Origin of the sequence: Paraburkholderia sp. A3BS-1L (assembly GCF_051125215.1) — a bacterium.
Lineage (GTDB): Bacteria > Pseudomonadota > Gammaproteobacteria > Burkholderiales > Burkholderiaceae > Paraburkholderia.
Genome location: NZ_CP120442.1, coordinates 2,857,261 through 2,970,501, shown reverse-complemented (window position 1 = coordinate 2,970,501; position 113,241 = coordinate 2,857,261). Strand labels below are relative to the sequence as shown.

The window sequence follows — 113,241 nt, the reverse complement described above, 5'->3', positions numbered from 1 at the left end:
ACGAGCTGAGCGCCACCACGCGGGCGTGCGCCGAGCGCACCAGCGCAGGCCGAGCCTCGCGCACCAGCGCCGCGAATGCGGCGGGCATCGAGGCGAAGGTGGCGGCGAGCGTGTCGGGCTCGAGAGCCGTGAGCGCCTGACGCTGCGCGTGGCCCGCATTGGCGACCAGTTGATCGAGCGCCGAAAAGCGCGCGAGCGTTGTTTCGACGAGCTGCTCGGTTGCGCCTGCAACGGCCAGATCGGCGCAGGCCGTCGCGCAGGCCGCGCCTTGCGCTTCGCATGCTGCGGCAACGGCGGCGAGGCGCGCTCGCGCCGCGTCATCGGCGCCGCGCGCGTGCAGCATCAGCGCGACGCCGGGCGCGGCCAGGCGCCGCGCGAGCGCTGCGCCAATGCCGGAGCCTGCGCCCGTGATCAGGACGACGCGCGTGTTGGTATCGCCGCTCACGCCGCGACCCGCTCCTCAGGCGTGCGCTCGATCTCGAGCGTCTCGGGATGGTATGCCGCGAGCGACTCGCGGTGCGCCACGCTCACGATCGCCGATTTCGGCAGTCGTTCCATGAAGAGCTTGTAGAGACGGCTTTCGTTGTCGGGGTCGAGCGCGCTCGTTGCTTCGTCGAGGAACAGATAGTCGGGCTTGTGCAGCAGCACGCGCGCGCCCGCAAGCCGCTGCTGCTCGCCCGGCGAGAGCACGCGGGTCCAGTGCGCGGACTCGTGCAGGCGATCCACGTAGTCTTCGAGACGGCATGCGCATAGCGCTTCGCGACAGTCTTCGTCGCTGTAGTCGTCGGCGGGCGAGGGGTAGGTGAGTGCGGCCTTGAGCGTACCGATCGGCAGATAGCTCTGCTGCGGGATGAACATCATGCGCGCGTCGACGGGCGCGTCGATCGAGCCCTCGCCGAACGGCCAGAGGCCCGCGAGTGCGCGGATCAGCGTGCTCTTGCCCGCGCCCGAGGGGCCGCGCACGAGCCAGCGCGAGCCGGGCTTGATGGCGATGTCGCGCACCTCGGAGAGCGGCGTGCCGTTGGGCAGCGCGAGCTTGAGATGCGTGGTCGAGAGGGCGTTGTTGTCGACGTAATGCAGATTGATGCCGCCGTGCTCGGTGGCCGGCGAGACACTTTCCTTCAGGCGCGGCGAGTGCACCACGCGCACGAATTCGCGCAGACGGTTCACGGTGGCGCGCCATTCGACGAGGGTGGAGTAACTGTTGATGAACCACGAGAACGAGTCGCTCACGGTGCCGAATGCACTCGAAATCTGCATCAGCACGCCGAAGGTGAAGGCGCCCGCGAAGTAGCGCGGCGAGGCCACGACGATCGGAAAGATGATGGCGATCTGACCGTAAAAGCTCAGCACGAAGGTGAGGCGCTTCGTGTACTTCATCACGCGCCACCAGTTGTCGCGGATGTGGTGGAACAGGCCCTGCGCGTTGCTGCGCTCGGTGTCCATGCCGTCGTAGAGCGCGATCTGCTCGGCGTTTTCGCGCAGGCGAATCAGGCCGAAGCGGAAGTCCGCCTCCACTTTCTGCTGCTGGTAATTGATCGACACGAGCGGATGGCCGACCTTCTGGATCACGAGCGAACCGAACACTGCGTAGAGCGCGGCGGCCCACACCATGTAACCCGGAATCGTAATGGGCGTGCCGCCCACCGCGAACGTGAGCGCGCCCGCGAGCGACCACAGGATCATGATGAAGGAGACCAGCGTGACGACAGTGGAGAGCAGGTCGAGCGTGAGCGAGAGCGTGGTGGTGGCGAACGACTGGAGGTCGTCGCTGATCCGCTGGTCGGGGTTGTCGGCGAGGCGGTCGCGCTCGATGCGGTAGAACGCGCCCTGGCCGAGCCATTCGTTCAGGAAGCGCGTGGTGAGCCACTGGCGCCAGCGAAACCCGAGCATCTGGCGCAGATACCGCCCGTACACCGCGAGGATGATGAACCCGAACGCCAGCGCGGTGAAGATCATCAGCAGATGCGGGAACTGTTTGGCATCCTTGTTTTGCAGCGCGTTGTAGAAGTCGCGGTTCCAGTCGTTGAGCTGCACGTTGATCCACACGACGGTGAGATTCATCGCGATGATCGCCACCAGCAGGCCCCAGGCGACCCAGCGTTCCTCGGACACCCAGTAGGGCTTGATCAGACTCCAGGCCGTGATCTTGTGATGCTCGTTCTGATCCGGCGTGGCGCGGGGAGTGAGGTTGGTCATGTGCGTCCTGATGTTGTGCCGGCCCGCGGCCGGAATAGACGATACCCGCCGCACGCAGCGCCGGGGCGCAGCGATTGTGTCCCGAAGCGCTTAAGCAAGACTTAATCGCCAGCGCGCGGCGTCCGGGCGACTGGGGTGCGACATTGTCTCACCGCCCGTGCGAGCTGGGCGATTCACCGCGGTTTGGGCATTGTGCCAGAGCGGAAATGGCCGGCCGTCCCGTGGTGGTTTGCGGCGTGCGCGGCTTTTGTGGTCTAATGACCGCTGACGAAACAGGGGTGCTTCACTGGTATACCGCAGTGAGGCTGAGAGAGACCCTTCGCACCCGATCCGGGTAATACCGGCGCGGGAAGTTTCCGGAAAGTCTTGCTGGCGTCATGATTGATGAGTTCGACCGGTCGGTTCGATTCGGCCGGGTTCATTCAGGCGTCCAGATTCCCGCCGGGCAGCACGTGCCGCGCATGTCGGGTTTTGCGCTTCACGTCGTTTGCACGGCCGGCCTTGCCAGCCGGTTTCGTCCTTGGGTACGCATGCTTGTTTGCCGTACGGAAAGGATACGATGACCGTCTCTTCTACACCTTATTCTGATCATTCCCCGGTTTTTGCCGGTGCTTGCGCGTCTGCGTCCGCGATGCCCGATTTCGCCGTGCTCGGCGGCGGGCTATGCGGACGTCTCGTGGCATGGCGTCTTGCGGGCGCGGGGCATCGCGTGGCGCTCTATGAGCGCGGCGGGCCCGAGGGCGGCGAGTCGGCCGCCTGGATCGCGGCGGCGATGCTCGCGCCGCTGGCCGAGGCCGCCGTCGCCGAACTGTTGATCACCGAGTTGGGCATGGCCTCGCTCGAGACCTGGCCGCGCATTCTCGCCGAGTTGCCCGAGCCGGTGTTTTTCCAGCGCAACGGCACGCTCGTGGTCTGGCACCACGCCGATCGCACCGAGGCGCCGCTGTTCGAGCGCCGCGTGCGCGCGAACGCGCCGCGTGCGCTGGCCGACGCCAATTTCACGACGCTGGCGGCCGCGCAGATCGACGCCGCGGAACCGGCGCTCGCCGGGCGCTTCGCGCGCGGCTGGCTGCTGGCCGGCGAAGGCCAGCTCGACAACCGCCAGGCGCTGGCGGCGCTGGCAGCGGGTCTCGCGCAGCGCGGCGTGCAAACGCACTGGCATACGAGCGTGGATGACGCGAACCTGCCGCGCGCGCGCGTGACGATCGATTGCCGGGGCCTCGGCGCCAAGCCCGCGCTGCCGGCGCTGCGCGGCATTCGCGGTGAGGTGGCGCGCGTGCATGCGCCGGGCATCGGCCTCAGGCGGCCCGTTCGGCTGCTGCATCCGCGCTATCCGCTCTATATCGCACCGAAGCAGGACGATGTCTATGTGATCGGAGCGACCGAGATCGAGGGCGAGGACCGCTCGCCCGTGAGCGTGCGCTCGGCGCTCGAATTGCTGAGCGCGGCGTTCGCCGTGCATCCGGCCTTTGGCGAGGCGCGCATTCTCGAATTGAATTCGCAGTGCCGTCCGACGTTGCCCGATCATCGTCCCGCGCTCATCTGGGACGGTGGGCGGGACGACGGCCGGGGGAGCGGCACGACGCTGCGCGTGAACGGACTCTATCGCCACGGCTTCATGATCGCGCCCGCCGTGGCCGACGAAGCGGTGCGCGTGGCCGAGGCGCTGCTGGCGGGCCAGCTCGCCGATGCCGACGCCTTCGAGTCGCTGCGTCGCGAGTCGCGCTGGGCGTCGATGCTGCACGCGCCGCAGGGTGCCCACGAGCCCGCTTGAACCGCGGCGGCTCGAGCGCGCTCGGGAGCCGATCGCAAGCGAAAGCCGCGAGCGCGACACCACAAACAGGAGCCGAGGCGCACGGTTCGCGCCTTGCCGGAAACAACGTAGTCAGACGAATTGCCATGGATATTCAGATCAACCAGAAGCCGCTCACGCTGCCCGAAGGCGCGACCGTCGCCGATGCGCTCGCCGCCTTCGGCGCGCGTCCGCCGTTTGCCGTCGCCGTGAACGGCGATTTCGTCACGCGCACCCAGCACGGTGCGCGCACGCTTTCGGCGGGCGACCGCCTCGACGTCGTCAGCCCGGTGGCCGGCGGCTGATCGCACACGCGATCCCGCCGCTTTGCTCGCTTTGCGCGCGCCGCCCGTCCGCCGCCACCTGCCCAGGATTCAAGCCATGACCCATCATCAGACCGCCGATGCACTTACGCTGTACGGCGAAACCTTCGCGAGCCGCGTGCTGCTCGGCACCTCGCGCTATCCGTCGCTGCAAGCGCTCTCCGATTCGATGGAGGCCGCGCGCCCCGGCATGATCACCGTCGCGCTGCGGCGCCAGATGAATGACGGCACGGCGGAAGCCGGTTTCTTCGATCTGCTCAAGCGCCACGGCGTGCCGTTCCTGCCGAACACGGCGGGCTGCCTCACGGTCAACGAGGCGATCACTACTGCGCACATGGCGCGCGAAGTCTTCGAGACCGACTGGATCAAGCTCGAACTGATCGGCGACGACTACACGCTCCAGCCCGACCCGGTGGGCCTGATCGAAGCCGCCGCGCGCCTCGTGAAGGACGGCTTCAAGGTGCTGCCGTACTGCACCGAAGACCTCGTGATCGGCCGGCGCCTCCTCGATGCGGGCTGCGAGGCGTTGATGCCGTGGGGTGCGCCCATCGGCACGGGCAAGGGCGTGATCAATCCGTATGGCCTGCGCGTGCTGCGCGAGCGGCTGCCCGACGTGCCGCTGATCGTCGATGCGGGTCTCGGCCTGCCGTCGCATGCGGCGCAAGTGATGGAGTGGGGCTTCGACGGCGTGCTGTTGAACACGGCCGTGGCGCAGGCCACGCACCCCGAGGCGATGGCGCGCGCATTCGCGCTGGGCGTCGAGGCGGGCCGCACCGCGTTCCTCGCCGGACCGATGGCCGAGCGCGAGGCGGCCGTGGCGAGCACGCCCGTGGTCGGCATGCCGTTCTGGCATCAGGATGGAGGCGAGCAATGACCCAAACGCTGCGAATCAAGGATCGCGAGCTGTTCTGGCCGCCCGCGGACGAACTCACCGAAACGGCGGAGCGCATTCGCGCCCGCCTCGGCGACTGGCAGCCCACGCACGCGCCGTGGCGCCTGTGCCTGACGCCGCCCGACACGCCCAATGGCGGCGACCTGATCGTCGTGACCGACGCCGCGCCGCATCTCGCGAACATCGCGCGCTGGATGACCAATGGCGCGGGCGTGATCGAGGCGGCCGGCACGCCCTCGGCGGGCCGCGCCACGCTGCATCTGGGCGGCGAGCGCTACGCACTCGAAGGCACGCTCGCGGAGGACTGGATCCCGGCGCTGGCGGCGTTTCTCGACTGCGGCTTCGATCCGCACGATGCGCTCGTGCTGGCGCTCGCCTGGCGCGACGGCGACGAGCAGCAGGACGACGCATGGCCGATCGACATCGCCCGTTTTCCGCGCGTGCTCGGCCTGCCCGATGCGCCCGCGCAGCCGTTCGCGCCGTGCCCCGCGAAGCTCGGCCTCTATCCCGTGCTGCCGACCGCCGACTGGGTCGAGCGCGTGCTCGATTACGGCGTGAAGACCGTGCAGCTGCGCAGCAAGCAGCCGAAGTCGCCGGAACTCACGCGCGAGATCGAGCGCTGCGTCGCGGCGGGCCGCAAGCATGACGCGCAGCTCTTCATCAACGACCACTGGCAGGCGGCGATGGCCGCGGGCGCGTACGGCGTGCATCTGGGCCAGGAAGATCTGCGCAAGGCGGATCTGAACGCGCTTGCCGCATCGGGCATCCGCCTCGGTCTGTCGACGCACGGCTATTTCGAGATGCTCACCGCGCTGCATTTCCGGCCGAGCTACATCGCGTGCGGCGCCGTGTTCGCCACCACGACCAAGACCATGCCGACGGCCCCGCAAGGGCTCGCGCGTCTGGCGCGCTACGTGCAACTGCTCGACGGCGTGGTGCCGATGGTCGCCATCGGCGGCATCGACTTTGCCGCGCTGCCCGCGGTACTCGCAACCGGCGCGCCCAGCGCGGCGGTCGTGCGCGCCGTCACCGAGGCCGCCGACCCGGCTGCCGCGGTTGCTGCGTTGCGCAACGCGTTTACGCAATAATTAGCCCGCTTCGCCGCTGGCCGCACGCCGGATTCGTTCCGGGCCGGCCGGCGCGCAAGCGCGAGCCGTGGCGTCCTCGGGGATGCCCGACTTGCATCAAGGGGCTTGGGCGTGCCACGGCAGCATTCGTACGATGGCCCTATAATCCCGCCTTCGTATAAATGGACTGCCTGCTACGTGCCCTCGAACTCTGAGACCCTTCTGGAGCTGCGCGACGTCGACTTCGGCTACGGCGACCGGCTCGTCCTGTCCGGCCTGAACATGCGCTTTCGGCGCGGTCAGGTGGTTGCGGTCATGGGCGGCTCGGGCGGCGGCAAGACCACGGTGCTGCGGCTGATCGGCGGCCTCGTGCGCGCCCAGCGCGGGCAGGTGCTGTTTCAGGGTCAGGACATCGGCGCGCAATCACGCGACAGCCTTTACGCGCTGCGCCGGAAAATGGGCATGTTGTTCCAGTTCGGCGCGCTCTTCACCGACATGTCGGTGTTCGAAAACGTTGCGTTTGCGCTGCGCGAACACACCGATCTCCCCGAAGAGCTGATCCGCGACCTCGTGCTCATGAAGCTCAACGCGGTGGGCCTGCGCGGCGCGCGCGACCTCGCGCCTTCGGAGATTTCGGGCGGCATGGCGCGGCGCGTGGCGCTGGCGCGCGCAATCGCGCTCGACCCTGAGCTCATGATGTACGACGAGCCGTTTGCTGGTCTCGACCCCATTTCACTCGGCATCACCGCGAACCTGATCCGTACCTTGAACGACGCGCTCGGCGCCACGTCGATCCTCGTCACGCATGACGTGCCCGAATCGTTCGCGATTGCCGATTACGTCTATTTCCTCGCGAACGGCCACGTGCAGGCGGAGGGCACGCCCGCCGAGCTGCGCGCCTCGACCGACCCGATCGTGCGTCAGTTCATCGACGGCGCGCCTGACGGCCCGTTCCGCTTTCACTACCCGACGGACGTGCCGCTCGACGCGGACTTCGGCGTCGGCGGAGGCCGCTCATGATCGGCGCCATCAGTTCGCTCGGCCGCGCGGTCCTCGACTCGATCTCGCGTGCGGGCCATGCCACGCGCTTTTTCATGCGCCTCGTGCTGGAATTCTTCCCGCTGCTGCGCCGTCCGCGCCTTGTCACGAAGCAGATCCACTTCGTCGGCAATTATTCGCTGCTGATCATCGCGGTGTCGGGCCTGTTCGTGGGCTTCGTGCTGGGCCTGCAGGGCTACTACACGCTCAACCGCTACGGCTCCGAGCAGGCGCTCGGGCTGCTGGTTGCGCTCTCGCTCGTGCGCGAGCTCGGCCCCGTCGTCACGGCGCTGCTGTTCGCGGGCCGCGCGGGCACCTCGCTCACGGCCGAAATCGGCCTCATGAAGGCGGGCGAGCAACTTACGGCTATGGAAATGATGGCGGTCGACCCGGTGCGCGTCGTGGTCGCGCCGCGCATGTGGGCGGGCGTGGTCGCCATGCCCATTCTGGCGGCCATCTTCAGCGCGGTCGGCATTCTGGGCGGCTACGTGGTGGGCGTGCTGCTGATCGGCGTGGACGCGGGCGCGTTCTGGTCGCAGATGCAAGGCGGCGTGGATGTCTGGGCAGACGTGGGCAATGGCGTGATCAAGAGCATCGTGTTCGGCTTCGCCGTCACGTTCACCGCGCTGTATCAGGGCTACGAGGCAAAGCCCACGCCCGAAGGCGTGTCGCGCGCGACCACGAGGACGGTCGTGTACGCGTCGCTCGCGGTGCTGGGCCTCGACTTCCTGCTCACCGCGCTGATGTTCAGCTAAGGATGGAGCGCGGGCGCCTCGTGCATGGCGCCGCCGCAACGGATTCTGATTGGAATGACGATGAAAAAGACTGCTCTCGACTTCTGGGTCGGCCTGTTCGTGGTGCTGGGCTTCATTGCGCTGCTGTTTCTCGCGCTGAAGGCCGGCAACATGAGCTCGCTTTCGTTCCAGCCGACCTACCCGGTCAAGCTCAAGTTCGACAATATCGGCGGACTCAAGCCGCGCGCGCCTGTGAAGAGCGCAGGCGTGACCGTGGGCCGGGTGGCGTCCATCGGCTTCGATACGAACACCTATCAGGCGCTCGTCACCATCAACATCGATCAGCAGTATCAGTTTCCGAAGGACTCGTCGGCGAAGATCCTGACCTCGGGCCTGCTCGGTGAGCAGTACATCGGGCTGGAGCCGGGCGGCGACACGGAAATGCTCAAGGCCGGCGACACCCTCTCCATGACTCAATCGGCGATCGTGCTCGAAAACCTGATCGGCCAGTTCCTCTACAGCAAGGCTGCCGATTCGGGGGCTTCGAAATCGGGTAACAACGCGGGCAACAGCGCCGGCAACAGCGCGGGCAACAGCGCCGCTGCGCCCGTGCCGGCCCCCGCGAACGGGGCTGGCGGCGAGCACGCCGCTCCCGCGCCGGCACCCGCGTCTGCGCCGGCTGGCTCGGGCGCGGCAGCGCAATAAGGAGAATAAAAAATGACGATCCCTCGCATGCGCACCCTCACGGCCGGGGCCGTGGCGCTCGCGCTGACGGCGTGTTCGACGGTGCAGACGCCGTCGAAGGACGATCCCTGGGAAGGCTTCAACCGCTCGATCTACACCTTCAACGACACAGTCGATCAGTACGCGCTCAAGCCGGTTGCAAAGGGCTACGTGAAAGTCACGCCGCAGCCGGTACGCGACAGCGTGACGAACTTCTTCGCGAACATCGGCGATGTCTACAACGCGGCCAATAATCTGCTGCAGTTGAAGATCGCCGATGGGGTCGAGGACGTCATGCGGATCGTGATCAACACGGTCTTCGGCGTGGGCGGCCTGTTCGACGTGGCGTCGCTCGCCAAGCTGCCCAAGCACAACCAGGACTTCGGTCTCACGCTCGGCCATTACGGTGTGCCGGCCGGCCCGTATCTGGTGCTGCCGCTGTTCGGTCCGAGCACCGTGCGCGACGGCGTGGGGATGGTGGGCAACTACTTCATCAATCCGCTTACGTACGTGAATCCGCCGGCGCTTTCGTGGGGTCTTTACGGTCTGGACGTGGTGAGCGCGCGCGCGAACCTGTTGGGCGCGAGCGATCTGCTCGAAGGCGCGGCCATCGACAAGTATTCGTTTATTCGCAACGCCTATTTGCAGCGCCGCCAGTACCTGCTCTCCGACGGTCATACGTCGAGCAATCTGCCCGATTACGGCGATGGCGCGCCACTGCCGAACTACGGCGAGCCCGATGAGGGTGCGGCCGTGCCCGCATCGGGCACGGCGGCGGCGGTTCCGGCATCGGGCGCTGCGCGTGCCGCAGTGCCGACGGCAGCCAGCATGGCGCCGGCCAGCCCCGACGGCGCGACACCAGCGCCCGCGACGCCGGCATCAGGTGCCGCGGCACCGGCGGGCGCATCCGGCGCCGCGGTGCCGGGCGAACAGTTCGTTCCGCCGGCGCGCATTGGCATTGGCGCGCCGGGTCTGCTGCGCCTGCATTGATTGGGCCAGGCGGTCCTTGTCCCGGCCCTTAAATCTGACGTAACAAGCTGAAACGCTTGTCGCAGTTTCTTGGCACTCTTTGACTCGGTGCCTTGATGCTCGCGTGATATCGTTGACCTCCAACGGGGCGTTGTTCCCCAACTTGCAGGACTCGCTATGAAGAAATTCTTTCTGTTCCCGATTTTCGCCATGTTTTTTGCGTTTGCCGGCGCAGCGTCCGCGCAAACGGTCGACACCAACAACCCTGACGCCATGATGAAGTCGGTCACGCAGCAGGTGATGGACCAGATCAAGGGCGACAAGTCGATCCAGTCCGGCGACATCAACAAGATCACGGAGCTCGTGAACGAGAAGATCCTGCCGTACACGGACTTCCGCCGCACGACGCAGCTCGCCATGGGCCGCAACTGGCGCACGGCCACGCCCGAGCAGCAGCAACAGGTCACCGAGCAGTTCAAGACGCTCCTGATCCGCACGTACTCAGGCGCGCTTGCCCAGGTGCGCGATCAGCAGATCGAGTACAAGCCGTTCCGTGCGAGCCCGGACGATACCGATGTCGTGGTCCGTTCGACGGTCATGAACAACGGCCAGCCGATCGAGCTCGACTACCGTCTGTACAAGACGCCGCAAGGCTGGCGCGTGTATGACATCAACGTGCTCGGCGCATGGCTGATCCAGGCCTACCAGCAGCAGTTCCAGGAGAAGATCCAGCAGGGCGGCGTGCAGGGCCTCATCAGCTTCCTCACGCAGCGTAACCAGCAACTCGCCGCCGGCAAGGCCGCTTCGTGAGCGAGCGCTTCGCCACCGGCGCCACGCTGAATCTCGAGAGTGCGAATGCCACGCTCTCGGCGGGCCTCGCGCAGATCGCGGCAGGCGCCGGCGCCGTCGATTGCGCGTCGCTCACGCAGTTCGATTCATCGGCGCTCGCCGTGCTGATCGCATGGCAGCGCGCCGCGCGCGAGCGTGGCCTCACCCTCAGCGTTCTGAATCTCCCCACCGCGCTCGCGTCCCTCGCGCGCGCTTACGGCGTCGACTCGCTCCTCCACGAGCGACATTGACGCGCGGCGGCCACGCGGCCACGCCGGTCGAGCGCCGCTTTGGCGCGCGAACCCAGTTGCCGCAGGCCGCCGCTTCCATCTTCAAGTCCAGACCGGGCCCAGGCCGGGCTCTCCGACTTGGCCTATAATCAAACGTTTTTTGGGCGTTGCCCCGGTTTTCGGGAGCTTCGAAGGCGGCATAAACCGTCCCCAATTCTGGTCTTCCCCGCAGCGTAGATGCACTATCAGCCGCGCCGTTCACGACGGGCGGCGCCTGAGTCATGCCAGCCATAGAAATCCGCAACGTCAAAAAGCGCTACAAAGAGCTCCAGGCGCTCAAGGGCGTCAGCTTCACCGTAGAAGAGGGCGAGTTCTTCGGGCTGCTCGGCCCGAACGGCGCGGGCAAGACGACGCTCATCAGCTGTCTCGCAGGCCTCGCGCGCGCCGACGAGGGCTCGATCACCGTGCGCGGTCACGACGTGGTGAGCGATTACCGCAACGCGCGCCGCAATCTCGGCGTGGTGCCGCAGGAACTGGTGTTCGATCCGTTTTTCACGGTGCGCGAGACGCTGCGCATCCAGTCCGGTTATTTTGGCCTGCGCAACAATGATGCGTGGATCGACGAGATCATGGCCAATCTCGACCTCACCGAAAAAGCCGATGTGAACATGCGTGCGCTGTCGGGCGGCATGAAGCGCCGCGTGCTGGTCGCGCAGGCACTGGTGCACCGGCCGCCCGTGATCGTGCTCGACGAACCCACCGCCGGCGTGGACGTCGAGCTGCGCCAGACGCTCTGGAAGTTCATTGCGCGCCTGAACCGCGAAGGTCACACCATCGTGCTCACCACGCACTATCTGGAAGAGGCGGAAGAGCTGTGCGACCGCATCGCCATGCTGCGGCGTGGCGAGGTGGTGGCGCTCGAGCGCACCAGTACGCTGCTGCAGCGCTTCGCGGGCACGCAGTTGTTCGTGCGCTTTTCTGAAGGCGTGCTGCCCACCGAACTGCGCGCGCTCGAAGTGGATACGTCGAATCTGCCGAATGGCCGCGAGCGCCAGCATCTGTTGCGCCTCGCCAGCTACGATGAAGTCGAGCGCATCTTGTCGCTGTGCCGCGCGAACGGCTGCAAACTGGAAGAAGTGGAAGTGCGCAAAGCCGATCTGGAGGATGTCTTCGTGCAGGTGATGAACGGCCCTGAGGTCATCGAGGGGCTGGCATGAGCGGCTTTCGTACCCTGTTCTACAAGGAAGTGCTGCGTTTCTGGAAGGTCTCTTTCCAGACCGTGCTCGCGCCGGTCATCACCGCGCTGCTGTATCTGACGATCTTCGGCCACGCGCTGCGCGGCCACGTGGAGGTGTATCCGGGCGTCGAATACACGAGCTTCCTGATTCCCGGCCTCGTGATGATGAGCGTGCTGCAAAACGCTTTCGCCAATTCGTCTTCGTCGCTCATTCAATCGAAGATCACGGGCAATCTCGTATTCGTACTATTGCCGCCGCTGGCCGCCTGGGAGATGTTTGGAGCTTACGTGCTCGCTTCGATCGTGCGCGGCCTCGCCGTTGGCGCGGGCGTGTTCGTCGTGACGATCTGGTTCATTCCGATGAGCTTTTCCGCGCCGCTCTACATCATCGCGTTCGCGGTGCTCGGCTCGGCGATCCTCGGCACGCTCGGCCTGATCGCCGGGATCTGGGCCGAGAAGTTCGACCAGCTCGCGGCGTTTCAGAACTTTCTTATCATGCCGCTCACGTTCCTTTCGGGCGTGTTCTATTCGACACATACGCTGCCGCTGGTCTGGCGCGAGGTGTCGCGGCTGAACCCGTTCTTCTACATGATCGACGGCTTCCGCTACGGTTTTTTCGGCTTGTCCGACATTAACCCGCTCGCAAGTCTCGCGATTGTTTTCGTCTTTTTCGTGGTGCTGGCCACGCTGGCGATGCGTCTGCTCGCAAGCGGCTACAAGCTGCGCCACTAAATGCAATTGAGGCAGGAGCCACCCACCATGTTGCCGACTCCGGAACAGGTCAAGCAGTACATCTCGGCAGGGCTCGCGTGCGAGCATCTCGAAGTCGAGGGCGACGGTCAGCACTTCTTCGCGACGATCGTATCGCCCGCGTTCGAAGGCAAGCGCCTGATCCAGCGCCATCAGCTCGTCTATGCGGCGCTCGGCGAGCGCATGCGCGAGGAAATCCACGCGCTCAGCATGAAGACGCTCACGCCCGCCGAATGGCAGAACGCATAATCTGGAATCTCAGTGCGAATTACCCAGGACAATGGCGCCGCCGCGAGCGGCGCCGCACCACATGACGCGACGCCGCAAGCCGGCCGCACCGATCAGGAAACCTCAGGCATGGACAAACTCGTCATCGTCGGCGGGCAGCAGCTCGCAGGGGAAGTGACCGTTTCGGGTGCGAAGAACGCGGCGCTCCCCATTCTCTGCGCGGGCCTGCTGAGCGCGGAACCCGTCCATCTCGACAACGTGCCCGACCTCCAGGACGTGCGCACCACGCTCAAGCTGCTGAACCAGATGGGCGTGCGCACCGGGCACGATGGCAACCGCGTGCAGCTCGACGCCTCGAAGGTCGACAACCTCGTCGCGCCGTATGAGCTCGTGAAAACCATGCGCGCGTCGATTCTCGTGCTCGGGCCGCTCGTCGCGCGCTTCGGCGAGGCGAAGGTGTCGCTGCCCGGCGGCTGCGCGATTGGCGCGCGCCCCGTGGATCAGCACATCAAGGGCCTCCAGGCGATGGGCGCCGAGATCAATATCGAGCACGGCTTCATCGAGGCGCGCGCGAAGCGCCTGAAGGGCGCGCGCATCGTCACCGACATGATCACGGTCACCGGCACGGAAAACCTGCTGATGGCCGCCGTGCTCGCCGAGGGCGAGACGGTGATCGAGAACGCCGCGCGCGAGCCCGAAGTGGGCGACCTCGCACACCTGCTCGTGGCGATGGGTGCGCAGATCGAAGGCATCGGCACCGACCGCCTCGTGATCCAGGGCGTGGACCAGCTCCACGGCGCGCAGCACACGGTCATTCCCGACCGCATCGAGGCCGGCACGTTCCTGTGCGCGGTGGCCGCCGCGGGCGGCGATGTCATGCTGCGCCGCGTGCGTCCGGGCATCCTCGACGCCGTTACCGACAAACTGCGCGAAGCGGGCGTGACGATCGAAGAGGGCGACGACTGGATGCGCGTGCGCATGCACGAGCGCGCGCGCGCCGTGAATCTGCGCACCGCCGAATACCCGGCCTTCCCGACCGACATGCAGGCGCAGTTCATGGCGCTCAACGCGATCGCGGACGGCACCTCGCAGGTCGTGGAAACGATCTTCGAGAATCGCTTCATGCACGTGCAGGAACTGAACCGCCTCGGCGCGAGCATCACGATCGACGGCAAGACGGCGCTGGTCTCCGGCGTCGAGAAGCTGTCGGGCGCGAAGGTCATGGCGACCGATCTGCGCGCCTCGGCGAGCCTCGTGATCGCGGGCCTGTGCGCCGACGGCGAGACGCTCATCGACCGCATCTATCACCTCGACCGCGGCTACGACCGCATGGAAGAGAAGCTCACCAGAATCGGCGCGAACGTGAAGCGCATCAAGGGGAACGCGGCATGAGCACGGTCGAGTCCAAGCCCACGCCGGCCGCCGCCTCCGGCGCGCCGCTCACGCTGGCGCTCTCGAAGGGCCGCATCTTCGAAGAGACGATGCCGTTGCTCGCGGCCGCGGGCGTGGAGGTGACCGAAGACCCGGAAACCTCGCGCAAGCTGATCCTGCCGACGACCGACCCGAACCTGCGCGTGATCATCGTGCGCGCGACCGACGTGCCCACCTACGTGGAGTACGGCGCGGCCGACTTTGGCGTGGCGGGCAAGGACGTGCTGCTCGAACACGGCGGCGACGGGCTCTATCAGCCGATCGATCTCGACATCGCGCGCTGCCGCCTCTCGGTGGCCGTGAAGTCGGGCTTCGACTACGCGAACGCCGTGCGCCAGGGCGCGCGCCTGCGCGTGGCCACCAAGTACACGGAATCGGCGCGCCAGCACTTCGCGGCCAAGGGCGTGCACGTCGACCTCATCAAGCTTTACGGCTCGATGGAGCTCGCGCCGCTCGTCGGCCTCGCCGACGCGATCGTCGACCTCGTCAGCACGGGCGGCACGCTGCGTGCGAACAACCTGGTCGAGGTCGAAGAGATCATGCAGATCTCTTCGCGCCTCGTCGTGAATCAGGCGGCGCTCAAGTTGAAGCGCGCCGCGCTGCGGCCGATTCTCGACGCGTTCGAACGCGCGTCGCGCGCATAACCCGCGCATTACCCGCATATAACCGTTCCGGATGGATATCAGCATGGCTATCACGATGCGCAAACTCGATTCGAGCGCCGAAGGTTTCAAGGCGGCGCTGCATGGCGTGCTCGCCTTCGAGGCGAGCGAAGACGAGGCCATCGAGCGCTCAGTCGCGCAAATTCTCGCCGATGTGAAGGCGCGCGGCGACGCCGCCGTGCTCGATTACACGAACCGCTTCGATCGCCTGAGCGCTGCCAGCGTCGATGCGCTGGAGTTGCCGATCAGCGAGCTCGAGGCGGCGCTGGAAAGTCTCGAGCCCAAGCAGCGCGCGGCGCTCGAGGCGGCGGCCGCGCGCGTGCGCGGCTACCACGAGAAGCAGCGCATCGAGTGCGGCTCGCATAGCTGGCAATACACCGAAGCCGACGGCACCGTGCTCGGCCAGAAGGTCACGCCGCTCGACCGCGTGGGTCTCTACGTGCCGGGCGGCAAGGCCGCGTATCCGTCTTCCGTGCTGATGAACGCGATTCCCGCGCGGGTCGCGGGCGTGCGCGAGATCATCATGGTCGTGCCCACGCCCGATGGCGTGAAGAATCCGCTCGTGCTGGCGGCGGCGCTGCTCGGCGGCGTCGACCGCGTGTTCACCATCGGCGGCGCGCAGGCTGTGGGCGCGCTCGCTTACGGCACCCGCACCATTCCGCCCGTCGACAAGATCTGCGGCCCGGGCAATGCCTATGTGGCCTCGGCCAAGCGCCGCGTGTTCGGCACGGTCGGCATCGACATGATCGCCGGACCCTCCGAGATTCTCGTGCTGTGCGACGGCACGACCGATCCGCGCTGGGTCGCGATGGACCTGTTCTCGCAGGCCGAGCACGACGAACTCGCGCAATCCATCCTGCTGTGCCCGGACGAAGCGTTCATCAAGCGCGTGGAAGACGCCATCAACGAGCTTTTACCCGCCATGCCGCGCGCCGAAGTCATCGCGACGTCTCTCACGAACCGCGGCGCGCTCGTGAAGGTGCGCGACATGGCCGAAGCCTGCGCAATCGCCAACGACATCGCGCCCGAGCACCTCGAAATCTCTGCGCTCGATGCGCAGAAGTGGGGCGCCGAAATCCGCCACGCGGGCGCGATCTTCCTCGGCCGCTACACGAGCGAAAGCCTCGGCGACTACTGCGCGGGGCCGAATCACGTGCTGCCTACGTCTCGTACCGCACGTTTCTCGTCGCCGCTCGGCGTCTATGATTTCATCAAGCGATCGAGCGTGATCGAGGTGAGCGCGGAGGGCGCGCAGACGCTCGGCGAGATCGCCGCGGAACTCGCCTACGGCGAAGGCCTCCAGGCCCACGCGCGCAGCGCCGAGTACCGCATGAAGCAGGTCTGAAGCGGTACCAGAATCAAAACAGCGCGGCATGCATGAGTTTCATGCGTGCCGCACCCCCGAGGAGACGTGCGCAAGCATCGGCTTGAAATACGCTCGCCTGAGCCCGATGTTTGGAACACCGAAGTAACCCGCGCGCGCCATAGCTGGCCGTTCGTGCCGGCTGCGCGCCTCGCGCGCGCCAATCGACAATGACAACACCACAAGACATCATCCGCTCCGACGTGCTCGCCATGACGAGCTACCCGGTTCCCGACGCCACCGGCTTCGTGAAGCTCGACGCCATGGAGAACCCGTACACGTTGCCGGTCGCTCTGGCGGCGCAACTTGGCGAGCATCTCGCGGGCATCGCGCTGAACCGCTATCCGGCTCCGCGCCCCGAGGCGCTCATGGCGAAGCTCAAGGCCGCGATGCATGTGCCGCCCGGCTGCGACGTGCTGCTCGGCAACGGCTCGGACGAGATCATCAGCATGGTCACGGTGGCGTGCGCGAAGCCGGGCGCGAAGGTGCTCGCGCCGGTGCCGGGCTTCGTGATGTACGCGATGTCGGCGAAATTTGCGCAGGTGGATTTTGTCGGCGTGCCGCTCAAGGCCGACTTCACGCTCGATTGCGATGCCATGCTGGTCGCCATCGCCGAACACCAGCCGGCCATGATCTGGCTGGCGTACCCGAACAACCCGACCGGCACGCTGTTCGCGGACGCCGACATCGAGCGCATTATCGAGGCTGCCAATGCAGCCGGCGGGCTCGTCGTGATCGACGAGGCTTATCAGCCGTTCGCGCAGGCGAGCTGGATGCCGCGCGCGGGCGCGTTCGACAACGTGGTCGTGATGCGCACGATGTCCAAGCTCGGGCTGGCGGGCATCCGTCTGGGCTACCTCGCGGGCCGTACTGCATGGCTCAACGAATTCGACAAGGTGCGCCCGCCGTATAACGTAAATGTGCTCACCCAGGCCGCCGCCGATTTCCTGCTCGAACATCTCGACGTGCTCGACACGCAGGCGGCCCAATTGCGCGCAGACCGGGCGCAATTGGCTGCCGACGTTGCAAAGTTGCCGGGCGCCGAAGTGTTCGAAAGCGCCGGCAATTTCCTGCTTGTGCGCGTGCCCGATGCCTCCGCCGTGTTCGATACCCTGCTGACGGCGCGGGTTTTAGTCAAAAACGTGAGTAAAATGCATCCATTGCTGGCGAATTGCGTACGCCTGACCGTCGGGACCCCCGACGAAAACGCGCGCTTGCTCGCCGCCCTTAAGCTCGTGCTCAAGTAATCCGATCTCACCGGCCTGAAGCGCACAGTGTCACGAGCGCTCCGGGCTTTCGTTCCATGAACCCTCCGTTACGGGCTGTTTGAAGGAAATTGCCATGCGCGTCGCGCAAGTCGTTCGCAACACCAGCGAAACGCAAATCAGCGTGAAACTCAATCTGGACGGCACCGGCGAGCAGAAGCTCGCGACCGGTGTGCCGTTTCTCGACCACATGCTCGACCAGATCGCGCGACACGGTCTGATCGATCTGGAAATCGAGGCGCATGGCGATACCCATATCGACGACCACCATACGGTGGAAGACGTCGGCATCACGCTCGGTCAGGCAGTCGCGCAGGCCATCGGCGACAAGAAGGGCATCCGCCGCTACGGCCACGCCTATGTGCCGCTCGACGAGGCGCTCTCGCGCGTGGTGATCGACTTTTCGGGCCGTCCGGGCCTCGAGTTCCACGTGCCGTTCACGCGCGCGCGCATCGGCACGTTCGACGTCGACCTGTCGATCGAATTCTTCCGCGGCTTCGTCAACCACGCGGGCGTGACGCTCCACATCGACAATCTGCGCGGCCTGAACGCGCATCACCAGATGGAAACCGTGTTCAAGGCCTTCGGCCGCGCGCTGCGCCAGGCTTCCGAGCTCGATGAGCGCCAGGCGGGCAAGATTCCGTCTACCAAGGGCAGCTTGTAAGCGGTATCCGAGATGAAAACTTCAATTGCGATTGTGGATTATGGGATGGGCAACCTTCGTTCGGTGGCCCAGGCATTGAAACAGGCTGCGCCGGAAGCCGACGTGCAGATCGTCGAGCGCCCGGAGGCGATTCGCGCGGCTGACCGCGTCGTGCTGCCGGGCCAGGGCGCGATGCCTGACTGCATGCGCAGTCTCGCGGAATCGGGCTTGCAGGACGCCGTGCTCGAAGCCTCGCGCACCAAGCCGCTGATGGGCGTGTGCGTGGGCGAGCAGATGCTGTTCGACTGGAGCGCCGAAGGGGACACGAAGGGTCTCGGCCTGCTGCCGGGCAAGGTCGTGCGCTTCGAGCTCGAAGGGCGGCTTCAGGACGACGGCTCGCGCTTCAAGGTGCCGCAGATGGGCTGGAACCGCGTGCGCCAGTCGCGCGCTCACGCGCTGTGGGACGGCGTGCCCGACGAGAGCTTCTTTTATTTCGTGCACAGCTATTATGTGGTTCCGGCCGATCCGGCTCACACCGTAGGCGAAACGCCTTACGGCGCGGACTTTACCTCGGCGGTGGCGCGAGATAACATCTTCGCCACCCAATTCCACCCGGAAAAGAGCGCTGCGGCGGGCTTGCGCGTCTATCGCAACTTCGTTCACTGGAACCCCTGATTCACGGACGGCGCTGTTGGTTCGAAGCGCCCGGCCGGAGGGCCTGCGTGCAAGCATCGCCCAAAGCCGATTTGCATCAGCAAGGCTGCCGAAAGAGTTGTACTAAACTAGCGAAACGGCGTCGGATCGGGGTTCTTCCCGGCCGTTGCCGGCTGATTCCAACCACATTCCCAGATATCACCCGATTGCTATGCTGCTGATTCCGGCCATCGATCTCAAAGACGGTCACTGCGTTCGCCTTAAACAAGGCGATATGGACCAGGCGACGATTTTTTCCGAGGAACCGGCGGCCATGGCCCGACATTGGGTCGAGCGCGGCGCGCGGCGTTTGCACCTCGTCGACCTGAACGGCGCGTTCGCCGGCAAGCCGAAGAACGAGGACGCGATTCGCGAGATCATCCGCGAAGTCGGCGACGAGATCCCCGTGCAGCTTGGCGGCGGCATCCGCGACCTCGACACCATCGAGCGCTATCTCGACGACGGCCTCTCATACGTGATCATCGGCACGGCCGCGGTGAAGAACCCGGGCTTCCTGCAGGAAGCGTGCACGGCGTTCGGGGGCCATATCATCGTCGGGCTCGACGCGAAGGACGGCAAGGTTGCCACCGACGGCTGGAGCAAGCTCACGGGCCACGAAGTGGTCGATCTCGCGCGCAAGTTCGAAGACTACGGCGCCGAGTCGATCATCTACACCGACATCGGCCGCGACGGCATGCTCCAGGGCATCAACATCGAAGCGACGGTGCGCCTCGCGCGCGCGGTGAAGATTCCGGTGATCGCGAGCGGCGGCCTGTCGAATCTCGCCGACATCGACGCGCTGTGCGAAGTCGAGGACGAAGGCATCGAAGGCGTAATCTGCGGCCGCGCGATCTACTCGGGCGATCTCGATTTCGCCCAGGCGCAAACGCACGCAGACAGCCTGCGTGAGTCTGACGACGCTTAAGGACGACGCTTGATGCGTCGCGTGGACGGCCTCCCGGGTGGAGGTCGGATCCACTTTGGGTTCTCGGTGCGACCGGCAAGGGGCGGCAAGTCCGTTCCCGAAGATACGGCCTCCGGCTAATTTCGCGATAACCGCTATCGCGCGACTATAGGCGTAGCTGCTGCGGTTTCGGCGCGCCTGGCAACATCGGCAAGATCATGGCTCTACCCAAACGCATCATTCCCTGTCTCGACGTGACCGCCGGGCGGGTCGTCAAGGGCGTCAACTTCGTCGAGCTGCGCGATGCGGGCGACCCCGTCGAAATCGCGCGCCGCTACGACGACCAGGGCGCCGACGAACTCACTTTTCTCGACATCACGGCCACTTCGGACCAGCGCGACCTGATTCTGCCGATCATCGAAGCGGTGGCCTCGCAGGTCTTCATTCCGCTGACCGTGGGCGGCGGCGTGCGCGCCGTCACCGACGTGCGGCGGCTGCTTAACGCCGGCGCCGACAAGGTCAGCATGAACTCGTCGGCCGTCGCCAATCCGCAGCTCGTGCGCGATGCGGCCGACAAATACGGCTCGCAGTGCATCGTCGTCGCCATCGACGCGAAGCGTACTTCAGCACCGGGCGAACCCGCGCGCTGGGAAGTGTTCACGCACGGCGGCCGCAAGGCCACGGGCATCGACGCCGTCGAATGGGCGCGCAAGATGGCTGAGCTGGGCGCGGGCGAAATCCTGCTCACGAGCATGGACCGCGACGGCACCAAGAGCGGCTTCGATCTCGCCCTCACGAGCGCGGTGTCCGACGCCGTGCCGATTCCCGTGATCGCCTCGGGCGGCGTGGGCGGCCTGCAGGATCTCGCGGACGGCATCGTCAAGGGTCATGCCGACGCCGTGCTGGCGGCGAGCATCTTCCACTATGGCGAGCACACCGTGGGCGAGGCCAAGCGCTTCATGGCCGAGCAGGGCATTTCGGTGAGGATGTGACGCCATGAGCAACGCTGAAACGAACGATTTTGCGAAGGCTGGCTGGCTCGACAAGGTTAATTGGGACGCCAACGGCCTCGTGCCCGTGATCGCCCAGGAGGCCACGACGGGCGACGTGCTGATGTTCGCGTGGATGAACCGGGAAGCGCTCGCCAGGACGGTCGAACTGCGCCGCGCGGTGTATTTTTCGCGCTCGCGCCAGCGCCTGTGGTTCAAGGGCGAGGAGTCGGGCCATGTGCAGCACGTTCACGACATCCGCCTCGACTGCGACGAAGACGTCGTGCTGCTCAAGGTCGAGCAAGTGTCGAGCATCGCGTGCCACACCGGCCGTCACTCGTGCTTTTTCCAGCAATTCGAAGGCACCGCCGACGAAGGCCGCTGGGTCGCTGTCGATCCGGTGCTGAAAGACCCCGAACACATCTACAAATGACGCAATTGAACACCAACGACACCCTGCTGCGCCTTGCCGCGGTGATCGATAGCCGCAAGGGCGGCGACCCCGACGCTTCCTACGTCGCGCGCCTGTTCCACAAGGGCGATGACGCCGTGCTCAAGAAGGTCGGCGAAGAGGCTACCGAAGTCGTGCTCGCCGCCAAGGACGTGCGCCAGGGCGGCGCGCCGAAGGCGCTGGTTGGGGAAATGGCTGATCTGTGGTTCCATTGCCTCGTCGCGCTTTCGCATTTCGAGCTGAGCCCCGCCGACGTGCTGGCGGAACTGGAGCGCCGCGAAGGGCTCTCGGGTCTCGAAGAAAAGGCCCTGCGCAAGAGCCGCGAGCGCGAAGAAAACGGCGACTGATGCTGCGAGATTGAATTCAGGCCCCGGATTCGAGTCGAATTTTTGGGCCGGGCCATCAGTGGCCCTCGCCCATGAGATGCACGCGAGTCGTGCTCGACAGGGAGATGCCACATATGTCCACCCCCGGCGGCTATCCGCCTCCTGCTTACCGAACCCCGGAGCGCGATCCGCTCGACGCGGATCGTCTGCGCAGCCTGCGCACGCTCACGCACGTCCTCTACGGGCTTTATGCGTTCTACTGGCTCACCGGCGGCGTCACCGTGCTGGTGGCGATCATCATCAATTACATCAAGCGCGACGAAGCGGCGGGCACACCCTACGAGCAGCACTTCACGTGGCAGATCCGCACGTTCTGGCTCGGGCTTGCAGGACATCTGATCGGTATTGCGCTCTTTTTCGTGTTGATCGGCATTCCAATTTTGTGGGCTGTCGCGATCTGGACGTTGTACCGTATCATCAAAGGCTGGCTGTATCTGCACGACAACAAGCCGTTGTCCGACCCGCGCGCGTGGTTTTGACGCGGTAGCGCCGGGTCTCAGAGCGAAACCCGGCACGCTTTCTCTCCGTACGGCTGCCCAGGAACACTATGAGTCACGACCGCAGCACCTGTCTCTTTTGCAAGATCGCCGACGGCCTGATCCCGAGCACGCGCGTCTATGAAGACGACGAGTTCGTCGCGTTCCGTGACATCCGGCCGGCGGCACAAACTCACGTGCTGGTCATCCCGCGAAAACATATACCCACCCTTGCTGACTGCGGTGAAAACGACGCTGCGCTGCTTGGTAGAATGTTTGTGCTGGTGGCACAGCTGGCGAGAGAGCTGGGCGTGTCCTATACAGGGGGCGAGACGGGCTATCGCACCGTGGTCAACACGGGGCCCGGAGGCGGGCAGGAAGTCTATCACCTGCATGCGCATCTGCTGGCCGGACCGCGTCCGTGGCAGCGCATGGGATAGCGCGCCTGCGTGCCGGTACGGCAGAATCCCCAAGAGTGGTTGAAAAAGGGACGCATTGCCACGCAGCCGAAATAGCTTACAGGTAGCATACCGGGCGGCATTGCCGGACAACCCGCCTGAGACCGGAATCCACGGCGCTGCGCCGGACCGGTCGATAGTCGCGAGTGTCATGAAGCGCGTTCACGCGCCAATGTTTATTCGCTGCGCATGAGGCGCGGCAACGGGGTTAAGGAGAGTTTTGATCATGGGTTCGTTGAGCATCTGGCATTGGCTGATCGTGTTGTTGATCGTGGCGCTCGTCTTCGGCACGAAGAAGCTGCGCAATATCGGTAGCGATCTGGGCGGTGCGGTGAAGGGTTTCAAGGAAGGCATGCGCGAGGGCGAAGAGTCCGGCGCTGATGCGCAAAAGCGCGAACTGCCAAAGAGCGGCGGCACGGTCGATGTCGACGCCAAGGACAAGACCCCGCGTTCGAACGACTTCCGCTAAGCGCGGCAGCCGTTATTTCCCGCCCCAAGGCTGACGGAAAGCTTCATTCATGCTCGATCTGGGTCTAACCAAGATGGCGCTGATCGGCGTCGTCGCGCTGGTCGTTCTCGGGCCGGAGCGTCTGCCGCGCGTTGCGCGCACGGCAGGCGCGCTGTTCGGGCGCGCGCAGCGCTATGTCAACGACGTCAAGGCGGAAGTCACGCGCGAGATCGAACTGGACGAGTTGCGCCGCATGAAGGGCGAGTTCGAGCAGGCTGCGCAAAACGTCGAGAACACCGTTCACGAGAACCTGCGCAAGCACGAAACCGAGCTGAACGACGCCTGGAACGCGGGCACGGGTGGCGCCTTCAGCACAGCGGGCAGCGCCGATCCGGTTGGGGCCGGCGTGACCGGCGGTACGGGGGCTTCGGGCGGCACCTCGTGGCGCTCGGGCGGCGCGAATGCGGCAGGCGTCAAACGCAAGAACTGGCGCGTGAAGCAAACGGCTACGCCGGTCTGGTACAAGCGCGCGACGCTGCGGCGCACGCGCGTGCAATCGGGCGCGGCGCGCGTCGCGCAGCACACACCGGCCAGCTTGCGCCGGCCCACGCGTTTTCTCTGATGCCCCGCTACCGCAGTCGAGTTTGAATTTGTCTATCTCCAACCCCCGAGGGCCGGTGTGAGCGACCCCCAACAAACACAAGACGAGGGCGCTGAAGAGACCTTCATCTCGCACCTCGTCGAACTGCGCGACCGCATCATTCGCGCGGGCATTTCCGTGATCGTCGTGTTCGTCGGGCTCGTGTACTGGGCGCCGGACATCTTCAGGCTGCTCGCCCGCCCGCTGATGCAGAACTTGCCGCGTGACGGCAAGATGATCGTCACCGACGTGACCGGCTCGTTTTTCGTGCCGATGAAGGTGACGATGCTGGTCGCCTTCGTGATCGCGCTGCCGTTCGTGCTTTATCAGATCTGGGCGTTCGTCGCGCCAGGCCTCTACCAGCACGAAAAGAAGCTGGTCGCGCCACTGGTGGGGAGCAGCTACACGCTGTTCCTGTGCGGCATGGCATTCGCGTATTTCGTCGTGTTTCCCACCATCTTCCGGGTGATGGCGCATTACAACGCGCCGCTCGGCGCGGAGATGACGACGGATATTGACAATTACCTGAGCTTCGTACTCACGATGTTCATCGCTTTTGGCGTGACCTTCGAGGTGCCGATCATCGTCGTGCTGCTCGTGCGCATGGGAGTGCTGACGGTGAAGAAGCTCAAGGAGATTCGTCCTTACGTGATCGTTGGGGCGTTCATCGTTGCCGCGGTCGTTACGCCGCCGGACGTGTTTTCGCAGCTCATTCTCGCAGTGCCGCTGATCGTGCTGTATGAAGCGGGGATTATTGCGGCGCGGCTTTTCGTCGGGACGGGCGAGAAGAGCGCCACCGACGAGAGCGAGGCGGCGAGCGAGTCCTGAGCCAGTCATGGAGCAAGAAAGAAAGGCCGCGAACGGTACCGTTCGCGGCCTTTCTTTCTTGCGTTTGCCGGCTGCGTGCGAGCCGTCAACCGCCGTCGTCGCCTTCGTCGTCCTGATTCTGCTGCTTGGGCGGCGGCGGGCGCTTGCCGATCGTCACGTTCAGGTCCATGTCCTTGTTCTTGCGCACGAGGTGAACCTTGGCGGCGGTGCCCGGCTTGATCTGGGCGATGACGTTCAACAGGCGCGTGGTGTCGGTGATGTCCTCGCCGTTCACCGCAGTCAGGACATCGCCGGGCTTAATGCCGGCCCTGTCGGCGGGGCCGCCCTGGAGCACGCCCGCGACGATCGCGCCTTGCTTCTGGTTCAGCCCGAACGACTCGGCGATCTCGGGCGTCACGTCCTGCGGCTCCACGCCGATCCAGCCGCGCGTGACCGTGCCCGTCGTGATGATGCTCTCCAGCACGCTGCGCGCGGTGGAGACGGGAATGGCGAAGCCGATGCCGAGCGAGCCGCCCGAGCGCGAATAAATGGCCGTGTTGATGCCGAGCAGGTTGCCGTTCACGTCGACGAGCGCGCCGCCCGAGTTGCCCGGGTTGATGGGCGCGTCGGTCTGGATGAAGTTCTCGAACGTGTTGATGCCAAGATGGTTGCGCCCGAGCGCGCTGATGATGCCCATCGTGACCGTCTGACCCACGCCGAACGGGTTGCCGATGGCGAGCACGACGTCGCCCACGCGCGCCCGTTCCATGCGCCCGAGCGTGATGGTGGGCAGATTCGGCAGATTGATTTTGAGCACGGCGATATCGGTTTCCGGATCGATGCCGATCACCTTCGCATTGGTGGTGCGGCCGTCGGAAAGCGCGATTTCGATCTGATCCGCGCCGTCGATCACGTGCTGGTTCGTTAGAATGTAACCGTCCGGACTGACAATCACACCCGAGCCGAGGTTCGCGGCGGGCTGTTCCTGCTGTTTTCGGTTGGTATTGGGTTTGCCGAAGAAGTAGCGAAATAGTGGGTCGTTCTGGCGCGGATCGGGGGGCAGCGACCCGTCCTTGCTCGAGAACACGTTGACGACCGCCGGCATCGCCTTCTGGGCCGCATCGGCATAGGAATTCTGCGCGGGGCTGCCGCTGATGCCCGGCGCCACTTCCCGCAATGCGACGATCGGCTCCGCGAGCTGCTTGCCGAGTTGCCCCTGATGCTCGAGCCATTGCGGCTTGAGCGTCGCGATGATGAACATCAACGCCAGCAGGACCGTCACCGCTTGGGCGAAGAACAGCCAAAAGCGTCTAAGCATCTGAAGATTAGAGGATTATATGGATCGGATCGAACTGGAATTGTATCTGAACAATCTTCTGGAATCCGCGCGGTTCAAGGACTACTGCCCGAACGGCCTGCAGGTGGAGGGGCGGCGTCGCGTTGAGAAGATCGCGACCGGCGTGACCGCCTCGCTCTCCTTCCTCGAAGCCGCGCTGGAGTGGGGCGCCGACGCCGTGCTGGTCCACCATGGCTACTTCTGGCGCAACGAGCCGCCGCAGATCACGGGACGCAAGCACCGCCGCCTCAAGGCGCTACTGGCGAACGACCTCAATCTCTTCGCCTATCATCTGCCACTCGACAGCCACCCTGAACTGGGCAATAACGCACAGTTGGGCGCCAAACTCGGCTGGATCGGCGAAAAACGCTTCGGTGACCAGGATCTCGGGTGGATGACCACGCTGCCCATGCCCATCACGCTCGCGCATTTCTCGGCGCAAGTCGAGCAGACGCTCGGCCGCGCACCGCTCGTGCTCGGCGACCCCGACTGGGAACTGCGCCACGTGGCCTGGTGCACCGGGGCGGCGCAAGGCCTCTTCGACGCTGCGATCGACGCGGGCGCCGACGTCTTCCTGACCGGCGAGATCTCGGAGCCCACGACTCACACCTCGGCCGAAAGCGGTGTGGCGTTCCTCGCCGCGGGCCACCATGCCACTGAGCGCTTTGGCGTGCAGGCGGTCGGCGCGCACCTCGCCGAGGCATTCGACATCGAACATCTCTTCATCGATATCCACAATCCTGTCTAGCCAGAAAATGGCCCCATTTTCTGGGGGAAAACCCCGAGTTATCAAGGACTTCGCCCGGTTTTTGGCGCACGCCCCTTGTAAATGCCAACTCCATTCGAGCAAACTAGCGTTCGGCAGCACCGCGGGTTTGCTGGCGTGACGGATAAATCCAACTCAGAAGTGGGGCGATGTGATGCGAGACAATGAGAACGACCGCGTCGACGGCAGCCGCCGTACCTGGCTGATTGCGACGTCCGTAGCAAGTGGCATTGGAGGCGTAGCCACTGTCGTACCTTTCGTAGCTTCGTTTGCACCATCCGAAAAGGCCCGCGCGGCCGGCGCGCCGGTTGAAGTCGACATCAGCGGACTTGAAGCCGGCACGATGATGACCGTGGCGTGGCGCGGCAAGCCCGTGTGGATCCTCAAGCGCACCGAGCGCATGATGGCCGACTGCAAGAAGGCCGATCCCGAACTGGCGGACCCGCACTCCGAGCATCCGTTCTCCATGCCGATGCCGGATTACTGCAAGAACGAATACCGCTCGCGCGCGGAGCATCAGAACATTCTCGTGGCCGTTGCCGTGTGCACTCATCTGGGCTGCACGCCCACGCCGCGCTTCCAGGAAGGCCCGCAGGCCAACCTGCCAGACGACTGGCCCGGCGGCTTCCTGTGCCCGTGCCACGGCTCGACCTACGATCTCGCCGGCCGCGTGTTCAAAAACAAGCCCGCGCCGCAGAACCTCGATATCCCCCGGTACATGTTCACGTCTCCGACGCAGATCGTGATCGGCAAGGACGAGAAAGGAGAAGCGTGATGGCGACGGGACACGAAAAAGAGATTACGGCAACGGACGCTTCCTCGGGACTCGTCGGCTGGATCGACAAGCGCTTTCCAATGACGTCGACCTGGAAAGCGCATCTCTCCGAGTACTACGCGCCAAAAAACTTCAACTTCTGGTACTTCTTCGGCTCGCTCGCGCTGCTGGTGCTGGTGAACCAGATCGTCACCGGCATTTTCCTCACCATGAACTACAAGCCCGATTCGACGCTCGCGTTCGCGTCGGTCGAGTACATCATGCGCGAGGTGCCGTGGGGCTGGCTGATCCGCTACATGCACTCCACGGGCGCATCGATGTTCTTCGTGGTCGTGTATCTGCACATGTTCCGCGGGCTTCTGTACGGTTCTTACCGCAAGCCGCGCGAACTCGTCTGGATCTTCGGCTGCGCGATCTTCCTGTGCCTGATGGCCGAAGCGTTCTTCGGCTATCTGCTGCCATGGGGCCAGATGTCGTTCTGGGGCGCACAGGTGATCGTGAACCTGTTCTCGGCGATTCCGTTCATCGGCCCGGACCTGTCGCTCTGGATTCGCGGCGACTACGTGGTCTCCGACGTCACGCTCAACCGCTTCTTCGCGTTCCACGTGATCGCGATTCCGCTCGTGCTGATCGGGCTCGTGATCGCGCACATCGTGGCGCTGCATGAAGTGGGCTCGAACAACCCCGATGGCGTCGAGATCAAGGAGAAAAAGGACGCGGACGGCATTCCGCTCGACGGTATCCCGTTCCATCCGTACTACTCCGTGCACGACTTCATGGGCGTGTGCATCTTCCTGATGATCTTCGCGGCCATCGTGTTCTTCGCGCCGGAGATGGGCGGATACTTCCTCGAAGCCAACAACTTCGTGCCCGCCAACGCACTGCAGACGCCGCCCGAAATCGCGCCGGTCTGGTACTTCACTGCGTTCTACGCGATGCTGCGCGCCACGACCGACCCGTTCAAGATCGTTCTGATGATCGTGATTGCGCTGCTAGGCCTGCTCGCGCTAGTGCGTGCGCGCGGCAGGTGGAAGGGCGGGCTGCCGGTGCTGGCGATTCTCGTGATCCTCGCGATGTACTTCACCGAGTCGAAGTTCTGGGGCGTCGTGGTGATGGGCACGGCGGTCGTCTCGCTCTTCTTCCTGCCGTGGCTCGACCGCGCGCCGGTGAAGTCGATCCGCTACCGGCCGCTGTTCCACAAAGTCTTTCTTGCGATTTTCGTGCTCGCGTTCCTGACGCTCGGGTTTCTCGGAACCCGACCGCCCTCGCCGGCGGCGACGCTGATCGCCCAGATCTGCGCGCTCGTCTATTTCGCGTTTTTCCTCGGCATGCCGTTCTGGACGACGCTTGGCACCTTCAAGCAGCCGCCCGAGCGCGTGCGGTTCAAGCCCCATTAATCAGCGAGCGAGGAAGACACGATGATGAAATCTCTCTTTTCGACGCTCGCAAGGGCGACGGGCGCGGGCATTGCCGGCGTTGCGCTGGCATGCGCGCTGGGATTCGGGGCGGGATCGGTGGCGGCGCAGGAAAACATTCCGCTCGACCACGCACCCGATAACGGGGAAAATCTTGCTTCGCTGCAACATGGCGCGCAATTGTTTGTAAACTATTGCCTGAATTGCCATAGTGCGAACTTGATGCGCTACAGCCGGCTGGAAGCGATCGGCATCCCGCAGAAGCAAATCGAAGATAATCTCCTTTTCACGACGGATAAAGTCGGCAACACGATGTCCATCGCGTTGCGCCCGGACGACGCCAAGGCATGGTTCGGCGTGGCGCCGCCGGACCTCTCCGTGGAGGCGCGCGCGAAGGGACGCGACTGGCTGTACACGTATCTGCGCAGCTTCTACCGCGACGATACGCGGCCGACCGGCTGGAACAATCTGGCGTTCGAAAACGTGAGCATGCCCAACGTGCTCTGGCAATTGCAGGGCGTTCGCAGGGCGAAGTTCGAAGACATTGTGGAAGAGGAAACGGGGGAGAAGGTCCACCGTTTTGTGGGGTACCAACAGATCACGCCCGGGAAGCTTTCGCCGGTAGATTATGATTCTGCCGTGGCCGATCTTGTTGCATACCTTGGCTGGATGGCCGAGCCAGAGCAGAAAACCCGCAAGCAGCTCGGGGTCTGGGTGCTCCTGTTCCTCGGCGTTCTGAGCTTTTTCGCGTGGCGACTGAACGCTGCGTACTGGAAAGATATCAAATAATCACGTCCTGACCGACGTGGGGCCGGTGCGACGAGACACCGCCTGATGGTTCAGCGACCGTCAGACGGTGTTTTTGCCTGCCGGCCTTTTGGGTTTATTGAGGAAATGTAAATCATGATGGTTCTGTACTCCGGCACTACCTGCCCGTTCTCCCAGCGCTGCCGGCTGGTGTTGTTCGAAAAGGGCATGGACTTCGAAATCCGCGACGTCGACCTGTTCAACAAACCGGAAGACATCGCCGTGATGAATCCGTACGGTCAGGTGCCGATTCTGGTCGAACGCGACCTGATTCTGTACGAATCGAACATCATCAACGAGTACATTGACGAGCGCTTCCCGCACCCGCAGCTTATGCCTGCCGATCCGGTTCAGCGTGCACGCGCACGCCTGTTCCTGCTCAACTTCGAGAAGGAACTGTTCGTGCACGTGAGCACGCTCGAAAACGAGAAGGGCAAGGCCGCCGAGAAGAACCACGAGAAGGCGCGCCTCGCGATCCGCGACCGCCTCACGCAGCTCGCGCCGATCTTCCTGAAGAACAAGTACATGCTGGGCGAAGAGTTCTCGATGCTCGACGTCGCGATCGCGCCGCTTCTGTGGCGTCTGGATCACTACGGCATCGAACTGTCGAAGAACGCCGCGCCGCTCATGAAGTACGCCGAGCGTATTTTCAGCCGTCCGGCCTATATCGAAGCGCTGACGCCTTCGGAAAAGGTGATGCGTCGCTAAGCCGGTGTTGTAACTGGAGGCGGTGGGCGCCGGGTGATTGTTTGGCTGCCGGGTGCGCCGCCTCGTCAGAGGATTGTTGATGCAAGAGATTTCCACCAAGCCGTATCTGCTGCGCGCGCTGTACGAGTGGTGCACCGACAACGGCTTCACGCCGCACATTGCGGTGCGGGTCGACAACCGCACGCGCGTGCCGCGCCAGTTCGTGCGCGACGGCGAGATCGTGCTGAACATCAGCTTCGAGGCCACGAGCCAGTTGCAGATGGGCAACGAGATGGTCGAGTTCCACGCCCGTTTTTCCGGCAAGTCGCACAAGATCGAGGTGCCCGTGTCGAACGTGCTCGCGATCTACGCGCGCGAGAACGGCCAGGGCATGGCGTTTCCGGTCGACGCGCCGCCGGGCGATGCCGACGACGTGCTGCCGTCCGCACAGGAAGGGCATGACGAGGAGGCGGCGCCGGTTGCTGCCGATGCGGCGCGTGAAGCCGAGGCGCCAGAGCCGGCTGTGTCTGCCGCCGAGAAGGACAAAGGCGACGACGGCGCCGCGAAGGGCGGAAAGGGCCACCTCAAGATCGTGAAATGAGGTAGAATCGCGGGCTACGCCGGCTTAGCTCATCTGGTAGAGCAGTTGATTTGTAATCATCAGGTGGCGGGTTCGAGTCCTGCAGCCGGCACCATATGCATCGAAAAGGGTTATCGCGTCATGAGCGGTAACCCTTTTTGTTTTGGGCTTGGATCGAGCCGCTATCGCTTCCAGCCGCGGCATTCCACCCGCCCGATCTCTTCCCTCCCCAACCCATACGCCGCATAAAGCGCCAAATCGATCTCGCGCTCGAGCACTTCGCATTGCGCCTCCTCACCCGATTGTTTTAACCGTAGCAACGCATCTACCAAGCGCACGATTTTCGCGCGCACGGCCTCATCGGCGGGCACCGGCAAAGCGTCGATCATCGCCCTGGTGAACGCCACGCCGCCGTTATAGCTCGACGCCCCATGGCGTGCGCGCGTGACAAATCCCGCGAGCGGGCAGTTGAGCACCGCAGCCGCGAATTTCAGCAGGTTCTCGTCGTTGGAGCACAGGATCAGAGTCGTCTTGCCCGGGATCGTGTCGCCAGCGAGATCGAGCGTTGCGTGCAGATGCGTGAGGCCTTTCACGATCACCTTTTTCGCGTTCGCCTTCGCGCCGTAGCTGTTCGCGAATGTCGCTGCGAAACGCGGACGCTCGACCACGGGCTGCGCGTAGCGGCGTCCGAGATAGGTCATCGGCTTGCTGTTCCAGCGCGAGGCGTAGCGGCCCAGCGTGCCGGTGTTGACCACGCGGTAGTGACGGCGCGCATCGAAGCCGTCTTGCGCTTCGTCGATCAATGGCGCGAGCCGGTAAGCGTCCGCCGTCGCGCAGGCGTTCTCGCAGCGCAGCAGCGAGCCCAGTGTCGGATGCGCGCGGGTGAGCCGCCGTACGAACACATAGTGCGGCGAGAGCAGCGCATCGAGCGCCCATGGCGCTTCGAGCTCGCGTTTGCGCACGCGCGCGAGCGGCGTGAGCGTCGTACCTTCGAGGCGCGCCGTCTCGACGTGGTCCGTGCCGGATTTGCGATACACCGTCACGATCGAATCGATCTGCGCGCGCTCGAATACTTCGCGCCCCAGCGCGACGATGCGCGCGATTTTGTCGAGGTGGTGCGAACGGAACGCAGAGCCGAACGGCTTCGCGAGCCACTTGTCGGGTGTGAGAAAGGCCATGGTGCCGTGCTGGGCGGTCAGCGCGAGCCCCAGTTCCATGAAGACGATGTAGAGGTCCCAGTTGCCGCGTGCGCTCGGCCAGCGCTGTGCGAGCGCTTCGCGCAGGGGCTTCTGGCCTTCGTTGATCATGCGTTCGGAGTCGATGTATGGCGGGTTGGCAATGACGGCATCGAAGCCAGCGACGGTGTCGTGCGTCGAGTCGAGCGCGATGGGGTTCAGCACGGCATTGCCTTGTTTCAGATGGGCCCTGAGATCCGGCAGCGTGGCGAAAACGCCTTCGTCGTCGTACCCGGCGTGCGCCAGTAGTTCAAACGCGAGGCGAAGGCGCGCGAGACCGAGCGCCTGGTCGTCGATATCCACGCCGAAGAGATTGTGTTCGACGATCGCGCGCTTCTCGCGATAAAGCGCAGCGTCGATGCGTTGCCGCTGCGCAGGCGTTTCGTCGTGAGCGCGTGCGATGACGAGTCGGTCCGCCACTGCCTCGATGCGCAGTCCGGCGAGCGCAGGATCATCCTGATCGTCGAACAAGCCGAGGCGCAACTTTACCGCGAGCAATTCGTCGAGCGCGGAGACGAGCAGATGTCCGGTTCCAACGGCCGGATCACACACGCGCAGCGCAGCGAGGATCGTGCGTGCCTCTTCGCGATCGGCAATTGATTTGGATACCTGATCGATAGTCGTGCAACGCCAGCCCTTGACGCGGTTGAAACGCCCTGGCACCGCACCTGTAATGGCCTCGCGCGCGAGAAACGTGGCGACGCTCTCCGGCGTGTACCACGCGCCATCGCGATAGCCATTGAGTCTTTCGAAGACGAGCCCGAGCGTTGCGGCGTCGATGCTCTTTACGTTCGAGCGCGCGTCAAACCCAAACTCGAACCCATCGAGGAAGTCGAGCAGATCAGCGACCGTATTGCGCGCATGTGGGGGCAGCGCGGAATCGAGCGAGCCGAGCGTGACCGCATGCTTCGCGAGATCGGCGGGCTCGAACGTGGAGCCGTCAAAGCATGGCAGATGCGGATAGCGGCGCGGCGACCCGGCTTCAGCCGAGCCGCCGCCAAGCACTTCGCGGCAGAGCGCATCGAGCTCGGCGTACGTGGCGATGCGTTCGCTGCGCAGGAAGGCGTAATCGGGATCGCGTTCGTGCAGCATCAGCAGCCGCACCTCCAGCAGCTTGAGGAACATGACGCGGCCGATCCAGGCGATGCAAAGCCGCAGCGCCGTGCGAAAGACGAGGGCTTCTCGATCCGGCGAGCAAGCAGGGGCGTGCGAGTTCGTCATGTTCGGCGCCGGCGCTTCGCGTGCCGCCATGCCGGCGATCGCCAGCTCGACAAGCGCGCCGGGCCTGCGTTCATCCGGCGCGCAGCGCGCAACGACGGCCTTGCCGCTCGCCACGGTTTCCTGCAAGCCGGCGATCCGCAGCAGCCCCGCGTAAAAATCCGCGTCGAGTCCGGCGCGATCGGTGCGCCTTGCGCGCGCGCTTCGCTGATCGGCGCAGTCTGCGCGTTTTGCACGACTCGGTTGATTCGTCTCTGGCATGTTCTGGTTGTGTGCCCCTGCGCGGATCGCCCTCATTTTACTGACCGCGCTCGGCTGTTCGTTTGCGTCGTTCGTTTGCGTCGATCATTCCTGCCGTTCGTCCTGGCCCGTCCGGTCAGGTCGACGCCAGCGCGGCGCTGCGCGATGATGCCGTCATGCCGGGACGATGGGCGTCCCGGCGCTGCGCATGGCTGTGCTCTGCTATATGATGGCGCCGCATATCGAGGCGCGCCGTCATGGCGGGCCGTCAAGCATTCGAATCCTATGACCGACTTTCCCACCTTGAGCTGGCCTGACACCGATGGCCCGCGCACCGTCCGCTGGCGTTCGGAGGCTGGCGTGCCGACGCCGAAGCGCGTTGTGGTTGCCGACGACAGCACCACGGCCGACGCAGCCTATCGTCTTGCCTGCGAAGGCACCGCGCTGCTATGGCGCGGCGACTACCAGAATGCGCGGCAGCTCCTGCAGGCCATGGCGCGCCGCGCCGAACGTACTGCGGGCAAGCCGCGCAAGGGCTCCGCTGCGCCGAAGCCGGCGGCCACGCCGCTCGAAGCGTTTCATTTGCACCGTCAGGCGCAGGCGCAGCGCGCACGCACGCTTGGCATGATGCTGCTTCCGCTCGAAGGCGACTATTCGATTCCGCTGCGCCGCGCGCCCGACGTCAGGCTCGCGTGCGAGCAGGCATGGGGTGCGCCTGACGGCGAGCCGTCGGTGGTGTCGCTGCGCGAGGTGCTCGGCTTGATCGGCGCATACGAGTGGCGCAAGAAGGGCGTGGAGATTCCCGCGCTGGGGGGCGCGCGCATTCACCCGTACTACGGCGTTTTTTCGCCGGTGCGCGGCGAGTATCTCGATCTGGTCGCGCGCGTGCCGTTGCCGTCGCTCGAGCGGGCATTCGACATCGGCACGGGTACGGGCGTGATTGCCGCCGTGCTGGCTGCGCGCGGCGTGACGCAGGTGATCGCCACCGATCAGGATGCCCGGGCGCTCGCTTGCGCGCGAGAGAATCTTGCCCAGCTTGGCTACGGCGATCGTGTGGAAGTCGTCGAGGCCGACCTGTTCCCGCCGGGTCGCGCGCCGCTCGTGGTCTGCAATCCGCCCTGGGTGCCGGCGCGGCCGGCGTCGCCGATCGAATACGCGGTGTTCGATCCGGACAGCCGCATGCTGCGCGGCTTTCTCGCAGGTTTGAAGGATCATCTGGAGCCGGGCGGCGAGGGCTGGCTGATCCTCTCCGATTTTGCCGAGCATCTTGGCTTGCGCACACGCGAGGCGTTGATGGAGATGATCGCGCAGGCCGGTCTCGAGGTGGCCGGGCGCGAAGACATCCGGCCGCGCCATCCCAAGGCGAGCGATCCCGCCGATCCGCTACATCGGGCGCGCGCGGCGGAAATTACATCGCTGTGGCGACTGAAGGTGAGTGCGGGGTCGTAAAGGTCGGCGCGGGCAAATCGGGCAAGCCCGCCGCGTGCCGATTCGGACATCAAAAGAAAGGTGGCCCGGCGTGGTGCCGGGCCTGGTTGCGGCAGGCGGTAGTGCCTGCCCGAATGCTGTTTCAGCGGCGGCTGGCCAAGGCCTGCCGCGCCAGGTTGGCTAACCTGGATAGGCCTCGTCGACTCTCAGGCCGGCCAGCTTGAAGATCACCCTGAGCGTTTGCGGCTTGATGTCCCTGCGTGCCGCCAGAGCGGACATCACGAAATCGAGCACTTTGGCGTACTTCAGCAGGATCAGGCAGTTCTCGAGATCCGCCGCGCCATCGCGCATTTCCTCGGCAAGCCGCAGCATCTCGACTGAGATATCGCGGGCCATTTCCAGTTCCAGTTGCTGCTTTTCCGTCCACTCGGGCACTTCTACGAGCTTGGCAAGCAGCGCCTGAAATTTTTGCTCCGCATTACCGTCCGGTATCGTGTTCATTGCATGCCCCATGCAGGGTCGCGCAGCACCGTGCGTCATCGCGCAGCGGGGTCTGCGCCGTACCTGTGTCATCGCTTCCTGTGAACCCGGAGCGATCTCCCATGCGCGCATTCCCGGTCCTTGGCCGGTGAGTCGCGCCCCAAATTGGTCCTTTGTGGACGGCGGCGGTTCGGCGCTGCCGCGTCTCTTTTAATCAACCCCTCCCTGCCGTCCGGACGTGGGTCAGCGATCCGGACGCAACAACCTTCCAACTGTGGGGCTATCGGGCCGTCCCCTCTGGTCCGCAGCCTCTTTGAGCTTTTTCCGTAAAATGTCAGATCTACTCACCGCGTTCCGTCGCCTGCCGCACGTTTCGTGGCAATTGACGCCTCTCTTTTGTGCCGACCCGATGTCAAGCAAGACTTACGAAATCCGTCCGAACCAGTCGATCGAACTCCTGAAGGAGCTTCATATCCTGACACGCGACGGCAAGATGAACCAGGACAGCCGCCGCAAGCTGAAGCAGGTCTATCACCTGTTCCAGTTCATCGAGCCGCTGCTCAAGGACCTCAAGCAGGATGGCCGCGACGTTACGCTCGTCGACCACGGCGCGGGCAAGTCGTACCTGGGTTTTATCCTGTATGACCTCTTTTTCAAGGAGCTGCACGACAACTCGCGCATCTTCGGCATCGAGACGCGCGACGAGCTGGTGCAGCGTTCTCGCGAACTCGCGCAGCGGCTCGGCTTTCCCGGTATGTCGTTTCTCAATCTTTCGGTGGCCGATTCAATTACTTCCACGCAGCTGCCGCCGACGGTCGACATCGTCACGGCATTGCACGCGTGCGATACCGCCACCGACGACGCCCTGCGCTTCGCGCTCAAGAAGCACGCGCGCTATATCGTCGTGGTGCCGTGCTGCCAGGCCGAAGTGGCGGGCGTGCTGCGCCGGAACAAAGGCAAGTCACTGGGTCAGGCGCTCACCGAAATCTGGCGCCATCCGCTGCATACGCGCGAGTTCGGCAGCCAGATCACCAATGTGCTGCGTTGCCTGCAACTGGAGGCGCATGGTTATCAGGTGAGCGTGACGGAACTGGTGGGCTGGGAGCACTCGATGAAGAACGAGCTCATCATCGCGCAGTACAAGAATCTGCCGCGACGCCGTCCTTCGGAGCGGCTCAACGAGATTCTCGACACCTTCGGGCTTGCGGAGCTGCGCGAGCGCTATTTCGTCGATGGCGCCGATGCGGGCGAGCCGGCTGGCGTGTCGAGCGCCGGGTAGTACATTGACCGCCCCTTAACCGCTCAAGCGGGCGGCGCGGTTCAATCTTCGTTGCGCTTCGCCATCCACGCGCGCCAGCCTTCGAGGCCGAGGCGCCGCAGCGTTTCCTGATTGCGTTCGTAGATGTCGGCGGCGTCGGGAAATGCGTCCACGGCGCGCTCGATGCTGGCCTCGCGCAACAGGTGCAGGATTGGATACGGCGCGCGGTTCGTGTAGTTCTCGATGTCATCGGGCTCGGTGCCCTCGAACCGATAGTCGGGATGGAAGCTCGCGATCTGCAGCGTACCTTCAAGACGCAGCTGCGCGAGCAGCATGTCGGCGAAGTGCAGCGCGTCGTTGTAGTCGAGGAAGTCGGCGAATGCATGCGGGAGGATTAGCAGGGTCGTGTCGAGCTGCTCGGGCGCGGCATCCGCAAGCGTGCGCAGTTCGGTTTCCAGGTCGGCCAGCACGCCTTCCAGATCGGTCGCCTCGCTGATCGCGTAGCGGATCTGGCCCTTCACATGCACGCTTTTCGCGAACGGGCAGAGGTTCAGGCCGATCACGGCGCGCGTCAGCCAGTGGCGGGTGGCGGTGAGAATTTCGGCGTTTTCGGGCTGGGCGCCCGTGGAGCGGGGAGCGGGGGTATCGGTCATGGCGGCATTCTACTGGCGTGTCAGCGGGACCCGTGCGGCGGGCGACACGCCGCGTCGATCAGCAACTTCGCCATGCGCGGTGCGGCGAGGATCGGCCCGCAGCCAGGTCCGTAGGTCTGGCTTGCCGCGTAGACGCCTTCGATCAGCAGCGCGAGTTCGTCGGCGAGCGCCGCGGGGTCGGCCGCGTTGGCGGCGTGCGCGAGTTCGTTCAGCCGCGCGATCAGCTTCGACTTGTTGCCGGCCACGCTCTGCCGTGCCGGATGCATGGCGTCCGGAAACTCCGCCGAGACGTTGACGAACGGGCAGCCACGGTAATCGGCCGCGGAGGCGCGCTGGGCGAGATCCTCGAAATACTGGACCAATTGCTTCGCGGGATCGCCGGGATGCTTCGCGATGCTCGCATCGAAGCGCTCGAAGAAGCGCTCGTCGCAGCGCTTCAGATACGCGACCACCAGATCGTCCTTCGACGAGAACTGCCGGTACAGGCTCATCTTGTTCACGCCCGCGCGTTCGACCACGGCTTCGATGCCAACCGCGCGCACGCCTTCCCGATAGAACAATTCGTCCGCCGCGCGCAGCAGATGCTCCTGGGCTCGCGGCCCGGCCGTCTGGGTGCGGGTGCGGCCCGCGCGCGGCGCGCCGGGCGTGGCGGAGGCGGTTGGAGCAGCATCTTCACGCTTGGGCTGGTTGGACATTTTAGGCATCTCGTCATCGGAGTTACGCTTGACATGTTACCGAGCGGTCACTACTATCGCAACACACTTGTGACCGACCGGTAACAATCGGCGCGACCCACAGGCGAGCAGGCAGACAAAAATGTCAACGAAGCTGGCTCCAGACGGAGCAAGAGGAGCATCGATGAACTGGGCAGCGAGGATGGTCGGCGGACGTTTCCACTATGGATGGATCGTCGTGGCGGTGGTGTTTCTCGTGTTGCTGGCGGCGGCCGGCACGCGCGCGACGCCGAGCGTGATGATGGTGCCGCTCGAGCACCAATTCGGCTGGAGCCGCGCGACGATCTCGCTGGCGATTTCGATAAACATCGCGCTGTACGGGCTCATGGGGCCGTTCGCAGCGGCAGCGATGCAGCGCTTCGGCGTGCGGCCCACGCTGCTGGCGGCGCTCGGCACGATGGCGGCGGGCGTGGCGCTTTCCGCGCTGATGACGCATCCGTGGCAGATGATTCTGATCTGGGGCGTGATGGTGGGCGGCGCGACAGGCGTGGCGGCGCTCTCGCTTTCGGCGACCGTGGTGACGCGCTGGTTCACCACTCATCGCGGCCTCGCGATGGGCGTGCTCACCGCGAGCTCGGCCACTGGACAACTCGTGTTCCTGCCTTTTCTCGCGGCGATTGCGCAAAAGCACGGCTGGCAGCCCGTGGTGCTGGTGGTTGCGGTGGCGGCCGCCGTCGTGCTGCCGCTCGTGGCGTTCCTCTTGCCGGAGCGGCCGGCCAGCATGCAGCTGCGCCCGTACGGCGAGCCGCATGACGCGCCTGTCGTGCCGCCGGCGCCGCAACAAAATCCGATCAAGCTCGCGTTCGGCGCTCTCACGTCGGCTAGCCGCACGCGCGACTTCTGGCTGCTCTTTTTCAGCTTCTTCATCTGCGGTGCGAGCACGAACGGCTATGTCGGCACGCACCTCATCGCGATGTGCGGCGACTATGGCATGACGGAAGTGCAGGGCGCTTCGCTGCTCGCGACGATGGGCATCTTCGATCTTTTCGGCACCACGCTTTCGGGCTGGCTCTCCGATCGATTCAACGCCCGCGTGCTGCTGTTCTGGTACTACGGGTTGCGCGGCCTGTCGCTCATTTATCTGCCGCACGCTTTCGGCATCGACTTCTTTGGACTGCCGATCTTCGCCGTGTTCTACGGGCTCGACTGGATCGCGACCGTGCCGCCGACCGTGCGTCTTGCCACCGATGTCTACGGCAAGGAGCGCGCGCCGATCATCTTCGGCTGGGTGGTCGCCGGCCACCAGCTGGGTGCGGCGTTCGCGGCCTTCGGCGCGGGGCTGCTGCGCTCGAGCCTCGGCACGTACACAGTGGCCTCGATGATCTCGGGCGGCCTGTGCCTGATCGCTTCGTTTCTCGTGCTGCGCATCAATCGCGGACCGCGGGCGGTCGGGGTGCAGACGGCTTGAGTGGCGCAACCGGTTGAAGTACACCCGAACCCCCCAACTTTTTTGCCTGAGCGCGTTTCACTGGGCGCAGGTATGCTGTTGGCCTCGGGCGAGCGCCCTCAACCCTCAAGGACAGACAAGGCATGACGAAGCACAAACCCGCACCGACAGCCGTGCCCATCCACGAACTGATCGCCGGCCGCTGGAGCCCGCGTGCGTATTCGAGCGAGCCGGTTTCGCGCGAGGCGCTGCACGCCGTGATCGAGGCCGCGCGTTGGGCGCCGTCGGGCTACAACTTGCAGCCGTGGCGCTTCATCGTATTCGACCGCTCGGCCGATGAAGTCGCGTTCAAGCGCGCTTTCTCGACGCTCGTGCCGTTCAACCAGCAATGGAACGCGCCCGCGCCGATCCTGATCGCGGTGACGGCGCAGACGCTCAACGCGAAGGGCGAGGTGAACCGCACGGCGCAGTATGACGCGGGTGCGGCGGCCATGTCGCTGGTGCTCCAGGCCCACGCGCTGGGACTGGCCGCGCACCAGATGAGCGGCTTCGACGTGAACGCATTCCGCAAGGAGTTCGCGCTGCCGAACGACGTGGAGCCGCTCGCGTTCATCTCGATCGGCCATTACGGCGACGCCGAGAAGCTCGACCCGGTGCTGCGCGACCGCGAAAAGGCGGAGCGCACGCGCTCGGCGGTGGGCGAGATCGCCTACGCGAATGCCTGGAAGCAGCCCTTCAAGGGATGATGCGGCCCGAGGCGTAGCGTAGGCCACCGCCCGGCGCAGCAAGGGCGGCAGCGAAAAAAACAGCAGTGAACGAAACGCGCGGCGCAGCCCGCGCGTTTTTTCTTGCGGGGACGCATCACCGCCCTTCGGTTGCCCCGTGCCGCGCTTTCGTGATACAAAGCCGGTCCTCCCAGCCTTCCTCCTTGCGCGCGCCCGCTGCGCGTCATTGCCATGACCCCGTTTTGCGCAATCGACTTCGGTACTTCCAATTCGGCCGTGGCGTTGCCAGGCGCCATGCCCGGCGACGCCATGCGCCTCGCGCCTGTTGAGGGCGCGCACACCACGCTGCCCACCTCGGTGTTCTTCAATATCGACGAGCACACGCGCGAATTCGGCCGCGCGGCGCTGACCTCGTATATCGATGGCTTCGACGGGCGCCTCATGCGCTCGATGAAGAGCATCCTCGGCTCCCCGCTCGCGGAGAGCACGACCGATCTCGGCGACGGCAGCGCGATTCGCTACACGGAAATCATCGCGATTTTTCTGGAGCACCTGAAGCGCAGCGCCGAGCGTTGTGCGGGGGCGCCCATTACGCGCGCAGTGCTGGGCCGCCCGGTATTTTTCGTCGACGAAGACCCGCGCGCCGACCAGCTCGCGCAGGACCAGCTCGAAGCGGCGGCGCGTGCAGTGGGCTTTACGGAGATCGAGTTCCAGTACGAGCCGATTGCGGCGGCGTTCGACTACGAGTCGCGCCTGACCGAAGAGGGCTTGGTGCTGGTGGCGGACATCGGCGGCGGCACCTCGGATTTTTCTCTCGTGCGCGTCGGGCCGCAGCGCATGACGCAACTCGAGCGTAAAGGCGACGTGCTCGCCCACCACGGCGTGCACGTCGCCGGCACGGATTTCGACCGCCGCGTGGAGCTCGCGACGATCCTGCGCGAACTCGGCTATCAGTCGCTCGACCCGGAGGGCCGCGAGGTGCCTAACCGCGTCTATTTCGATCTCGCGACCTGGCATCTCATCAACACGGTCTATCCGCCCAAGCGGATGACCGAGCTCAAGCTCATGCGTCACCTCTATGGCAACAGCGTGCACCACGACCGCCTGATGCGCGTGGTCGAGTGGCGTCTGGGCCATGCGCTGATGGCGCATGCGGAAGAGGCGAAGATCGGGGTGTCGGCGGGCGGGGAGACGATGATCGATCTGGAGCAGGTGGAAGCCGATCTGCGCCTCGCATTCGACGACGTGCAGCTGATCGATGCCGGCCGCGAGGAAACGCGCCGAATCGTGCAGGCCGCGCGCGATACCGTGCAGGCGGCCGGCGTGGCGCCGGGCGCGGTCAACGCGCTCTATTTCACGGGCGGCTCCACCGGCCTGCTGTTCCTGACTCAGGCGCTCGCCGAGGCCTTCCCGCAGGCGCAGCCCGTGTTCGGCGACCGCCTCGCCAGCGTGGCGACGGGGCTGGGCATCCACGCGCAGCGCCTGTTCGGCTGAATCGCGCGGTGGCAGCGCACTGGCGTTTCACCGCGAAATTCATCGACAAAACGACCAGGCAACAAAAAACCCCACTTTCCAGAGGAAGCGTGGGGTTTTTCGGTAAGCTTGCTGGTCAGGGCTAGAGGTTGGAGCCCCGACACTCAGAGCGGGTACTTAGACCGGCTTGATGTTTGCAGCTTGCTTGCCCTTAGGGCCCGTACGGACTTCGAATTGAACCTTTTGGTTCTCTTGCAGCGTCTTGAAGCCGTCGACCTTGATTTCCGAGAAGTGCGCGAACAGATCTTCGCCGCCGCCGTCCGGGGTGATAAAGCCAAAGCCCTTAGCGTCATTGAACCACTTGACGGTACCGGTTTCCATAATACTTTCCTAAAAATGAATGAAGGCCGAGGCCAAAGAGGTGCACGAAAATCAAGGAAGGGGTATGGGACCAGCCGGAGTACCGTTGATGGGCGAACTACGAAAGACCTATTCACACTCGCCGCTTGAAATCCTGCTCGGACTTTATACGGCTAATTGGCAGCAAGGTCAACCAGGGTCCAGGCTAATTCGACATATTTTTACGCCGGGGTCGAAACGAAGCCTTACAAAGCTTGCTAAGTGACTGTTTTTTTTGTAGGGCCGTAGAGATTTCCGAGGCGTTTTTCTGGTGCAACCGTTAAACTACGCGCCGCGAATGGGTTGCGCTTAAAGGTGCAATCCAGTCGTACGCAGGTGCGACCGCTGTCGAAACCCGCCCGCACAACAGACGGGACAAGCGGCGTCGAACTGCTCTTGAAACAGGAGAAGACGTGAAAAGTTCAATTCAACGGAACATCGGCCCGTTCGCGCTGATGTTTACCGGCCTCGGGTCGATCATCGGTTCGGGCTGGCTGTTCGGCGCGTGGAAGGCAGCCAAGATTGCCGGTCCCGCCGCCATTTGTGCCTGGATCATCGGCGCCGTGGTCATTCTGGCGATTGCACTCACCTACGCCGAGCTTGGCGCGATGTTCCCCGAATCGGGCGGCATGGTGCGCTATGCGCGCTACTCGCACGGCGCGCTGGTGGGCTTCATCAGCGCCTGGGCCAACTGGATCGCCATTGTCTCGGTGATTCCGATCGAAGCCGAGGCCTCGATCCAGTACATGAGCACCTGGCCCTATCCATGGGCGCACGCGCTGTTCGTGAACGGTGAGCTGACCTCATCGGGCTTGTTCCTCTCCGCGCTGCTCGTGATCATTTACTTCATGCTCAACTACTGGGGCGTGAAGCTCTTCGCGCGCGCCAACAGCGCCATCACGATCTTCAAGTTCATCATTCCGGGTCTCACGATCGCGGGCCTGATGGCGACCGGCTTCCACCACGAGAACTTCGGCCAGTCGACCGACTTCGCGCCGTATGGCTGGTCGGCGGTGTTCACGGCCGTGGCAACCAGCGGCATCGTGTTCGCGTTCAACGGCTTCCAGAGCCCGATCAACCTCGCCGGTGAGGCACGCAACCCTTCGAAGAGCGTGCCGTTCGCGGTGATCGGCTCGATCCTCTGCGCGCTCGTGATCTATGTGCTGCTGCAGGTTGCCTATATCGGCGCGGTCAGCCCGGACGACGTGATGAAGGGTTGGAACACCTTCAACTTCAAGTCGCCGTTCGCTGAACTCGCGATTGCGCTGAACCTGAACTGGCTCGCGATCCTGCTCTACGTGGACGCGTTCGTGAGCCCGAGCGGCACCGGCACGACCTACATGGCCACGACCTCGCGCATGATCTACGCGATGGAGCGCAACGGCACGATGCCCAAGATGTTCGGCAACGTGCACCCGTTCTACGGCGTGCCGCGTCAGGCGATGTGGTTCAACCTGCTCGTCTCGTTCATCTTCATGTTCTTCTTCCGCGGCTGGAGCTCGCTCGCGGCGGTGATCTCGGTGGCGACCGTCATTTCGTATCTCACCGGCCCGATCGCGCTGATGGCGCTCAAGCGCGCTGCTCCGGAGCTCCAGCGTCCGCTTTCCGTGCCGTTCATGAAGGTCATCGCGCCGTTCGCGTTCGTGTGCGCGTCGATGATCCTGTACTGGGCGAAGTGGCCGCTGACCGGCGAAATCATCCTTCTGATGATCGTCGCGCTGCCGGTGTACTTCTACTATCAGGGCAAGACGGGCTTCGACGGCTGGGGCCAGGATCTGAAGGCCGCATGGTGGCTGTGCGCATACCTGCCGGCGATGGCACTCCTGTCGCTGATCGGCAGCAAGCAGTTCGGCGGCCTCAACGTCCTGCCCTATGGCTGGGACATGCTGGTGGTCGCGATCGTCTCGCTCGGCTTCTACTACTGGGGCGTGAACTCGGGTTATCGCACGCCGTACCTGAAGGAGCGTGACGAGCACGATGAAGTGCTCGAGGGCATCGGCGCGCACTAAGCGTATTGCGCGATGCAAGACCCACACAAGGCCCGCCTGAAGCGATTCAGGCGGGCCTTGTTGCTTGATGCGGCGGCACTGACGCTACTGGACGGCCGAACCGAATACGTAGTTCGTCATCGCGAGCGCGCGCTGATAGGTGCCGAGCGACTGGACGCCCAGTGTGTAGTCGTCATCGGCGGCGCCGAGCGCGGCGAAGACTGGCAGCAGATGCTCATCGGTCGGGTGCATGAGCACTGCATGCGGCGCCTGATTGCGGTAATCGAGCAGGGCGTCGATGTCGCGCGCGGCGAGGCGCGCTTCGAACCAGTCGGTGAATTCGGTCACGCGCGGATCGGCGTCTTCGGGGCGCGCCGAGAAGTCCGCCGCGCGCAGGTTGTGCGTGATCTGGCCGGAGCCAATCACCATCACGCCTTCATCACGCAGTTCCCGCAGGGCGCGGCCGAGCGCGAAGTGGTGAGCGGCGTCGGCGTGCGGCTGGATCGAGAGCTGCGCGACGGGCACGTCGGCATCGGGGAACATCAGCAACATGGGCACCCAGGCGCCGTGATCGAGGCCGTGCACCTCTTCGTCCACGGGGACACCCCGTGCACGCAGCAGCGCCGCCGCACGCTGCGCGGTCTCGGGCGCGCCGGGCGCGGGGTACTGGATCTCGTAGAGCGCGCGCGGAAAGCCATAAAAGTCGTGGATGGTTTCGGGCCGCTGGGCCGTGCTCACGACGGGCTTGAGCGTGTTCCAGTGCGCGGAGAGTATCAACACGGACTTCGGACGCGGCAGATGTTGCGCGAGCGTCGTAAAGCCGCCGGACGGCAGCGAAGGGTCGATCGGCAGCGTGGGCGCGCCGTGCGAGAGGAATAAGGTAGGCGTACGGGTGGTCATGATCGCTGGCCGCGCGCAGCGGCCGGAAAGTGTCGAATTACGATCAATATAAGACTCAACCCGCGCGAATTAAACGGGGCGAAAGGGAATTGATTGTGTCGCCCATGTTGATAATCGACGAGGCGGGCGAAAATCAGTCCGCAGCGCCGCGCAAGCCGGGCCAGGCCGGCGAGAGCGCCGGGCCTAGCGCGAACAGATCGAGCACGCGCGCGACCGTGTGATCGACCATTTCGTCGATGCTGGCAGGCTGGTTGTAGAACGCCGGCAGCGGCGGAAAGATCACGCCGCCCATCTCGGTCACGGCGGTCATGTTGCGCAGATGCGCGAGATTGAGCGGCGTCTCGCGCACGAGCAGCACGAGGCGTCGGCGCTCCTTGAGCGTGACGTCGGCGGCGCGGGCGATCAGGTTGTCGGAGAGGCCGTGCGCGATGCTCGCGAGCGTCTTCATCGAGCAGGGCGCGACGATCATGCCGTCGGTCGCGAACGAGCCCGAGGCAATCGTGGCGCCCACGTCGCGCACCGAATGCACGACATCGGCGCGGGCGTGGAGGTCGTCTTTCGTGAGCTGCAGCTCGTGCTGGATGTTGAGCCAGCCGGCCGACGAAATCAGCAGATGCGTTTCGACGCCGCCAAGACGGCGCAGTGTGTCAAGCATGCGCACGCCGTAGATCGCGCCCGTGGCGCCCGTGATCGCGACGATCAGGCGGCGGGAGGGCGGGGCAATAGATGCAGTAGGCGTGGGGTTCACGAAAGGCGGGGCGCGAGAAAACGCGAAGGCGGGGCCAGCGATGGGAGCAAACAAGGCGGCGGGCTTGCGCCGCGCCGCCTCGCTTCAAACGGCTTTACGCCGCGGTGAACAGCTGCTGCAGTTCGCCGTTCTGGTACATCTCCATCATGATGTCCGAACCGCCGATGAATTCGCCCTTCACATAAAGCTGCGGAATGGTCGGCCAGTTCGAGAATTCCTTGATGCCCTGGCGGACTTCGTCGTCCTCGAGCACGTTGACGGTCTTGAACTGCTCGACGCCGCAGGCTTTCAGGATCTGCACTGCGCGGCCGGAGAAGCCGCACATCGGAAACTGCGCGTTGCCCTTCATGAAGAGGACGACGGCGTTTTCGTCGACGATCTGCTTGATGCGCTGTTGGGTGTCCATGTCTGACCTTGGGATAAATGGGTGCCGAAAACAATGAGTGCAGAACGAAATGATAGCGGATTTCGCCTGCGCGGGCCGGGCATGCCCTGGCGCGTATTGCCCGATCGCGGCTAGTTCACGAGGCGTGCGCCGCTGATGCGTTCGATGCCAGCCAGATCGGCTTGTGAGTGAACATCGGCGAAACCTTGCGCTTCGAGCAGCGCACGCACCGCCGCCGCCTGATCGTAGCCGTGCTCCATCCAAAGCACGCCGCCCGGCGCGAGGTGCGCCGGCGCGCCGGCGACGATCGTGCGCAGCGCCGTGAGGCCGTCGGCTTCGTCGGTGAGGGCGCCGCGCGGCTCGAAGCGCAGGTCGCCTTGCGCGAGATGCGGGTCGCCGCTCGCGATATAGGGCGGATTGCTCACGATGACATCGAAGCGCAATGCAGGATCGAGCGCGTCGTACCAGCTGGCGGCCACGAAGGTGAGCGCGCCGCCCGGGCGCCGGGCGGCGAGCAGCTTCGCGGCGTTGCGCGCGGCCACGTCGAGCGCGGCCTGCGAGCGGTCGACGGCCCACACGCGCGCATCGGGCCGCGCCGAGGCGATGGTCACCGCGATCGCGCCGCTGCCCGTGCCCAGATCGAGCACGCGCGGCTGCGCGAGACCTTCCATGGCGGCCAGGGCCGTTTCCACGAGCAGCTCGGTTTCGGGGCGCGGAATCAGCACGTCGGGCGTGACGTCGAAGTTCAGGCCGTAGAACTCGCGCGCGCCCACGATCTGCGCGATGGGTTCGCCCTGAACGCGGCGCGCTTCGAGTGCGCGATAAGCGTCGATCTGCGCGGCTTCGAGTGGACGCTCGCCGCGCGTGATCAGCTCCGTGCGGCGCCAGCCGAGCACGTGCATGAGCAGCACGCGCGTCTCGAGCGCGGCGAGGGGCGAGGCGCGCAGCAGGGCATCGGCGGTGACTATTGGTTCGCTCACGATAAACGCGCGCTCAATCGGCGTCGCCGAGCGAGGCCAGCTGCTCGGCCTGATGCTCGGAAACCAGTGCGCCGATCAGCTCGTCGAGATCGCCGTCCATGATTGCTTCGAGACGATAGAGTGTCAGGTTGATGCGGTGATCGGTGAGGCGCCCTTGCGGAAAGTTGTAGGTGCGGATGCGCTCCGAGCGGTCGCCCGAGCCCACGAGGCTCTTGCGCGTGGCCGCTTCCTTCGCGTGCTGCTCCTGGTATTGCTTGTCCTTGATGCGCGCCGCGAGCACCTTGAGCGCGCGGTCCTTGTTCTTGTGCTGCGAGCGGTCGTCCTGGCACTCGACCACGATGCCGGTCGGCAGGTGCGTCACGCGCACGGCCGAATCCGTCTTGTTGATGTGCTGACCGCCCGCGCCGGAGGCGCGGAACGTGTCGATGCGCAGATCGGCGGGATTGATCTCGACCTCGCCGATCTCGTCGGCTTCGGGCATCACCGCGACCGTGCACGCCGAGGTGTGGATGCGGCCCTGCGTTTCGGTGGCCGGCACGCGTTGCACGCGATGCCCGCCCGACTCGAACTTGAGCTTCGAATAGGCGGCTTCGCCCGCGATGCGCACGATCACTTCCTTGTAGCCGCCGAGGTCCGACTCGCTCGCCGACATCATCTCGATCTGCCAGCGATTGCGTTCCGCGTAGCGCAGGTACATGCGCAGCAGGTCGCCCGCGAACAGCGCCGACTCGTCGCCGCCCGTGCCCGCGCGGATTTCGAGGAAGACGTTACGATCGTCGTTGGGGTCCTTCGGCAGGAGCATCATCTGCAGCTCGTGCTGCAATCGCGCCATGCGCTCGCGTGCGGCTTTCACCTCGTCTTCGGCGAAGTCGCGCATCGATGCATCGGCGAGCAGCTCTTTCGCGGCCGCTTCGTCGGCGAGCGCAGCCCGCCATTGTGCGTAATGCTCGACCACCGGCCCCAATTCCGCGTGCTCGCGTGTGAGCTTGCGGTACTGGTCGCGGTTCGACGTCACGTCGGGACGGCTCAACAGGTCGTTCAGCTCGGCCAGGCGGGTAGTCAGCTGGTCGAGCTTCGATTGCATGCTCGTTTTCATCGGGCGGTGCGGAGCGGGCTCCGGAAAGGACTGCGGGAAAGGGGCGGCGGGCCGGGGGCCCAGGCTTCGGGATGCATGCCGCGCGAGGCGCGGCGGGCGGCGAGAGCCGCTAACGGCCGGAAGCGTCTTCCGGGGCGTCGGACGCGTTCGCAGTGTTCGAATCTGCGGCTTCGGACGATGATGCAGCATCACCGCTCCTGGCGGGCTGGCCATGGCGGTAGAAGCCGCTCATCAACTCGATGAGCGAATCGCGGTTTTCGCCGCTCGACGTGTTGAGCGCGTGCGTCGGGCCGTGAATCAGCTTGTTGGTGAGCGACTGCGACAGCGCTTCGAGCACGGCCGCGGGGTCGTCGCCGCGCGCGAGCAGCTTGCGCGCGCGCTCGAGTTCGGCGCGGCGCAGGGCGTCGGCCTGGGTGTGCATGTGGCGGATGACCGGCACGATGCTGCGCGTGTCGAGCCACTGCATGAAGTTCGCGACGCGCGTTTCGATGATGGTCTCGGCCTGCGCCACGGCGGCCTGGCGCGAGGCGTTGCCTTCGCGCACGATCGTGCCGAGGTCGTCGACGGTATAGAGGAACACGTCTTCGAGCTCGCCGACTTCGGGTTCGATGTCGCGCGGCACCGCGAGGTCGACCATGAAGATCGGTCGATGGCGGCGCGCCTTCACGGCACGCTCGACGGCGCCCAGGCCGATGATCGGCAGCGTGGACGCCGTGCACGAGACGATGATGTCAAACTCGTGCATGCGCGCGGGCAGGTCCGAGAGCGGAATTGCATGACCGCCGAAGCGTTCGGCGACAGTGCGCCCGCGTTCGGCGGTGCGGTTCGCCACCACGAGTTCGCGCGGCTGCTGCGCGGCGAAGTGCGCGGCGCACAGTTCGATCATCTCGCCCGCGCCGATGAACAGCACGCGCTGGTTGGCGATCTTGTCGAAGATGCGCTGCGCGAGGCGCACGGCGGCGGCGGCGAGCGAAACCGACTGCGCGCCGATCTCGGTCGTGCTGCGCACTTCCTTGGCTACCGCGAAGGTGCGCTGGAACAGCTGGTTCAAATAGGTGCCGAGCGCGCCGGCCTCGGTGGCGGTGCGCACCGCGGTCTTCATCTGGCCGACGATCTGCGTTTCGCCGAGCACCATCGAATCGAGCCCCGACGCCACTCGGAACGCATGGCGCACGGCCTCGGACTGCGGCAGCGTGTAGACGTGGGGCGCGAGTTCCTCGGTGCGGATGCCGTGGTAGTGCGAGAGCCATTCCACAGCGGAATCGCGCGAGCTTTGCGCGTCGGTCGCGCAATAGAGTTCTGTGCGGTTGCAGGTGGAGAGGATGGCGGCTTCGGGGGCGTTCAGGCTGCGCCGCCCGCCGGACCACGCGTCCTTGAACATCGCGAGGGCCGGTTTGATCTGTTCGAGCGGAAACGCCACGCGTTCGCGCAAGGCGACGGGCGCGGTGTGGTGATTGATTCCGATCGTTAGAAGCTGCATACCGTGGGGCGAAGATTTTGCCGGATATTATAACTTTTCCGGGCTTCTGACATTCGCGTCGGCAAAGTCAGCGTCCTCCTCGTTTGTTATAGGTAACCGCTCAAGCTGGTAGCCGTAACCATACAACGTTGTCAGACGCCAGCCGTGTTCGGGTCCGAGCTGCAATTTGCTGCGCAGCCGCGAAGCATGCGTATCGAGCGTGCGCGACCGAACGTCGCGGTTCAGATTCCAGACGGTTTCAAGAATGCGCGCCCGGGAAACGGGGCGCGATGCGTTGGTGAACAGCAGCAGCGCGAAGCGGAACTCCTTCGGCGTGAGCGTGACGGTCTGGCCCCTGAACGACACTTCGTAGCGCGCGGAGTCGAACAGATAATCGCCGAAGCCATGGCGCGCGCGATTGCGCGGACGGCGCACGCCCGCACGGCGCAGCAAGGCGTCGATGCGCGCGAGCATTTCGGGACCGCGCACGGGCTTGGCGATGCAGTCGTCGGCGCCCGCTTGCAGGCTCGCGACGATTTCGCTTTCGTGCGGAGAAGCCATCAGCACGATGGCGGGCAGGCCAGGCAGCAGACGGCGCGCGCGCGGGATGAGTTCGTCGCCGCCGAGGTCGCCGCACCATGAAGCGGCCATCAGCAGATCGAAGGCGTCATCTTCGAGCGCTTCGACGAGCGGAGCGCTCTGGGGAAAGTGCCGGCACGCATGGCCGCCCGAAATGAGCAATCGCTCGATGATTTCGGCCTGGCGCGCATCGGGTTCGACAAGTGCAATTCGCATAGGGGAGTCCAGCCGCCGAGGGCTGGGTGCGCTTGCCTTGCGCCATCCCGCCCCCTACACTCAACCGCTACGCGGGAAGCGCCGAGTCGACCGTTTCCAGTAAAAATACTGTTGTTAATGAGGCACAAGAATGCTATCCGCCGCGTCGTCACTGTCCTATCGGACTCTTCTGAAAATTCTTAGGATTGGGCTCTGATGGGCTGGGCAGGCATCGTCGTGCTCAGTCTTGTCGTCGGCTTCGCGGGGTGGTTTTTGCATCCGCTGCGGCGGGTGTCCGGGCCCTCGGGCAGCGGGCTCGCACTCGCCGTCGCGGCGGCGCTCGCGGGCGCCGCGCTGGCGAAGGCGGCGGGGCGCGCCACCGGACTCTTCTATGATGGCGAACTGCTCGAATGGCCGGTTTGCACGGCTGTCGCGGTTGTCCTTGTGGCTGGGCTGGTCGCGCTGCGCGCGCGGCGCTAACCTGCCGCTCATCCGTCGCTAACGGAGCATCAAGGTCGTACCAAGCCGAAATACCCGCCAGAATGATCCACCGTCTTCGCAATAGAGCGCTCTCACAAGGCGCGCTTCTCTTACTCGCAGGTGAAAAACATGAACGCCCGACTTCCCGAAACGTCCACGATTCCCGAACGCATCGCCGCACTGCGCGCCGCGATGGCGAGCGCGGGCGTCGACGCCGCGCTGGTGCCGTCCGCTGACCCGCACCTCTCCGAATACCTGCCGCGCCGCTGGCAGGGGCGCGAATGGCTCTCGGGCTTCACGGGTTCGGTGGGCACGCTCGTTGTGACGAAGGATTTCGCGGGCGTGTGGGTGGACAGCCGCTACTGGGTGCAAGCCGAGCAGCAACTCGCGGGCACGGGCATCCAGCTCATGAAGATGATGGGCGGCCAACAGAGCGCGCCGCACATCGACTGGCTCGCGCAGACCGTGCCGGCTGGCGGCACGGTCGCGGTGGACGGCGCGGTGCTTGGCGTGGCGTCGGCGCGCGCGCTGGCCGAAGCGCTCGACGCACGCGGCGTGAAGCTGCGCACCGATCTCGACCTGCTCGACGCTGTCTGGAGCGGTCGTCCTTCGCTGCCGCTAGAACCGGTCTACGAGCACGTCGCGCCGCATGCGGACGCGCAGCGCGCGGGCAAGCTCGCTCAGGTGCGCGCCGCGATGCAGGACAAGGGCGCGCAGTGGCATTTCATTTCGACGCTCGATGACCTCGCGTGGCTCTTCAACCTGCGCGGCGCCGACGTGAACTACAACCCCGTGTTCGTCGCGCACGCGCTGATCGGGCCCGATCGGGCGACGCTGTTCGTCGCCGATGGCAAGGTGCCGGCCGAGCTCGCACAATCGCTCGCGCGCGACAACGTGCGCGTCGCGCCCTACGCGCACGCCGCCGATGCGCTGGCGGCGCTGCCCGCGGGCGAATCGTTGCTGATCGACCCGCGCCGCGTGACGTTCGGGCTGCTGCAGGCGGTGTCCTCGGCAGTGAAGCGCGTGGAGGCGATCAACCCGAGTACGTTCTTCAAGTCGCGCAAGACCGCCGCCGAAGCCGAGCACGTGCGCGCGACGATGGAGCAGGACGGCGCCGCGCTCGCCGAATTCTTCGCGTGGTTCGAGGCGGCGCTGGGCCGCGAGACCATCACCGAGCTCACCATCGACGAAAAGCTCACCGCCGCGCGTCAGCGCCGGCCGGGCTTCGTTTCGCTCTCGTTCGCCACGATTGCGGGCTTCAACGCAAACGGCGCGATGCCGCACTACCGCGCCACGCCCGAGTCGCACAGCGTGATCGAAGGCAACGGCCTGCTCCTGATCGACTCGGGCGGCCAGTACCTGGATGGCACGACTGACATCACGCGCGTGGTGCCCATCGGCACGCCGAGCGCCGAGCAAAAGCGCGACTTCACGATCGTGCTCAAGGGCACGATGGCGCTCTCGCGCGCGCAGTTTCCGCGCGGCATCCGCTCGCCGATGCTCGACGCGATCGCGCGCGCGCCGATCTGGGAAGCGGGCGCCGACTACGGCCACGGCACGGGCCACGGCGTGGGCTATTTCCTGAACGTGCACGAAGGCCCGCAGGTCATCTCGCACTACGCGCCGGCCGAGCCGTGGACCGCGATGGAGGAAGGCATGATCACCTCGGTCGAGCCGGGCCTCTACCGGCCGGGCAAGTGGGGCGTGCGCATCGAGAACCTCGTCTTGAACCAGAGCGCCGGGACCACCGAATTCGGCGATTTCCTGAAGTTCGAAACGCTCACGCTGTGCCCGATCGACACGCGCTGCATCGACCTCACGCTCCTGCGCGATGACGAGCGCGAGTGGCTCAACGCATATCACCAAACGGTGCGCGCGCGCATCGCGCCGCATGTTTCGGGCGACGCGCTCGCGTGGCTCGAAAGGCGCACGCAGCCGATCTGATCGGCGACACCATCACGTGGAAGTCAGGCGGAAATCACGCGGAATTCAACCCGGAGCGCAAAGGCATGGCAATCAAGGCAGTGGTGTTCGACTTCGGCGGGGTGCTGGTGGACTGGAGCCCCGAGTATCTATACCGCAAGCTGATTCCCGACGATGACGAACGCCGCTGGTTTCTCACCCACGTTTGCGCGATGGACTGGGTGGTGCGCCAGGACGGCGGCGAGCCGATCGCCGCAGGCACCGAAGCGCTCGTCGCGCGATTTCCGGGGCACGAAGCGCTCATTCGCGCGTTCTATGAGCGCTGGCACGAGATGATCGGCGGGCTGCTCGAAGGCGGCGTGGCGACCTTCGAGCGGCTGGAAGCGGCCAACGTGCCGATCTTCGGGCTCACGAACTGGTCGGCGGAGACGTTTCCGTGGGCGTGGGAGCGCTTCGGCATTCTGCGGCGCTGCCGCGATATCGTCGTCTCGGGGCGCGTGAAGCTCGTGAAGCCCGATCCGGCGATCTTCCACGAAATGTTCCGCCGCATCGAGGTGCAGTTGCCGGGCGTAACGGCCGGCGAACTCGTCTTCATCGACGACAATGCGCACAACATCGAGGCCGCCACCGCGCTTGGCTGGCACGGCGTGCATCACACGAGCAGCTCGACCACCGACGCGAAGCTGCGCGAACTCGGCCTGCCGGTCTGATTGAGTCCGATTAGGTCTGATGGAGTCTGGTTGCTCGCGCACCAGCAAAAACGGCAGCCCGAGGGCTGCCGTTTGCGTTTTCAGGAGGGCGGCGTTGAAATGCTTGCGCCGACCGGACCTGCTTAGCGGCTGATCGGCTTGTAGCGCAGACGCTTCGGACGCGCCGCCTCTTCGCCGAGGCGCTTGATCTTGTCGGCCTCGTACTCCTGATAGTTGCCGTCGAAGAAGGTGACCTGCGAGTCGCCTTCGAACGCGAGGATGTGCGTGGCGATACGGTCGAGGAACCAGCGATCGTGCGAGATCACCATCACCGAGCCCGCGAATTCGAGCAAGGCGTCTTCGAGCGCGCGCAGCGTTTCGACGTCGAGGTCGTTCGACGGTTCGTCGAGCAGCAGGACGTTGCCGCCCGAAATCAGCGTCTTCGCGAGATGCAGACGGCCGCGCTCGCCACCCGAGAGGTTGCCGACGATCTTCTGCTGGTCGCCGCCCTTGAAGTTGAAGCGGCCGATGTAGGCGCGCGACGGCGTTTCGTACTTGCCCACCGTGAGCACGTCCGCGCCACCCGAGATTTCCTCGAACACGGTCTTGTCGGAAGCCAGCGCGTCGCGGCTCTGGTCCACGTAGGCGAGCTTGACGGTCGGGCCTTGCACGATTTCTCCCGAATCCGGCTGCTCCTTGCCCGTGAGCATGCGGAACAGCGTCGACTTGCCGGCGCCGTTCGGCCCGATGATGCCGACGATCGCGCCTGCCGGAATCTTGAAACTGAGGTTATCGATGAGCAGCCGGTCGCCGTAAGATTTGCTGACGTTCTTGAACTCGATGACTTCGTTGCCCAGACGCTCGCCCGCCGGAATGAAGATTTCCTGCGTTTCGTTGCGCTTCTGGTAATCCGCGCTCGACAGTTCCTCGAAACGCGCGATACGCGCCTTCGACTTCGCCTGACGGCCCTTGGGGTTCTGGCGCACCCACTCCAGTTCCTTCTTGATGGCCTTCTGGCGCGCCGATTCCGACGCTTCTTCCTGCTTCAGGCGCTCTTCCTTCTGGTCGAGCCAGCTCGAGTAGTTGCCCTTCCAGGGAATGCCGTGGCCGCGGTCGAGCTCGAGAATCCACTCGGCGGCGTTGTCGAGGAAGTAGCGGTCGTGGGTCACGGCGACCACGGTGCCGGGGAAGCGCGTGAGGAACTGCTCGAGCCATTCGACCGATTCGGCGTCGAGGTGGTTGGTCGGCTCGTCGAGCAGCAGCATGTCGGGCTTTTCGAGCAGCAGCTTGCACAGCGCCACGCGGCGCTTCTCGCCGCCCGAGAGATTGCCGATCTTCGCGTCCCATGCCGGCAGGCGCAGTGCGTCGGCGGCGATTTCGATCTGCTGCTCCGCGCTGCCGTCGGTGGTCGCGAGGATCGCCTCGTACTTCGCCTGCTCGGCGGCGAGCGCGTCGAAGTCGGCGTCCGGCTCCGCGTAGGCGGCGTAGATCTCGTCGAGCTTCTTCTGCGCGTTGAACACGTCGCCCAGACCTTCCTCGACCGCTTCGCGCACGGTCTTTTCCGGATCGAGCTGCGGCTCCTGCGGCAGATAGCCGATGTTGAGGTTGGGCATCGGCGTGGCTTCGCCTTCGATGTCCTTGTCGACGCCGGCCATGATCTTGATGAGCGTGGACTTGCCCGAGCCGTTCAGGCCGAGCAGGCCAATTTTCGCGCCGGGGAAGAACGACAGCGAGATGTCCTTCAGGATCTGGCGCTTGGGCGGCACGATCTTGCCGACCCGGTTCATGGTGAAGACGTATTGGGCCATGGGAGTGTCTTTGGAAACGGGAAAAGGGGCCTTGTGCTTGACCGGCGCTTAGACGTTGAACAGGAAATTCATCACGTCGCCGTCGTGCACGACATATTCCTTGCCTTCGGCGCGCATCTTGCCGGCTTCCTTCGCGCCGGTTTCGCCTTTGTACTGGATGAAGTCGTTGAACGCGATGGTCTGCGCGCGGATGAAGCCGCGCTCGAAGTCGGTATGGATCACGCCGGCCGCCTGCGGCGCGGTGTCGCCCACATGGATCGTCCACGCGCGCACTTCCTTCACGCCCGCCGTGAAGTACGTCTGCAGGCCGAGCAGCTTGAAGCCCGCGCGGATCACGCGGTCGAGGCCCGGCTCGTCCATGCCCATGTCGGCGAGGAACGCGGCCTTGTCTTCGTCTTCCAGGTCGGCGATTTCGGCTTCGATCGCGGCGCACACGGCCACCACCGGCGAGCCTTCGGCTTCGGCGTGCTTGCGCACGGCCTCCAGATACGGATTGTTCTCGAAGCCGTCGTCCTTCACGTTCGCGACGTACATGGTCTTCTTCGCGGTGATCAGGCAGAACGGCTTGAGCAGCGCCTGTTCGTCCTCGTTCAGGTCGAGCGCGCGCACGGGCTTCGCCTGGTCGAGCTGCGCGCGGACCTTTTCCAGCACGGCCACGAGCTTCGCCGCTTCCTTGTCGTTGCCCGACTTGGCGGCCTTCGAGTAGCGCGTGAGCGCCTTTTCGACGGTGCCGAGGTCGGCGAGCGCGAGCTCGGTGTTGATGACTTCGATGTCGGCGAGCGGATCGACCTTGCCCGCGACGTGGATCACGTTTTCGTCCTCGAAGCAGCGCACGACGTGCGTGATGGCGTCCGTTTCGCGGATGTTCGCGAGGAACTGGTTGCCGAGGCCTTCGCCTTTGCTCGCGCCGGCGACCAGACCCGCGATGTCGACGAATTCGACCACGGCCGGCACCACGCGCTCGGGCTTGACGATCTCGGAGAGCGCCTTCAGGCGCGGATCCGGCACTTCGACCACGCCGACGTTGGGCTCGATCGTGCAGAACGGGTAGTTTTCAGCCGCGATGCCGGCCTTGGTCAGCGCGTTGAACAGAGTGGACTTGCCGACGTTAGGCAAGCCGACGATGCCGCATTTGAGGCTCATGGAAAACCTTTTTTTGAATCAGTTGGTTACGGCAGGTCGTCGTAGTGTTTGCTGTCCGGCGAGGGCCGGAACGCGACAGCCGCAAGGTGAATTCGGGGACGAGTCAAAGCGTACGCGTCCGGTGGCGGACCGGCGATTTTGCGCGGACTTTGAGCTCGAAAAGTGGCAATTGTAACCCGTTCGCGGGCGTTGATTGGCGCGCTCGCATGGGAAGCGCCGACGGGCTTTGGCTGCCGGCAAAGGCCGGGCGAACACCAGGCAAACGCTTCCCCAAAAGCCGTGCGCTCATTCGGCGAAGAGGTCCGGGCCGAACACTTCATAGTGGATCCGGGCTTCGCGGACGCCCAGCTCCTTGAGCGCGTCGTGCTGCATCCGCATGAACGGGATCGGCCCGCAGATGTAGTAATCGGCGTCCGGCAGCAGGATCGCGTCCTTGATCGTCTTGACGTCCACGAACCCCGCATGATCGAAGTCCCGGCCCGCGGCGTCCTGCGGCAGCGGGTTGTCGTAGAACACGATCAGGCTGAAATTGGCATAGGTTCTGGCAGCTTCGCGCAGCCGGTCGCGCATCGCGTGCACGCCGCTGTTGCGCGCGCCGTGCACGAACACCACGCGCCGTTGCGGGTCCTGGATCGCACGCTTGAGCATGCTGATCATCGGCGTCAATCCAACGCCGCCGCTGATCAGCACGATCGGCGTCTTCGCGTTCACGTCGATATGGAAGCTGCCGTAGGGCGCGGCCAGTTTGATCTCGTCTCCGACATTGACGTGATCGTGAAGCAGGCACGAGACATAGCCCGGAGGATTGGGGTCGCCGCTTTCGCGCTTCACCGAGATGCGGTAGCTGTGCCCGTTCGGCATGTCCGAGAGGCTGTACTGGCGAATCTGCTGCAAGCCCAGGGACGGCACGGTCACGGCGACGCTGACGTACTGGCCGGGCTCGAAATTCACGACCGGCTGGCCATCGGTGGGTTCGAGGATGAACGAGGTGATCACGCTGCTTTCGGGGCGCTTTTCGCGCACGACGAAGGTGCGCCAGCCGGTCCACCCGCCCAGCTGGCCGGAGGAGCGTTCGTAGAGCTCGCTTTCGAGGCCCATCAGCACGTCGGCGAGATTGCCGTAGGCCTGCGCCCAGGCGGAAATGATGTCGTCGGTGGCGGCGGCGCCCAGCACGTCCTTGATCGCGGCCAGCAGGTGCTCCCCGACGATGGGGTAGTGCTCGGGCCTCACGCCGAGACTCGCGTGCTTGTTGGCGATGTTCTTCAGCACGGCCGCGAGGCTGCCGGGGTCTTCGATGTTCTCCGCATAGGCGTAGACCGCGCGGGCCAGCGCCTGCTGCTGCTGGCCCTGTTCCTGGTGCGCCATGTTGAACACGTTCTTCAGCTCCGGATGGGCTTCGAACAGGCGCTTATAGAAGCGCGTGATGATGTCGTAGCCGTGATCGGCCAAAACCGGTGCGGTGGCCTTGACGATGTCCTTCGTCTTTTGGGTCAGCATGGTGTTTGTCTCTCCGTGGCAAGGTGCGGGCGGCGCTCAGTGGATGAAGCCTAGCAAGAAACTCTCATGATGCAGGGACTTCTGGTTGCAGGTGACAGCCGAGATCATCGAGGCGTTTGAGCAGGCGCTGAATGGTCTTGGTGGTGTCGTGTCGGGAGAAGTAATCGCGGCCGAGGTCGGCATACTCGACGCCATCGCGCAGCATGTGCCAGGCAGCTGTGAGCATGGAGGCGGCAACCGCCAGGATTGCCTTTTTGGGGCCACGTCGGGCCTTGATGCGCAGGAACTGCGCGTGCAGATAACTGTTTTGGACGCGCACCGCGGCCCATGCGGCGCTCACCAGCGAGGTCTTGAGCCAGGTGCCGCCCTTGCGTACCCGCGTGCTGCGGCGCTTGCCGGCACTTTCGTCGTTACGGGGACACAGGCCGGCCCAGGAGATCAGGTGGGGTGCATCGGGGAAACGTGTCATGTCGGCACCGACCTCAGCCAGGATCACCTGGGCCGTCACGTCACTTATCCCCGGCATCGTGGTGAGCAGGCGCACACATTGCCGGATTGGCGCCAGGGCTTTTCCCACTTCGGCATCCAGCTCGGCGAGCGTGTGCTCAAGCGCATTGATCACATCGAGATGCAGCTTGAGCAGGGTCCGGTGATGCGCAGTAATGCGTCCGCGCAGCGCCTCGCGGAGTTCGGATGTTTTCCTGCGGGCGCGGCCTAGAGCCAGTGCGGCCAAGCGTCCGGGGTCGGCCTCGCCCGCGATGATGGCCGACAGCATGTTCCGCCCGCTGGCGCCGAGTACGTTTGACAGCACACTGCCCAGCTTGAGGTTGGCATCTTCGAGTACTTTCTGGATGCGCAGGCTGTGTTGGGCGACCTCGCGCACCAGCTGCTTGCGCGTGCGGGTGAGATCCCGCAGCTCCTGGGTGGCCACCGGCGGCACAAAGCTTGCGCGAATGAGTCCGTGTGCCAGCAGGTCGGCGATCCACATGGCGTCATTGACGTCGGTCTTGCGTCCGGGCACGTTGCGGATGTGCTGTGCGTTGGCCAGTACCAGCTCGAAGTGCGCTTCGAGAATGTGCCAGACTGGTTTCCAGTACACCCCCGTTGCCTCCATGGCGACATGCGTCACTGAATGTTTGCCCAGCCAGTCCGAGAGCGCGAGCAGGCCGCTGGTTGTACTGGCAAAGCTGCGTACTTCATGGTGTTCGGGTGCCGAGACGCACCGCACGCTGGCCACAATCGTGTCCTTGTGCACGTCCAGGCCCGCACAGCGGGGATGAAGAATGTCCATGGGAACTCCTGCCGGATGGTTGGCGGCAGCAGCAGTCCTCGTTATCGAACTCTAGCAATCGTGCTTCGGGGCAAACCTCGCCCGCGGTCACAATTCGGGGTGCGCGCAGGACTGCGGGTCCAACTAGGCAACGGGCTCAGGGCACCAGGCAAGAGCCGACCTCGATCACCGCCGCGTCCACATACTACGCTGGCCCACTTCACACGAAAATCTGTTTCATCCCTCGGGGTCGGCCCCGCCAGATGGGCAACTAGGCAGTGGTTTGGATATCGGCAAGGCGGGTCGAGTCGGGGCCGTGCCGCGACACCTCTCCGACAACCGCTGCGACGCCGCACCGCGCCCTTGCCACGCCGCAATTCACGGCGCAATCGACTGCCCATCCGGCCCTGTCAGATTACCCCCCGCGGCTATAATGCGCGGATGAATTCGACCAACCAGACCTTTGACGTCGCCGTGATTGGCGGCGGGCTCGTCGGCAAGGCGGCGGCGCTCGCGCTGACCCAAGGGGGCTTGCGCGTGGCGCTGCTCGCGCAGCCGTGCGCACCGCTGCCCGCCGGCGCCGTTTTCGATGCGCGCGTCTATGCTTTCTCGCGCAGCTCGCATGCGCTGTTCGAGCGGCTGCGGGTCTGGCAGGCGGTCGATGCCGCACGCCTCACGCCGGTCTACGACATGCGCGTGTTCGGCGACGCCGCCGCGGAACTGCATTTTTCCGCATACCAGGCGTCGGTCGCGCAACTCGCGTGGATCGCGGAGTCGTCGCTGGTGGAGCGCGCACTCGATGCGGCGCTCCATTTCCAGCCCAATCTCACGTGGATCGACTCGCGTGCGCAGACGCTCGACGTGACGCCCGACGCGGCCGTGATCGGTCTTGCGAATGGCCGCACGATCGAGGCCGATCTCGCCGTGGGCGCCGATGGCGCCCATTCGTGGGTGCGTGCGCAGATCGGCTCGAAGGTCGAGCGGCGCGATTACCGGCAGACTGGCGTGGTCGCCAACTTCCGCGCGGAACGCCCGCATGGCGAATGTGCTTACCAATGGTTCCGGGACGGCGAGATCGTCGCGCTGCTGCCGTTGCCGGACCAGCATGTTTCGCTGGTCTGGTCGGCGCAAACGGAGCACGCCGATGAACTGCTCAAGCTCGATCCTCAACAGCTTGCCGCCGAAGTCGAGCGCGTGACGCAGCGGCTGCACGGCGCGCTCGAATGCGTGACGCCCGCGCGCGGCTTCCCGCTCGCCCTGCAGACCGTCGATCGCCTGGTCGCGCCGCGTGTCGCGCTGGTTGGCGACGCCGCGCACCTGATTCACCCGCTCGCGGGCCAGGGCGTGAACCTGGGGCTGCGCGACGTGGCGGCGCTCGTCGACGTCATCGCGAAAAAAGAAGCATTCCGCGACCTCGGCGACCTCGTGCTGCTGCGCCGCTACGAGCGCGGCCGCCGCGAAGATATCCAGAAGCTCGTGATCGCCACCGATGGCCTGCAGCGGCTCTTTTCGGTGCCCGGCACGCTCGCTCGCGCGTTGCGCAACACGGGGATGGCGTTCGTCGGCGCGCAGCCGCTCGTCAAGCGCTGGCTGGTGGCGTCGGCGCTCGGTTGAGCGTTGCGGCATCGCGAACGCCCGCCGGCGGTGCTCCCGCGGGTATTTCGCTTGCTCCCGCGCCGGGCAGCTTAGAATAAAGGTCTCTGGCCACGGGCCATGTCGGGATCGAATTTCATCCGGAACGCTTCGTGCGCCACTTGCGCGAAGCATCCCAGAATCAGGAAAGCATCACATGCAAAAGCCTATCCGCATTGCCGCGTTTGCACTCGCGGCGGCCATTTCGGTGCTCGGCTGCTCGGCGCAGGCCGACCAGACCACCGACAAAATCAAGGCCACGCTGCAATCGCGCCTCGGCGTGGACGGCGGCGACATCAAGAGCATCAACAAGGCGCCGGTGGCCGGCCTCTACGAGGTGAACCTCGGCACGCAGATCATCTACAGCGACGCCAACGGCGATTACGTGCTCACGGGCGACCTCGTCGATACCAAGGCGCGCCGCAATCTCACCGAAGCGCGCCTTGCCGAGCTCAACAAGGTCGACTTCTCGAAGCTGCCGCTCGAGAACGCGGTGAAGGTCGTGAAGGGCAACGGCAAGCGCCAGATCGCGGTGTTCTCCGATCCGAACTGCCCGTACTGCCATCAGCTCGAAAGCACGCTCAAGTCGATCGACAACGTGACGGTCTACACCTTCCTGTACCCCGTGCTGTCCGAAGACTCCACGGCGAAGTCGAAGTCGATCTGGTGCTCGACCGACCGTGCGAAGGCGTGGGAGTCGTGGATGGTCGACCGTAAGGCGCCCACCGCAGCGGGCACTTGCAACACCGCGGCTATCGACAGCAATCTCAAGCTCGGCGCAAAGATGAACGTGACCGGCACGCCCACCGTGATCCTCGCAGACGGCACCCGCCTGCCGGGAGCGGTCAGCGCCGACCGGCTCGAAAGCGCTCTCGGCGCCGCGCGCTGAAGCCCTGACCGAATCCGCCGGCCGCTTTTGCGGCCGGTGCCTTTTTTGCCCACTGTTTTTTTCGCGTGCCTGTGGTTGCCGCGTGCGAGCCCGCCGCGCGGCGCTCGCTGCAATCACTGCGATCGCTAACCTAATCCGTCACTGTTCCCGCCGATGAAGCCGATCCGATACACCATCGTCCCGAAGAACCCCGCCGCGCACCTGTTCGAAGTGACGCTCACCATCGAGGATCCCGCGCCGGACGGCCAGTGCTTCATGCTGCCCGTGTGGATTCCCGGCAGCTACATGGTGCGCGAGTTCGCGCGCAACATCGTCACGATGCGCGCGACCAATGACGCGGGCCGCAAGGTGCGCATCGGCAAGACCGACAAGCACACGTGGCAGGCGGCGCCCGTGAAGGGTGCGCTCACGCTGCGCTACGAAGTCTATGCTTGGGATCTGTCGGTGCGGGCCGCGCACCTCGACGATACGGTCGGCTTTTTCAACGGCACGAGTGTGTTTCTCGCGGCGCGCGGCCATGAAGGCGCGCAGCACGTGGTCGACATCCAGCGTCCCGACGGCCACGCGTATCGCCACTGGCGCGTCGCCACTGCGCTCCCGGAGGCGCGCGGGACCAAGCGCTACGGCTTTGGCGAATACACGGCGTCGGGCTACGACGAGCTGATCGATCACCCTGTCACGCTGGGCGAATTCACGCTCGCGAGCTTCAAGGCGCATGGCGTGCCGCACGACATCGTGATTGCGGGCCGCGTGGTGGCGCTCGACACCGAACGCCTCTCCGCCGACCTGAAGAAGATCTGCGAGGCGCAGATCGCGCTGTTCGAGCCGCGCACGAAGCGCGCGCCGATGGAGCGCTACGTGTTCATGACGCAGGCCGTGAGCGACGGCTATGGCGGGCTCGAGCACCGCGCGTCCACGGCGCTCATCTGCAACCGCACCGATCTGCCCGTCAAGGGCAAGGCCGAGATGTCCGAGGGCTACCGGACCTATCTGGGCCTGTGCAGCCACGAGTACTTCCACACGTGGAACGTGAAGCGCATCAAGCCCGCCAAGTTCGCGCCGTACGATCTCACGCGCGAGGACTACACCTCGCTGCTGTGGCTTTTCGAAGGCTTCACCTCCTACTACGACGACCTGATGCTGGTGCGCAGCGGCCTCATTTCCGTCGATGAATATTTCGGCCTCCTTGGCAAGACCGTCGGCGGCGTGCTGCGTGGCGCGGGGCGCCTGAAGCAGAGCGTGGCCGAAAGCTCGTTCGACGCGTGGATCAAGTACTACCGCCAGGACGAGAACGCATCGAATGCGATCGTGAGCTACTACACCAAGGGCTCGCTGGTGGCGCTCGCGTTCGATCTCGCCATCCGCACGGAAACCAGCGGACGCAAGTCGCTCGACGATGTGATGCGCCTTCTGTGGCAACGCTACGGCCGCGACTTCTATCGCGGCAAACCGGTGGGCGTGGGCGAGGACGACGTCGAGGCGCTGATCGCTGAAGCAACGGGCGTGGAGCTCGGCGGCCTATTCGCCGACGCCGTGCGCGGCACGCGCGACTTGCCGCTCGCCGCGCTATTCGAGGGGCTGGGCGTGACGCTCGATGGCGGGCCCGAGCGTCACGCGAAGCCATCGCTGGGCGCGCGCCTGCGCGGCAGCGCCGAGGCCACGCTCGCGGTCGTCTACGAAGGCGGCGCGGCGCAAAAGGCCGGGCTTTCGGCCGGCGACGCGCTCGTGGCGCTCGACGGCCTGCGCGTCACGTGCGCGAATCTCGACACGCTGCTCGCACGCTACCAGCCGGGCGCCAAGGTGGAAATCCACGCGTTCCGCCGCGATGAGCTGCGCGTTGCGCGCCTGACGCTCGACGCACCCGAGATCGCGCGCTACAAGCTCACGGTCACCGACAAGCGTCCGGCGCCGCGCGCGCTGCGCGAGCGCTGGCTGGCGGCCTGAATGGAGGCCGCAATAGCGGCTTGAACGGACAGGGAGCGGGCGCCCGGCCTGCTTCGAAAAGGAAGGCGACAAGGCGATCCGGCCCCGTCGCCTTTCTTTTTGGGTTTTCGGGATTGTTCTATCGCTGCAACAATCCGTCATCGGCGGACTACTTTTTCGGGGCGCGGCAAAAAAACACAATGCCTTCACTCGCGCAACGTTGCGCAACCGACACCCGAAGGAGTCACCATGACCACCATCCTGCAAATCAATTCCGCCGCCCGCTCGCAAGGCGCCCAGTCGACGCTGCTCGTCAACGAGTTGACGAACAAGCTCCAGCAATCGAACCCGGGTGCGAAGGTCGTCGCGCGCAACCTGCAAGCCGAACCGCTGCCGCACCTCGACGACGCCGTGCTCGGCGCGTTCTTCACGCCGGCCGAGCAGCGTACGCCGGAGCAGCAAGCCATCGCCGCGCGCAGCGAAGCGCTGATCGCCGAACTGCAAGCCGCGGACGTCATCGTGATTGGCGCGCCGATGTACAACTTCGGCATTTCGTCGCAACTGAAGACCTACTTCGACTGGATTGCACGCGCAGGCATCACGTTCCAATACACCGCGAACGGCCCCGTGGGCCTCGTCACGGGAAAGAAGGTGTACGTGGTTTCGGCACGTGGCGGCAAGTACCACGGCACGCCGAACGACAGCCAGACGCCGTACCTCAAGTCGTTCCTCGGTTTCCTCGGCATGACCGACGTGAGCTTCATCTACGCCGAAGGCCTGAACATGGGCCCGGACGCCGCCGGCGCAGCGCTCGCCAGCGCACGTGAAGCGATCGCGGCGGCCTGAGCGGCTGCTGTGAAGCGATGACGATGCGGTGCTTCATGGCGCCGTATCGCATGCGGTCAAGCAAAAACGCCACGAAGCGCGCTTCGTGGCGTTTTCCATTGTGCGTGCGGCGTGCTTTGCTGCTTCAGGCGAGCACTTCAGCCGTGTCCGGCAAGCGCCAGTCGATCGGCGTGCGGCCGTGCGCGCTCAGGTAGGCGTTGGCTTGCGCGAAATGTCCGCAGCCGAGGAAGCCGCGATGCGCCGAAAGTGGCGACGGATGCGGCGCTTCCAGCACGCAATGCTCGCCCGCGCCGAGGAGCGCGCGCTTGTTCTGCGCGTGCGCGCCCCACAGCATGAACACGAGATGTTCGTGGCGTGCGGCGATCTCGCGGATCAGCGTGTCGGTGCAGCGCTCCCAGCCGCGCTTCGCGTGGCTCGCGGCGTTCGCGCGCTCGACAGTGAGCACCGTGTTGAGCAGCAGCACGCCCTGGCGCGCCCATGCATCGAGACAGCCGTGAGCGGGCGCCTCGATGCCGAGGCTCGCCGCGATCTCCTTGAAGATGTTGCGCAGCGAGGGCGGGGTGCGCACCGCAGGCGGCACCGAGAACGCAAGGCCGTGCGCTTGCGGCGTGCCGCGGTCGTCGCCGTGGTAGGGGTCCTGGCCGAGAATGACCACTTTCACTTCGTCGGGCGAGGTGAGGCGCAACGCGCGAAACACATCGGCGGGATAGACGGTCTTGCCGGCGGCGCGTTCGTCGTCGACGAAACGGCACAGCGGCGCGTACGCATCGCTTTCGATGAACGGCGCGAGCAGCTCGCGCCAGGCCGCGGGCAGCGCGGCGAACTGGTCTTCGAGACGCGCGATCGCGGCGTTCGATGGCGGGTTGCCGGTGGGCGTGGCGGGGGAGTGGCTGGCGGGCATGGGCGCTGTTGCTGGTGCGGGTGCGGGGAATTCGTCGTCGTCGAAGAGCGAGAAGATCGTGATCTGGCGCGGGTCGACTTCGGGCGCGGATGTTTCGTCGAGCGTGGCCAATGCCGCTGCGGGCGGCGTGTCGTCGAACAGCGAGGTTTGCACCGGCGCCACGGCGCGCGTGTGTTTCGTGGAGGTCATGGGCGGCAAGTGTCGCAAGAATCGCGCTGCGATTCAATCCGGCTCGACGTGTGAAAGGCCTGGCGGCAGGCTCGGAGGTTCGTGTTGCAACTAACAGCGATGAAGTCGCGATGAAGTCGCGATGAATTCGCGGAGATTCGGCGGCGTCGCGCGCCGCCCCGCGTACGCGCCTCAGCCTTCGCGCAACTTGTAGCCGCGCTGGGCCTTGCTGATATCGTCGGGCGCGAGTCCCGGCAGCACCTTCGCCAGCTCTGCAGCAAGCGTGTGCAACGCGGCTTCGTCGCCGTCCTTCAGTTCCAGCTCGATTTCGCAGATGGGCGTGTGGCGCGTTTCGCCGTTCACGTTCGCCGTGACCTCGCCCTGATCGATGGCCGCTTCCACCTGTGTGCCATCGACTTGCAAGGTCCACAGCGTACGCGTGAAATCGGTGCGAAAGAGAGAGATCAGATTCGCCGCCGCGTCGGAGAGCGCCGTCGATACGCCCGCTTCGTCGCACTCGCGCAGCAACTTGTCGATCTCGAGCGCTTCGCCCGCCACCGGCATTTCCCACTCATGCCGCGCATGGAGGCCGTTTTGCGCCACGCCCACAGTCTTGAACGTCTGGAGCCAGCCTTCGGGCGCGCGGCGCAGCCGCAGCGCGCTTTTCGCGCGCGCGAGCACGAGCGACGGCGTGTCGAAGTAGATGTTCTCCAGCCGCACCACGCGGCCTGGTGCGCCGGCGCGCGCCTCGAAGAGACGCCGCGCCGCGTCCACCTGGTCGCGCGGCAGCGCGAGCTTGATTTCGCGTTCGATGGCCATCGTCGCTGGTTACCTGTTTGTTGCCTGAATTTTGCCTGGACGCAATCAGAAGAACATGCGTGCAAGTTCCGCGCCGGGATGTTCCGCGCGCATGAACGCCTCGCCCACGAGGAACGTATGCACCGAAAGCTCGCGCATCTTCTCGACATCGGCACGCGAGAGAATGCCCGACTCGGTCACGACGATGCGGTCTTCAGGCACATCGTCGAGCATGCCGATGGTGGTTTGCAGCGTGGTCTCGAAGGTGCGCAGATTGCGGTTGTTGATGCCGATGAGCGGCGTCTTCAGCGTGAGCGCGTGTTCGAGCTCTTCGCGATCGTGCACTTCGACGAGCACCGCGAGGCCCAGCGAATGCGCGAGCGCTTCGAGATCGCGCATCTGGCCGGGCTCGAGCGCGGCGGCGATCAGCAGGATCGCATCGGCGCCCATCGCGCGCGCTTCGACGACCTGATACGGGTCGACGATGAAATCCTTGCGCAGCACCGGTAGGTTGCACGCGGCGCGCGCGGCTTCCAGATACGCCACGCTGCCCTGGAAGAATTGCACATCGGTGAGCACGGAAAGGCACGCCGCACCGCCTTCTGCGTAAGAGCGCGCGATTTCGGCGGGCTGGAAGTTTTCGCGCAGCACGCCCTTCGAGGGACTCGCCTTTTTCACTTCGGCGATCACGGCGGCCAGGCCGTTAGCGTGCTTCGCGCGCAGGGCGCCGACGAAGTCGCGAAGATCGCGCGCGCTCGCCTCCAGACGCAGTTCTTCGAGCGGTGCGCTCTGCTCGGCGGCGCGCACTTCTTCGCGCTTCACCGCAATGATTTTTTCGAGGATGTCGCTCATGATGTTCGGGCAAAAACAGTGATGGATCAGCGTTTGAACTGTTGCGTGAAGCGTACCAGTTCGTCGACCTTCGCGCGGGCGCGGCCGCTGGCGAGGGTTTCGCGCGCGAGCGCGATGCCGTCGGCGATCGAACTCACGACGTTGGCCGAATAGAGCGCCGTTCCCGCATTGAGCGTGACGATCTCGCGCGCCGTGCCAGGCTCGTTCGAGAGCGCGCCAAGCAGCATGGCCTTCGATTCGTCGGCGTTTTCCACCTTGAGCGAGCGGTTCGAGACCATCTGCATGCCGAAGTCTTCGGGGTGGATCTCGTACTCGCGAATCTCGCCGTCCTTCAGTTCGCCCACGAGCGTGGCCGCGCCGAGCGAGACTTCGTCCATGCCGTCCTTGCCGTACACCACGAGCACGTGCTTGGCGCCCAGACGCTGCATCACGCGCACCTGGATGCCGACGAGGTCCGGGTGAAACACGCCCATCAGCTGATTGGGCGCGCCGGCCGGATTCGTGAGCGGCCCGAGGATGTTGAAGATCGTGCGCACGCCCAGTTCGCGGCGCACGGCGGCGATGTTCTTCATCGCCGGATGATGGTTGGGCGCGAACATGAAGCCCATGCCCGTTTCGGCGATCGACGCGGCCACCTGGTCAGGCTGCAGGTCGATGTTCACTCCGAGCGCTTCGAGCACGTCCGCGCTGCCCGACTTGCTCGACACGCCGCGGTTGCCGTGCTTGGCAACCTTCGCGCCCGCCGCCGCCACGACGAACATCGAGGCCGTGGAAATATTGAAGGTGTGCGAACCATCGCCGCCGGTGCCGACGATATCGATGAAGTTCGAGTTGTCCTGCACCTCGACGTGATTCGCGAATTCGCGCATGACCGTGGCGGCTGCAGCGATCTCGCCGATGGTTTCCTTCTTCACGCGCAGGCCGGTGATGATGGCGGCCGAAAGCACGGGCGAAAGCTCGCCGCGCATGATGAGGCGCATGAGGTGGAGCATCTCGTCGTGGAAAATCTCGCGATGCTCGATCGTGCGTTGCAGCGCTTCCTGCGGGGTAATCATGATGGTCGCCTCCGGGTCAAGCGCTCTTGGTCTGTTTCAGGAAATTCTCGAAGAGGGCATGGCCGTGCTCCGAGAGGATCGACTCAGGATGGAACTGCACGCCTTCCACGGCAAGCTCGCGATGACGCACGCCCATGATTTCGCCGTCGTCGGTCCAGGCCGACACTTCGAGGCAGTCGGGCAGCGACTCGCGCTCGATCGCGAGCGAGTGGTAGCGCGTCACGTTGAAGTGCTTCGGCAGGTCGGCGAATACGCCTTTGCAGTCGGTTTCGATCTGGCTCACCTTGCCGTGCATGATGGTCTTCGCACGCACGACGCGCCCGCCGAATGCTTCGCCGATGGCCTGGTGGCCGAGGCACACGCCGAGAATCGGCGTCTTGCCCGCGAATTCGCGCAGCACGTCGAGCGTGATGCCTGCGTGCTGCGGGTTGCTCGGTCCGGGCGACAGGCAGATGCGCTCGGGGTTGAGCTTCCTGATCTCGTCGATGGTGATTTCGTCGTTGCGGTACGTGCGGACGTCTTCGCCAAGCTCGCCGAAGTACTGGACGATGTTGTAGGTAAACGAATCGTAGTTGTCGATCATGAGCAACATGGTCTTGTCTCCGCTCAGAAGTCGCTGTCGAGGCCGTCCTGCACCTGCTCGGCGGCGCGCAGCACGGCGCGCGCCTTGTTTTCGGTTTCCTGCCATTCGGACTCGGGCACCGAATCGGCGACTACGCCCGCCGCGGCCTGCACATACAGATTGCCGTTGTGGATGAGGCCGGTGCGGATCGCAATCGCGAGATCCATCTCGCCGTTGAACGAGAGATAGCCGACCGCGCCGCCGTAGAGACCGCGCTTCACCGGCTCGAGTTCGTCGATGAGCTCCATCGCGCGCACCTTGGGCGCGCCCGAGAGCGTGCCGGCCGGGAAGGTCGCGCGCAGCACGTCGAAGTTGTTCATGCCGGGCTTGAGCTTGCCCTCCACCGAACTCACGATGTGCTGCACGTGCGAGTATTTTTCGATGACCATCTTGTCGGTCACGGCCACCGAGCCGATCTCGGCGATGCGGCCCACGTCGTTGCGTGCGAGGTCGATCAGCATGACGTGCTCGGCGATCTCCTTCGGATCGTTGAGCAGCTCGGTCGCGAGCTCCGCATCGCGCTCGGGCGTGTTGCCGCGCGGCCGCGTGCCCGCGAGCGGACGGATCGTCACGATGCGGTCTTCGCCGCGCTGCTCCTGGCGCACCAGAATCTCCGGCGAGGCGCCCACCACGTGGAAGTCGCCGAAGTTGTAGTAGTACATGTACGGCGACGGGTTCAGCGAGCGCAGCGCGCGATAAAGCGAAAGCGGATTGTCGCGATACGGCTTGCTGATGCGCTGGCCCACCTGCACCTGCATCAGCTCGCCCGCCGCGATGTATTCCTTCGCCTTGCGCACGGCGGCGAGGTAGTCGTCCTTCTTGAACTCGCGATACGTCTCGGTGCGCACGCTCGCCGAAGTCACCGGCGGCTGCACGGTCGTGCGCAGGCGCTGCTTGAGCTCGCGCAGGCGGTGCTTGGCCTTCGTGTAGGCCTCGGGCGTTTGCGGATCGGCGTAGACGATCAGATAGAGCTTGCCCGCGAGATTGTCGATGACGGCGACTTCCTCGGTCAGCAGCAACTGGATGTCGGGCAAGCCGAGGTCGTCGGGCGGGCAGGTCTCGGCGAGCTTCTTCTCGATGTAGCGCACCGCGTCGTAGCCGAAGTAGCCCGCGAGGCCGCCGCAGAAGCGCGGCAGGCCGGGGCGCTGCGCGACCTTGAAGCGCGCCTGGTATTGCGCGATGAATTCGAGCGGGTCGCCGTCGTGCGTCTCGGTCACCTGGCCGTCGCGTACGACTTCCGAGACGCCGTTGCGGGTGCGGATCAGCGAGCGCGCGGGCAGACCGATGAACGAGTAGCGCCCGAAGCGCTCGCCGCCCACCACGGACTCCAGCAGGAACGAGTTGGCGCCGCCGCGCTCGGGCTGTGCGAGCTTCAGATACAGCGAGAGCGGCGTTTCGAGATCGGCCAGCGCTTCGGCGATCAGCGGGATGCGGTTGTAGCCCTCATTGGCGAGGGACTGAAATTCGAGTTCGGTCATGTTCCGATCCTGTGCGTGCTGCCGGTCGCGACTTCGGGTGCGGGCCCAGTGCGGCTCAAAAAGGGGCGCGGCGTGTGCGCGATGGCGTCTGTTTTGAGTGCTCGATTGCGCTGGCGCTCGTTAGTGGCTCGCTTGTTGCTGATGCTGCCGGGCATCGCTAAAACGCTTGCCAGGCCGGTTGCAGCATTGCGGCGACGGGGCGGACGTAGGCGTTAGCGTGCCCTGGCAGGCGGGTTGCGTCGAGGACAAGTCGAGTGCGACTCGGGATGACGAAACCACACGCAAGGACAGCGAAAGACCACGACTGGACCAGCCGACGGGCTACTGCAACAGTTTAGAGTCGAGACACGCGCGAAACGCGCAGCGAAGTAAAAAACGGAGCTGAAGAAAACGCTTGCGCGCGACTTCAGCGAACCTCGAGGGAGGTTAGCGCGACCAGCGACGCCAGGGCCAGGCTCCCCGGTCGATGCTGCTCAGACTCCGTTTTTTATTCAGAAACATGAGGGTAAGGTGACTGTAAGTACTGGACTCAGGTCAGAAGATTGTGTGCCGCGACAGCCTTGGCGGCGTCGAGCAGCGAGGCAACTATACCATCCGACTCAATTTTTTGTACAGGCTGACCGTGGTTGTAGCCGTACGGCACCGTGAGCGTGGCCATGCCCGCCGCGCGGCCCGCAAGCGCATCGTTCTCCGAATCGCCGATAGCGACCGCCGCCTGGGGCGCCACGCTCAGACGCTCGCACGCCGTGAACATGGGCAGCGGATCGGGCTTTTTCCTGGGCAGGCTGTCGCCGCCTAGCACGACCTCGAAGTACTGCGCGAGGCCGTATTGCTCGAGCAGCTCCACGGCGAAGCGGTGCGGCTTGTTGGTCACGCACGCGAGCTTGATGCCCGCGTCGCGCAGCGCGGCAAGACCCGCTTCCACGTCCGGATAGAGCCGCGTGTGGCGGCCGTTGATCTTTGCGTACTCGTCCTGGTAGAGCGCGAGCGCCTCGTCGAAGCGCGCTTCGACGTGGTCGGCATGAAAGCGCGGCGCGAGCACGCTGCGGATCAGATGCTCCGAGCCCTTGCCCACGTAGCCCATCACTTCCTCGCGCGTGGTTTCCTCGGCATCGAGTTGCGCGAGCATGCCGTTCAGGCCCGCCGCGAAATCGTCGGCGGTGTCGACCATGGTGCCGTCGAGGTCGATCAGCGCCGCTTCGATGCGCGGCGCCTTGAAGTGGATCGTCGGCGCGTTCATTGCGCGTTGCCGGCGCTCACGCTTGCAAGCTGCGCGCGCATCTGGTCGATCACGGCCTTGTAGTCGGGCTTGCCGAAGATCGCCGAGCCGGCCACGAACGCATCCGCGCCCGCCGCCGCGATTTCGGCGATGTTCTCGACTTTCACGCCGCCGTCGACTTCGAGATGAATCTCGCGGCCCGTGCGCGCGGTATAGGCATCGATTTTCGCGCGCGCCTCGCGCAGCTTGTTGAGCGCCTCGGGAATGAACGATTGGCCGCCGAAGCCCGGGTTCACCGACATGATGAGGATGAGGTCGAGCTTGTCCATCACGTGATCGAGGTAGTTCAGCGGCGTGGCCGGGTTGAACACGAGGCCGGCCTTGCAGCCATGGTCGCGGATCAGCGAGAGCGTGCGGTCGATGTGGTCCGAGCCTTCCGGATGGAAGCTGATCAGGTTCGCCCCGGCCTTGGCGAAGTCGGGCACGATGCGGTCGACCGGGCGCACCATCAGATGCACGTCGATGGGCACGTTCACGTGCGGACGGATCGCCTCGCACACGAGCGGGCCGATGGTGAGGTTCGGCACGTAATGGTTGTCCATTACGTCGAAGTGGATCCAGTCGGCGCCGGCTTCGACGACGTTGCGGACTTCCTCGCCAAGACGCGCGAAGTCGGCGGAGAGGATGCTGGGGGCGATGCGGAATTGCGTCATGGCGGCAATCGGAAAACTGGCGGAAAAACCGTATTTTACCGTCAGGCACAGGGGCCGTTGGTCGCAGCGCGCGTAGTTTTGATGGCGTTTCCCTTGCCGCTGGCCGCCTTGTTGGCCGTCCGGCCAAGGCGGACCTCGCGGCGCGGGCGGTGGCCCGTGCAGCGCGTAGCGGGTTGCGGGTGCTGCCTGCATCAAGCAGAATGCACCTCCATAGGGCCCGCTTGACGGGACCCGCGCCCGGAGGCGCCGAGGGCGCTTTCACAACGATGGCAATGCGCGCTGCGCACGGCCGACGACCGTAATACCGGCCCACGCGGCCCGGCACCTGGAACAAGGATGAGCCAGTACGAATTCAGCGTGACCTCGCAGGTGCGCTATCTGCCCGAAGAGTCGGACCCGGAGCGCCGGCAATATGCCTTCGCGTACACGCTGACCATACGCAATACCGGACAGGTGAGCGCACAACTCATCGCGCGGCACTGGGTCATCACCGACAGTGAAAATCAGGTGCAGGAAGTGAAGGGGCTCGGCGTCGTCGGGCATCAGCCGCTGCTGAAGCCGGGCGAGCACTTCGAATACACGAGCTGGGCGGTGATTGCGACGCCGGTGGGCACCATGCGCGGGGATTACTTCTGCGTGGCGGAGGACGGCGAGCGCTTCGAAGCGCCCGTGTCCGAGTTCATCCTGCGCATGCCGCGCACGCTGCACTGAACCTCTCCTTGAACCGTTATCCGTAACCCGTTATCCGTATCGGCTAGTCCCGCGAATCGTGCGGGGCGCGCTTCTTTCTGCCCGATGCGGTCCACATTACGATGAAAATCAACAGGAATAGCGCGAGCAGCGCCTCCAGCCCAAATATGAGCATCGGGTATTCGTCGAGCAGATCTGACATGGTGGCATCCATCGAAAGCAATGATTTTAGGCGGCAGGCGAGACTCGAGCGGGCTCTTGGCAGAGCGTCCGCGTTGGCGTCAGATTGTGCGCCAGAATCGGCGCGCCGGTCTGGCGTGATGTCGGGATTAACGGCCGCACGCGAACGGGCCCGCCGTTTTTTCGCGATTCGTGTGAAAGGCGGGGCGACTCGGCTCGAGGTGCGATCCGGTGGCCGGTTTTGCGGCTGGCTGGGTGCGCTTTCTCTCGCTGCACTGCTCGCGGCGTGCGGCGGCCCGAGCTACGTGAGCACCACGGCGCCCAAGGGCACGCCGACGCTGCCCGGGCAGATCGCGGCCGCGCGCCTCACGGCGGTGGCCTGGCAGCAGGTGCCGGGCTGGCAGGACGATTCGTTGATCGGCGCCGCGGCAGCGCTGCGCCAGAACTGCACGCGCCTCGGGCGTGAGCCGCGCTGGCAGCGCGCCTGTGCGGCGGCCTCGCAGCTGGACGATCTCGACGCCGCCAGTGCCCGCCTGTTCTTCGAGACGTACTTCACACCCTATCAATTCGCCAACAACGACGGCACGCTCGACGGCCTGGTGACCGGCTACTACGAGCCGTTGCTGCACGGCTCGCGCACGCGCCACGGCGTCTATCAGACGGCGCTGTATCGCTGGCCCGCCGGCTATCGCGCGGGCGCCGCGCTGCCGGCGCGCGCGCAATTGGAGCGCACGGGCATTCTCAACGGCAACGAGCTCGTCTGGGTCGACGATCCCATCGAAGCGTTCTTCCTGCAGGTGCAAGGGTCGGGTCGCATCGTCATGGAAGATGGCAGTGTGATGCGCGTGGGCTTTGGCGGCACCAACAATCAGCCCTACAAGTCGATCGGCCGCTGGCTGCTCGATCGCGGCGAGCTCACGCCCGCGCAGGCTACCATGCAGGGCATCAAGGCGTGGGCGCGCGCGAACCCGACGCGCGTGGACGCGCTGCTCGACACCAACCCGCGCTTCGTGTTCTTCCGCGAAATGCCGTCCAACGAAGGCGCGCCGCACGGCGGCGCCGACGGCCCGATTGGCGCGCTGGGCGTGCCCCTCACGCCGGAGCGCTCGATTGCGGTCGACCCGGCGTCGATCCCACTCGGCACGCCGGTCTTTCTGCAGACTACCCGCCCGCTCACGAACACGCCGCTCAACCGGCTCGTGTTCGCGCAGGATACCGGCACGGCCATCAAGGGCGGCGTGCGCGCCGACTACTTCTGGGGCCTTGGCGACGATGCCGGCGATCTGGCCGGCAAGATGAAGCAGGACGGCCGCATGTGGCTGCTGTTCCCGAACTCGTAGGCCGAACCCGTGAGCATCCCGCACGAAGCACAAACGTGAAAAAGCCGGCGATCTGAGCAGACGCCGGCTTTTTCGTTTCCCTGCCTGGGGGCGGCCTGTTTCGGCTGCTTACTTCGGCCGCTTGTCGATCACGCGCCTGGCCTTGCCAACGGAGCGCTCGATGCCGTTCACTTCCAGCACATTCACCTTCGCGGTCACGCCGATCAGCGATTTGATGTCGTACGCAAGCTGCTTGCTCGCAGCGTCGAGCGCGCCATAGTCGGGTGCGGTTTCGGGGCACGGCTCGCAATTGAGCGTCATCACGTCCATCGGACCTTCCTTGGTCAGAACGATCTGATAGTGCGGCGCCAGCGCATGCTGCTTGAGCAGCAGTTCCTCGATTTGCGTCGGGAACACGTTTACGCCGCGGATGATGAGCATGTCGTCCGAGCGGCCCGTGATCTTTTCCATGCGGCGCATGGTGCGCGCCGTGCCTGGCAACAGTCGCGTGAGGTCGCGCGTGCGATAGCGGATGATGGGCAGCGCCTCTTTCGTGAGCGAAGTGAAGACCAGTTCGCCGAACTCGCCGTCGGGCAGTACTTCGCCGGTATCGGGGTCGATGATCTCGGGGTAAAAGTGATCTTCCCAGATCGTCGGGCCGTCCTTGGTCTCCGCGCACTCGGAGGCCACGCCGGGTCCCATCACTTCGGATAGACCGTAGATGTCGACGGCCGTGATGCCCATGCGCTGTTCGATGGCGGCGCGCATGTCGTTGGTCCATGGTTCCGCGCCGAAAATGCCGATGCGCAGCGAGCATGTGGCCGGATCAATGCCTTGCCGCTCCATTTCGTCGGCGATGGCGAGCATGTAGCTCGGCGTGACCATGATGATGTCAGGGCGGAAGTCCTGAATCAGCTGGACCTGCTTTTCGGTCTGGCCGCCGCCGAACGGAATCACCGTGAGTCCTGCGCGCTCCGCGCCGTAGTGTGCGCCGAGACCGCCCGTGAAGAGGCCGTAGCCATAGCTGATGTGTACCTTGTCGCCGCGCCGCGCGCCTGCCGCGCGCACCGAGCGCGCGACCAGGTTGGCCCAGGTGTCGATGTCGCGCGCCGTGTAGGCCACGACTGTCGGCTTGCCTGTCGTGCCCGACGACGCATGAATGCGCGAGATCTGGTCCTGCGGCACAGCGAACATCCCGAACGGATAGCTGTCGCGCAAGTCCTTCTTTGTCGTGAACGGGAAGCGCGCGAGGTCGGCGAGCGACTTCAGGTCGGACGGATGCACGCCGGCTTCGTCGAACTTGCGCCGGTACACGGGCGAATGCTCGTACGCGTGGTTGAGCGACCATTTCAGCCGTTCGAGCTGAAGCGCCGCGAGTTCGTCGCGGCTGGCCGTTTCAATGGGCTCGAGCGGCAGCGGGGTAGTCATCGATGTCTCCTCAAACTTCGCAAATGGAATTCGGTTCGTGCGTTTGTGCAGATACAGGCGCGCTGTGTTACCCGGCGGCGGGAATCACGTTGCCGCGAATCTGGGCGGACTTGCCTCTGAACATGGCGACGGTTTCGCCTGCGCGGTTCGTTACGCGGATGTCGTAAATGCCGTTGCGCCCGGAAAGCACCTGCTCGACGGCTTCGGCGGTGAGCACGTCGTCGGGTTGGACCGGGCGCAGGAACTCGATCGAGCAACCCGCGGCGACGGTGTTCACGTTGTAGGTATTGCAGGCGAACGCGAAGGTCGAGTCCGCGAGCGTGAAGATCAGGCCGCCGTGACAGATCTGATGGCCATTGAGGAACTCGAGACGCACGGCCATGCGCAAGCGTGCGTAGCCCGCGCGCACTTCGAGCAGTTCCATGCCGAGCGCCCGGCTGCAGCCGTCGGCCGCGTACATGGCTTGCGCGGTGGCGCGGGCGAGTTCGTCGGGCGTCATGTCGGCGAGCGCAGCGGTTTGCGGGGATGTCGATGCATTCATGTCAACGACCCTCGAAGCGCGGCGCGCGTTTCTCGATGAAGGCTTGCACGCCCTCGGCGTAGTCATGCGACGCGCCCAGTTCGCGCTGCAGATCGCGCTCGAGATCGAGTTGCGCATCGAGCGTGTTCGTGGCCGAAGCGCGCAACGCTTCGCGTGTGGCGACGACGGCGCGCGTGGGCTGCTTCGCGAGATGCGCGGCAAGCGTCGCGGCGGTCGCTGCGAGTTCGGTGTCGTCCGTTACTTGCCAGACGAGGCCCCAGTTTTCGGCCTTTTCGGCGCTGAGCTTGTCGCCCGTCATGGCGAGGCCGAGCGCGCGCGCCATGCCCACGCGTTTGGGCAGGAACCACGTGCCGCCCGAGTCGGGCACGAGGCCGATCTTCACGAACGCCTGAATGAAGCTGGCGGAGCGCGCGGCGAGCACGAGATCGCAAGCGAAGGCGAGATTCGCGCCCGCGCCGGCGGCGGTGCCGTTGACGGCCGCAATGACGGGCATCGGCAGTGTCTGGATGCGCCTTATCAACGGGTTGAAATGTTCTTCGATGAGCGCGCCGAGGTCGGTCATCGCGCCTGGCGTGAAATCGAGGTCGGCGAGATCCTGGCCTGCGCAGAAGCCGCGGCCCGCGCCGGTCAGCACGAGCGCGCGCGCGCCGGCGGCGGTGACTTCGTCGAGCGCCGCCGCGAGTTCGCGGTGCATGGCGCGAGTGAAGCTGTTGAGCTTGTCCGGTCGGTTCAGCGTGATCGTGGCCACGCGCGTGGATGTGTCGATTTCGACGCGGATTGCTTCGTAGGGCATTGGTTGTCTCCTTGTCGACCAGAGTTGGCGCTTTAGCGCCTTACTCTGGTCCCACGCCAAGCTGGCTCCTTCTCTACTCGGGCCGCCGCGCGCGTTGCCCGGCGGGTGGCTGCGCTGGCTTTCAGCGCGCTGCTCAGACGCGCTCGATCGCCAGTGCAATGCCCTGGCCAACGCCGATGCACATCGTGCAAAGCGCGTAGCGCCCCTGGGTGCGTTCAAGTTGATGCAGCGCAGTTGTGACGAGCCGCGCACCCGAAGCGCCGAGCGGATGGCCCAGCGCAATCGCACCGCCGTTCGGGTTCACGCGTGGATCGTCGTCGGCGACGCCGAGCGCGCGCAGCACTGCGAGGCCTTGCGACGCGAATGCTTCGTTGAGTTCGATCACGTCGAACTGGTCGAGCGTCATGCCCAGTTGCTTGAGCAGCTTTTGCGTGGCGGGCGCGGGGCCGAAGCCCATGATGCGCGGCGCGACGCCGGCCGTCGCCATGCCGAGCACGCGCGCGCGGCGGCGCAGGCTGTACTGGTTTGCGGCTTCTTCATTTGCGAGCAGCAGGGCGCAGGCGCCGTCGTTGACGCCCGATGCGTTGCCGGCCGTGACCGTGCCGTCGGGTTTCACCACGCCCTTGAGCTTGCCGAGCGCTTCGAGCGATGTTTCGCGCGGATGCTCGTCGAGCGTCACGCGCACCGGATCGCCTTTCTTCTGCGCGATCTCGACGGCGACGATTTCCTGCGCGAGCGTGCCGTCTTTCTGCGCCCGAGCGGCTTTCTGCTGACTGCGCAGCGCGAATGCGTCCTGATCGGCGCGGCTGATGTTGAACTCGACCGCGACGTTTTCCGCCGTTTCTGGCATCGAATCGATGCCATATTGCTGCTTCATCAGCTTGTTCACGAAACGCCAGCCGATGGTGGTGTCGTAGATGGCGGCATCGCGCGAGAAGGCCGATGCGGCCTTGCCCATTACGAACGGCGCGCGCGTCATGCTTTCCACGCCGCCCGCGATCATCAGCCGCGCTTCTCCGGCCTTGATGGCGCGCGCCGCGCTACCGACTGCGTCGAGGCCCGAGCCGCACAGGCGGTTGAGCGTGCCGCCGGGCACAACCGTAGGCAGGCCCGCGAGCAGCGCGGCCATGCGGGCGACATTGCGGTTGTCTTCGCCGGCCTGGTTGGCGCAGCCGTAAAGCACGTCGTCGATGGCGTTCCAGTCCACGCCGGGATTGCGCTCGACTAGCGCGCGAATGGGTACGGCGGCGAGGTCGTCGGCGCGTACGTCTTTCAGGGCGCCGCCGTAGCGGCCAAACGGAGTGCGAATCGCGTCGCAGATATAGGCTTCGGTCATCTCGGATTCCTGCGGCATGAGCGTGGAAGTGCGCTCATGCCTTGCATGCTAGAGGGACGGGGAGTGAGGCGCTATTCGGCCAAACCGCATAAGTCGTTTAGCCGACTGCAACCGGAGCCGCTTTCGGTTCAACATGGACGCGGCTTTGAACCACTCGGAAACGGTTCGCCACGAATGCGGCGTCGGCGAGTGCCGCGTTCGCGGCCGGGTTTGCGCCGGTGCCGTGAAAATCCGAGAAAGCCGCGGATTGATTTACGAACACGCCGCCCGTCAGGTTGATCGAGAGCGCCACGCCGCCGGTGATCGCGGCTTCGTGGGCGGCTTCGATCACGGCGTCATCGGTGCTGTACACCGAGAGCGTGAGCGCGCCATGGTCGCGTGCGGTCGTGCCGGCCAGTTCGAGCGATTGCGCGGTCGAATCGGTGGCGATCACGAACGAGATCGGGCCGAACCATTCGCGCGTGAACGAGGCGGCGTCGCGCGCGGCGTCGAGCGCGAGCACGAGCGGCGTGCGTACGCGCGCGCCGGCGAATTGCGGGTGCTCGAGCGTCTGGCTGTCGGCGAGCACGGTGCCCAGCTTGCGCGCTTCGTCGATGCGCGCCGTGACCCCTTCGTTCTGGATGGCGCCGAGCACTTCCACGGCGCGGGCGGGATCGGCCACGAACTTCTGCACGGCGCCCGCGATCGCCTGCGCGACGGTTTCGAAGCTCAGATTGCCTTCGGCGGTCTGAATGCCGGTGCGCGGCACATAGATGTTCTGCGGCGCCGTGCACATCTGGCCCGAATAGAGCGAGAGCGAGAACGCAATGTTGCGCGCGGCGGCCTTCAGGTCGGTCACGGAATCGATCACGATCTGGTTCACACCGGCCTTTTCGGTGTAAACCTGCGCCTGGTGCGCGTGCTGTTCGAGCCAGTCGCCGTTCTGCGTGCTGCCGGTGAAGTCGATCAGCTTGATTTCGGGGCGCAGGGCGAGTTGTTGAACGAGCGCGCCGTCGTTGGGATCGGTTGCGAGCAGCGTGACCACGTTCGGATCGAAACCGGCTTCGCGCAGCACTTCGCGCGCAATGCGCACGGTGACGGCAAGCGGCAGGATCGCACCCGGATGCGGCTTGACGATCACCGTATTGCCCGTCGCCAGATCGGCGAACAGACCAGGATAGCCGTTCCAGGTTGGGAACGTGCAGCAGCCGAGCACGAGACCGATGCCGCGCGGCACGACGGTAAAGCGCTTTTGCATCGCAAGCGGCGGGTTCTTGCCTTGCGGCTTTTCCCAATGCGCGTCGGCGGGAATGCGGCGCAACTGGTCCCAGGCGTAGGTAACGGCTTCGAGCGCGCGGTCCTGAGCATGCGGGCCGCCCGCCTGGAAGGCCATCATGAACGCCTGGCCAGTCGTGTGCATCACGCTGAAGGCGATTTCGAAGCTCGCGCGGTTCAGGCGATCCAGAATTTCGAGGCTCACGCCCGCCCATGCCTGAGGGCCGGCGGCGCGCCATTCGCGCTGCGCCTTTTGCGCGGCTGCGATCAGTTGATCGGGCGTCGACTTCGGGTAACGGGCGCCAAGCGCGAAACCGAACGGCGAGGTCTCGCTGCCCACGGTTTCACCGGTGCCCGGTTGGTCGAGTTCGAAGGTGCGATTGAGATGAGCCTTGAATGCGGCTTCTCCGTCTGCGGCGGCAGATTCCCCGTACACTTTGGGGCTCGGCATTTCGGCGAACGGACTCCAGTAGCCGCGCGTCTCGATGGCGGCAAGCGCTTTTTGCAGCACGGCTTCGTGCTTGGCGAACAACGGATGTGTCATGGCGCAACGTTGATTGAGAGGTTGGAGGAGGTCCGTGCCAATTAATTGACCGACCGGTTGGTTGGCGAATGTTAGCATTAGTCAAACTTCGGCGTGAAAAATTTTTTTAGGGACTTTTCTTTGATGGAAGGAGGGCGTATGGGGTACGAAAACATCCTGGTCGAAACGCGCGGCAAAGTCGGCCTGATCACATTGAACCGCCCGAAGGCGCTCAACGCACTGAACGATGCGTTGATGGACGAAGTCGGCGCAGCGCTCAAGGCGTTCGACGCCGATGAGGGGGTTGGCGCAATCGTCATTACCGGCAGCGAGAAGGCGTTCGCGGCGGGGGCTGACATCGGCATGATGGCGAGCTACAGCTTCATGGATGTCTACAAGGGCGACTACATTACGCGCAATTGGGAGACGATCCGCTCGATCCGCAAGCCGGTCATTGCGGCTGTTGCGGGCTTTGCACTGGGCGGTGGCTGTGAACTGGCGATGATGTGCGACATCATCTTTGCGGCGGACACTGCAAAGTTTGGGCAGCCTGAAATCAAGTTGGGCGTGATTCCTGGCGCGGGCGGTACGCAACGTCTACCGCGTGCGGTATCGAAGGCCAAAGCGATGGATTTGTGCCTGACCGCCCGCATGATGGATGCAGCGGAAGCTGAGCGTGCGGGGTTGGTGTCTCGTGTGATTCCTGCAGCGGACCTCCTGAACGAGGCGCTCGCTGCAGCCGCTACCATTAGCGAGTACTCGCTGCCTGCCGTCATGATGGTCAAGGAGGCGGTGAATCGTGCATACGAAACCACGCTCGCGGAGGGGGTGCACTTCGAGCGCCGCATGTTCCACTCGCTTTTTGCGACCGAGGATCAGAAGGAAGGGATGGCGGCCTTCGTGGAAAAGCGCAAGCCCGTGTTCACGAACAAGTAAGTCACACAAGTAACTCACGATCTGGTGACTGTCATTGGCCGCGAGCCAGTGGCGGTCGTTGGCGGCGGGGGAAATTTTCGCCCGCCTCTTGCGGAGCGGCCTTGGGCGCGCTAAGATTCGCCCCCTTCGCCCGCTGAAGTCCGGCAGCGAAGCCTGCCGCGAGAAACGGCGGGGCGTGAAGTCATCAGTTTTTAAACGGCGACGTTAAAAAAGATGTTGACGAAACGCGAAAGAGTCTGCATAATCTCGTTTCTCTGCTGCTGACGCAGCAACGCAGAAAGCGCCGGGTGGTTTGAAGTAGTTCCGGTGTCTTGTGCGACGCGATCTTTAAAAATTTACAGCCGATAAGTGTGGGCGCTTGATGGGTTTCGTGACCTGGTGATTCTTTCGGGGATGACCGGGAGTAGCGAAAGTATCAAGAGTCTCACACAAAAGTAAGTCAGGTTTTTGAATTTATTCAGAACCTGTCAGCTTTGAGTGAGCGACCTGTCTCGAGAGGGACAGAAAACAGTAACAGGTATTGAACTGAAGAGTTTGATCCTGGCTCAGATTGAACGCTGGCGGCATGCCTTACACATGCAAGTCGAACGGCAGCACGGGTGCTTGCACCTGGTGGCGAGTGGCGAACGGGTGAGTAATACATCGGAACATGTCCAGTAGTGGGGGATAGCCCGGCGAAAGCCGGATTAATACCGCATACGATCTTAGGATGAAAGCGGGGGATCGCAAGACCTCGCGCTATTGGGGTGGCCGATGGCGGATTAGCTAGTTGGTGGGGTAAAGGCTCACCAAGGCGACGATCCGTAGCTGGTCTGAGAGGACGACCAGCCACACTGGGACTGAGACACGGCCCAGACTCCTACGGGAGGCAGCAGTGGGGAATTTTGGACAATGGGCGCAAGCCTGATCCAGCAATGCCGCGTGTGTGAAGAAGGCCTTCGGGTTGTAAAGCACTTTTGTCCGGAAAGAAAACCTCTGGGTTAATACCCCGGGGGGATGACGGTACCGGAAGAATAAGCACCGGCTAACTACGTGCCAGCAGCCGCGGTAATACGTAGGGTGCAAGCGTTAATCGGAATTACTGGGCGTAAAGCGTGCGCAGGCGGTGATGCAAGACCGATGTGAAATCCCCGGGCTTAACCTGGGAACTGCATTGGTGACTGCATCGCTAGAGTATGGCAGAGGGGGGTAGAATTCCACGTGTAGCAGTGAAATGCGTAGAGATGTGGAGGAATACCGATGGCGAAGGCAGCCCCCTGGGCCAATACTGACGCTCATGCACGAAAGCGTGGGGAGCAAACAGGATTAGATACCCTGGTAGTCCACGCCCTAAACGATGTCAACTGGTTGTCGGGCCTTCATTGGCTTGGTAACGTAGCTAACGCGTGAAGTTGACCGCCTGGGGAGTACGGTCGCAAGATTAAAACTCAAAGGAATTGACGGGGACCCGCACAAGCGGTGGATGATGTGGATTAATTCGATGCAACGCGAAAAACCTTACCTACCCTTGACATGGACGGAATCCTGGTGAGAGCCGGGAGTGCCCGAAAGGGAGCCGTCACACAGGTGCTGCATGGCTGTCGTCAGCTCGTGTCGTGAGATGTTGGGTTAAGTCCCGCAACGAGCGCAACCCTTGTCCCCAGTTGCTACGCAAGAGCACTCCGGGGAGACTGCCGGTGACAAACCGGAGGAAGGTGGGGATGACGTCAAGTCCTCATGGCCCTTATGGGTAGGGCTTCACACGTCATACAATGGTCGGAACAGAGGGTTGCCAAGCCGCGAGGTGGAGCCAATCCCAGAAAACCGATCGTAGTCCGGATCGCAGTCTGCAACTCGACTGCGTGAAGCTGGAATCGCTAGTAATCGCGGATCAGCATGCCGCGGTGAATACGTTCCCGGGTCTTGTACACACCGCCCGTCACACCATGGGAGTGGGTTTTGCCAGAAGTGGCTAGTCTAACCGCAAGGAGGACGGTCACCACGGCAGGATTCATGACTGGGGTGAAGTCGTAACAAGGTAGCCGTATCGGAAGGTGCGGCTGGATCACCTCCTTTCCAGAGCTCATTGCGAAGTTCATTGAAGCGCTCACACTTGTCGGCTGTAGAAAAGACAGACTCAGGGGTCTGTAGCTCAGTCGGTTAGAGCACCGTCTTGATAAGGCGGGGGTCGATGGTTCGAATCCATCCAGACCCACCAATTTGTCTGCGCGGTGGCTGACTGGTAACCCCCTTGAGTATGCATGACTGGGGGATTAGCTCAGCTGGGAGAGCACCTGCTTTGCAAGCAGGGGGTCGTCGGTTCGATCCCGTCATCCTCCACCAATCCCTAATGCACAGCATCCTGCAGGAGCAGTTAAATGCAGGGAGTTTTGCATTGGCGATTGAGCCAGTCAGAGCGGTATGTGAAAACGTATCGGCTGTCGTTCTTTAACAATCAGGAAGAAGTAGTAAAGAGATTTATCTGAAACACACTTAGAGATGGGTGTGGAGTAGGTGAATCAGGGTTGTGATTGTATCGATGTATTTTTAAGTTCCTCGAAAGAGGGCTTTGGAATACGGCACAACGCGAAAACTCAGCCTGTAGCGAGTGAGTCGAGAGACGCACCCGTTATAGGGTCAAGCGAACAAGTGCATGTGGTGGATGCCTTGGCGATCACAGGCGATGAAGGACGCGGTAGCCTGCGAAAAGCTCCGGGGAGCTGGCAAACAAGCTTTGATCCGGAGATGTCCGAATGGGGAAACCCACTCCGAATGGAGTATCCGTGACTGAATACATAGGTCACGTGAAGCGAACGCGGCGAACTGAAACATCTAAGTAGCCGCAGGAAAAGAAATCAACCGAGATTCCCAGAGTAGTGGCGAGCGAAATGGGATCAGCCTGCATTCTTTATCTGTACCGTTAGTCGAACGCTCTGGAAAGTGCGGCCATAGCAGGTGATAGCCCTGTAGACGAAAACGGAATGGAAGAACTAGGGATGCGACAAGTAGGGCGGGACACGTGAAATCCTGTCTGAAGATGGGGGGACCATCCTCCAAGGCTAAATACTCGTGATCGACCGATAGTGAACCAGTACCGTGAGGGAAAGGCGAAAAGAACCCCGGGAGGGGAGTGAAACAGATCCTGAAACCGCATGCATACAAACAGTCGGAGCCTCGCAAGGGGTGACGGCGTACCTTTTGTATAATGGGTCAGCGACTTACATTCAGTGGCAAGCTTAACCGAATAGGGCAGGCGTAGCGAAAGCGAGTCCGAACAGGGCGATTAGTCGCTGGGTGTAGACCCGAAACCAGGTGATCTATCCATGGCCAGGTTGAAGGCACGGTAACACGTGCTGGAGGACCGAACCCACTAACGTTGAAAAGTTAGGGGATGAGCTGTGGATAGGGGTGAAAGGCTAAACAAACCTGGAAATAGCTGGTTCTCTCCGAAAACTATTTAGGTAGTGCCTCGTGTATCACCTTCGGGGGTAGAGCACTGTCATGGTTGATGGGTCCATTGCGGATTACGTCGCCATAGCAAACTCCGAATACCGAAGAGTGCAATCACGGGAGACAGACATCGGGTGCTAACGTCCGGTGTCAAGAGGGAAACAACCCAGACCGCCAGCTAAGGTCCCCAAATATGGCTAAGTGGGAAACGAAGTGGGAAGGCTAAAACAGTCAGGAGGTTGGCTTAGAAGCAGCCACCCTTTAAAGAAAGCGTAATAGCTCACTGATCGAGTCGTCCTGCGCGGAAGATGTAACGGGGCTAAGCCATATACCGAAGCTGCGGATGCACATTTATGTGCATGGTAGGAGAGCGTTCTGTAAGCCTGCGAAGGTGCACTGGAAAGTGTGCTGGAGGTATCAGAAGTGCGAATGCTGACATGAGTAGCGATAAAGGGGGTGAAAGGCCCCCTCGCCGTAAGCCCAAGGTTTCCTACGCAACGTTCATCGGCGTAGGGTGAGTCGGCCCCTAAGGCGAGGCAGAAATGCGTAGCTGATGGGAAGCAGGTCAATATTCCTGCACTAGTGTTGAATGCGATGGGGGGACGGATCGCGGAAGGTTGTCCGGGTGTTGGAAGTCCCGGTCGCTGCATTGGAGAAGGCGCTTTGGCAAATCCGGGCGCGTAATTCAAGGGTGTGGCGCGAGCTTCTTCGGAAGCGAAGCAACTGGAAGGGGTTCCAGGAAAAGCCTCTAAGCTTCAGTTCAACATTAACCGTACCGCAAACCGACACAGGTGGGCGAGATGAGTATTCTAAGGCGCTTGAGAGAACTCGGGAGAAGGAACTCGGCAAATTGGTACCGTAACTTCGGGATAAGGTACGCCCTGGTAGCTTGAGGAGCCTGCGCTCCGAGGGTGAAGGGGTTGCAATAAACTGGTGGCTGCGACTGTTTAATAAAAACACAGCACTCTGCAAACACGAAAGTGGACGTATAGGGTGTGACGCCTGCCCGGTGCCGGAAGATTAAATGATGGGGTGCAAGCTCTTGATTGAAGTCCCGGTAAACGGCGGCCGTAACTATAACGGTCCTAAGGTAGCGAAATTCCTTGTCGGGTAAGTTCCGACCTGCACGAATGGCGTAACGATGGCCACACTGTCTCCTCCCGAGACTCAGCGAAGTTGAAGTGTTTGTGATGATGCAATCTCCCCGCGGCTAGACGGAAAGACCCCATGAACCTTTACTGTAGCTTTGCATTGGACTTTGAACCGGTTTGTGTAGGATAGGTGGGAGGCTGTGAAGTGTGGACGCCAGTCTGCATGGAGCCGTCCTTGAAATACCACCCTGATCTGTTTGAGGTTCTAACCTTGGCCCGTGATCCGGGTCGGGGACAGTGCATGGTAGGCAGTTTGACTGGGGCGGTCTCCTCCCAAAGTGTAACGGAGGAGTACGAAGGTACGCTAGGTACGGTCGGAAATCGTGCTGATAGTGCAATGGCATAAGCGTGCTTGACTGCGAGACTGACAAGTCGAGCAGGTGCGAAAGCAGGTCATAGTGATCCGGTGGTTCTGTATGGAAGGGCCATCGCTCAACGGATAAAAGGTACTCTGGGGATAACAGGCTGATACCGCCCAAGAGTTCATATCGACGGCGGTGTTTGGCACCTCGATGTCGGCTCATCTCATCCTGGGGCTGTAGCCGGTCCCAAGGGTATGGCTGTTCGCCATTTAAAGAGGTACGTGAGCTGGGTTTAAAACGTCGTGAGACAGTTTGGTCCCTATCTGCCGTGGGCGCTGGAAGTTTGAGGGGGCCTGCTCCTAGTACGAGAGGACCGGAGTGGACGAACCTCTGGTGTACCGGTTGTCACGCCAGTGGCATTGCCGGGTAGCTATGTTCGGAAGAGATAACCGCTGAAAGCATCTAAGCGGGAAACTCGCCTCAAGATGAGACTTCCCCGGGGACTTGATCCCCTTGAAGGGTCGTTCGAGACCAGGACGTTGATAGGTCAGGTGTGGAAGCGCAGTAATGCGTTAAGCTAACTGATACTAATTGCCCGTAAGGCTTGATCCTATAACAGGTGTGTCTTCCTCCCGGTGTGGAGTGAAGGACGCGCAGGTTGAGAGATCGGTGTTGTGCCGGAAACAACACAACCCCAAGAAACAGCACCTCTTTACGCTTCTTCCCGATTGGCTGTGGCGCCAGGTTCACCCAAACCCGTGCGACGCAGCAACCCGTCATGCCTGATGACCATAGCGAGCTGGTCCCACCCCTTCCCATCCCGAACAGGACCGTGAAACAGCTCCACGCCGATGATAGTGCGGATTGCCCGTGTGAAAGTAGGTAATCGTCAGGCTCCCCATGCAGTATGTCCAGAACCCCGGTGACTCCGAATGAGCGCCGGGGTTCTGGCGTTTGCGTGCGTGGAAATACGCAGCCAAACCCACAAGTCTCGCACATAACAAAAAGCCGACCCGTGAACCTCGCAGGCCGGCTTTTTCGTTGAAGCCGCCGCGAATCCCTACTTCTGGGCCAAAAATTTCGTCGCGAGATGTACCCAGTACGATGCGCCAACCGGTAGCAACTGATCGTTGAAGTCGTAGCTGGCATTGTGCAGCATGCATGGTCCCGCGCCGTGGCCCGCGTCGCGGTGCCCGCCGTCACCGTTGCCAAGGAACGCGTAGCAGCCCGGTTTCTCCAGCAACATGAACGAGAAGTCCTCGGCGCCCATGGTGGGCTCGATACCGTCGTCTACGCGATCGGGGCCCACGACTTCCTTCATTACCTGCGCGGCGAATTGCGCCTCTGCGCTGCTGTTCACCGTCGGTGGATAGTTGCGATGGAACGTGACGTCGACCGTACACTCGTAGGCCTCTGCCGTGCTCTCCGCTATCTTGCGTAGACGGGTCTCGATAAGGTCGAGTGTTTCCGTTGTGAAGGTGCGTGCCGTCCCCGCAATCCATGCCGTGTTCGGCACCACATTCACGGCATCGCCGGCGTGAATCTGCGTAATCGATAGTACTGCTGTATCGATCGGCTTCTTGTTGCGCGTGATGATGCTTTGCAGTCCATTGGCAATTTGCACCGCAGTGAAGACCGGATCACGTCCGTTGTGCGGCAGCGCGGCATGCGATCCCACGCCTTTGATTTCGATGCGAAACTCGTTGCTGGACGCCATGATCGGCCCCTCGGTCACGCCGAAGTATCCCGCCGGCATGCCAGGCCAGTTGTGTATGCCGAACACGGCGTCCACGGGAAAGCGCGTGAACAGCCCATCGTCGATCATGGCTTTCGCACCCGCACCGCCTTCCTCCGCGGGTTGGAAGATGAACACGATGGTGCCGTCGAATTGACCGTGCTTTGCGAGATGTTGCGCTGCACCGAGCAGCATCGCCGTGTGGCCGTCGTGGCCGCACGCATGCATCTTCCCTTCGTTGTGAGAGCGATGCTCGAATGTGTTCAACTCTTGAATGGGCAGAGCGTCCATATCGGCGCGCAGGCCAATGGATCGTGCGCCGCTGCCTCTTTTTAGCACGCCGACAACCCCCGTTTTGCCCAGCCCCCGATGCACCTCGATTCCCCATTCGGCAAGCTTCGATGCAACCAGCTCGGCCGTTTGGGTTTCTTCGTAGCGCAGTTCCGGGTGGGCGTGGATCGCTCGTCGTAGGCCCTGGATTTCGCCTTGGGCGGCCTGGATTTCCGGGATCAGTTTCATGGCGGACAGTGCTCGGGAAAGTGGGCGCCCACGCTCTCAATTCGAGGCGGGCCTGGACGGACCATTCTACGCCGAACCTTTTTTTTCGCGGCAACCGCCCGGGTGTGCGCAGGTTACGCGTGCCGGACATAATAAAATTGCGGTATCGACCTTACCTCCCATCGACGGATTCCTCATGAACGCCCGAGCCGAATTTGCCCGCGCAGTCTGTCCCCACGACTGCCCCGACACCTGCGCGATGCGCGTGACCGTCGAGAACGGCAAGGCCATCAAGGTGAGCGGCGACCCCGATCATCCGCCGACGCAAGGAGTGCTCTGCACGAAAGTGACCCGTTACGCCGAACGTGTGCATCACCCGAAGCGCCTCACGCAACCGATGAAGCGCGTCGGTCGCAAGGGCGAAGGGCGCTTCGAGCCGATCAGCTGGGACGAGGCATGCGCGATCGCCGCCGCCCGGCTTGGTGAAATTGCGCAGCGCGCGCCCGAAGCGATCCTGCCGTATAGCTATGCAGGAACGATGGGCCTCGTGCAGGGCGACAGTATTGCACAGCGCTTTTTCCACAAGGTCGGGGCGTCGCGGCTCGATCGCACGATCTGTGCAGCGGCGGGCGCAGCGGGTCTGCGCTACACGTATGGATCGAGCTTGGGCATGCTCACCGAGCATTTCGCCGAGAGCGAAGTGATCCTGATCTGGGGCGCGAATCCGATCGCCTCGAACCTGCATTTCTGGACGCGCGCGCAGGAAGCCAAACGCAATGGCGCGAAGCTGATCGCGATCGACCCGTATCGTTCGCTCACGGCGGAGAAGTGCCACCAGCACATCGCGCTGAAGCCCGGCACCGACGGTGCGCTCGCGCTCGGCATGATGCACGTGCTGATCATGGAAGACCGTCTCGATCACGACTACATCGCAGCGCATACGCATGGCTTCGAACAACTGAAGGCGCGCGCACTTGGCTATACGCCTGCGCGTGTCGCACAGATCTGCGGCATCGAGGAGCAGACCGTCATCGATCTCGCACGCCTCTACGCTTCTACGCGCAAGGCGGCGATCCGCATGAATTATGGTCTTCAGCGCGTGCGTGGCGGCGGCAACGCGGTACGTGCCATCGCGTGTCTGCCGGCGCTGACTGGCGCATGGCGCGAGCGGGCGGGAGGCATGCTGCTGTCGTCGTCGGGTTGGGCGCCGATCGATGCAAATGCGCTGCAGCGTCCCGATCTGATTCCTGGCTGGCCCAAGCATCAGCCGCGCGTCGTTAACATGAACCAGATCGGCGACGCGCTCACCCATGCGGGCGACACAGCGTTCGGTCCGAAGATCGAGGCGATCGTCGTGTATAACTCGAACCCGGTGGCGGTCGCGCCGGACTCGACGAAAGTCGCTGCCGGCTTTGCGCGCGAAGATCTGTTCACGATCGTGCTCGAGCAATTCCAGACCGACACGGCCGACTATGCCGACTTGCTGTTGCCCGCCACGACCCAGTTCGAGCACCTCGACGTTCATAAGTCCTACGGCCATACGTATGTGATGGCCAATCTGCCGGCTATCGCACCGGTGGGTGAGGCGCGTCCGAACACTGAGATCTTCCGCTCGATTGCGCGCGCAATGGGCCTGAGCGAACCGGCGCTTTTCGAGAGCGACGAGGAAGTGGCCGCGCGCGCGTTCGACTGGAGCGATCCCGCGCTCGCCGGCGCCAATTGGGCGAGGCTCAAGCAGGATGGCTGGGTGAAGCTGAATATCACCGATGCGCCGTTTGCCAACGGCGGCTTTCGCACGCCCACGGGCAAGTGCGAGTTCTACAGCGAGGCGCTCGCGAAGGCCGGCCTCGATCCAGTGCCCGACTACCTGCCGCCGTACGAATCGGCGGACGGCGCGCCCGAGTTGGCCGCCCGCTATCCGCTCGCGATGATCTCGCCGCCCGCTCGTAACTTTCTCAACAGTACCTTCGTGAATGTCGAGAGCTTGCGGGCGACAGAAGGCGAGCCGCACCTCGATCTCCATCCCACCGACGCCGCCCGACGCGCCATCGCCGACGGCGACCAGGTGCGTATCTTCAACGACCGTGGGTCGATGCAAGCGCGTGCTCGTGTTTCCGACCGTGCGCGCGAAGGCCTCGTGGTGGGGCTGTCGATCTGGTGGAAGAAGCTTGCACCGGACGGCCGCAACGCGAACGAAGTGACGAGCCAGGCGCTCACCGATCTGGGCGGCTCGGCCACGTTTTATGACTGCCTCGTGGAAGTCGAACGCGTGTAAACCCTGAAAAAATACCGCCTAAAAAGCGCTCGCAGTAGTTCGAGGGGACTTTCTAACTCGCTGATTCGAGGAAGAAAAACGCCTGCTGCATGCTACGATCAGCGTTTTAGCACGACCATTCGAAAATATTCAGGAGGAGACGCCGCATGGATAAAGTCTGGCTGAAATCATACCCACCCGGCGTACCCGCGGAAATCGACGCCAGCCAATATGCGTCCATTACGGCGCTGCTCACGGAGAGCTTCAACGCCAACCGCTCGAAGCCCGCGTTCGCGTGCATGGGCAAGTCGATCACGTACGGCCAGCTCGACGAACTTTCGACGCGGCTCGCCGCATGGCTTCAGTCGCGGGGTATCGCGCCCGGCGCGCGCATCGCGATCATGATGCCCAACGTGCTGCAGTACCCGATCGTGCTGGCCGCCATCCTGCGCGCAGGCTATATCGTCGTGAACGTGAATCCACTCTACACGCCGCGCGAGCTGGAGCATCAACTCAAGGACAGCGGCGCCGAAGCCATCGTCATCCTCGAGAATTTCGCGGTCACGCTGCAGGCGGTCGTCGCCCGGACGCGCGTCAAGCACATCGTGGTGGCGTCGATGGGCGATCTGCTCGGCGCGGCGAAGGGCTTCATCGTGAACTACGTCGTGCGCAACGTGAAGAAGATGGTGCCTGCCTGGAGCCTGCCGGGTCATGTGAGCTTCAACGACGCGCTCTCGGCCGGCGCGCGCATCACGTTCAAGCCTGTCGAGCAGAAGCCCGAAGACATCGCGTTCCTCCAGTACACGGGCGGCACGACCGGCGTGTCGAAAGGCGCTACGCTGCTGCATCGCAACCTCATCGCGAACGTGCTGCAATCGGCGGCGTGGACCGAGCCCGCGCTTGCGCGCCTGCCAGCCGGCACTCAGCCGGTGACGGTCGCGGCGCTGCCGCTTTATCACGTGTTCGCGCTTACTGTCTGCGGCCTGTTGACGATGCGCACGGGCGGCCTCGCCATACTGATCCCGAACCCGCGCGATATCGCGGGCATGATCAAGGAACTGCACGGCTATTCGATCACGACCTTCCCTGCGGTCAATACGCTCTACAACGCGATCCTCAATCACCCCGATTTCGACAAGCTCGACTTCTCGCATCTGCTGGTGGCCAACGGCGGCGGCATGGCGGTGCAGGAAGCCGTGGCGAAGCGCTGGTACGAGCGCACGCATACGCCGATCGTCGAAGGCTATGGCCTTTCGGAAACCTCGCCTTGCGTGACCTGCAATCCGACCAACGCGACCGAGTACACGGGCACGATCGGCTTGCCGATGCCGTCGACTGAAATCTCGATTCGCGATGACGATGGCAATGAGCTGCCCATCGGCGAAGCGGGCGAGATCTGCATTCGCGGTCCGCAGGTGATGGCGGGCTACTGGCAGCGCCCGGAAGAGACGGCCAAGGTCATGACCGCCGACGGCTTCTTCAAGTCCGGCGACGTGGGGGTGATGAGCGATCGCGGCTACGTGAAGCTCGTCGACCGCAAGAAGGACATGATTCTCGTGTCGGGCTTCAACGTCTATCCGAACGAAATCGAAGATGTGGTGGCCAAGCTGCCGGGCGTGTTCGAAGTGGCGGCAGTGGGGGTGCCCGACGCAAATTCCGGTGAGGCAGTGAAGCTCTATATCGTGAAGAAGGACCCGGCGCTTACCGACAAGGACGTCTTCGAGTACTGCAAGGCGCAGCTCACCGGATACAAGCGACCGAAATCCATCGAGTTCCGCACTGACCTGCCCAAGAGTAACGTCGGCAAGATTTTGCGGCGCGAGTTGCGCGACGCGCGCGTGTAATCTCTCTGCCGACTGAGCGGCACTGAAGGGCCTGCCCGCGAGGGCGGGCCCTTTTCTGTTGGCGGGCCGGCAAGCATGCCGGGCGTAGGCCGCACCAAAGAAAAAAGGCGCCCGCAGGCGCCTTCGAGACTGAAACAGCTGTTCTTATTAGAACTTGTGACGGATACCGATGCGAGCCGTGAGCTGGTTGTTGTTGCTCGACGGGGTCAGGCCGTTGATCGAGGCAACGGCGTTGTGACCAGTCGAGTCCGTGCCCGTAGCGTGCTGGTACACGCCGACCACGTAGACGTCGGTACGCTTGGACAGGAAGTAGTCCGCGCCGAGTGCGTACTGGAAGTACTGAGCGCCGTCGTTCTTGGTGCCGTTCGCGTAGGTCACGCTGCCGCCGTCGGTCCAGTCGAACGCGAAGCCAGCCAGCAGGGCCGGCGTGAACTGGTACTTGAAGTTCGCTTCGACGTTGTTGAACGTGGCATTTTCGCCGCGCTGGTAAGCCGGGCCGGCCTTGACGATCGCAGCCGTCTGGAACGAGTCGAGGTTGCGGAAGCTGACGTTCGAGTACGTCAGGCCGAAGGTTGCTGCACCGAACGTATAAGCGCCGCCTGCACCGATCGACTGATAGGTGTTGGCCGACTGATAGCCGCCGTAGACGGGCGTGCTGACCGGCGCCTTGGCGTCGGTGGCCGAGCCGCCGTTGTTGAACAGGCCGCCGTTTGCTGCCGGCGTGCGTGCGTTCAGGTAACCGGCTGCCAGCACGAGCGGGCCGTTGCTGTAGTTCGCGCCGAGCGACCAGATCTGGTTGTGCGTGAAGTCGCCTGCGGTGTTGCCGAAGCTGTACGTACCCGTGAAGGTCAGGCCAGCGTAGTTGGCGCTGGTGTACTTGACGGTGTTGTTCGTACGGTAGGCGTTGTTGAAGTTGTCGAGGTCACCCGGGTGGGCGCCGATGTAACCGGCCCACTGGTCGCCGGCTTCGAGCGGACCCACGTTGTCGACGAGCGCGTCGTACTGGCGGCCCATCGTGACCCTGCCGTAACTATCGCTGCTCAAGCCGACATAGGCTTGACGACCGAACATCAGGCCGCCTTGGCCGAGTCCGCCGCTGTTCACGTCGAAGCCGTTTTCGAGCACGAAGACCGCTTTCAGGCCACCGCCGAGGTCTTCAGCACCACGCAGACCGAAGCGGCTGCCTTGCAACCCACCGCTCGAGAGGTTGTACAGGTGCTTGCCACCCGCGTTCGTGTTGATGTTGAAACCTTCATCGATGATGCCGTACAGCGTGACGCTGCTTTGAGCGTGCGCCACGCCCGCAAACGCGCCCAGCGCAGCGAGCGCGAGAAGCGACTTCTTCATTGAATGATCTCCAGTGTTTTACGACTTTTATGCGTCTTGTCAGCGAGGCCGATTTATTGTCTAGCGGGGGGCCTGGCCATCCAACTTCGCGAGAAGTTGCCCGGTAATGTAGCAAACCGTTCATGCCCGACAAAGGAAAAGCCAGGCGGCACGTAAGTACCTGTTTCGTTTACACAACATGGTCTAAAATATGCGCCTGAAATCGGCTCTGCCCCGGATTGACGGCGCGAGGCGAGTTCCTGTAGTGATTTGGAACGTCCGGTCGGTCGGGTTTGTGCGCTTACGCTTTGCGTCCAGGCGCAGCGGTTTGCGGTAGATACGAAGGGAGGTTGGATGACGTTTGACGAATTGATTACCGAGTTCGATCGGGGGCTGCGCTCGATCACCGGAGTGTCGCGCATGTCGCGACCCATGCCGCAGCCGTCAGCCGATGCAGCCGATCTTCCGGCCGCCGCCGCGGATTTGTCCGCGTCGCCCGCAGCGTCTGGCGAACTCACGCCCGTCGAGCGTGCTCATGCGGCCGGCCTCATGCGCGTGAATCACGTGGGCGAGGTGTGCGCCCAGGCGCTTTATCAGGCGCAAAAGCTTTCCGCTCGCTCCCCCACGCTCAAGGCTGCGTTCGAGCAGGCCGCGCGCGAGGAGGAAGACCACCTCGCGTGGACTGCGCGCCGCCTCGAAGCACTCGACTCGCGCCCGAGCCTGCTCAATCCGCTCTGGTACGCCGGAGCGTTGGCCATCGGCCTCGCGGCAGGACGTCTTGGCGACAAGATCAGCCTTGGCTTCATGGCCGAAACCGAGCGCCAGGTGGAGCATCATCTGGACAGCCATCTCGATGCGCTGCCGCCCGCCGACCTCGAATCGCGAGCGATCGTAGAGCAAATGCGCGCCGACGAGATCGCTCATGCGAAATCGGCCACGGATCTGGGCGGCGTTGATCTGCCGCTGCCCGTGCGCTCGCTGATGCGCGTGGCGTCGAAAATCATGACCCGCACGGCGTACTACGTTTGATATGCTCCAACGGGCCGGTTTTCTGACCGGTCCGTGCAAGTCCCTGGATTTTCACCGCCTTCACTCGTCCGGATTAATCCCCGCCAAGTCCCCGCACCATCGCGGTTTTTTCCGCGCATTTCACGTATCACCTTCACAACCTTCGTTAGCCCTTTCATTCATAACGGTTTTTGGTTTTTTGTCTGACTTGAACAAGCGCTGCTAAGTCCTTGTTCTAGCGGATAAATTTCGTCAAAAATCGCGTCCGCCACCTTGACCCTCGTAGGTCGTTCCTCTAAAGTGGGAGACAGTGTGAGAAAGTGTATTTTTGTGTGATTTCAGAAGCGCATTCGGGTAAATTTCCTGAGATTTAGATGGGCGGCGATCGGCGCCGCATGAGGGGGAGCAAATTGTTCCAGGGGGCGTCGGCGCTGACACTCGATGCGAAAGGACGGATGTCGATTCCGTCGCGCTATCGGGATGCGCTGCAACAACAGGCAGAAGGACGGGTGACGATCACCAAGCACCCGGACGGCTGCCTGTTGCTATTTCCGCGCCCCGAATGGGAAGTGTTCCGCGCGAAAGTCGCGGCATTGCCGATGGACGCGCACTGGTGGCGCCGCATTTTTCTCGGCAACGCCTCCGACGTCGATCTCGACAGCGCGGGACGCGTGCTCGTCTCGCCTGAATTGCGTCTGGCAGCAGGAATGGAAAAGGAAGTCATGCTGCTTGGCATGGGTAGTCATTTTGAGTTGTGGGATGCGCAGACCTACGCCGCCAAGGAACAGGCGGCGATGGCACAGGGCATGCCCGACGCCTTGAAGAATTTCACGTTCTGATCGCGGTTTAAAACGCTATGGCATCTGCGATGGGACAGGGATTGCAGCATCGCACGGTGCTGCTCGATGAAGCGGTCGATGCGCTCGTGACGCGCGCGGACGGCGTCTATGTGGACGGCACGTTCGGGCGCGGCGGCCATAGTCGCGCGATCCTCGGCCGGCTTTCCGAAGCCGGGCGTCTGATCGCGTTCGACAAGGATCCGCTCGCGATCGCCACGGCTGAACAGGTGGGCGACGCGCGGTTCTCGATCGTGCACGAGAGTTTTGCTTCACTGCGCGACGCCATGGCGGCGCGTGGGGTAGGGCGTGTGTCGGGTGTGTTGCTGGATCTCGGCGTGTCGTCGCCGCAAATCGACGACCCGGAGCGGGGTTTCAGCTTCCGCGCCAATGGTCCGCTCGACATGCGGATGGACCCGACGCGCGGCGAGTCCGCTGCCGATTGGCTCGCGCGGGCCACGTTGCAGGAACTGACGGAGGTGATTCGAGATTATGGGGAAGAACGGTTTGCTTTTCAGATTGCAAAGGCGCTTGTTGCTCGCCGGGCAGAGTCCGACCGTCTCGGGCCTCTCGACAGCACGGGCGAGCTTGCCCAAATCGTGGCTAACGCCGTCAAAACCCGTGAGAAGGGTAAGGATCCGGCAACCCGCACCTTTCAGGCTATACGGATTCACGTCAATCAAGAGCTTGCGGAGCTGCAAGTCGTTCTAGAAGCAGCCATGTCGTTGCTGGAGCAGGGGGGGCGGCTCGTGGTCATCAGCTTTCATTCGCTGGAAGACCGTATCGTGAAGCGGTTCATGCAGGCGCACTCCACGGCGCCTGCGGTCGATCGCCGTCTACCGATTCGTGCCGTCGACCTGCCCAGCCCGCCCTTGAAGCTGGTCGGGCGCGTGTTCGCGAGCGACGAGGAAGTCGCCGCCAACCCCCGTGCCCGCTCGGCCGTGATGCGCATTGCGGAGCGCGTCACGCCATGAACCGTCTGAATATTTTCCTGCTGATCGTCGTGATGGGGTGCGCGCTGTCGGTCGTCAACTCCACCAATCAGCAGCGTCAGATGTTTTTCCAGTTGCAACGCGCGCAGTCGCAGGAGCGGCAGCTTCAGCAGGACTACGCGCAGCTTCAATATCAGCAGAGCGCGCTTTCGCGGACGTCGCGCGTCGAACAAATCGCTACCGATTCGCTCAAGATGCAGCCCGTCACGACCGGACGCACGCAATATCTGACACTCGCACCGGGCGCGGCCAGCGCCGCGGATGCGCCGGTGCCTACGTCCGCGCCTGCCCAGGGCGCGGCCGCCACGAAGGGCCGCCGTGGGGGTACGCGATGAAAAAAGGCAATAACCGCAAGAGCGTCGCCTTTACCCCGAACCCCATTCTCTCGGTGCGCCTGCCGATGTGGCGCTCGAAGTTCGTCGTGTTCATGCTGTTCATGGCGTTCGTCGCGCTGGCCGTGCGTGCGTTCTGGATTCAGGGGCCCGGCAACGCGTTCTATCAGAAGCAGGGCGAGAGCCGCTATCAGCGCACGATCGAGCTACCCGCCACGCGCGGCCAGATTCTCGACCGCAACGGCCTCGTGCTCGCCACGAGCCTGCCCGTGCGCGCGATCTGGGCGATCCCCGAAGACGTGCCTGACGATCTCGGCGCCGACAAGCTCACGCAGCTCGGCGCGCTGCTGAACATGTCCACCAAAGAACTGCGCAGCAAGCTCTCGGGCGACAAGACCTTCGTCTACGTGAAGCGCCAGGTACCGATCGACGTTGCGCAAAAAGTGGTGGCGCTCGACATTCCCGGTATCTATCAGCGCAACGAGTACAAGCGCTTCTATCCCGAAGGCCAGGTCACCGCTCACCTGATCGGCTTCACCAATGTCGAAGATGAAGGCCAGGAGGGCGTCGAGCTCTCCGACCAGAAGATTCTCGCGGGCACTTCCGGGATTCGCCACGTCATCAAGGACCGCGTGGGGCATATCGTCGAGGACGTGGACGAGACGGTCGTGCCGCATAACGGGCAGGACGTCGAACTGTCGATCGACAGCAAGATCCAGTACATCGCCTATTCGAACCTGAAGGCGGCGGTGGAGAAGACTCATGCCAAGGCAGGCGCGGCGATGGTGGTGGACGTGCGCACCGGTGAAGTGCTCGCACTCGTGAACTATCCCACTTACAACCCGAACGACCGCTCGCGCCTCACGGGCGAGCAGCTGCGCAACCGCATCCTGACCGACGTGTTCGAGCCGGGCTCGATCATGAAGCCGTTCACGATCTCGCTGGCCCTCGATTTGCATCGCGTCTCGCCGACTACACTGGTGGATACGGGTGGGGGCAAATTCACACTCGATGGCGCCACCATCACCGACGACGCCGGGTTCGGCGTGCTGACGGTGGGCGGCGTGATCCAGAAGTCGTCGAACATCGGCGCGACCAAGATCGCGATGACGCTCCGGCCCGAAGAGATGTGGAACATGTACACCAGCATCGGTCTCGGGCAAGCGCCGAAGGTCGGGTTTCCCGGCGCGGCGGCGGGCCGTCTGCGTCCGTGGAAAAGCTGGCGCCGCATCGAGCAGGCGACCATGTCGTACGGCTATGGCCTGTCGGTCTCGCTGTTCCAGCTCGCGCGCGCGTACACGGCCATTGCGCACGACGGCCAGATCCTGCCGGTGACGATCTTCCGCCACCCCGGCGACGACCAGCCCGTGATCGGCACGCAGGTCTTCGCGCCCACCACGGCGCGCGAAGTGCGCACGATGCTCGAGAGCGTAGTGTCGAAGGACGGCACCTCGCCCGACGCGGCGGTGCCCGGTTACCGCGTGGGCGGCAAGTCCGGCACGGCGTACAAGCATGGTCCGCATGGCTATGACCGCTCGAAGTACCGCGCGTCGTTCGTCGGCATGGCGCCGATGCCGAATCCGCGCATCGTCGTCGCGGTGTCGGTGGATGAGCCGACGGTCGGCAGCCACTTCGGTGGCGCGGTCTCGGGCCCGGTGTTCTCAGGCATCGTCGGCGACACGCTGCGCACGCTCAACGTGCCGCCCGACATGCCGGTCAAGCAGCTCGTGGTGTCCGATGACAGCGCTTCGGCGCCTGCCGTCGCCAATGCAGCATCCGCGCCGGCCGCTTCCGTGAAGCGCACTGCGAACGTGCCGGCAAGCAAGAGTCCTGTCGGCGCGCGTCATATGACTGTCGCTGACAACGCGAAAAACCGTCCCGGAGTGGTCCGATGAGCGCCCCGCGCACCCAGCATCCCGCGCACCGGCAGATCGCGGACGCGCTCACGTGGCTGCGCGCGCGCGTGGCGCCCGAAGCCAACCTGCACGCCGACACGCGCTCGCTCAAGGCCGGCGACGTGTTTCTCGCCTATGCCGTCGAAGGCGCCGACAACCGCCAGCATATCGAAAGCGCGCTCGCGAAAGGCGCGGCGGCGATCGTCTATCAGCCGGAGGGCTATGCGGGTTCGTTTGACGGGGCTCAGGCGCAAAACGCGCTCGCCGTGCCGCAGCTGGACGTGCTTGCGGGCGAGATCGCGAGCGGCTGGTACGGCAACCCGAGCGACGCCATGCTCGTGGTCGGCGTGACCGGCACGAACGGCAAGACTTCGTGCAGCCAGTGGGTTGCCTCGGCGCTCACCGCGATCGGCCAGAAGTGCGCCATCGTCGGCACGCTCGGCAGCGGCTTTCCGGGCCAGCTCGCGCATACCGGTTTCACGACGCCCGACGCACCGCAGTTGCAGCGCTCGCTCGCGCAGCTGCGCGAGAAGGGCGCGCAGGCCGTGGCGATGGAAGTCTCGTCGCACGCGCTGCATCAGGGCCGCGTGAACGGTACCTCGTTCAACATCGCGGTTTTCACGAATCTCACGCAGGACCACCTCGACTATCACCGCACCTTCGAAGCCTACGAGGCCGCGAAGGCGCGTCTGTTCGCGTGGCCTGGCCTGCACGCGGCGGTGATCAACGCGGATGACGCGGCAGGCCGGCGTCTTCTGGCCGCTACGCGCGGCACGCTGCGCACGATCGCCTACGGCGTGGCGACGCCTGCCGCCGATCTGCCCGCCGCCGATGCATGGTTGCGCGCAGCCGACGTGCGTGCGACCGGCACGGGCACGGCGTTCCATCTGGAAACATCGGACTGGGGCGAGGCGAATGTCGAAGTGCAAACGCTCGGCCTCTTTAACGTGAGCAACCTGCTGGGCGTGCTCGGCGCGCTGCTCGCGGCGAATGTGCCGCTCGTCGCGTCGCTCAACGAACTCTCGAAGCTGCAGCCGGTGAACGGCCGCATGGAGCGCCTCGGCGGGCGCATCGATCAGGACGAACCGCTCGTCGTGATCGATTACGCGCATACGCCCGATGCGCTCGAAAAGACGCTCGCCGCGCTGCGCCCGATCGCGGCGGCGCGCGGCGGCCAGCTCGTCTGCATGTTCGGCTGCGGCGGTGATCGCGACGCCACCAAGCGTCCGCTGATGGGCGCGATCGCCGAGCGTCTGGCCGATCAGGTCGTCGTGACAAGCGACAACCCGCGCAGCGAATCGCCGGCGGCGATCATCGACCAGATCGCGGGCGGCATGCGCGAGCCCGCAAAGGCGCGCCGCATCGAGGACCGCGCGAGCGCGATTCTGCAGGCGGTGCGCGGCGCAGCAAAGGAAGACGTCGTCGTGCTGGCCGGCAAGGGGCACGAGGCAACTCAGGAAATCATGGGCAAGAAGCGCGCGTTCTCGGATCAGGATCACGCGCGGCTTGCTCTCGCAGCCCGTCCGACTTCGGATCGGCATGGGCGCGGAGGCGGTGAATGACCATGCTTACCCTGCGCGAAGCAGCGGCGCTGATTCCCGGCGCGAGCGTTCTCGGCGACGAGAACGCAACGTTCGAGCGCATTGCAACCGACAGCCGCACGGCTGGCCCCGGCGATCTCTTCGTCGCGCTCAAGGGCGACCGTTTCGACGCGCACGACTTCCTGTCCGAAGTGGCGGGACGCCATGTGAGCGCGGCGCTCGTGTCGCGCAGCCCTGGCGACTGGCGCATGCCGGCGCTGCGCGTGGACGACACGCGCACGGCGCTCGGCGCGCTCGCGCTTGGTTGGCGCCGCCGCTTCACGATGCCGCTCGTCGCCGTCACGGGCAGCAACGGCAAGACCACGGTCAAGGAGATGATCGCGTCGATCTTCGCGGTGGCCGTGGGCGAAGACGCGCGGCTCGCGACCGCGGGCAACCTGAACAACGATATCGGCGTGCCGCTCACGCTGTTGCGCCTCAATGCCGCGCACAAGCTGGCGGTAGTCGAGCTCGGCATGAATCATCCGAACGAGACGGAATTGCTCGCGAAGTTCGCCGAGCCCACCGTCGCGGTCGTGAACAACGCGCAGCGCGAGCACCAGGAATTCATGGCGACAGTCGAAGCCGTTGCACTCGAGCACGCAAGCGTGATCCATGCGCTCAAGCCGGAAGGCACTGCGGTGTTTCCCGCTGACGACGCCTACGCGGGCATCTGGCGCGTGGCGGCCACGGGGTCGAAGGTGCTCGATTTCGCGCTGCATACGGATGAGCGTGCGGTCGAAGCGGCGGTGACGGGCAAGCTCGTGGCGAATGTTGGCAACAGCGTGGGCGCAAACCGGCTCGCGATCGCCACGCCTGAAGGCCATCTCGAAGTGGAGCTGCAAGTGCTCGGCGCGCACAACGCGCACAACGCGCTCGCGGCCACCGCTGCGGCGCTGGCAGCGGGTGTTTCGCTCGATGCGATCCGCCGCGGCCTCGAAGCGTTCCAGCCGGTGAAAGGCCGCTTGCAGGTCAAACGCGCAGCGCTTGGGGAACTCGCGGGCGCGCTCGTGATCGATGACACCTACAACGCGAACCCCGACTCCGTGCGTGCGGCCGTGGACGTGCTGGCCTCGCATGCTTCGCCGCGGGTGCTGGTGCTCGGCGACATGGGTGAAGTCGGCGAAGACGGTCCCGCGTTCCACCGCGAAGTGGGCGCATACGCGAAGGAGCACGGCATCGACGCGCTCTATACGCTCGGCGAAGCCGCGCGCGACATCTCGGCGGCATTCGGCGCGAACGCGCTGCATGCCGCCGGCGTGCCCGAGCTGGTTCGCGCGCTGGCCGGCGCCGGTTACGGCGCGGGTGCAACGATCCTCGTGAAAGGCTCGCGCTTCATGCAGATGGAGCGCGTGGTGGCCGCCCTCACGAATCCGCAACTTTGCGCACCGGACGCGGCGTCCGGCGCGCACTGAAATTCGAAGGAATACAAGGCATGCTACTGGCGCTGGCGCAATGGCTGCAGAATGACGCAAGCTTCTTGCGCGTGTTCAGTTATCTGACGTTCCGTGCGGTGATGGCCACCATCACCGCGATGGCGATCGGGCTTTTCCTCGGCCCCTGGGTCATCCGTAAGCTCACCGAAATGAAGGTCGGTCAAGCGGTGCGCACCGACGGCCCGCAGACTCACCTCGTGAAGTCGGGCACGCCCACCATGGGCGGCGTGCTCATCCTGCTGGGCATCGCCGTGGCCACGCTGCTGTGGGGCGATCTCACGAACCGCTTCATCTGGATCGTGATGCTCGTGACCTTCGGCTTTGGCGCGATCGGCTGGGTCGACGATTATCGCAAGGTCGTCTACAAGGACCCGCGCGGCATGTCCTCGCGCGAGAAGTACTTCTGGCAATCGGTGATCGGTCTGTTCGCGGCGGTGTACCTCGCGTTCAGCGTGTCCGAGGCGAGCAATGTGCGCGTGTTCGACCTCTTCATGGCGTGGGTGCGCAGCGGCCTCTCGATGGGCCTGCCCGCGCGCGCGGACCTCTTGCTGCCGTTCCTCAAGTCGATCAGCTATCCGCTCGGCGTATGGGGCTTCATCGCGCTCACGTATTTCGTGATCGTCGGCGCGAGCAATGCCGTGAACCTCACCGATGGCCTCGACGGCCTCGTGATCATGCCGGTCGTGCTCGTGGGCGCGTCGCTCGGCGTGTTCGCCTACGTGATGGGCAGCTCGGTCTACTCGAAGTATCTGCTGTTCCCGCACATTCCCGGCGCGGGCGAACTGCTGATTTTCTGCTCGGCGATGGGCGGGGCAGGGCTCGCGTTCCTCTGGTTCAACACATATCCGGCGCAAGTGTTCATGGGCGACGTGGGCGCGCTCGCGCTCGGGGGCGCGCTCGGCACCATCGCCGTGATCGTGCGCCAGGAAATCGTGCTCTTCATCATGGGCGGTATTTTCGTGGCCGAAACGCTCTCCGTGATGCTGCAGGTCACCTGGTTCAAGTACACGAAGAAACGCTATGGCGAAGGGCGCCGCATCTTCAAGATGGCGCCGCTGCATCACCATTTCGAGCTGTCCGGCTGGAAAGAGACGCAGGTGGTCGTGCGCTTCTGGGTCATCACGCTGATGCTGTGCCTGATCGGCCTGTCGACTTTGAAGCTGCGTTGATCGGCACTCCATCAAGGTAAGAAAGGGAAGCAAGCGATGTTTGGCGAGAAGTTTCGGGATCGGCAAAAGCCGATGGTGCTCGTGCTGGGGCTCGGCGAATCGGGTCTGGCCATGGCGCGCTGGTGCGCGCGCCATGGCTGTCGCCTGCGCGTCGCCGATACGCGCGAAGCGCCAGCAAATTTGCCCGAACTCGCCGCGCGCGGCATCGACGCGGACTTCGTCGGCGGCCCGTTCTCCACGGCGCTGCTCGATGGTGTCGAACTCGTCGCCATCAGCCCTGGCCTCTCGCCGCTCTCCGCCGACCTCGTGCCGCTGATCGCCGCCGCGCGCGAACGCGCCATCGACGTCTGGGGCGAACTCGAACTCTTCGCGCAGGCGCTGCGCCATCTCGGCGAGAGCGGTTACGCACCGAAGGTGCTCGCCATCACGGGCACCAACGGCAAGACCACCACCACGAGCCTGACGGGCATGCTCTGCGAGCGCGCGGGCAAGACCGTGGCAGTGGCCGGCAACATCAGCCCGGCGATGCTCGACAAGCTCGCTGAGGCCATCGACAACACGGCGCTGCCCGACGTCTGGGTGCTCGAGCTTTCGAGCTTCCAGCTGGAAACGGCGCACAGCTTCGCGCCCGACGCGGCGGCAGTCCTCAATATCACGCAGGACCATCTCGACTGGCACGGCGGCATCGACGCCTACGCGGCCGCGAAGGGCCGCATCTTCGGCCCGCAGACCACACGCGTGCTCAACCGCGACGACGCGCGCGTGATGTCGCTCGCGAGCGTGCAACAGAGCGGCGACGCGAAGGTCGTGACCTTCGGTCTCGACGAGCCGCGGCGCGAGGGCGACTATGGCATCTCGCGCGACAACGGCATGTTGTGGCTCGTGGCGGCGCACGACCGCGACGCTACGGACGAGCCTGTCTCCGCACGCCGGCGCAAGCAGCTCGACGCCGCGCCCGTGCATCTCACGATGAAGCGCCTGATGCCCGCAGACGCGCTGCGCATCCGCGGCCTGCACAACGCGGCGAACGCGCTCGCGGCATTCGCGCTCGCACGCGCGATCGATCTGGCGCCGGCGGCGCTTTTGCACGGTCTGCGCGAGTATCGCGGCGAGCCGCATCGCGTGGAGCTGATCGCGTCGATCGACGGCATCGACTACGTGGACGACAGCAAGGGCACCAACGTCGGCGCGACGGTAGCCGCACTCGACGGCCTCGCGCAGCGCGCCGTGCTGATCGCGGGCGGCGACGGCAAGGGGCAGGATTTCGAGCCGCTCGCGGCACCCGTGGCGCGCTGGTGCCGCGCGGTGATGCTGATCGGCCGCGATGCACCGCAGATTCGCGCGGCGCTCGAAAGCACGGGCGTCGCGCTCACCGACCACGCCACGCTGGAAGACGCCACGCGCGCGGCCACGGCACTCGCCGAACCGGGCGACGTCGTGCTGCTTTCGCCGGCGTGCGCGAGCTTCGACATGTTCAAGGGCTATGCCCATCGCGCAGCGGTATTCCGCGACACGGTGGAAGACATCGCCGCAGAACGGGGGACGATGATATGAGCTGGTCCGAACGTTTCGGCGTGCGCCTGTCGCGCGATGCAGTGGGCAGCGCATCCGCCGGCGGCACCCCTGTTGGCACATCGGGCGGAGCTGCGGGAGGCACGGCGGGCAGCGGTGCGCGCTCGCGCGGCATTTCGAGTGCCGTCAGCGGCGTGCGCCCGGCGCGCTCGCGCATGCTCGACTACGATTACTCGCTGCTGTGGGCCGTGATCGCGCTGCTCGGTCTCGGCGTCGTGATGGTCTACTCGGCCTCGATCGCGATGCCCGATTCGCCGAAGTACGCGCAGTATCACGACTACGCATTTCTGGTGCGCCACCTCGTCTCGCTCACGGTTGCCGCGATTGGGGCACTCGTGACGTTCCGCATTCCCATCTCCACGTGGGACCGCTACGCGCCGAAGCTCTTCCTCGTCGCCCTGGTGATGCTCGTGATCGTGTTGATTCCGCACGTCGGCAAGGGCGTGAACGGCGCGCGGCGCTGGATTCCGCTCGGCGTCACGAACATGCAGCCTTCGGAAATCATGAAGCTCGCGGTGACGATCTACGCCGCGAACTACACGGTGCGCAAGCAGGAATACATGCACAGCTTCGCCAAGGGCTTCTTGCCGATGGCGTTCGCGGTGGGCGTGGTGGGCGCGCTGCTGCTGCTCGAGCCGGACATGGGCGCGTTCATGGTGATCGCCGCGATCGCGATGGGCGTGCTGTTCCTCGGTGGTGTGAACGGCAAGCTGTTCGGCGGCCTCGTGGCCACGGCGATCGGTACGTTCACGTTGCTGGTGTGGGCGTCGCCGTGGCGCCGCGAGCGGATTTTCGCGTACCTCGATCCGTGGGACGAGCGCTATGCGCAAGGCAAGGCTTACCAGCTCACGCACTCGCTGATCGCGTTCGGGCGTGGCGAATGGTTCGGCGTAGGGCTGGGCGGCAGCGTCGAGAAGCTCAACTACCTGCCCGAAGCGCACACCGACTTCATTCTCGCCGTGATCGGCGAGGAACTCGGCTTCGTGGGCGTGCTGGTCGTGATCCTGCTGTTCTACTGGATCGTGCGCCGCTCGTTCGAGATCGGCCGCCAGGCGCTCGCGCTCGACCGCACGTTCGCCGGGCTCATCGCGAAGGGCCTTGGCGTGTGGTTCGGCGCGCAGGCGTTCATCAACATGGGCGTGAACCTCGGGCTGCTGCCGACCAAGGGTCTTACGTTGCCGTTCGTGAGCTATGGCGGCTCGGGCATTTTGCTCAACTGTATTGCGGTTGCCGTGCTGCTTCGCGTGGATTATGAAAATCGTGTGCTGATGCGTGGGGGGAAGGTATGACCCCCATGCAACAGCGCACGATTTCGGCGAAGGCGCGAAGCGCCGTAGCCAAAACGGATTTTTCGTCATTCATGCTGATGCGTGGGGGGAAGGTATGACCGCAGCAACGCGCACGCTCATGGTGATGGCCGGCGGCACCGGGGGACACGTGTTCCCGGGGCTCGCTGTCGCGCATCGCATGGAGCAGTGGGGCTGGCGCGTAGTGTGGCTCGGCAATCCCGCGGGCATGGAGGCGACGCTCGTGCCCAAGCACGGCATTCCGATGGAATACGTGCGCTTTGGCGGCGTGCGCGGCAAGGGCATCAAGACCAAGCTGATGCTGCCGTTAAACATGCTGCGCGCGTGCAAGCAAAGCCTCGCGGCGCTGCGTCGTGTGAAGCCCGACGTCGTGCTAGGCATGGGCGGTTACATCACGTTCCCGGCGGGCGTGATGAGCGCGTTGTCCGGCCGTCCGCTCGTGCTGCACGAACAGAATTCCATCGCGGGCCTCGCAAACAAGGTGCTCGCGAAGCTCGCGAAGCGTGTGCTCGTGGCGTTCCCTGGGGCGTTGCCGCACGCCGAGTGGACCGGCAATCCGATCCGCGCGGAACTCGAGCACGTGGTGCAGCCGCAGGTGCGCTACGCGCAGCGCAGCGGTCCGCTGCGCGTGCTGGTGGTGGGCGGCAGCCTCGGTGCAGCCGCGCTCAACGAAGTCGTGCCGCGCGCGCTTGCGCAACTGGCGCCGGCCGAGCGTCCGCACGTAGTGCATCAGGCGGGCGCAAAGCATATCGATGCATTGCGTCAGAACTACATCAACGCCGGAATCGAACCCGGTGACACGGTGCAACTCGTGCCGTTCATCGACGACATGGCAAGCGCTTACGAAAACGCGGATCTCGTGATCTGCCGCTCGGGCGCAATGACGGTGGCCGAGATCGCGGCCGTGGGCGTGGCGGCGCTGTTCGTGCCGTTTCCCTACGCGGTCGACGACCACCAGACCACCAACGCGGCGTTTCTCGCGCAACAGGACGCCGCCCGCGTGGTGCAGCAACGCGAGCTTTCGGTAGAGGCGCTCGCGGACTGGCTCAAGCAGCAAACCCGAGCATCGCTCGCAGACATGGCCGGGCGCGCTCGCGCGCTCGCAAAACCCGACGCCGCCGATCAGGTCGCGCGCATCTGCGCAGCCGTGGCGGGCGCCAGTCCGGGAGGAAAGTAATGAAACACATCGTCAAACATATTCATTTCGTTGGTATCGGCGGCGCGGGCATGAGCGGGATCGCCGAGGTGCTCGTCAATCTCGGCTATCACGTGAGTGGCTCTGACCTCGCGAAGAACGCGGTCACCGACCGCCTCGCCGCGCTCGGCGCGCGCATCGCGATCGGCCACGCCGAAGAGAACATCGAAGGCGCGAACGCAGTGGTCGTTTCCACGGCAGTGCGCAGCGACAATCCCGAAGTGCTGGCGGCGCGCCATCGCCGCATTCCGATCGTGCCGCGCGCGGTCATGCTCGCGGAGCTGATGCGCCTGAAGCAGGGCATCGCGATCGCGGGCACGCACGGCAAGACCACCACCACGTCGCTCGTCGCGAGCGTGCTGGCCGCGGGCGGACTCGACCCGACCTTCGTGATCGGCGGGCGCCTGATTAGCGCGGGCGCCAATGCGCGCCTCGGCACGGGCGACTTCATCGTCGCGGAAGCCGACGAATCGGACGCCTCGTTCCTGAATCTGTTCCCGGTGATCGAAGTCATCACGAACATCGACGCCGACCACATGGACACCTACGGGCACGACTTCGCGCGCCTGAAGCAGGCGTTCATCGAATTCACGCACCGTCTGCCGTTTTATGGCATCGCGGTGCTGTGTGTCGACGACCCTAACGTGAAGGAAATCCTGCCGTTCGTCTCGAAGCCGATCATCCGCTACGGCTTCGCGCCCGACGCCCAGGTGCGCGCGGTCAACGTGGTCGCGCGCGACGGCAAGATGTACTTCACGGCGATGCGTGAAGACGCGCCATCGATCGACATCGTGCTGAACCTTCCGGGTACGCACAATGTCCAGAACGCGCTGGCTGCGATTGCGATCGCGACCGAGCTCGAAGTGAAGGACGCGGACATCCAGCGCGCGCTCGCCGAATTCAACGGCGTGGGCCGGCGCTTCCAGCGCTATGGAGAAATTCCGGTCAATGGCGGCGGCAACTACACGTTGATCGACGACTACGGCCACCACCCGGTGGAAATGGCCGCGACTATCGCAGCGGCGCGCGGCGCGTTCCCTGAGCGCCGGCTCGTGCTGGCGTTCCAGCCGCACCGCTACACGCGCACGCGCGACTGCTTCGAAGATTTCGTGCGTGTGCTCTCGACCGTCGACGCGCTCGTGCTGACCGACGTGTACGCAGCAGGCGAAGCGCCTATCGTGGCCGCCGATGGCCGCGCGCTGGCACGCGCGATTCGCGTGGCGGGCAAGGTCGAGCCGGTGTTCGTGGAAACAGTGGATGAAGTGCCGGACGCGCTGGCCGCGGTGGTCCGCGACGGCGACGTGGTGATTACGATGGGTGCGGGTTCGATCGGCGGCGTGCCGGGCCGGATCGCACAACCGGAACAGAAGGCGTGAGTGAAATGAGCAGCATCGATCCGAAGCAATTTGGCAAAGTGGCAGTCCTGTTCGGCGGCGTGTCCGCGGAGCGCGAGGTGTCGCTCAAGTCCGGCACGCTGGTGCTTCAGGCGCTCAAGAGTGCTGGCATCGACGCGCATCCGTTCGATCCGTCCGAGCGGCCGCTGTCGGCGCTCAAGGATGAAGGCTTCGTGCGCGCGTTCAACGCGCTGCACGGCGGCTATGGCGAGAACGGTCAGATCCAGGGCGCGCTCGACTTCTACGGCATCCGCTATACGGGTACGGGCGTGCTCGGCTCGGCGCTCGGCCTCGACAAGTTCCGCAGCAAGCTCGTGTGGCAGCAACTGGGCATTCCCACGCCGCCGTTCGTCGCGGTGCTGCGCGGCGACGACTACGCCGCTCGCGCACCGGAGCTCGTCGCGAAGCTCGGCTTGCCGCTATTCGTGAAGCCCGCGAGCGAAGGCTCGAGCGTCGCGGTCATCAAGGTGAAGCAGGCCGAAGCCCTCGTGCCCGCGATCGAAGAAGCCGCGAAGCACGACAAGATCGTGCTGGTGGAGAAGAGCATCGAAGGCGGTGGCGAGTACACCGCGTGCGTGGCCGGCGATCTCGACCTGCCGATCATCAAGATCGTGCCGGCGGGCGAGTTCTACGACTACGACGCGAAGTACATCCTGGACACCACGCAGTATCTGATTCCCTGCGGCGTCGCGCCCGAGAAAGAAGCGGAGCTCAAGAAGCTCGCGCGCCGCGCGTTCGACGTGCTCGGCTGCACCGACTGGGGCCGAGCAGATTTCATGATGGACGGCGCGGGCAATCCGTATTTCCTGGAAGTGAACACGGCGCCGGGCATGACCGATCACTCGCTGCCGCCGAAGGCCGCGCGTGCGGTGGGCATCGAGTATCGCGATCTCGTGGTGCGGGTGCTTGCGCTCACGCTCGAGGATTGAACCGCTGAATAACCTCTGACCAACGAATTGCAGTCCGCGCATTGAATCGACAATCTCGACATGTGGAATAACGTACGCCAGCTCAATCTCGCCGCCAACGCGTTGCACGCGCTGCTCGTGCTCGCGCTCGTGGCGGCTGGCGGCTACTGGCTCGTGCAGCGCCCGAACTTTGCGCTGCGCGAGATCCGCATCGAGGGCGACACCGAGCACATCAACGAACCGACGGTGCGCGCGAGCGTGGTCGGGCGCCTGAAGGGCAACTTCTTCACGGTGAACCTGGATACCGCGCGCGCCGCGTTCGAGCAGATGCCTTGGGTGCGCCACGCGAGCGTGCGCCGCGTCTGGCCGAATGCGCTCGCAGTGAGCCTCGAAGAGTACAAGCCGCTCGGCACGTGGGGCAGCGACCAGCTCGTGAGCGTCGACGGCGAACTCTTCACCGCGAACCAGGGCGAGCTCGACCAGGACCTGCCCGCGTTCGACGGCCCGGATGGCACCGCACCTGAAGTGGTGGCGCGTTATCGCGACTTCCAGAAGTGGTTCACGCCGCTCGGCATCGAGCCTGAAGAGGTGACGCTTTCGCCGCGTTACGCGTGGAGCGTGAAGCTCTCGAACGGCATGCAGGTCGAACTCGGGCGAGAGCGCAATGCCACCACGCTCGCCGAGCGCACGCATCGGCTTATTGTGGCATGGACGCCGCTCACGCAACGTTGGGGGAAAGATATCGAATATGCGGACTTGCGCTATCCGAACGGTTTCGCCATTCGAGCGGCCGGCATGCGCTTCATTAGCGACACGCCGCCCTCAGGCAAGAAGTAACAGCACATCACACGCAACGAGCACGATATGAGTAAAGACTATAAGGATCTGCTGGTCAGCCTCGACATCGGGACGTCGAAGGTGGTGGCCGTCGTCGCCGAAATGAAGGGCGATGGCCACTACGAAGTGATCGGCCTCGGCCAGAGCGAATCGAAGGGTCTCAAGAAGGGCGTGGTGGTGAACATCGAGGCCACGGTGCAGTCTATCCAGCGTGCGCTCGAAGAAGCGGAACTCATGGCCGACTGCAAGATCACTAATGTGTTCACCGGCATCGCGGGCAGCCATATTCGCAGCTTCAATTCGAGTGGGATGGTCGCCATCAAGGAGAAGGAAGTCACGCAGACCGACGTCGCGCGCGTGATCGAAACGGCGAAGGCGATCAACATCCCGACCGACCAGCAGGTGCTGCATATCCTCACGCAGGAATTCATCATCGACGGTCAGGAAGATGTGCGCGAGCCGATCGGCATGAGCGGCATCCGCCTCGAAGTGAAGGTGCACATCGTCACGGGTGCGGTGAGCGCGGCGCAGAACATCGTGAAGTGCGTGCGCCGATGCGGTCTCGAAGTGAACGATCTGGTTTTGCAGCCGCTGGCTTCGTCGCTGGCGGTGCTCACCGACGACGAGAAGGAACTCGGCGTGGTGCTGGTGGATGTGGGCGGCGGCACGACCGACATCGCGATTTTCAGCGAAGGCGCGATTCGCCATACCGCGGTGATTCCGATCGCGGGCGATCAGGTGACGAGCGACATCGCCATGGCGCTGCGCACGCCCACGCCCGACGCGGAAGACATCAAGGTGGGCTACGGCATCGCCAAGCAGGCGCTCGCCGATCCCGACGAAATGATCGAAGTGCCGGGGCTCGGCGAGCGCGGTCCGCGCACGCTGTCGCGCCAGGCGCTGGCGGCCGTGATCGAGCCGCGCGTGGAAGAGCTGTTCTCGCTCGTGCAGCAGGTGGTGCGCGAGTCGGGCTATGAAGAGTTGTTGAGTTCGGGCGTCGTGCTCACGGGCGGCGCTGCGATGATGCCGGGCATGGTGGAACTCGGCGAGGACATCTTCTTGAAGCCGGTGCGCATTGGCGTGCCGGAGTACGCGGGCGGTCTCGCCGACGTCGTGCGCAATCCGCGCTATTCGACGGCGATGGGGCTGCTCGTCGAGGGCCGCGCGCAACGTATGCGTGGTCGCAAGGTCGCCGTGCAGTCGGGGTCGATGGGCCAGGTTTTCTCTCGCATGAAAGACTGGTTCCTCGGCAACTTCTGACGCAGTGGCTGACGCAACGGATAAAGCAGTTCGCGTACGCGAAGGGTAAGAGCAGAGACCGAATTAGCGCTGGTGCCGGCGGCTGGCGCGCAGGAATGGGTTGCCCGATCCACTCCTGAATAACGGCCGAGGTGCGGATATCTTTTTCTTGACGGAGGCAACATGGAATTCCAGATGCTGGAAACGGAAACCAACGGCACCATCATCAAGGTGGTGGGCGTCGGTGGCGCTGGCGGCAATGCCGTGCAGCACATGATCAACCGCGGCGTGCAAGGCGTCGACTTCATTGTGATGAACACGGACGCTCAGGCGCTCTCGCGTTCGCGCGCGTCTGCCGTGATCCAGCTGGGCAACACGGGTCTGGGCGCTGGCGCGAAGCCCGAGATGGGCCGCGCGGCAGCGGAAGAAGCACGCGAGCGCATCGCCGACGCACTGCGTGGCGCGCACATGGTGTTCATCACCGCGGGCATGGGTGGCGGCACGGGTACGGGCGCAGCACCGGTGGTCGCGCAGATCGCCAAGGAAATGGGCATTCTGACCGTTGGCGTCGTGAGCAAGCCGTTCGAATTCGAAGGCGGCAAGCGCATGCGCGTGGCAGAAGCCGGCTCGCAGCAACTGGAGGATCACGTCGACTCGCTGATCGTCGTCCTGAACGACAAGCTGTTCGACGTGATGGGCGATGACGCCGAAATGGATAAGTGCTTCCAGTGCGCGGACGACGTTCTGAACAACGCGGTTGCAGGCATCGCCGAAATCATCAATGTGGATGGCCTCGTGAACGTCGACTTCGAAGACGTGAAGACGGTCATGGGCGAGCAGGGCAAGGCGATGATGGGCACGGCCACGGTGGCCGGCGTCGATCGCGCGCGCCTCGCGGCGGAACAGGCCGTGGCGAGCCCGCTGCTCGAAGGCGTCGATCTGTCGGGTGCGCGCGGCGTGCTGGTCAACATCACGTCGAGCCGTTCGCTGCGCCTGTCGGAAACGCGTGAAGTGATGAACACCATCAAGAGCTACGCGGCCGACGACGCCACGGTGATCTTCGGCGCGGTGTACGACGACGCGATGGGCGATGCGCTGCGCGTGACGGTGGTGGCCACGGGCCTCGGGCGTGCAGCGAACAAGCAGCAGGCAGCGCCGATGACGTTGCTGCGCACCGGCACGGACAATCAGCCCGTTGCCGCTGTCCAGCACTCCTACGCGCCGCAGCAAGGCCAGACCGCCGATTACGGCGCGCTCGACACGCCGGCAGTCTGGCGCACGTCGCGCGACACCGCGGCTTCGCACGTTCAGGCGCTGCAGGAAAAGGGCGTCGACACGTACGATATCCCGGCGTTCCTGCGCAAGCAGGCCGACTAAGGCGCGCTGCGAGCGCAATTCTGCTGCGGTGCGGCGCCAAGCGGTATAGGTGCGCCCGCCCGCAGACGGAATGGCCGGCATGGTGCTGCAATGAAGGCGAGGAAGTGCCTCGGCGCCGCATCCGCGAGGATGCGAGGCAGGGCTGCCTGTCCGCTGCGTTTTGACGT

At 64.3% G+C, this 113,241-nt stretch carries 103 protein-coding genes, 3 tRNA genes, 3 rRNA genes and 1 riboswitch (1 of these 110 only partly in view); of the genes, 74 read left to right on the top strand and 35 right to left on the bottom strand.

Annotated features, from left to right (window positions below; all coding sequences use genetic code 11):
• Positions 1-445, bottom strand: the 5' portion of a protein-coding gene (locus P5W99_RS13550) for an SDR family NAD(P)-dependent oxidoreductase (protein WP_421024896.1). The gene continues 329 nt to the left of window position 1, outside the view; the window shows 445 of its 774 coding nt (coding positions 1-445); it begins with the start codon at positions 443-445; its stop codon lies off the left edge, out of view.
• A complete protein-coding gene (locus P5W99_RS13545) occupies positions 442-2,199 on the bottom strand; it encodes an ABC transporter ATP-binding protein/permease (protein ID WP_434661118.1) in 1,758 nt (585 codons plus the stop codon). Before P5W99_RS13545 ends, P5W99_RS13550 begins: the two co-directional genes overlap by 4 nt.
• 264 nt (positions 2,200-2,463) lie before the next feature.
• Positions 2,464-2,568, top strand: a riboswitch (TPP riboswitch).
• A 262-nt stretch (positions 2,569-2,830) separates the two neighbouring features.
• Here P5W99_RS13545 and P5W99_RS13540 point away from each other — a divergent pair.
• From P5W99_RS13540 to tatC, 28 genes are all read left to right on the top strand, one after another.
• On the top strand, positions 2,831-3,973 hold the full coding sequence (locus tag P5W99_RS13540) for an FAD-dependent oxidoreductase (protein WP_421024894.1): 1,143 nt from the start codon (positions 2,831-2,833) through the stop codon (positions 3,971-3,973).
• Between the two features lie 125 nt (positions 3,974-4,098).
• The gene (gene thiS / locus P5W99_RS13535; protein WP_028218467.1) at positions 4,099-4,296 is read left to right on the top strand and encodes a sulfur carrier protein ThiS; all 198 of its coding nucleotides are present in this window, start codon (positions 4,099-4,101) and stop codon (positions 4,294-4,296) included.
• Positions 4,297-4,372: 76 nt separating this feature from the next.
• Positions 4,373-5,188, top strand: coding sequence for a thiazole synthase (locus tag P5W99_RS13530; RefSeq protein ID WP_421024893.1), 816 nt, complete (start codon positions 4,373-4,375; stop codon positions 5,186-5,188).
• On the top strand, positions 5,185-6,294 hold the full coding sequence (thiE, locus tag P5W99_RS13525; protein ID WP_421024892.1) for a thiamine phosphate synthase: 1,110 nt from the start codon (positions 5,185-5,187) through the stop codon (positions 6,292-6,294). The genes P5W99_RS13530 and thiE overlap by 4 nt, the downstream gene beginning before the upstream one ends.
• A gap of 177 nt (positions 6,295-6,471) precedes the next feature.
• Positions 6,472-7,293 (top strand): ABC transporter ATP-binding protein, encoded by an 822-nt coding sequence (locus P5W99_RS13520; protein WP_421024891.1) that lies wholly within the window; start codon positions 6,472-6,474, stop codon positions 7,291-7,293.
• Positions 7,290-8,066, top strand: a complete 777-nt coding sequence (gene mlaE, locus P5W99_RS13515) for a lipid asymmetry maintenance ABC transporter permease subunit MlaE (protein ID WP_421044914.1) — start codon at positions 7,290-7,292, stop codon at positions 8,064-8,066. The genes P5W99_RS13520 and mlaE overlap by 4 nt, the downstream gene beginning before the upstream one ends.
• 54 nt (positions 8,067-8,120) lie before the next feature.
• Positions 8,121-8,750 (top strand): outer membrane lipid asymmetry maintenance protein MlaD, encoded by a 630-nt coding sequence (mlaD, locus tag P5W99_RS13510; RefSeq protein ID WP_421024889.1) that lies wholly within the window; start codon positions 8,121-8,123, stop codon positions 8,748-8,750.
• 12 nt (positions 8,751-8,762) lie between these two features.
• Positions 8,763-9,758, top strand: a complete 996-nt coding sequence (locus P5W99_RS13505) for an MlaA family lipoprotein (RefSeq protein WP_421024888.1) — start codon at positions 8,763-8,765, stop codon at positions 9,756-9,758.
• A gap of 156 nt (positions 9,759-9,914) precedes the next feature.
• Positions 9,915-10,547, top strand: coding sequence for an MlaC/ttg2D family ABC transporter substrate-binding protein (locus tag P5W99_RS13500; protein ID WP_421024887.1), 633 nt, complete (start codon positions 9,915-9,917; stop codon positions 10,545-10,547).
• Positions 10,544-10,816, top strand: a complete 273-nt coding sequence (locus tag P5W99_RS13495; protein ID WP_421024886.1) for an STAS domain-containing protein — start codon at positions 10,544-10,546, stop codon at positions 10,814-10,816. The genes P5W99_RS13500 and P5W99_RS13495 overlap by 4 nt, the downstream gene beginning before the upstream one ends.
• 260 nt (positions 10,817-11,076) lie before the next feature.
• Complete coding sequence (locus P5W99_RS13490) at positions 11,077-12,012, top strand: ABC transporter ATP-binding protein (protein ID WP_421024885.1); 936 nt, start codon at positions 11,077-11,079, stop codon at positions 12,010-12,012.
• Complete coding sequence (locus tag P5W99_RS13485; protein WP_434661115.1) at positions 12,009-12,764, top strand: ABC transporter permease; 756 nt, start codon at positions 12,009-12,011, stop codon at positions 12,762-12,764. The genes P5W99_RS13490 and P5W99_RS13485 overlap by 4 nt, the downstream gene beginning before the upstream one ends.
• A gap of 27 nt (positions 12,765-12,791) precedes the next feature.
• A complete protein-coding gene (locus P5W99_RS13480; RefSeq protein ID WP_035531648.1) occupies positions 12,792-13,031 on the top strand; it encodes a BolA family protein in 240 nt (79 codons plus the stop codon).
• Between the two features lie 108 nt (positions 13,032-13,139).
• The gene (gene murA, locus P5W99_RS13475; RefSeq protein WP_421025279.1) at positions 13,140-14,402 is read left to right on the top strand and encodes a UDP-N-acetylglucosamine 1-carboxyvinyltransferase; all 1,263 of its coding nucleotides are present in this window, start codon (positions 13,140-13,142) and stop codon (positions 14,400-14,402) included.
• Positions 14,399-15,085 carry an ATP phosphoribosyltransferase gene (hisG, locus tag P5W99_RS13470; protein ID WP_421024884.1) on the top strand — a complete coding sequence of 229 codons (687 nt, stop codon included), beginning with the start codon at positions 14,399-14,401 and terminating at the stop codon, positions 15,083-15,085. Before murA ends, hisG begins: the two co-directional genes overlap by 4 nt.
• A 43-nt stretch (positions 15,086-15,128) precedes the next feature.
• Positions 15,129-16,448, top strand: coding sequence for a histidinol dehydrogenase (gene hisD / locus P5W99_RS13465; RefSeq protein WP_421024883.1), 1,320 nt, complete (start codon positions 15,129-15,131; stop codon positions 16,446-16,448).
• 188 nt (positions 16,449-16,636) lie between these two features.
• Positions 16,637-17,713 (top strand): histidinol-phosphate transaminase, encoded by a 1,077-nt coding sequence (hisC, locus tag P5W99_RS13460; RefSeq protein ID WP_421024882.1) that lies wholly within the window; start codon positions 16,637-16,639, stop codon positions 17,711-17,713.
• A gap of 94 nt (positions 17,714-17,807) precedes the next feature.
• The gene (gene hisB / locus P5W99_RS13455; protein WP_421024881.1) at positions 17,808-18,395 is read left to right on the top strand and encodes an imidazoleglycerol-phosphate dehydratase HisB; all 588 of its coding nucleotides are present in this window, start codon (positions 17,808-17,810) and stop codon (positions 18,393-18,395) included.
• 12 nt (positions 18,396-18,407) lie between these two features.
• Positions 18,408-19,049 (top strand): imidazole glycerol phosphate synthase subunit HisH, encoded by a 642-nt coding sequence (hisH, locus tag P5W99_RS13450; protein ID WP_421024880.1) that lies wholly within the window; start codon positions 18,408-18,410, stop codon positions 19,047-19,049.
• A 190-nt stretch (positions 19,050-19,239) separates the two neighbouring features.
• Positions 19,240-19,992 carry a 1-(5-phosphoribosyl)-5-[(5-phosphoribosylamino)methylideneamino]imidazole-4-carboxamide isomerase gene (hisA, locus tag P5W99_RS13445; protein WP_035531639.1) on the top strand — a complete coding sequence of 251 codons (753 nt, stop codon included), beginning with the start codon at positions 19,240-19,242 and terminating at the stop codon, positions 19,990-19,992.
• A 197-nt stretch (positions 19,993-20,189) separates the two neighbouring features.
• A complete protein-coding gene (gene hisF / locus P5W99_RS13440) occupies positions 20,190-20,963 on the top strand; it encodes an imidazole glycerol phosphate synthase subunit HisF (RefSeq protein WP_421024879.1) in 774 nt (257 codons plus the stop codon).
• Positions 20,964-20,967: 4 nt separating this feature from the next.
• Positions 20,968-21,393: a phosphoribosyl-AMP cyclohydrolase gene (gene hisI / locus P5W99_RS13435; protein WP_421024878.1), complete on the top strand. Its 426-nt coding sequence runs from the start codon at positions 20,968-20,970 to the stop codon at positions 21,391-21,393.
• A complete protein-coding gene (locus P5W99_RS13430; protein ID WP_129562950.1) occupies positions 21,390-21,758 on the top strand; it encodes a phosphoribosyl-ATP diphosphatase in 369 nt (122 codons plus the stop codon). The genes hisI and P5W99_RS13430 overlap by 4 nt, the downstream gene beginning before the upstream one ends.
• Positions 21,759-21,871: 113 nt before the next feature.
• Positions 21,872-22,276: a DUF4870 family protein gene (locus P5W99_RS13425; RefSeq protein ID WP_421024877.1), complete on the top strand. Its 405-nt coding sequence runs from the start codon at positions 21,872-21,874 to the stop codon at positions 22,274-22,276.
• Between the two features lie 68 nt (positions 22,277-22,344).
• Positions 22,345-22,713, top strand: a complete 369-nt coding sequence (locus P5W99_RS13420; protein WP_421024876.1) for a histidine triad nucleotide-binding protein — start codon at positions 22,345-22,347, stop codon at positions 22,711-22,713.
• A 244-nt stretch (positions 22,714-22,957) separates the two neighbouring features.
• Positions 22,958-23,200 carry a Sec-independent protein translocase subunit TatA gene (gene tatA, locus P5W99_RS13415; protein ID WP_421024875.1) on the top strand — a complete coding sequence of 81 codons (243 nt, stop codon included), beginning with the start codon at positions 22,958-22,960 and terminating at the stop codon, positions 23,198-23,200.
• A 49-nt stretch (positions 23,201-23,249) separates the two neighbouring features.
• Positions 23,250-23,801 (top strand): Sec-independent protein translocase protein TatB, encoded by a 552-nt coding sequence (tatB, locus tag P5W99_RS13410; protein WP_434661110.1) that lies wholly within the window; start codon positions 23,250-23,252, stop codon positions 23,799-23,801.
• Between the two features lie 57 nt (positions 23,802-23,858).
• A complete protein-coding gene (tatC, locus tag P5W99_RS13405; protein ID WP_434661108.1) occupies positions 23,859-24,647 on the top strand; it encodes a twin-arginine translocase subunit TatC in 789 nt (262 codons plus the stop codon).
• Positions 24,648-24,732: 85 nt separating this feature from the next.
• Here tatC and P5W99_RS13400 read toward each other — a convergent pair whose 3' ends face one another.
• Positions 24,733-25,944, bottom strand: coding sequence for a Do family serine endopeptidase (locus tag P5W99_RS13400; protein ID WP_421024872.1), 1,212 nt, complete (start codon positions 25,942-25,944; stop codon positions 24,733-24,735).
• 19 nt (positions 25,945-25,963) lie between these two features.
• Between P5W99_RS13400 and P5W99_RS13395 the strand changes: the two genes are divergently transcribed.
• From P5W99_RS13395 to P5W99_RS13365, 7 genes are all read left to right on the top strand, one after another.
• On the top strand, positions 25,964-26,710 hold the full coding sequence (locus P5W99_RS13395; RefSeq protein ID WP_421024871.1) for a Nif3-like dinuclear metal center hexameric protein: 747 nt from the start codon (positions 25,964-25,966) through the stop codon (positions 26,708-26,710).
• A gap of 172 nt (positions 26,711-26,882) precedes the next feature.
• Positions 26,883-27,503, top strand: coding sequence for a ubiquinol-cytochrome c reductase iron-sulfur subunit (gene petA / locus P5W99_RS13390; protein ID WP_421025278.1), 621 nt, complete (start codon positions 26,883-26,885; stop codon positions 27,501-27,503).
• Positions 27,503-28,900, top strand: coding sequence for a cytochrome b (locus P5W99_RS13385; RefSeq protein WP_434661106.1), 1,398 nt, complete (start codon positions 27,503-27,505; stop codon positions 28,898-28,900). The genes petA and P5W99_RS13385 overlap by 1 nt, the downstream gene beginning before the upstream one ends.
• Before the next feature lie 24 nt (positions 28,901-28,924).
• Positions 28,925-29,707, top strand: coding sequence for a cytochrome c1 (locus P5W99_RS13380; protein WP_421025277.1), 783 nt, complete (start codon positions 28,925-28,927; stop codon positions 29,705-29,707).
• 114 nt (positions 29,708-29,821) lie between these two features.
• Positions 29,822-30,433 carry a glutathione S-transferase N-terminal domain-containing protein gene (locus P5W99_RS13375; protein WP_027797364.1) on the top strand — a complete coding sequence of 204 codons (612 nt, stop codon included), beginning with the start codon at positions 29,822-29,824 and terminating at the stop codon, positions 30,431-30,433.
• 79 nt (positions 30,434-30,512) lie between these two features.
• Entirely contained in the window at positions 30,513-31,013 is a 501-nt protein-coding gene (locus P5W99_RS13370) for a ClpXP protease specificity-enhancing factor (RefSeq protein WP_421024869.1), read from the top strand.
• An 18-nt stretch (positions 31,014-31,031) separates the two neighbouring features.
• Positions 31,032-31,107, top strand: a tRNA-Thr gene (locus P5W99_RS13365).
• Between the two features lie 67 nt (positions 31,108-31,174).
• Here the strand turns inward: P5W99_RS13365 and P5W99_RS13360 are convergent.
• A complete protein-coding gene (locus tag P5W99_RS13360; protein WP_434661103.1) occupies positions 31,175-33,574 on the bottom strand; it encodes a type IIG restriction enzyme/methyltransferase in 2,400 nt (799 codons plus the stop codon).
• A gap of 396 nt (positions 33,575-33,970) precedes the next feature.
• On the opposite strand from P5W99_RS13360, the gene P5W99_RS13355 reads away from it, so the two are divergent.
• On the top strand, positions 33,971-35,134 hold the full coding sequence (locus P5W99_RS13355; protein ID WP_434661102.1) for a methyltransferase: 1,164 nt from the start codon (positions 33,971-33,973) through the stop codon (positions 35,132-35,134).
• Positions 35,135-35,293: 159 nt separating this feature from the next.
• Here P5W99_RS13355 and P5W99_RS13350 read toward each other — a convergent pair whose 3' ends face one another.
• Entirely contained in the window at positions 35,294-35,614 is a 321-nt protein-coding gene (locus P5W99_RS13350) for a DNA-binding protein (protein WP_421024866.1), read from the bottom strand.
• A gap of 388 nt (positions 35,615-36,002) precedes the next feature.
• On the opposite strand from P5W99_RS13350, the gene P5W99_RS13345 reads away from it, so the two are divergent.
• Entirely contained in the window at positions 36,003-36,872 is an 870-nt protein-coding gene (locus P5W99_RS13345; protein ID WP_421024865.1) for a class I SAM-dependent methyltransferase, read from the top strand.
• A gap of 41 nt (positions 36,873-36,913) precedes the next feature.
• On the opposite strand, the gene P5W99_RS13340 is transcribed toward P5W99_RS13345, so the two are convergent.
• Both P5W99_RS13340 and P5W99_RS13335 read right to left on the bottom strand, forming a co-directional pair.
• Entirely contained in the window at positions 36,914-37,504 is a 591-nt protein-coding gene (locus P5W99_RS13340) for a DUF1415 domain-containing protein (protein ID WP_421024864.1), read from the bottom strand.
• A 20-nt stretch (positions 37,505-37,524) separates the two neighbouring features.
• Entirely contained in the window at positions 37,525-38,199 is a 675-nt protein-coding gene (locus P5W99_RS13335; protein ID WP_434661100.1) for a TetR/AcrR family transcriptional regulator, read from the bottom strand.
• 163 nt (positions 38,200-38,362) lie between these two features.
• Here P5W99_RS13335 and P5W99_RS13330 point away from each other — a divergent pair, with 163 nt between their 5' ends.
• The 3 genes from P5W99_RS13330 to P5W99_RS13320 all read left to right on the top strand — a co-directional run bounded on the left by P5W99_RS13330 (position 38,363) and on the right by P5W99_RS13320 (position 41,844).
• Positions 38,363-39,646: an MFS transporter gene (locus tag P5W99_RS13330; protein WP_421024862.1), complete on the top strand. Its 1,284-nt coding sequence runs from the start codon at positions 38,363-38,365 to the stop codon at positions 39,644-39,646.
• Between the two features lie 122 nt (positions 39,647-39,768).
• Positions 39,769-40,371, top strand: coding sequence for a nitroreductase family protein (locus tag P5W99_RS13325; RefSeq protein WP_421024861.1), 603 nt, complete (start codon positions 39,769-39,771; stop codon positions 40,369-40,371).
• Positions 40,372-40,581: 210 nt separating this feature from the next.
• The gene (locus P5W99_RS13320) at positions 40,582-41,844 is read left to right on the top strand and encodes an Hsp70 family protein (protein WP_434661098.1); all 1,263 of its coding nucleotides are present in this window, start codon (positions 40,582-40,584) and stop codon (positions 41,842-41,844) included.
• 156 nt (positions 41,845-42,000) lie between these two features.
• Here P5W99_RS13320 and P5W99_RS13315 read toward each other — a convergent pair whose 3' ends face one another.
• A complete protein-coding gene (locus tag P5W99_RS13315) occupies positions 42,001-42,204 on the bottom strand; it encodes a cold-shock protein (protein WP_027797379.1) in 204 nt (67 codons plus the stop codon).
• Positions 42,205-42,635: 431 nt separating this feature from the next.
• On the opposite strand from P5W99_RS13315, the gene P5W99_RS13310 reads away from it, so the two are divergent.
• Complete coding sequence (locus tag P5W99_RS13310; RefSeq protein ID WP_421024859.1) at positions 42,636-44,231, top strand: APC family permease; 1,596 nt, start codon at positions 42,636-42,638, stop codon at positions 44,229-44,231.
• 84 nt (positions 44,232-44,315) lie between these two features.
• On the opposite strand, the gene P5W99_RS13305 is transcribed toward P5W99_RS13310, so the two are convergent.
• The 7 genes from P5W99_RS13305 to P5W99_RS13275 form a co-directional block, all read right to left on the bottom strand.
• Positions 44,316-45,110: a DODA-type extradiol aromatic ring-opening family dioxygenase gene (locus P5W99_RS13305; protein ID WP_421024858.1), complete on the bottom strand. Its 795-nt coding sequence runs from the start codon at positions 45,108-45,110 to the stop codon at positions 44,316-44,318.
• Positions 45,111-45,243: 133 nt separating this feature from the next.
• Positions 45,244-45,858 carry a UbiX family flavin prenyltransferase gene (locus P5W99_RS13300; RefSeq protein WP_421024857.1) on the bottom strand — a complete coding sequence of 205 codons (615 nt, stop codon included), beginning with the start codon at positions 45,856-45,858 and terminating at the stop codon, positions 45,244-45,246.
• A gap of 94 nt (positions 45,859-45,952) precedes the next feature.
• Positions 45,953-46,264, bottom strand: a complete 312-nt coding sequence (gene grxD / locus P5W99_RS13295) for a Grx4 family monothiol glutaredoxin (RefSeq protein WP_035531579.1) — start codon at positions 46,262-46,264, stop codon at positions 45,953-45,955.
• A 110-nt stretch (positions 46,265-46,374) separates the two neighbouring features.
• Entirely contained in the window at positions 46,375-47,223 is an 849-nt protein-coding gene (gene prmC / locus P5W99_RS13290; RefSeq protein ID WP_421024856.1) for a peptide chain release factor N(5)-glutamine methyltransferase, read from the bottom strand.
• A 13-nt stretch (positions 47,224-47,236) separates the two neighbouring features.
• On the bottom strand, positions 47,237-48,319 hold the full coding sequence (prfA, locus tag P5W99_RS13285) for a peptide chain release factor 1 (RefSeq protein WP_035531573.1): 1,083 nt from the start codon (positions 48,317-48,319) through the stop codon (positions 47,237-47,239).
• A 109-nt stretch (positions 48,320-48,428) separates the two neighbouring features.
• Positions 48,429-49,799, bottom strand: coding sequence for a glutamyl-tRNA reductase (hemA, locus tag P5W99_RS13280; RefSeq protein ID WP_421024855.1), 1,371 nt, complete (start codon positions 49,797-49,799; stop codon positions 48,429-48,431).
• A 27-nt stretch (positions 49,800-49,826) separates the two neighbouring features.
• Positions 49,827-50,573, bottom strand: coding sequence for a response regulator transcription factor (locus P5W99_RS13275; RefSeq protein ID WP_421024854.1), 747 nt, complete (start codon positions 50,571-50,573; stop codon positions 49,827-49,829).
• A 195-nt stretch (positions 50,574-50,768) separates the two neighbouring features.
• Here P5W99_RS13275 and P5W99_RS13270 point away from each other — a divergent pair, with 195 nt between their 5' ends.
• The 3 genes from P5W99_RS13270 to P5W99_RS13260 all read left to right on the top strand — a co-directional run bounded on the left by P5W99_RS13270 (position 50,769) and on the right by P5W99_RS13260 (position 53,665).
• Positions 50,769-51,032 carry a hypothetical protein gene (locus P5W99_RS13270; RefSeq protein WP_421024853.1) on the top strand — a complete coding sequence of 88 codons (264 nt, stop codon included), beginning with the start codon at positions 50,769-50,771 and terminating at the stop codon, positions 51,030-51,032.
• A gap of 129 nt (positions 51,033-51,161) precedes the next feature.
• On the top strand, positions 51,162-52,976 hold the full coding sequence (locus tag P5W99_RS13265; protein WP_421024852.1) for an aminopeptidase P family protein: 1,815 nt from the start codon (positions 51,162-51,164) through the stop codon (positions 52,974-52,976).
• 65 nt (positions 52,977-53,041) lie between these two features.
• Positions 53,042-53,665: an HAD family hydrolase gene (locus P5W99_RS13260; protein ID WP_421024851.1), complete on the top strand. Its 624-nt coding sequence runs from the start codon at positions 53,042-53,044 to the stop codon at positions 53,663-53,665.
• A 122-nt stretch (positions 53,666-53,787) separates the two neighbouring features.
• Here P5W99_RS13260 and ettA read toward each other — a convergent pair whose 3' ends face one another.
• The 4 genes from ettA to P5W99_RS13240 all read right to left on the bottom strand — a co-directional run bounded on the left by ettA (position 53,788) and on the right by P5W99_RS13240 (position 59,383).
• The gene (gene ettA / locus P5W99_RS13255) at positions 53,788-55,452 is read right to left on the bottom strand and encodes an energy-dependent translational throttle protein EttA (RefSeq protein ID WP_421024850.1); all 1,665 of its coding nucleotides are present in this window, start codon (positions 55,450-55,452) and stop codon (positions 53,788-53,790) included.
• A gap of 48 nt (positions 55,453-55,500) precedes the next feature.
• Entirely contained in the window at positions 55,501-56,595 is a 1,095-nt protein-coding gene (gene ychF, locus P5W99_RS13250) for a redox-regulated ATPase YchF (protein WP_421024849.1), read from the bottom strand.
• 285 nt (positions 56,596-56,880) lie between these two features.
• Positions 56,881-58,092: an NO-inducible flavohemoprotein gene (gene hmpA / locus P5W99_RS13245; protein ID WP_421024848.1), complete on the bottom strand. Its 1,212-nt coding sequence runs from the start codon at positions 58,090-58,092 to the stop codon at positions 56,881-56,883.
• 64 nt (positions 58,093-58,156) lie between these two features.
• The gene (locus tag P5W99_RS13240) at positions 58,157-59,383 is read right to left on the bottom strand and encodes an IS110 family transposase (protein WP_434661090.1); all 1,227 of its coding nucleotides are present in this window, start codon (positions 59,381-59,383) and stop codon (positions 58,157-58,159) included.
• 420 nt (positions 59,384-59,803) lie between these two features.
• Between P5W99_RS13240 and P5W99_RS13235 the strand changes: the two genes are divergently transcribed.
• The 4 genes from P5W99_RS13235 (at position 59,804) to P5W99_RS13220 (ending at position 64,652) form a co-directional block, all read left to right on the top strand.
• A complete protein-coding gene (locus P5W99_RS13235; RefSeq protein WP_421024844.1) occupies positions 59,804-60,976 on the top strand; it encodes a UbiH/UbiF family hydroxylase in 1,173 nt (390 codons plus the stop codon).
• A 175-nt stretch (positions 60,977-61,151) separates the two neighbouring features.
• The gene (locus P5W99_RS13230; protein WP_421024843.1) at positions 61,152-61,883 is read left to right on the top strand and encodes a DsbC family protein; all 732 of its coding nucleotides are present in this window, start codon (positions 61,152-61,154) and stop codon (positions 61,881-61,883) included.
• Between the two features lie 153 nt (positions 61,884-62,036).
• The gene (locus P5W99_RS13225; protein WP_434661088.1) at positions 62,037-63,827 is read left to right on the top strand and encodes a M61 family metallopeptidase; all 1,791 of its coding nucleotides are present in this window, start codon (positions 62,037-62,039) and stop codon (positions 63,825-63,827) included.
• A 228-nt stretch (positions 63,828-64,055) separates the two neighbouring features.
• On the top strand, positions 64,056-64,652 hold the full coding sequence (locus P5W99_RS13220) for an FMN-dependent NADH-azoreductase (RefSeq protein ID WP_421024841.1): 597 nt from the start codon (positions 64,056-64,058) through the stop codon (positions 64,650-64,652).
• Between the two features lie 124 nt (positions 64,653-64,776).
• Here P5W99_RS13220 and P5W99_RS13215 read toward each other — a convergent pair whose 3' ends face one another.
• The 8 genes from P5W99_RS13215 to rpe all read right to left on the bottom strand — a co-directional run bounded on the left by P5W99_RS13215 (position 64,777) and on the right by rpe (position 72,458).
• Positions 64,777-65,742 (bottom strand): uracil-DNA glycosylase, encoded by a 966-nt coding sequence (locus P5W99_RS13215; RefSeq protein WP_421024840.1) that lies wholly within the window; start codon positions 65,740-65,742, stop codon positions 64,777-64,779.
• Between the two features lie 171 nt (positions 65,743-65,913).
• Complete coding sequence (locus tag P5W99_RS13210; protein ID WP_421024839.1) at positions 65,914-66,540, bottom strand: CYTH domain-containing protein; 627 nt, start codon at positions 66,538-66,540, stop codon at positions 65,914-65,916.
• Positions 66,541-66,585: 45 nt separating this feature from the next.
• Positions 66,586-67,371 carry an indole-3-glycerol phosphate synthase TrpC gene (gene trpC, locus P5W99_RS13205; protein WP_421024838.1) on the bottom strand — a complete coding sequence of 262 codons (786 nt, stop codon included), beginning with the start codon at positions 67,369-67,371 and terminating at the stop codon, positions 66,586-66,588.
• A gap of 26 nt (positions 67,372-67,397) precedes the next feature.
• Positions 67,398-68,429: an anthranilate phosphoribosyltransferase gene (gene trpD / locus P5W99_RS13200; protein WP_421025276.1), complete on the bottom strand. Its 1,032-nt coding sequence runs from the start codon at positions 68,427-68,429 to the stop codon at positions 67,398-67,400.
• Positions 68,430-68,442: 13 nt separating this feature from the next.
• On the bottom strand, positions 68,443-69,018 hold the full coding sequence (locus P5W99_RS13195; RefSeq protein ID WP_421044952.1) for an aminodeoxychorismate/anthranilate synthase component II: 576 nt from the start codon (positions 69,016-69,018) through the stop codon (positions 68,443-68,445).
• A 14-nt stretch (positions 69,019-69,032) separates the two neighbouring features.
• Positions 69,033-70,526, bottom strand: coding sequence for an anthranilate synthase component I (trpE, locus tag P5W99_RS13190; RefSeq protein ID WP_421024836.1), 1,494 nt, complete (start codon positions 70,524-70,526; stop codon positions 69,033-69,035).
• 529 nt (positions 70,527-71,055) lie between these two features.
• Positions 71,056-71,766, bottom strand: coding sequence for a phosphoglycolate phosphatase (locus tag P5W99_RS13185; protein WP_421024835.1), 711 nt, complete (start codon positions 71,764-71,766; stop codon positions 71,056-71,058).
• Entirely contained in the window at positions 71,763-72,458 is a 696-nt protein-coding gene (rpe, locus tag P5W99_RS13180) for a ribulose-phosphate 3-epimerase (RefSeq protein ID WP_421024834.1), read from the bottom strand. The genes P5W99_RS13185 and rpe overlap by 4 nt, the downstream gene beginning before the upstream one ends.
• 336 nt (positions 72,459-72,794) lie before the next feature.
• Between rpe and apaG the strand changes: the two genes are divergently transcribed.
• Positions 72,795-73,169: a Co2+/Mg2+ efflux protein ApaG gene (gene apaG, locus P5W99_RS13175; protein ID WP_213299269.1), complete on the top strand. Its 375-nt coding sequence runs from the start codon at positions 72,795-72,797 to the stop codon at positions 73,167-73,169.
• Positions 73,170-73,212: 43 nt separating this feature from the next.
• Here the strand turns inward: apaG and P5W99_RS13170 are convergent, their stop codons facing one another.
• Entirely contained in the window at positions 73,213-73,350 is a 138-nt protein-coding gene (locus P5W99_RS13170) for a hypothetical protein (RefSeq protein WP_035531736.1), read from the bottom strand.
• 118 nt (positions 73,351-73,468) lie between these two features.
• Here P5W99_RS13170 and mltA point away from each other — a divergent pair, with 118 nt between their 5' ends.
• Positions 73,469-74,668 (top strand): murein transglycosylase A, encoded by a 1,200-nt coding sequence (gene mltA / locus P5W99_RS13165; protein WP_421024833.1) that lies wholly within the window; start codon positions 73,469-73,471, stop codon positions 74,666-74,668.
• 108 nt (positions 74,669-74,776) lie between these two features.
• On the opposite strand, the gene paaK is transcribed toward mltA, so the two are convergent.
• From paaK to paaN, 5 genes are all read right to left on the bottom strand, one after another.
• The gene (gene paaK / locus P5W99_RS13160; protein WP_421024832.1) at positions 74,777-76,075 is read right to left on the bottom strand and encodes a phenylacetate--CoA ligase PaaK; all 1,299 of its coding nucleotides are present in this window, start codon (positions 76,073-76,075) and stop codon (positions 74,777-74,779) included.
• Between the two features lie 67 nt (positions 76,076-76,142).
• A complete protein-coding gene (paaI, locus tag P5W99_RS13155; RefSeq protein ID WP_421024831.1) occupies positions 76,143-76,616 on the bottom strand; it encodes a hydroxyphenylacetyl-CoA thioesterase PaaI in 474 nt (157 codons plus the stop codon).
• Between the two features lies 1 nt (position 76,617).
• Positions 76,618-77,409: a 2-(1,2-epoxy-1,2-dihydrophenyl)acetyl-CoA isomerase PaaG gene (paaG, locus tag P5W99_RS13150; RefSeq protein ID WP_434661082.1), complete on the bottom strand. Its 792-nt coding sequence runs from the start codon at positions 77,407-77,409 to the stop codon at positions 76,618-76,620.
• A gap of 133 nt (positions 77,410-77,542) precedes the next feature.
• On the bottom strand, positions 77,543-78,745 hold the full coding sequence (gene pcaF, locus P5W99_RS13145; RefSeq protein ID WP_421024829.1) for a 3-oxoadipyl-CoA thiolase: 1,203 nt from the start codon (positions 78,743-78,745) through the stop codon (positions 77,543-77,545).
• 97 nt (positions 78,746-78,842) lie between these two features.
• The gene (gene paaN, locus P5W99_RS13140; RefSeq protein ID WP_434661080.1) at positions 78,843-80,543 is read right to left on the bottom strand and encodes a phenylacetic acid degradation protein PaaN; all 1,701 of its coding nucleotides are present in this window, start codon (positions 80,541-80,543) and stop codon (positions 78,843-78,845) included.
• A 138-nt stretch (positions 80,544-80,681) separates the two neighbouring features.
• Here paaN and P5W99_RS13135 point away from each other — a divergent pair, with 138 nt between their 5' ends.
• The 6 genes from P5W99_RS13135 to rrf all read left to right on the top strand — a co-directional run bounded on the left by P5W99_RS13135 (position 80,682) and on the right by rrf (position 87,235).
• Entirely contained in the window at positions 80,682-81,458 is a 777-nt protein-coding gene (locus P5W99_RS13135) for an enoyl-CoA hydratase (RefSeq protein WP_421024827.1), read from the top strand.
• A 522-nt stretch (positions 81,459-81,980) separates the two neighbouring features.
• Positions 81,981-83,513: ribosomal RNA gene (locus tag P5W99_RS13130) — 16S ribosomal RNA — on the top strand.
• Between the two features lie 65 nt (positions 83,514-83,578).
• Positions 83,579-83,655 (top strand) — tRNA-Ile (locus P5W99_RS13125).
• A gap of 49 nt (positions 83,656-83,704) precedes the next feature.
• Positions 83,705-83,780 (top strand) — tRNA-Ala (locus P5W99_RS13120).
• A 292-nt stretch (positions 83,781-84,072) separates the two neighbouring features.
• Positions 84,073-86,952 (top strand): 23S ribosomal RNA (locus tag P5W99_RS13115).
• 169 nt (positions 86,953-87,121) lie between these two features.
• Positions 87,122-87,235: ribosomal RNA gene (gene rrf, locus P5W99_RS13110) — 5S ribosomal RNA — on the top strand.
• The 16S, 23S and 5S rRNA genes sit together here with 2 tRNA genes alongside, the layout of an rRNA operon.
• A 165-nt stretch (positions 87,236-87,400) precedes the next feature.
• Here the strand turns inward: rrf and P5W99_RS13105 are convergent.
• Complete coding sequence (locus P5W99_RS13105) at positions 87,401-88,594, bottom strand: M20 aminoacylase family protein (protein WP_421024826.1); 1,194 nt, start codon at positions 88,592-88,594, stop codon at positions 87,401-87,403.
• A 175-nt stretch (positions 88,595-88,769) separates the two neighbouring features.
• Between P5W99_RS13105 and P5W99_RS13100 the strand changes: the two genes are divergently transcribed.
• Together P5W99_RS13100 and P5W99_RS13095 are read left to right on the top strand one after the other, a co-directional pair.
• A complete protein-coding gene (locus P5W99_RS13100) occupies positions 88,770-90,848 on the top strand; it encodes a molybdopterin-containing oxidoreductase family protein (protein WP_434661078.1) in 2,079 nt (692 codons plus the stop codon).
• 146 nt (positions 90,849-90,994) lie between these two features.
• Positions 90,995-92,671, top strand: coding sequence for a long-chain fatty acid--CoA ligase (locus tag P5W99_RS13095; protein WP_434661076.1), 1,677 nt, complete (start codon positions 90,995-90,997; stop codon positions 92,669-92,671).
• Between the two features lie 147 nt (positions 92,672-92,818).
• Here the strand turns inward: P5W99_RS13095 and P5W99_RS13090 are convergent, their stop codons facing one another.
• Positions 92,819-94,018, bottom strand: coding sequence for a porin (locus P5W99_RS13090; protein ID WP_434661075.1), 1,200 nt, complete (start codon positions 94,016-94,018; stop codon positions 92,819-92,821).
• 333 nt (positions 94,019-94,351) lie between these two features.
• On the opposite strand from P5W99_RS13090, the gene coq7 reads away from it, so the two are divergent.
• The 16 genes from coq7 (at position 94,352) to ftsZ (ending at position 113,074) form a co-directional block, all read left to right on the top strand.
• A complete protein-coding gene (gene coq7, locus P5W99_RS13085; protein ID WP_421043026.1) occupies positions 94,352-95,026 on the top strand; it encodes a 2-polyprenyl-3-methyl-6-methoxy-1,4-benzoquinone monooxygenase in 675 nt (224 codons plus the stop codon).
• A 389-nt stretch (positions 95,027-95,415) separates the two neighbouring features.
• Positions 95,416-95,844, top strand: a complete 429-nt coding sequence (gene mraZ / locus P5W99_RS13080) for a division/cell wall cluster transcriptional repressor MraZ (RefSeq protein WP_027818006.1) — start codon at positions 95,416-95,418, stop codon at positions 95,842-95,844.
• Between the two features lie 17 nt (positions 95,845-95,861).
• Complete coding sequence (gene rsmH / locus P5W99_RS13075) at positions 95,862-96,815, top strand: 16S rRNA (cytosine(1402)-N(4))-methyltransferase RsmH (protein ID WP_421043027.1); 954 nt, start codon at positions 95,862-95,864, stop codon at positions 96,813-96,815.
• Positions 96,812-97,168: a cell division protein FtsL gene (gene ftsL, locus P5W99_RS13070; RefSeq protein WP_421024820.1), complete on the top strand. Its 357-nt coding sequence runs from the start codon at positions 96,812-96,814 to the stop codon at positions 97,166-97,168. Before rsmH ends, ftsL begins: the two co-directional genes overlap by 4 nt.
• Complete coding sequence (locus P5W99_RS13065; RefSeq protein WP_434661072.1) at positions 97,165-99,060, top strand: peptidoglycan D,D-transpeptidase FtsI family protein; 1,896 nt, start codon at positions 97,165-97,167, stop codon at positions 99,058-99,060. The genes ftsL and P5W99_RS13065 overlap by 4 nt, the downstream gene beginning before the upstream one ends.
• Complete coding sequence (locus tag P5W99_RS13060) at positions 99,057-100,622, top strand: UDP-N-acetylmuramoyl-L-alanyl-D-glutamate--2,6-diaminopimelate ligase (RefSeq protein WP_434661070.1); 1,566 nt, start codon at positions 99,057-99,059, stop codon at positions 100,620-100,622. Before P5W99_RS13065 ends, P5W99_RS13060 begins: the two co-directional genes overlap by 4 nt.
• Complete coding sequence (locus tag P5W99_RS13055) at positions 100,619-102,055, top strand: UDP-N-acetylmuramoyl-tripeptide--D-alanyl-D-alanine ligase (protein ID WP_421024817.1); 1,437 nt, start codon at positions 100,619-100,621, stop codon at positions 102,053-102,055. The genes P5W99_RS13060 and P5W99_RS13055 overlap by 4 nt, the downstream gene beginning before the upstream one ends.
• Positions 102,056-102,075: 20 nt before the next feature.
• Positions 102,076-103,245 carry a phospho-N-acetylmuramoyl-pentapeptide-transferase gene (gene mraY, locus P5W99_RS13050; protein ID WP_129562891.1) on the top strand — a complete coding sequence of 390 codons (1,170 nt, stop codon included), beginning with the start codon at positions 102,076-102,078 and terminating at the stop codon, positions 103,243-103,245.
• A gap of 36 nt (positions 103,246-103,281) precedes the next feature.
• Positions 103,282-104,799 carry a UDP-N-acetylmuramoyl-L-alanine--D-glutamate ligase gene (gene murD, locus P5W99_RS13045; RefSeq protein WP_421024816.1) on the top strand — a complete coding sequence of 506 codons (1,518 nt, stop codon included), beginning with the start codon at positions 103,282-103,284 and terminating at the stop codon, positions 104,797-104,799.
• Complete coding sequence (gene ftsW, locus P5W99_RS13040) at positions 104,796-106,106, top strand: putative lipid II flippase FtsW (protein WP_421024815.1); 1,311 nt, start codon at positions 104,796-104,798, stop codon at positions 106,104-106,106. The genes murD and ftsW overlap by 4 nt, the downstream gene beginning before the upstream one ends.
• A gap of 94 nt (positions 106,107-106,200) precedes the next feature.
• On the top strand, positions 106,201-107,301 hold the full coding sequence (gene murG, locus P5W99_RS13035; protein ID WP_421024814.1) for an undecaprenyldiphospho-muramoylpentapeptide beta-N-acetylglucosaminyltransferase: 1,101 nt from the start codon (positions 106,201-106,203) through the stop codon (positions 107,299-107,301).
• A complete protein-coding gene (gene murC / locus P5W99_RS13030) occupies positions 107,301-108,695 on the top strand; it encodes a UDP-N-acetylmuramate--L-alanine ligase (protein ID WP_421024813.1) in 1,395 nt (464 codons plus the stop codon). The genes murG and murC overlap by 1 nt, the downstream gene beginning before the upstream one ends.
• Positions 108,696-108,700: 5 nt before the next feature.
• Positions 108,701-109,642, top strand: a complete 942-nt coding sequence (locus P5W99_RS13025) for a D-alanine--D-alanine ligase (protein WP_421024812.1) — start codon at positions 108,701-108,703, stop codon at positions 109,640-109,642.
• Between the two features lie 60 nt (positions 109,643-109,702).
• A complete protein-coding gene (locus tag P5W99_RS13020; protein ID WP_421024811.1) occupies positions 109,703-110,458 on the top strand; it encodes a cell division protein FtsQ/DivIB in 756 nt (251 codons plus the stop codon).
• A 27-nt stretch (positions 110,459-110,485) separates the two neighbouring features.
• A complete protein-coding gene (gene ftsA / locus P5W99_RS13015; protein WP_421024810.1) occupies positions 110,486-111,718 on the top strand; it encodes a cell division protein FtsA in 1,233 nt (410 codons plus the stop codon).
• A gap of 162 nt (positions 111,719-111,880) precedes the next feature.
• Positions 111,881-113,074, top strand: a complete 1,194-nt coding sequence (gene ftsZ / locus P5W99_RS13010) for a cell division protein FtsZ (protein ID WP_035532933.1) — start codon at positions 111,881-111,883, stop codon at positions 113,072-113,074.
• The last annotated feature ends 167 nt before the right edge of the window (positions 113,075-113,241 follow it).

Excerpts from the sequence above, each read along its gene's own strand:
- P5W99_RS13545 (WP_434661118.1), bottom strand. The coding sequence starts at position 2,199 with ATGACCAACCTCACTCCCCGCGCCACGCCGGATCAGAACGAGCATCAC.
- P5W99_RS13540 (WP_421024894.1), top strand. The coding sequence starts at position 2,831 with ATGCCCGATTTCGCCGTGCTCGGCGGCGGGCTATGCGGACGTCTCGTG.
- thiS (WP_028218467.1), top strand. The coding sequence starts at position 4,099 with ATGGATATTCAGATCAACCAGAAGCCGCTCACGCTGCCCGAAGGCGCG.
- P5W99_RS13530 (WP_421024893.1), top strand. The coding sequence starts at position 4,373 with ATGACCCATCATCAGACCGCCGATGCACTTACGCTGTACGGCGAAACC.
- thiE (WP_421024892.1), top strand. The coding sequence starts at position 5,185 with ATGACCCAAACGCTGCGAATCAAGGATCGCGAGCTGTTCTGGCCGCCC.
- mlaE (WP_421044914.1), top strand. The coding sequence starts at position 7,290 with ATGATCGGCGCCATCAGTTCGCTCGGCCGCGCGGTCCTCGACTCGATC.
- mlaD (WP_421024889.1), top strand. The coding sequence starts at position 8,121 with ATGACGATGAAAAAGACTGCTCTCGACTTCTGGGTCGGCCTGTTCGTG.
- P5W99_RS13505 (WP_421024888.1), top strand. The coding sequence starts at position 8,763 with ATGACGATCCCTCGCATGCGCACCCTCACGGCCGGGGCCGTGGCGCTC.
- P5W99_RS13500 (WP_421024887.1), top strand. The coding sequence starts at position 9,915 with ATGAAGAAATTCTTTCTGTTCCCGATTTTCGCCATGTTTTTTGCGTTT.
- P5W99_RS13490 (WP_421024885.1), top strand. The coding sequence starts at position 11,077 with ATGCCAGCCATAGAAATCCGCAACGTCAAAAAGCGCTACAAAGAGCTC.
- P5W99_RS13485 (WP_434661115.1), top strand. The coding sequence starts at position 12,009 with ATGAGCGGCTTTCGTACCCTGTTCTACAAGGAAGTGCTGCGTTTCTGG.
- P5W99_RS13480 (WP_035531648.1), top strand. The coding sequence starts at position 12,792 with ATGTTGCCGACTCCGGAACAGGTCAAGCAGTACATCTCGGCAGGGCTC.
- murA (WP_421025279.1), top strand. The coding sequence starts at position 13,140 with ATGGACAAACTCGTCATCGTCGGCGGGCAGCAGCTCGCAGGGGAAGTG.
- hisG (WP_421024884.1), top strand. The coding sequence starts at position 14,399 with ATGAGCACGGTCGAGTCCAAGCCCACGCCGGCCGCCGCCTCCGGCGCG.
- hisD (WP_421024883.1), top strand. The coding sequence starts at position 15,129 with ATGGCTATCACGATGCGCAAACTCGATTCGAGCGCCGAAGGTTTCAAG.
- hisC (WP_421024882.1), top strand. The coding sequence starts at position 16,637 with ATGACAACACCACAAGACATCATCCGCTCCGACGTGCTCGCCATGACG.
- hisB (WP_421024881.1), top strand. The coding sequence starts at position 17,808 with ATGCGCGTCGCGCAAGTCGTTCGCAACACCAGCGAAACGCAAATCAGC.
- hisH (WP_421024880.1), top strand. The coding sequence starts at position 18,408 with ATGAAAACTTCAATTGCGATTGTGGATTATGGGATGGGCAACCTTCGT.
- hisA (WP_035531639.1), top strand. The coding sequence starts at position 19,240 with ATGCTGCTGATTCCGGCCATCGATCTCAAAGACGGTCACTGCGTTCGC.
- hisF (WP_421024879.1), top strand. The coding sequence starts at position 20,190 with ATGGCTCTACCCAAACGCATCATTCCCTGTCTCGACGTGACCGCCGGG.
- hisI (WP_421024878.1), top strand. The coding sequence starts at position 20,968 with ATGAGCAACGCTGAAACGAACGATTTTGCGAAGGCTGGCTGGCTCGAC.
- P5W99_RS13430 (WP_129562950.1), top strand. The coding sequence starts at position 21,390 with ATGACGCAATTGAACACCAACGACACCCTGCTGCGCCTTGCCGCGGTG.
- P5W99_RS13425 (WP_421024877.1), top strand. The coding sequence starts at position 21,872 with ATGTCCACCCCCGGCGGCTATCCGCCTCCTGCTTACCGAACCCCGGAG.
- P5W99_RS13420 (WP_421024876.1), top strand. The coding sequence starts at position 22,345 with ATGAGTCACGACCGCAGCACCTGTCTCTTTTGCAAGATCGCCGACGGC.
- tatA (WP_421024875.1), top strand. The coding sequence starts at position 22,958 with ATGGGTTCGTTGAGCATCTGGCATTGGCTGATCGTGTTGTTGATCGTG.
- tatB (WP_434661110.1), top strand. The coding sequence starts at position 23,250 with ATGCTCGATCTGGGTCTAACCAAGATGGCGCTGATCGGCGTCGTCGCG.
- P5W99_RS13400 (WP_421024872.1), bottom strand. The coding sequence starts at position 25,944 with ATGCTTAGACGCTTTTGGCTGTTCTTCGCCCAAGCGGTGACGGTCCTG.
- P5W99_RS13395 (WP_421024871.1), top strand. The coding sequence starts at position 25,964 with ATGGATCGGATCGAACTGGAATTGTATCTGAACAATCTTCTGGAATCC.
- petA (WP_421025278.1), top strand. The coding sequence starts at position 26,883 with ATGCGAGACAATGAGAACGACCGCGTCGACGGCAGCCGCCGTACCTGG.
- P5W99_RS13385 (WP_434661106.1), top strand. The coding sequence starts at position 27,503 with ATGGCGACGGGACACGAAAAAGAGATTACGGCAACGGACGCTTCCTCG.
- P5W99_RS13380 (WP_421025277.1), top strand. The coding sequence starts at position 28,925 with ATGAAATCTCTCTTTTCGACGCTCGCAAGGGCGACGGGCGCGGGCATT.
- P5W99_RS13375 (WP_027797364.1), top strand. The coding sequence starts at position 29,822 with ATGATGGTTCTGTACTCCGGCACTACCTGCCCGTTCTCCCAGCGCTGC.
- P5W99_RS13370 (WP_421024869.1), top strand. The coding sequence starts at position 30,513 with ATGCAAGAGATTTCCACCAAGCCGTATCTGCTGCGCGCGCTGTACGAG.
- P5W99_RS13355 (WP_434661102.1), top strand. The coding sequence starts at position 33,971 with ATGACCGACTTTCCCACCTTGAGCTGGCCTGACACCGATGGCCCGCGC.
- P5W99_RS13350 (WP_421024866.1), bottom strand. The coding sequence starts at position 35,614 with ATGAACACGATACCGGACGGTAATGCGGAGCAAAAATTTCAGGCGCTG.
- P5W99_RS13345 (WP_421024865.1), top strand. The coding sequence starts at position 36,003 with ATGTCAAGCAAGACTTACGAAATCCGTCCGAACCAGTCGATCGAACTC.
- P5W99_RS13340 (WP_421024864.1), bottom strand. The coding sequence starts at position 37,504 with ATGACCGATACCCCCGCTCCCCGCTCCACGGGCGCCCAGCCCGAAAAC.
- P5W99_RS13335 (WP_434661100.1), bottom strand. The coding sequence starts at position 38,199 with ATGTCCAACCAGCCCAAGCGTGAAGATGCTGCTCCAACCGCCTCCGCC.
- P5W99_RS13330 (WP_421024862.1), top strand. The coding sequence starts at position 38,363 with ATGAACTGGGCAGCGAGGATGGTCGGCGGACGTTTCCACTATGGATGG.
- P5W99_RS13325 (WP_421024861.1), top strand. The coding sequence starts at position 39,769 with ATGACGAAGCACAAACCCGCACCGACAGCCGTGCCCATCCACGAACTG.
- P5W99_RS13320 (WP_434661098.1), top strand. The coding sequence starts at position 40,582 with ATGACCCCGTTTTGCGCAATCGACTTCGGTACTTCCAATTCGGCCGTG.
- P5W99_RS13315 (WP_027797379.1), bottom strand. The coding sequence starts at position 42,204 with ATGGAAACCGGTACCGTCAAGTGGTTCAATGACGCTAAGGGCTTTGGC.
- P5W99_RS13305 (WP_421024858.1), bottom strand. The coding sequence starts at position 45,110 with ATGACCACCCGTACGCCTACCTTATTCCTCTCGCACGGCGCGCCCACG.
- grxD (WP_035531579.1), bottom strand. The coding sequence starts at position 46,264 with ATGGACACCCAACAGCGCATCAAGCAGATCGTCGACGAAAACGCCGTC.
- prfA (WP_035531573.1), bottom strand. The coding sequence starts at position 48,319 with ATGAAAACGAGCATGCAATCGAAGCTCGACCAGCTGACTACCCGCCTG.
- hemA (WP_421024855.1), bottom strand. The coding sequence starts at position 49,799 with ATGCAGCTTCTAACGATCGGAATCAATCACCACACCGCGCCCGTCGCC.
- P5W99_RS13275 (WP_421024854.1), bottom strand. The coding sequence starts at position 50,573 with ATGCGAATTGCACTTGTCGAACCCGATGCGCGCCAGGCCGAAATCATC.
- P5W99_RS13270 (WP_421024853.1), top strand. The coding sequence starts at position 50,769 with ATGGGCTGGGCAGGCATCGTCGTGCTCAGTCTTGTCGTCGGCTTCGCG.
- P5W99_RS13265 (WP_421024852.1), top strand. The coding sequence starts at position 51,162 with ATGAACGCCCGACTTCCCGAAACGTCCACGATTCCCGAACGCATCGCC.
- P5W99_RS13260 (WP_421024851.1), top strand. The coding sequence starts at position 53,042 with ATGGCAATCAAGGCAGTGGTGTTCGACTTCGGCGGGGTGCTGGTGGAC.
- ettA (WP_421024850.1), bottom strand. The coding sequence starts at position 55,452 with ATGGCCCAATACGTCTTCACCATGAACCGGGTCGGCAAGATCGTGCCG.
- ychF (WP_421024849.1), bottom strand. The coding sequence starts at position 56,595 with ATGAGCCTCAAATGCGGCATCGTCGGCTTGCCTAACGTCGGCAAGTCC.
- hmpA (WP_421024848.1), bottom strand. The coding sequence starts at position 58,092 with ATGCTGACCCAAAAGACGAAGGACATCGTCAAGGCCACCGCACCGGTT.
- P5W99_RS13240 (WP_434661090.1), bottom strand. The coding sequence starts at position 59,383 with ATGGACATTCTTCATCCCCGCTGTGCGGGCCTGGACGTGCACAAGGAC.
- P5W99_RS13235 (WP_421024844.1), top strand. The coding sequence starts at position 59,804 with ATGAATTCGACCAACCAGACCTTTGACGTCGCCGTGATTGGCGGCGGG.
- P5W99_RS13230 (WP_421024843.1), top strand. The coding sequence starts at position 61,152 with ATGCAAAAGCCTATCCGCATTGCCGCGTTTGCACTCGCGGCGGCCATT.
- P5W99_RS13225 (WP_434661088.1), top strand. The coding sequence starts at position 62,037 with ATGAAGCCGATCCGATACACCATCGTCCCGAAGAACCCCGCCGCGCAC.
- P5W99_RS13220 (WP_421024841.1), top strand. The coding sequence starts at position 64,056 with ATGACCACCATCCTGCAAATCAATTCCGCCGCCCGCTCGCAAGGCGCC.
- P5W99_RS13215 (WP_421024840.1), bottom strand. The coding sequence starts at position 65,742 with ATGACCTCCACGAAACACACGCGCGCCGTGGCGCCGGTGCAAACCTCG.
- P5W99_RS13210 (WP_421024839.1), bottom strand. The coding sequence starts at position 66,540 with ATGGCCATCGAACGCGAAATCAAGCTCGCGCTGCCGCGCGACCAGGTG.
- trpC (WP_421024838.1), bottom strand. The coding sequence starts at position 67,371 with ATGAGCGACATCCTCGAAAAAATCATTGCGGTGAAGCGCGAAGAAGTG.
- P5W99_RS13195 (WP_421044952.1), bottom strand. The coding sequence starts at position 69,018 with ATGTTGCTCATGATCGACAACTACGATTCGTTTACCTACAACATCGTC.
- trpE (WP_421024836.1), bottom strand. The coding sequence starts at position 70,526 with ATGACCGAACTCGAATTTCAGTCCCTCGCCAATGAGGGCTACAACCGC.
- P5W99_RS13185 (WP_421024835.1), bottom strand. The coding sequence starts at position 71,766 with ATGAACGCGCCGACGATCCACTTCAAGGCGCCGCGCATCGAAGCGGCG.
- rpe (WP_421024834.1), bottom strand. The coding sequence starts at position 72,458 with ATGACGCAATTCCGCATCGCCCCCAGCATCCTCTCCGCCGACTTCGCG.
- apaG (WP_213299269.1), top strand. The coding sequence starts at position 72,795 with ATGAGCCAGTACGAATTCAGCGTGACCTCGCAGGTGCGCTATCTGCCC.
- P5W99_RS13170 (WP_035531736.1), bottom strand. The coding sequence starts at position 73,350 with ATGTCAGATCTGCTCGACGAATACCCGATGCTCATATTTGGGCTGGAG.
- mltA (WP_421024833.1), top strand. The coding sequence starts at position 73,469 with ATGTCGGGATTAACGGCCGCACGCGAACGGGCCCGCCGTTTTTTCGCG.
- paaK (WP_421024832.1), bottom strand. The coding sequence starts at position 76,075 with ATGACTACCCCGCTGCCGCTCGAGCCCATTGAAACGGCCAGCCGCGAC.
- paaI (WP_421024831.1), bottom strand. The coding sequence starts at position 76,616 with ATGAATGCATCGACATCCCCGCAAACCGCTGCGCTCGCCGACATGACG.
- paaG (WP_434661082.1), bottom strand. The coding sequence starts at position 77,409 with ATGCCCTACGAAGCAATCCGCGTCGAAATCGACACATCCACGCGCGTG.
- pcaF (WP_421024829.1), bottom strand. The coding sequence starts at position 78,745 with ATGACCGAAGCCTATATCTGCGACGCGATTCGCACTCCGTTTGGCCGC.
- paaN (WP_434661080.1), bottom strand. The coding sequence starts at position 80,543 with ATGACACATCCGTTGTTCGCCAAGCACGAAGCCGTGCTGCAAAAAGCG.
- P5W99_RS13135 (WP_421024827.1), top strand. The coding sequence starts at position 80,682 with ATGGGGTACGAAAACATCCTGGTCGAAACGCGCGGCAAAGTCGGCCTG.
- P5W99_RS13105 (WP_421024826.1), bottom strand. The coding sequence starts at position 88,594 with ATGAAACTGATCCCGGAAATCCAGGCCGCCCAAGGCGAAATCCAGGGC.
- P5W99_RS13100 (WP_434661078.1), top strand. The coding sequence starts at position 88,770 with ATGAACGCCCGAGCCGAATTTGCCCGCGCAGTCTGTCCCCACGACTGC.
- P5W99_RS13095 (WP_434661076.1), top strand. The coding sequence starts at position 90,995 with ATGGATAAAGTCTGGCTGAAATCATACCCACCCGGCGTACCCGCGGAA.
- P5W99_RS13090 (WP_434661075.1), bottom strand. The coding sequence starts at position 94,018 with ATGAAGAAGTCGCTTCTCGCGCTCGCTGCGCTGGGCGCGTTTGCGGGC.
- coq7 (WP_421043026.1), top strand. The coding sequence starts at position 94,352 with ATGACGTTTGACGAATTGATTACCGAGTTCGATCGGGGGCTGCGCTCG.
- rsmH (WP_421043027.1), top strand. The coding sequence starts at position 95,862 with ATGGCATCTGCGATGGGACAGGGATTGCAGCATCGCACGGTGCTGCTC.
- ftsL (WP_421024820.1), top strand. The coding sequence starts at position 96,812 with ATGAACCGTCTGAATATTTTCCTGCTGATCGTCGTGATGGGGTGCGCG.
- P5W99_RS13065 (WP_434661072.1), top strand. The coding sequence starts at position 97,165 with ATGAAAAAAGGCAATAACCGCAAGAGCGTCGCCTTTACCCCGAACCCC.
- P5W99_RS13060 (WP_434661070.1), top strand. The coding sequence starts at position 99,057 with ATGAGCGCCCCGCGCACCCAGCATCCCGCGCACCGGCAGATCGCGGAC.
- P5W99_RS13055 (WP_421024817.1), top strand. The coding sequence starts at position 100,619 with ATGACCATGCTTACCCTGCGCGAAGCAGCGGCGCTGATTCCCGGCGCG.
- mraY (WP_129562891.1), top strand. The coding sequence starts at position 102,076 with ATGCTACTGGCGCTGGCGCAATGGCTGCAGAATGACGCAAGCTTCTTG.
- murD (WP_421024816.1), top strand. The coding sequence starts at position 103,282 with ATGTTTGGCGAGAAGTTTCGGGATCGGCAAAAGCCGATGGTGCTCGTG.
- ftsW (WP_421024815.1), top strand. The coding sequence starts at position 104,796 with ATGAGCTGGTCCGAACGTTTCGGCGTGCGCCTGTCGCGCGATGCAGTG.
- murG (WP_421024814.1), top strand. The coding sequence starts at position 106,201 with ATGACCGCAGCAACGCGCACGCTCATGGTGATGGCCGGCGGCACCGGG.
- murC (WP_421024813.1), top strand. The coding sequence starts at position 107,301 with ATGAAACACATCGTCAAACATATTCATTTCGTTGGTATCGGCGGCGCG.
- P5W99_RS13025 (WP_421024812.1), top strand. The coding sequence starts at position 108,701 with ATGAGCAGCATCGATCCGAAGCAATTTGGCAAAGTGGCAGTCCTGTTC.
- P5W99_RS13020 (WP_421024811.1), top strand. The coding sequence starts at position 109,703 with ATGTGGAATAACGTACGCCAGCTCAATCTCGCCGCCAACGCGTTGCAC.
- ftsA (WP_421024810.1), top strand. The coding sequence starts at position 110,486 with ATGAGTAAAGACTATAAGGATCTGCTGGTCAGCCTCGACATCGGGACG.
- ftsZ (WP_035532933.1), top strand. The coding sequence starts at position 111,881 with ATGGAATTCCAGATGCTGGAAACGGAAACCAACGGCACCATCATCAAG.